This window comes from Chryseobacterium sp. 22532 (genome assembly GCF_052044665.1).
Lineage (GTDB): Bacteria > Bacteroidota > Bacteroidia > Flavobacteriales > Weeksellaceae > Chryseobacterium > Chryseobacterium lathyri.
In genome coordinates this window covers 1-115,343 of record NZ_JBQENJ010000007.1, presented here as the reverse complement: position 1 = coordinate 115,343, position 115,343 = coordinate 1, and the positions used below count along the sequence as shown (strand labels likewise).

At 37.8% G+C, this 115,343-nt stretch carries 103 protein-coding genes and 2 riboswitches (1 of these 105 running past the window's edge); of the genes, 62 read left to right on the top strand and 41 right to left on the bottom strand.

Translation table 11 applies throughout. The features are described 5' to 3' along the window. Window positions 1-187 carry the 5' end (the start) of a heavy metal translocating P-type ATPase gene (locus ACTJIV_RS18535; RefSeq protein ID WP_440629097.1) on the bottom strand. The gene continues 2,189 nt to the left of window position 1, outside the view, so only the first 187 of its 2,376 coding nucleotides appear in the window; the start codon lies at window positions 185-187; its stop codon lies beyond the left edge, outside the window. Between the two features lie 89 nt (window positions 188-276). Here ACTJIV_RS18535 and ACTJIV_RS18530 point away from each other — a divergent pair, with 89 nt between their 5' ends. The 12 genes from ACTJIV_RS18530 (at window position 277) to ACTJIV_RS18475 (ending at window position 9,898) form a co-directional block, all read left to right on the top strand. Continuing rightward, window positions 277-990: a Crp/Fnr family transcriptional regulator gene (locus ACTJIV_RS18530; protein ID WP_062652074.1), complete on the top strand. Its 714-nt coding sequence runs from the start codon at window positions 277-279 to the stop codon at window positions 988-990. Window positions 991-1,053: 63 nt separating this feature from the next. Continuing rightward, a complete protein-coding gene (gene panB / locus ACTJIV_RS18525) occupies window positions 1,054-1,869 on the top strand; it encodes a 3-methyl-2-oxobutanoate hydroxymethyltransferase (RefSeq protein ID WP_111958535.1) in 816 nt (271 codons plus the stop codon). 3 nt (window positions 1,870-1,872) lie between these two features. Next, window positions 1,873-2,196 (top strand): hypothetical protein, encoded by a 324-nt coding sequence (locus ACTJIV_RS18520; RefSeq protein WP_111958537.1) that lies wholly within the window; start codon window positions 1,873-1,875, stop codon window positions 2,194-2,196. A gap of 3 nt (window positions 2,197-2,199) precedes the next feature. Next, the gene (locus tag ACTJIV_RS18515) at window positions 2,200-2,877 is read left to right on the top strand and encodes an RluA family pseudouridine synthase (RefSeq protein WP_440629096.1); all 678 of its coding nucleotides are present in this window, start codon (window positions 2,200-2,202) and stop codon (window positions 2,875-2,877) included. Window positions 2,878-3,018: 141 nt separating this feature from the next. Further along, window positions 3,019-3,116, top strand: a riboswitch (TPP riboswitch). 59 nt (window positions 3,117-3,175) lie between these two features. Beyond that, window positions 3,176-3,382 (top strand): sulfur carrier protein ThiS, encoded by a 207-nt coding sequence (thiS, locus tag ACTJIV_RS18510; RefSeq protein ID WP_223557727.1) that lies wholly within the window; start codon window positions 3,176-3,178, stop codon window positions 3,380-3,382. A gap of 25 nt (window positions 3,383-3,407) precedes the next feature. Beyond that, window positions 3,408-5,219 carry a phosphomethylpyrimidine synthase ThiC gene (gene thiC, locus ACTJIV_RS18505; protein ID WP_440629095.1) on the top strand — a complete coding sequence of 604 codons (1,812 nt, stop codon included), beginning with the start codon at window positions 3,408-3,410 and terminating at the stop codon, window positions 5,217-5,219. After that, on the top strand, window positions 5,216-5,803 hold the full coding sequence (locus ACTJIV_RS18500; protein WP_440629094.1) for a thiamine phosphate synthase: 588 nt from the start codon (window positions 5,216-5,218) through the stop codon (window positions 5,801-5,803). Before thiC ends, ACTJIV_RS18500 begins: the two co-directional genes overlap by 4 nt. Further along, a complete protein-coding gene (locus ACTJIV_RS18495) occupies window positions 5,779-6,528 on the top strand; it encodes a hydroxymethylpyrimidine/phosphomethylpyrimidine kinase (protein WP_440629093.1) in 750 nt (249 codons plus the stop codon). Before ACTJIV_RS18500 ends, ACTJIV_RS18495 begins: the two co-directional genes overlap by 25 nt. A gap of 2 nt (window positions 6,529-6,530) precedes the next feature. Continuing rightward, window positions 6,531-7,145, top strand: coding sequence for a thiamine phosphate synthase (locus tag ACTJIV_RS18490; protein WP_440629092.1), 615 nt, complete (start codon window positions 6,531-6,533; stop codon window positions 7,143-7,145). After that, window positions 7,142-7,918 carry a thiazole synthase gene (locus ACTJIV_RS18485; RefSeq protein ID WP_440629091.1) on the top strand — a complete coding sequence of 259 codons (777 nt, stop codon included), beginning with the start codon at window positions 7,142-7,144 and terminating at the stop codon, window positions 7,916-7,918. The genes ACTJIV_RS18490 and ACTJIV_RS18485 overlap by 4 nt, the downstream gene beginning before the upstream one ends. Window positions 7,919-7,932: 14 nt before the next feature. Continuing rightward, entirely contained in the window at window positions 7,933-9,051 is a 1,119-nt protein-coding gene (thiH, locus tag ACTJIV_RS18480) for a 2-iminoacetate synthase ThiH (protein WP_440629090.1), read from the top strand. A 115-nt stretch (window positions 9,052-9,166) separates the two neighbouring features. Beyond that, window positions 9,167-9,898, top strand: coding sequence for a HesA/MoeB/ThiF family protein (locus ACTJIV_RS18475; RefSeq protein ID WP_440629089.1), 732 nt, complete (start codon window positions 9,167-9,169; stop codon window positions 9,896-9,898). Between the two features lie 263 nt (window positions 9,899-10,161). On the opposite strand, the gene ACTJIV_RS18470 is transcribed toward ACTJIV_RS18475, so the two are convergent. After that, a complete protein-coding gene (locus tag ACTJIV_RS18470; protein WP_440629088.1) occupies window positions 10,162-12,378 on the bottom strand; it encodes an outer membrane beta-barrel protein in 2,217 nt (738 codons plus the stop codon). A 121-nt stretch (window positions 12,379-12,499) separates the two neighbouring features. After that, window positions 12,500-12,598: riboswitch (SAM-I-IV-variant riboswitch) on the top strand. A gap of 290 nt (window positions 12,599-12,888) precedes the next feature. Here ACTJIV_RS18470 and ACTJIV_RS18465 point away from each other — a divergent pair. Continuing rightward, window positions 12,889-15,633, top strand: a complete 2,745-nt coding sequence (locus tag ACTJIV_RS18465; RefSeq protein WP_440629087.1) for a TonB-dependent receptor plug domain-containing protein — start codon at window positions 12,889-12,891, stop codon at window positions 15,631-15,633. Between the two features lie 64 nt (window positions 15,634-15,697). Here ACTJIV_RS18465 and ACTJIV_RS18460 read toward each other — a convergent pair whose 3' ends face one another. Next, on the bottom strand, window positions 15,698-17,824 hold the full coding sequence (locus tag ACTJIV_RS18460; RefSeq protein ID WP_440629086.1) for a TonB-dependent receptor domain-containing protein: 2,127 nt from the start codon (window positions 17,822-17,824) through the stop codon (window positions 15,698-15,700). A 189-nt stretch (window positions 17,825-18,013) separates the two neighbouring features. Between ACTJIV_RS18460 and ACTJIV_RS18455 the strand changes: the two genes are divergently transcribed. Next, window positions 18,014-19,042 carry a sensor histidine kinase gene (locus ACTJIV_RS18455; protein WP_440629085.1) on the top strand — a complete coding sequence of 343 codons (1,029 nt, stop codon included), beginning with the start codon at window positions 18,014-18,016 and terminating at the stop codon, window positions 19,040-19,042. Continuing rightward, the gene (locus ACTJIV_RS18450; RefSeq protein WP_440629084.1) at window positions 19,029-19,706 is read left to right on the top strand and encodes a LytR/AlgR family response regulator transcription factor; all 678 of its coding nucleotides are present in this window, start codon (window positions 19,029-19,031) and stop codon (window positions 19,704-19,706) included. Before ACTJIV_RS18455 ends, ACTJIV_RS18450 begins: the two co-directional genes overlap by 14 nt. Window positions 19,707-19,754: 48 nt before the next feature. On the opposite strand, the gene ACTJIV_RS18445 is transcribed toward ACTJIV_RS18450, so the two are convergent. Further along, on the bottom strand, window positions 19,755-22,022 hold the full coding sequence (locus ACTJIV_RS18445; RefSeq protein ID WP_440629083.1) for an aconitate hydratase: 2,268 nt from the start codon (window positions 22,020-22,022) through the stop codon (window positions 19,755-19,757). Between the two features lie 314 nt (window positions 22,023-22,336). Then, complete coding sequence (locus ACTJIV_RS18440) at window positions 22,337-25,126, bottom strand: bifunctional aconitate hydratase 2/2-methylisocitrate dehydratase (RefSeq protein WP_440629082.1); 2,790 nt, start codon at window positions 25,124-25,126, stop codon at window positions 22,337-22,339. Between the two features lie 411 nt (window positions 25,127-25,537). On the opposite strand from ACTJIV_RS18440, the gene ACTJIV_RS18435 reads away from it, so the two are divergent. From ACTJIV_RS18435 to ACTJIV_RS18390, 10 genes are all read left to right on the top strand, one after another. Next, window positions 25,538-26,308 (top strand): WG repeat-containing protein, encoded by a 771-nt coding sequence (locus ACTJIV_RS18435; protein ID WP_440629081.1) that lies wholly within the window; start codon window positions 25,538-25,540, stop codon window positions 26,306-26,308. Window positions 26,309-26,609: 301 nt separating this feature from the next. Further along, window positions 26,610-28,748: a TonB-dependent receptor gene (locus ACTJIV_RS18430; RefSeq protein ID WP_440629080.1), complete on the top strand. Its 2,139-nt coding sequence runs from the start codon at window positions 26,610-26,612 to the stop codon at window positions 28,746-28,748. Between the two features lie 138 nt (window positions 28,749-28,886). Beyond that, window positions 28,887-29,639 (top strand): hypothetical protein, encoded by a 753-nt coding sequence (locus ACTJIV_RS18425; RefSeq protein WP_440629079.1) that lies wholly within the window; start codon window positions 28,887-28,889, stop codon window positions 29,637-29,639. Then, entirely contained in the window at window positions 29,627-30,178 is a 552-nt protein-coding gene (locus ACTJIV_RS18420; protein WP_048500903.1) for an acyl-CoA thioesterase, read from the top strand. The genes ACTJIV_RS18425 and ACTJIV_RS18420 overlap by 13 nt, the downstream gene beginning before the upstream one ends. A gap of 84 nt (window positions 30,179-30,262) precedes the next feature. Then, a complete protein-coding gene (locus ACTJIV_RS18415) occupies window positions 30,263-30,481 on the top strand; it encodes a GxxExxY protein (protein ID WP_440629078.1) in 219 nt (72 codons plus the stop codon). Then, on the top strand, window positions 30,432-30,650 hold the full coding sequence (locus ACTJIV_RS18410) for a GxxExxY protein (protein WP_440629077.1): 219 nt from the start codon (window positions 30,432-30,434) through the stop codon (window positions 30,648-30,650). The genes ACTJIV_RS18415 and ACTJIV_RS18410 overlap by 50 nt, the downstream gene beginning before the upstream one ends. A gap of 44 nt (window positions 30,651-30,694) precedes the next feature. After that, the gene (locus tag ACTJIV_RS18405) at window positions 30,695-31,624 is read left to right on the top strand and encodes a 2-hydroxyacid dehydrogenase (RefSeq protein ID WP_440629076.1); all 930 of its coding nucleotides are present in this window, start codon (window positions 30,695-30,697) and stop codon (window positions 31,622-31,624) included. 153 nt (window positions 31,625-31,777) lie between these two features. After that, entirely contained in the window at window positions 31,778-33,040 is a 1,263-nt protein-coding gene (locus ACTJIV_RS18400; RefSeq protein ID WP_223557708.1) for a serine hydrolase domain-containing protein, read from the top strand. Between the two features lie 23 nt (window positions 33,041-33,063). After that, window positions 33,064-34,818: an Ig-like domain-containing protein gene (locus ACTJIV_RS18395; protein WP_111958582.1), complete on the top strand. Its 1,755-nt coding sequence runs from the start codon at window positions 33,064-33,066 to the stop codon at window positions 34,816-34,818. A 4-nt stretch (window positions 34,819-34,822) separates the two neighbouring features. Beyond that, window positions 34,823-35,281: a heme-binding domain-containing protein gene (locus tag ACTJIV_RS18390; protein ID WP_111958584.1), complete on the top strand. Its 459-nt coding sequence runs from the start codon at window positions 34,823-34,825 to the stop codon at window positions 35,279-35,281. A 60-nt stretch (window positions 35,282-35,341) separates the two neighbouring features. Here ACTJIV_RS18390 and ACTJIV_RS18385 read toward each other — a convergent pair whose 3' ends face one another. The 5 genes from ACTJIV_RS18385 to ACTJIV_RS18365 all read right to left on the bottom strand — a co-directional run bounded on the left by ACTJIV_RS18385 (window position 35,342) and on the right by ACTJIV_RS18365 (window position 39,648). Beyond that, a complete protein-coding gene (locus ACTJIV_RS18385; protein ID WP_111958586.1) occupies window positions 35,342-35,860 on the bottom strand; it encodes an NUDIX hydrolase in 519 nt (172 codons plus the stop codon). A gap of 41 nt (window positions 35,861-35,901) precedes the next feature. Next, window positions 35,902-36,816, bottom strand: coding sequence for a site-specific tyrosine recombinase XerD (gene xerD, locus ACTJIV_RS18380; RefSeq protein WP_111958588.1), 915 nt, complete (start codon window positions 36,814-36,816; stop codon window positions 35,902-35,904). A gap of 6 nt (window positions 36,817-36,822) precedes the next feature. Next, complete coding sequence (locus tag ACTJIV_RS18375; RefSeq protein ID WP_111958590.1) at window positions 36,823-37,245, bottom strand: deoxycytidylate deaminase; 423 nt, start codon at window positions 37,243-37,245, stop codon at window positions 36,823-36,825. Between the two features lie 43 nt (window positions 37,246-37,288). After that, window positions 37,289-38,056, bottom strand: coding sequence for an enoyl-CoA hydratase/isomerase family protein (locus ACTJIV_RS18370; RefSeq protein ID WP_336378147.1), 768 nt, complete (start codon window positions 38,054-38,056; stop codon window positions 37,289-37,291). Between the two features lie 104 nt (window positions 38,057-38,160). Continuing rightward, the gene (locus tag ACTJIV_RS18365; RefSeq protein WP_223557703.1) at window positions 38,161-39,648 is read right to left on the bottom strand and encodes a catalase; all 1,488 of its coding nucleotides are present in this window, start codon (window positions 39,646-39,648) and stop codon (window positions 38,161-38,163) included. A gap of 132 nt (window positions 39,649-39,780) precedes the next feature. Here ACTJIV_RS18365 and ACTJIV_RS18360 point away from each other — a divergent pair, with 132 nt between their 5' ends. The 8 genes from ACTJIV_RS18360 (at window position 39,781) to ACTJIV_RS18325 (ending at window position 47,344) form a co-directional block, all read left to right on the top strand. Next, the gene (locus ACTJIV_RS18360; protein WP_111958596.1) at window positions 39,781-40,731 is read left to right on the top strand and encodes a LysR substrate-binding domain-containing protein; all 951 of its coding nucleotides are present in this window, start codon (window positions 39,781-39,783) and stop codon (window positions 40,729-40,731) included. A gap of 229 nt (window positions 40,732-40,960) precedes the next feature. Further along, complete coding sequence (gene metK / locus ACTJIV_RS18355) at window positions 40,961-42,241, top strand: methionine adenosyltransferase (RefSeq protein ID WP_111958598.1); 1,281 nt, start codon at window positions 40,961-40,963, stop codon at window positions 42,239-42,241. Window positions 42,242-42,324: 83 nt separating this feature from the next. Beyond that, window positions 42,325-42,816 (top strand): hypothetical protein, encoded by a 492-nt coding sequence (locus ACTJIV_RS18350; protein ID WP_440629075.1) that lies wholly within the window; start codon window positions 42,325-42,327, stop codon window positions 42,814-42,816. Window positions 42,817-43,013: 197 nt separating this feature from the next. Continuing rightward, window positions 43,014-43,604, top strand: a complete 591-nt coding sequence (locus ACTJIV_RS18345; RefSeq protein ID WP_111958602.1) for an RNA polymerase sigma factor — start codon at window positions 43,014-43,016, stop codon at window positions 43,602-43,604. Window positions 43,605-43,808: 204 nt separating this feature from the next. Beyond that, window positions 43,809-44,504, top strand: coding sequence for a YjjG family noncanonical pyrimidine nucleotidase (locus ACTJIV_RS18340; protein ID WP_440629074.1), 696 nt, complete (start codon window positions 43,809-43,811; stop codon window positions 44,502-44,504). A gap of 251 nt (window positions 44,505-44,755) precedes the next feature. Beyond that, complete coding sequence (locus ACTJIV_RS18335) at window positions 44,756-45,205, top strand: PepSY-like domain-containing protein (protein ID WP_223557701.1); 450 nt, start codon at window positions 44,756-44,758, stop codon at window positions 45,203-45,205. 174 nt (window positions 45,206-45,379) lie between these two features. Continuing rightward, window positions 45,380-46,051 carry a response regulator transcription factor gene (locus ACTJIV_RS18330; protein ID WP_336378150.1) on the top strand — a complete coding sequence of 224 codons (672 nt, stop codon included), beginning with the start codon at window positions 45,380-45,382 and terminating at the stop codon, window positions 46,049-46,051. Then, a complete protein-coding gene (locus ACTJIV_RS18325) occupies window positions 46,052-47,344 on the top strand; it encodes a sensor histidine kinase (protein WP_440629073.1) in 1,293 nt (430 codons plus the stop codon). Between the two features lie 3 nt (window positions 47,345-47,347). Here the strand turns inward: ACTJIV_RS18325 and trpS are convergent, their stop codons facing one another. The 7 genes from trpS to ileS all read right to left on the bottom strand — a co-directional run bounded on the left by trpS (window position 47,348) and on the right by ileS (window position 54,127). After that, a complete protein-coding gene (trpS, locus tag ACTJIV_RS18320) occupies window positions 47,348-48,316 on the bottom strand; it encodes a tryptophan--tRNA ligase (RefSeq protein WP_111958612.1) in 969 nt (322 codons plus the stop codon). 150 nt (window positions 48,317-48,466) lie between these two features. Beyond that, window positions 48,467-49,111, bottom strand: coding sequence for a SanA/YdcF family protein (locus ACTJIV_RS18315; protein WP_440629072.1), 645 nt, complete (start codon window positions 49,109-49,111; stop codon window positions 48,467-48,469). Window positions 49,112-49,126: 15 nt separating this feature from the next. After that, window positions 49,127-49,765 (bottom strand): lipoprotein signal peptidase, encoded by a 639-nt coding sequence (locus ACTJIV_RS18310; protein WP_111958616.1) that lies wholly within the window; start codon window positions 49,763-49,765, stop codon window positions 49,127-49,129. After that, a complete protein-coding gene (locus tag ACTJIV_RS18305) occupies window positions 49,765-49,950 on the bottom strand; it encodes a DUF2683 family protein (protein ID WP_111958618.1) in 186 nt (61 codons plus the stop codon). The genes ACTJIV_RS18310 and ACTJIV_RS18305 overlap by 1 nt, the downstream gene beginning before the upstream one ends. A 20-nt stretch (window positions 49,951-49,970) precedes the next feature. Further along, window positions 49,971-50,216, bottom strand: a complete 246-nt coding sequence (locus ACTJIV_RS18300) for a DUF6576 domain-containing protein (protein WP_223557696.1) — start codon at window positions 50,214-50,216, stop codon at window positions 49,971-49,973. An 81-nt stretch (window positions 50,217-50,297) separates the two neighbouring features. Then, entirely contained in the window at window positions 50,298-50,678 is a 381-nt protein-coding gene (locus ACTJIV_RS18295) for a TraR/DksA family transcriptional regulator (protein ID WP_048505480.1), read from the bottom strand. Window positions 50,679-50,737: 59 nt separating this feature from the next. Beyond that, window positions 50,738-54,127, bottom strand: coding sequence for an isoleucine--tRNA ligase (gene ileS, locus ACTJIV_RS18290; protein ID WP_440629071.1), 3,390 nt, complete (start codon window positions 54,125-54,127; stop codon window positions 50,738-50,740). Between the two features lie 336 nt (window positions 54,128-54,463). On the opposite strand from ileS, the gene ACTJIV_RS18285 reads away from it, so the two are divergent. The 3 genes from ACTJIV_RS18285 to ACTJIV_RS18275 all read left to right on the top strand — a co-directional run bounded on the left by ACTJIV_RS18285 (window position 54,464) and on the right by ACTJIV_RS18275 (window position 58,148). Continuing rightward, a complete protein-coding gene (locus ACTJIV_RS18285) occupies window positions 54,464-56,152 on the top strand; it encodes a M23 family metallopeptidase (RefSeq protein WP_440629070.1) in 1,689 nt (562 codons plus the stop codon). 85 nt (window positions 56,153-56,237) lie between these two features. Next, the gene (locus ACTJIV_RS18280; protein WP_440629069.1) at window positions 56,238-57,530 is read left to right on the top strand and encodes a phenylacetate--CoA ligase family protein; all 1,293 of its coding nucleotides are present in this window, start codon (window positions 56,238-56,240) and stop codon (window positions 57,528-57,530) included. Window positions 57,531-57,542: 12 nt separating this feature from the next. Further along, a complete protein-coding gene (locus tag ACTJIV_RS18275) occupies window positions 57,543-58,148 on the top strand; it encodes a hypothetical protein (RefSeq protein ID WP_440629068.1) in 606 nt (201 codons plus the stop codon). Between the two features lie 78 nt (window positions 58,149-58,226). Here ACTJIV_RS18275 and ACTJIV_RS18270 read toward each other — a convergent pair whose 3' ends face one another. Next, window positions 58,227-59,477 (bottom strand): NAD(P)/FAD-dependent oxidoreductase, encoded by a 1,251-nt coding sequence (locus ACTJIV_RS18270; RefSeq protein ID WP_440629067.1) that lies wholly within the window; start codon window positions 59,475-59,477, stop codon window positions 58,227-58,229. A gap of 97 nt (window positions 59,478-59,574) precedes the next feature. On the opposite strand from ACTJIV_RS18270, the gene ACTJIV_RS18265 reads away from it, so the two are divergent. From ACTJIV_RS18265 to ACTJIV_RS18230, 8 genes are all read left to right on the top strand, one after another. Further along, a complete protein-coding gene (locus ACTJIV_RS18265; protein ID WP_174772323.1) occupies window positions 59,575-61,095 on the top strand; it encodes an HAL/PAL/TAL family ammonia-lyase in 1,521 nt (506 codons plus the stop codon). Between the two features lie 77 nt (window positions 61,096-61,172). After that, window positions 61,173-61,904: a 3-oxoacyl-ACP reductase FabG gene (gene fabG, locus ACTJIV_RS18260; RefSeq protein WP_111958631.1), complete on the top strand. Its 732-nt coding sequence runs from the start codon at window positions 61,173-61,175 to the stop codon at window positions 61,902-61,904. Between the two features lie 102 nt (window positions 61,905-62,006). After that, complete coding sequence (locus ACTJIV_RS18255; RefSeq protein WP_440629066.1) at window positions 62,007-63,227, top strand: beta-ketoacyl-[acyl-carrier-protein] synthase family protein; 1,221 nt, start codon at window positions 62,007-62,009, stop codon at window positions 63,225-63,227. Between the two features lie 4 nt (window positions 63,228-63,231). Next, complete coding sequence (locus tag ACTJIV_RS18250) at window positions 63,232-63,486, top strand: acyl carrier protein (protein ID WP_034727052.1); 255 nt, start codon at window positions 63,232-63,234, stop codon at window positions 63,484-63,486. A gap of 125 nt (window positions 63,487-63,611) precedes the next feature. Further along, window positions 63,612-64,496, top strand: a complete 885-nt coding sequence (locus tag ACTJIV_RS18245; protein ID WP_111958635.1) for an LpxL/LpxP family acyltransferase — start codon at window positions 63,612-63,614, stop codon at window positions 64,494-64,496. A gap of 154 nt (window positions 64,497-64,650) precedes the next feature. Next, complete coding sequence (locus tag ACTJIV_RS18240) at window positions 64,651-66,186, top strand: phytoene desaturase family protein (protein WP_440629065.1); 1,536 nt, start codon at window positions 64,651-64,653, stop codon at window positions 66,184-66,186. Then, window positions 66,173-67,855 (top strand): C45 family autoproteolytic acyltransferase/hydolase, encoded by a 1,683-nt coding sequence (locus ACTJIV_RS18235; RefSeq protein ID WP_440629064.1) that lies wholly within the window; start codon window positions 66,173-66,175, stop codon window positions 67,853-67,855. The genes ACTJIV_RS18240 and ACTJIV_RS18235 overlap by 14 nt, the downstream gene beginning before the upstream one ends. Then, window positions 67,852-68,217 carry a DUF1648 domain-containing protein gene (locus ACTJIV_RS18230; RefSeq protein WP_336378159.1) on the top strand — a complete coding sequence of 122 codons (366 nt, stop codon included), beginning with the start codon at window positions 67,852-67,854 and terminating at the stop codon, window positions 68,215-68,217. The genes ACTJIV_RS18235 and ACTJIV_RS18230 overlap by 4 nt, the downstream gene beginning before the upstream one ends. Before the next feature lie 26 nt (window positions 68,218-68,243). Here ACTJIV_RS18230 and ACTJIV_RS18225 read toward each other — a convergent pair whose 3' ends face one another. The 17 genes from ACTJIV_RS18225 to ACTJIV_RS18145 all read right to left on the bottom strand — a co-directional run bounded on the left by ACTJIV_RS18225 (window position 68,244) and on the right by ACTJIV_RS18145 (window position 81,221). Beyond that, window positions 68,244-69,416, bottom strand: coding sequence for a DUF2062 domain-containing protein (locus ACTJIV_RS18225; RefSeq protein ID WP_440629063.1), 1,173 nt, complete (start codon window positions 69,414-69,416; stop codon window positions 68,244-68,246). A gap of 4 nt (window positions 69,417-69,420) precedes the next feature. After that, entirely contained in the window at window positions 69,421-69,897 is a 477-nt protein-coding gene (locus tag ACTJIV_RS18220; RefSeq protein ID WP_223557680.1) for a hypothetical protein, read from the bottom strand. Continuing rightward, complete coding sequence (locus tag ACTJIV_RS18215) at window positions 69,894-70,274, bottom strand: 3-hydroxyacyl-ACP dehydratase (RefSeq protein WP_440629062.1); 381 nt, start codon at window positions 70,272-70,274, stop codon at window positions 69,894-69,896. The genes ACTJIV_RS18220 and ACTJIV_RS18215 overlap by 4 nt, the downstream gene beginning before the upstream one ends. Window positions 70,275-70,278: 4 nt before the next feature. Then, a complete protein-coding gene (locus ACTJIV_RS18210) occupies window positions 70,279-70,881 on the bottom strand; it encodes a porin family protein (protein WP_440629061.1) in 603 nt (200 codons plus the stop codon). Between the two features lies 1 nt (window position 70,882). Next, window positions 70,883-71,524, bottom strand: coding sequence for a hypothetical protein (locus tag ACTJIV_RS18205; RefSeq protein WP_440629060.1), 642 nt, complete (start codon window positions 71,522-71,524; stop codon window positions 70,883-70,885). Beyond that, the gene (locus tag ACTJIV_RS18200) at window positions 71,490-72,116 is read right to left on the bottom strand and encodes a LolA family protein (protein ID WP_440629059.1); all 627 of its coding nucleotides are present in this window, start codon (window positions 72,114-72,116) and stop codon (window positions 71,490-71,492) included. Before ACTJIV_RS18200 ends, ACTJIV_RS18205 begins: the two co-directional genes overlap by 35 nt. Continuing rightward, window positions 72,109-72,864: a polysaccharide deacetylase family protein gene (locus tag ACTJIV_RS18195; protein WP_336378162.1), complete on the bottom strand. Its 756-nt coding sequence runs from the start codon at window positions 72,862-72,864 to the stop codon at window positions 72,109-72,111. Before ACTJIV_RS18195 ends, ACTJIV_RS18200 begins: the two co-directional genes overlap by 8 nt. Before the next feature lie 61 nt (window positions 72,865-72,925). Beyond that, entirely contained in the window at window positions 72,926-73,987 is a 1,062-nt protein-coding gene (locus ACTJIV_RS18190) for a beta-ketoacyl synthase N-terminal-like domain-containing protein (RefSeq protein WP_223557674.1), read from the bottom strand. Then, window positions 73,984-75,183, bottom strand: coding sequence for a beta-ketoacyl-[acyl-carrier-protein] synthase family protein (locus ACTJIV_RS18185; RefSeq protein ID WP_440629058.1), 1,200 nt, complete (start codon window positions 75,181-75,183; stop codon window positions 73,984-73,986). The genes ACTJIV_RS18190 and ACTJIV_RS18185 overlap by 4 nt, the downstream gene beginning before the upstream one ends. A gap of 87 nt (window positions 75,184-75,270) precedes the next feature. After that, window positions 75,271-75,528: a phosphopantetheine-binding protein gene (locus ACTJIV_RS18180; protein WP_111958661.1), complete on the bottom strand. Its 258-nt coding sequence runs from the start codon at window positions 75,526-75,528 to the stop codon at window positions 75,271-75,273. A 114-nt stretch (window positions 75,529-75,642) separates the two neighbouring features. After that, window positions 75,643-76,182, bottom strand: a complete 540-nt coding sequence (locus ACTJIV_RS18175; RefSeq protein WP_440629057.1) for a 3-oxoacyl-ACP synthase — start codon at window positions 76,180-76,182, stop codon at window positions 75,643-75,645. A gap of 10 nt (window positions 76,183-76,192) precedes the next feature. Beyond that, window positions 76,193-77,326 (bottom strand): beta-ketoacyl synthase N-terminal-like domain-containing protein, encoded by a 1,134-nt coding sequence (locus tag ACTJIV_RS18170; RefSeq protein ID WP_440629056.1) that lies wholly within the window; start codon window positions 77,324-77,326, stop codon window positions 76,193-76,195. Continuing rightward, window positions 77,326-77,751 (bottom strand): acyl-CoA thioesterase, encoded by a 426-nt coding sequence (locus ACTJIV_RS18165; RefSeq protein ID WP_111958665.1) that lies wholly within the window; start codon window positions 77,749-77,751, stop codon window positions 77,326-77,328. The genes ACTJIV_RS18170 and ACTJIV_RS18165 overlap by 1 nt, the downstream gene beginning before the upstream one ends. Continuing rightward, window positions 77,741-79,009: an ABC transporter permease gene (locus tag ACTJIV_RS18160; RefSeq protein WP_111958667.1), complete on the bottom strand. Its 1,269-nt coding sequence runs from the start codon at window positions 79,007-79,009 to the stop codon at window positions 77,741-77,743. Before ACTJIV_RS18160 ends, ACTJIV_RS18165 begins: the two co-directional genes overlap by 11 nt. After that, entirely contained in the window at window positions 78,996-79,754 is a 759-nt protein-coding gene (locus ACTJIV_RS18155; protein WP_440629055.1) for an ABC transporter ATP-binding protein, read from the bottom strand. Before ACTJIV_RS18155 ends, ACTJIV_RS18160 begins: the two co-directional genes overlap by 14 nt. A gap of 1 nt (window position 79,755) precedes the next feature. Further along, complete coding sequence (locus ACTJIV_RS18150) at window positions 79,756-80,751, bottom strand: BtrH N-terminal domain-containing protein (RefSeq protein WP_223557670.1); 996 nt, start codon at window positions 80,749-80,751, stop codon at window positions 79,756-79,758. 65 nt (window positions 80,752-80,816) lie between these two features. Continuing rightward, on the bottom strand, window positions 80,817-81,221 hold the full coding sequence (locus ACTJIV_RS18145) for a hypothetical protein (protein ID WP_111958727.1): 405 nt from the start codon (window positions 81,219-81,221) through the stop codon (window positions 80,817-80,819). Between the two features lie 213 nt (window positions 81,222-81,434). On the opposite strand from ACTJIV_RS18145, the gene ACTJIV_RS18140 reads away from it, so the two are divergent. Then, a complete protein-coding gene (locus ACTJIV_RS18140) occupies window positions 81,435-84,347 on the top strand; it encodes a M16 family metallopeptidase (protein ID WP_440629054.1) in 2,913 nt (970 codons plus the stop codon). 74 nt (window positions 84,348-84,421) lie between these two features. On the opposite strand, the gene ACTJIV_RS18135 is transcribed toward ACTJIV_RS18140, so the two are convergent. From ACTJIV_RS18135 to ACTJIV_RS18110, 6 genes are all read right to left on the bottom strand, one after another. Continuing rightward, window positions 84,422-84,691 carry a hypothetical protein gene (locus ACTJIV_RS18135; RefSeq protein WP_223557668.1) on the bottom strand — a complete coding sequence of 90 codons (270 nt, stop codon included), beginning with the start codon at window positions 84,689-84,691 and terminating at the stop codon, window positions 84,422-84,424. A 336-nt stretch (window positions 84,692-85,027) separates the two neighbouring features. Beyond that, window positions 85,028-85,471 carry an ABC transporter permease gene (locus ACTJIV_RS18130; RefSeq protein ID WP_336378169.1) on the bottom strand — a complete coding sequence of 148 codons (444 nt, stop codon included), beginning with the start codon at window positions 85,469-85,471 and terminating at the stop codon, window positions 85,028-85,030. 5 nt (window positions 85,472-85,476) lie between these two features. Beyond that, on the bottom strand, window positions 85,477-85,908 hold the full coding sequence (locus ACTJIV_RS18125; RefSeq protein WP_440629053.1) for a hypothetical protein: 432 nt from the start codon (window positions 85,906-85,908) through the stop codon (window positions 85,477-85,479). Beyond that, the gene (locus ACTJIV_RS18120; RefSeq protein WP_111958681.1) at window positions 85,908-87,047 is read right to left on the bottom strand and encodes a beta-ketoacyl-ACP synthase III; all 1,140 of its coding nucleotides are present in this window, start codon (window positions 87,045-87,047) and stop codon (window positions 85,908-85,910) included. The genes ACTJIV_RS18125 and ACTJIV_RS18120 overlap by 1 nt, the downstream gene beginning before the upstream one ends. Before the next feature lies 1 nt (window position 87,048). Beyond that, window positions 87,049-87,963: a dialkylrecorsinol condensing enzyme DarA gene (locus tag ACTJIV_RS18115; protein ID WP_336378170.1), complete on the bottom strand. Its 915-nt coding sequence runs from the start codon at window positions 87,961-87,963 to the stop codon at window positions 87,049-87,051. A gap of 43 nt (window positions 87,964-88,006) precedes the next feature. Beyond that, on the bottom strand, window positions 88,007-91,660 hold the full coding sequence (locus tag ACTJIV_RS18110) for an MMPL family transporter (RefSeq protein WP_440629052.1): 3,654 nt from the start codon (window positions 91,658-91,660) through the stop codon (window positions 88,007-88,009). Between the two features lie 327 nt (window positions 91,661-91,987). On the opposite strand from ACTJIV_RS18110, the gene ACTJIV_RS18105 reads away from it, so the two are divergent. The 17 genes from ACTJIV_RS18105 to ACTJIV_RS18025 all read left to right on the top strand — a co-directional run bounded on the left by ACTJIV_RS18105 (window position 91,988) and on the right by ACTJIV_RS18025 (window position 115,030). After that, window positions 91,988-93,127: an EpsG family protein gene (locus ACTJIV_RS18105; RefSeq protein WP_223557662.1), complete on the top strand. Its 1,140-nt coding sequence runs from the start codon at window positions 91,988-91,990 to the stop codon at window positions 93,125-93,127. A gap of 360 nt (window positions 93,128-93,487) precedes the next feature. Further along, window positions 93,488-96,838, top strand: coding sequence for a T9SS type A sorting domain-containing protein (locus ACTJIV_RS18100; RefSeq protein WP_440629051.1), 3,351 nt, complete (start codon window positions 93,488-93,490; stop codon window positions 96,836-96,838). A 271-nt stretch (window positions 96,839-97,109) separates the two neighbouring features. After that, on the top strand, window positions 97,110-99,668 hold the full coding sequence (topA, locus tag ACTJIV_RS18095; RefSeq protein ID WP_440629050.1) for a type I DNA topoisomerase: 2,559 nt from the start codon (window positions 97,110-97,112) through the stop codon (window positions 99,666-99,668). A gap of 161 nt (window positions 99,669-99,829) precedes the next feature. Further along, entirely contained in the window at window positions 99,830-100,897 is a 1,068-nt protein-coding gene (locus tag ACTJIV_RS18090; protein WP_223557659.1) for a formimidoylglutamase, read from the top strand. 11 nt (window positions 100,898-100,908) lie between these two features. Beyond that, entirely contained in the window at window positions 100,909-101,685 is a 777-nt protein-coding gene (locus tag ACTJIV_RS18085) for an SGNH/GDSL hydrolase family protein (protein ID WP_223557658.1), read from the top strand. Beyond that, window positions 101,682-102,668 carry a glycosyltransferase family 2 protein gene (locus tag ACTJIV_RS18080; protein WP_440629049.1) on the top strand — a complete coding sequence of 329 codons (987 nt, stop codon included), beginning with the start codon at window positions 101,682-101,684 and terminating at the stop codon, window positions 102,666-102,668. Before ACTJIV_RS18085 ends, ACTJIV_RS18080 begins: the two co-directional genes overlap by 4 nt. Before the next feature lie 115 nt (window positions 102,669-102,783). After that, the gene (locus ACTJIV_RS18075; protein ID WP_111958699.1) at window positions 102,784-103,911 is read left to right on the top strand and encodes a glycosyltransferase family 4 protein; all 1,128 of its coding nucleotides are present in this window, start codon (window positions 102,784-102,786) and stop codon (window positions 103,909-103,911) included. Between the two features lie 28 nt (window positions 103,912-103,939). After that, on the top strand, window positions 103,940-104,797 hold the full coding sequence (locus ACTJIV_RS18070) for a polysaccharide biosynthesis/export family protein (protein ID WP_111958701.1): 858 nt from the start codon (window positions 103,940-103,942) through the stop codon (window positions 104,795-104,797). A gap of 2 nt (window positions 104,798-104,799) precedes the next feature. Further along, the gene (locus ACTJIV_RS18065) at window positions 104,800-107,298 is read left to right on the top strand and encodes an exopolysaccharide transport family protein (protein WP_336378176.1); all 2,499 of its coding nucleotides are present in this window, start codon (window positions 104,800-104,802) and stop codon (window positions 107,296-107,298) included. Between the two features lie 213 nt (window positions 107,299-107,511). Further along, a complete protein-coding gene (locus ACTJIV_RS18060) occupies window positions 107,512-108,402 on the top strand; it encodes a DUF6089 family protein (RefSeq protein ID WP_111958705.1) in 891 nt (296 codons plus the stop codon). Between the two features lie 5 nt (window positions 108,403-108,407). Continuing rightward, complete coding sequence (locus ACTJIV_RS18055; protein WP_111958707.1) at window positions 108,408-109,157, top strand: isoprenyl transferase; 750 nt, start codon at window positions 108,408-108,410, stop codon at window positions 109,155-109,157. A gap of 26 nt (window positions 109,158-109,183) precedes the next feature. Then, entirely contained in the window at window positions 109,184-111,721 is a 2,538-nt protein-coding gene (gene bamA / locus ACTJIV_RS18050; RefSeq protein WP_223557654.1) for an outer membrane protein assembly factor BamA, read from the top strand. 8 nt (window positions 111,722-111,729) lie between these two features. Next, window positions 111,730-112,290, top strand: coding sequence for an OmpH family outer membrane protein (locus ACTJIV_RS18045; RefSeq protein WP_111958729.1), 561 nt, complete (start codon window positions 111,730-111,732; stop codon window positions 112,288-112,290). Window positions 112,291-112,357: 67 nt separating this feature from the next. Further along, window positions 112,358-112,861, top strand: coding sequence for an OmpH family outer membrane protein (locus tag ACTJIV_RS18040; RefSeq protein WP_111958711.1), 504 nt, complete (start codon window positions 112,358-112,360; stop codon window positions 112,859-112,861). Window positions 112,862-112,924: 63 nt separating this feature from the next. Next, window positions 112,925-113,410, top strand: coding sequence for an acyl-CoA thioesterase (locus ACTJIV_RS18035; protein WP_336378178.1), 486 nt, complete (start codon window positions 112,925-112,927; stop codon window positions 113,408-113,410). A 71-nt stretch (window positions 113,411-113,481) separates the two neighbouring features. Next, complete coding sequence (rfbD, locus tag ACTJIV_RS18030; RefSeq protein WP_223557653.1) at window positions 113,482-114,345, top strand: dTDP-4-dehydrorhamnose reductase; 864 nt, start codon at window positions 113,482-113,484, stop codon at window positions 114,343-114,345. A gap of 1 nt (window position 114,346) precedes the next feature. Next, window positions 114,347-115,030, top strand: a complete 684-nt coding sequence (locus ACTJIV_RS18025; RefSeq protein WP_440629048.1) for a hypothetical protein — start codon at window positions 114,347-114,349, stop codon at window positions 115,028-115,030. Window positions 115,031-115,343 lie beyond the last annotated feature (313 nt).

Genomic DNA, 115,343 nt, shown 5'->3' with positions numbered 1-115,343 from the left:
CAAATTGAGAAGAGCTCTCATCAGGGCGGATTCCGGCCCTTTTATTAAGTTCGTAGAAATTGGTTAAATCATTGAGATTCAGAATTTCGTAAACAGACTTACAGCCATTGCAGCAGAAAGTCTTTTCATCAAATAAAATTCGCTCCTTTTCTATACCTTGACCACAATGAAAACAGTTCTCGCTCACCACCATAATATATTGAACTACAAAATTATAACAATTTTTTTTGTTTATCGCGTTAAAAAGTTCTATTTTTGTGATAAATGTCATATAAAATGTCGCAGGAACAACAGATTGCAATTGAAGAGAGGTTCGCCAGAGTTTTTAATGATAAATCATTTAAAGAAAGACTTTCTAGCACTGATTTTGAAAAATATATTAACAGCAAGAAAAAATTAAGTTTTCAGAAGCACGACACCATTTTCGAGGACGGAGAAACGCCAAAAGGAGTATACGTTTTAGAAAAAGGAGCAGCTAAGCTTTCCAAGTCCGGAGCTTTTGGAAAAGACCAGATCTTAAGATTTATCAAAGAGGGGGATATTATCGGCTATCGTTCATTACTTTGCGGGGAAAACTTCCAGGCAAAGGCTGAGGCTATGACAGACATTGAATGCATTTTCCTTCCGGCAGATGTTTTCATGTATCTTTTAGAGGTAGATCCGCAGCTTTCCTTTGCAATGCTTCAGAAAATCTCCTACGAACTGGGAGAATCATCTAATACCATTACCTTCCTTGCACAGAAAACGGTAAGAGAAAGACTGGCTGAAATCCTGATACTTCTGGAACAGAAACTGGGCGTAGATCCTGAAGGGTTTATTAAAATTTCGCTCACCAGAGAAGAAATTGCCAACATCATCGGTACTGCTACAGAAAGTGCCATCCGTTTGATCTCTGAATTCAAACAGGACAGTCTCATAGAAGTAGACGGAAGAAACATCAAAATTTTGAACCACGACAAACTGATGAAACTAGGTCACGTAGTTTTATAACAATCATACAAAAACTTAAGTCGGCGAAAGCCGACTTTTTAACTTTTAAAAAATAGATACATTATGTCTGTTCACTCTGAAATTAAAAAAGTTACGACTGAAACCTTGCGGAAAATGAAATTCGACAAGGAAAAAATAACAATGCTTACTGCCTACGACTTTACTACTGCAAAAATGGTAGATGCCGGAGGGGTAGATGCTATCTTGATAGGGGACTCTGCTGCTAATGTGATGGCTGGTTTTGAAACGACTTTACCCATCACGCTGGATCAGATGATTTATCATGCTCAAAGTGTTGTTCGTGGAGTTGACAGAGCTCTTGTGGTAGCGGATCTTCCATTCGGAACCTACCAGAGTAATCCTGAGAAAGCGCTGGAGTCTGCAGTTAGAATGATGAAAGAAGGTGGTGCTCATGCTGTAAAAATTGAAGGAGGAAAAGAAATTTCAAAATCTATCAAAAAAATTATCAATGCAGGAATTCCTGTTATGGGACATTTGGGATTGACACCGCAGTCTATCTATAAGTTCGGAACCTATAAAGTAAGAGCTAAAGAAGAAGCAGAAGCTGAAAAACTGATCAGTGACGCACAGCTTTTGGAAGAATTAGGATGTTTTTCAATTGTTTTAGAAAAAATTCCTGCTGATTTAGCGAAAAAAGTATCAGAAAGTATTTCTATTCCGACTATTGGAATTGGAGCAGGAGCTGATTGTGACGGACAGGTTCTTGTATACCACGATATGGTTGGGATGAACAAAGGCTTCAGTCCGAAGTTCTTAAGAAGATACCTTGATCTGTACACAGAAATAACAGGTGCGGTTGCCCAGTACGTGAAAGATGTGAAAAGTGTTGAGTTCCCTAATGAAAACGAAAGCTACTAATTGATGATGAATCAACAACAATCACTTCAGGGAATCTTATCCATCGCAGCAATCATATGTATGGCGGTAGGCTGGTTCAATTTATTTTCTCCGGAAATTAACGAGCTTCTCTCCAGAAAAGTCTTTTATGTATTGATAGGAGCAAGTTTCTTCGTTCAGGCACCTACGCTTCCTAATAAAAACTTTATGTATGGTATGTATGCAGCGGCAGCACTTTGTGTCATCGGGGCATTTTTACCGGCAGATTCTAAACTTTCAATGCTTAAAACAATCGGTCTTCTTGGAGGAATTGTTATTTCTTTGACTAACAGACCGAGGCGTTCGTAATGTATGGAAGAGCAGATTGTATATGAAGATAACCATCTTCTGGTGGTTAACAAAAAAGTAGGACAGCTTGTTCAGGGCGATAAAACCGGCGATGAATCTTTGCTGGAGTCCATTAAGAATTTTATCAAAAAAAGAGATGCTAAGCCGGGAAATGTTTTTCTCGGTTTGGTTCACCGTATAGACCGTCCAACCTCGGGTCTGGTTATCTATGCTAAAACTTCCAAAGCACTTTCCCGCCTTACCCAGATGGTGAAAAACAGGGAAGTAAAAAAAACATATTGGGCTGTTGTGGGTAAAGAAATGATCCCTCAGAGCCAAAGACTTGTTCATTACTTAAAGAAGAATGAAAAAAATAATAAGGCCATTGTTTTTCCAAAGGTAACAGAAGGAGCAAAAGAAGCGATTTTGACCTATCATGTGATCAAAACCTTAGATAATTATATGCTCCTTGAAATTGATCTGGAAACCGGAAGGCATCATCAAATTCGTGCCCAGCTGTCGAAAACCGGAATTCCTATAAAAGGCGACTTGAAATACGGAGCGCCTCGCTCCAATCCGGATGGCGGGATTAATCTTCATGCACGGAAACTGGAATTTATTCATCCGGTAACAAAAGAAAAAATAGAAATTATAGCACCTGTTCCGCAGAATGATGCAGTATGGAGAGCTTGTGAAGAGTAAAATTACTTCATTCAATCTTTTAGGTAAAATTTTGAGTATAGAATCTTTTAAAAATAAAATAAGGCCATTCAATATTGAGATGGCCATTTTATTTTTAAAACAAATTCAATTTTGCCTATTCTGAAAAAATAACTAACTTCGTCACAACTTTAGGGGTGTCTGTAGATATACAGACTGAGACTTTACCCTTTGAACCTGATCTGGATTATACCAGCGTAGGGAAAAGTAAATGACTTTTGCTGTACATTCTATTGTGCAATAATGGCCATTCCTAAAGTATATTTTAAAATAATTAGGAATGGAACTTACAATCAACCACACAACGAAAACATTTGAAGTACTTCCCGATAATCTGGAAGCACTCATGGCTATGGAAATACCCGGAAAGAAAAAAGGGATAGCCGTGGCTCTCAACAACCGTATTATTCCATTGTCCGACTGGGCAGAAACAATCCTTAAAGATAAAGATTCAGTTTTAATCATTACTGCCACTCAGGGCGGATAATTTTCATTTAATAATACAAAAACTTATGGCTCATTCAATCACTTGTTCGCCATTTCCGAACGCCAAGAAAATTTATGTTGAAGGAAAAATACATCCTATCAGCGTAGCAATGCGTGAAATTCACCTCAGTCCCACAAAGCTTACCAACGGGACGTTGGAAGATAATGCACCTGTAACCATTTATGATACCTCAGGTCCCTATACGGATGAAAATGCATCCATTGATATCATGAAAGGACTTCCAAGAATCAGGGAGCAATGGATACTGGACAGAAAAGATGTGGATATCCTGAGCGGAATCACCTCAGAATACGGAAAAGCCCGCCTTGCAGATTCACGTCTTGATGACCTGCGTTTTGCCTACGATCACAAACCGAAAGTAGCAAAAGAAAGCTTTGAACTTACACAGCTCTATTATGCAAAACAAGGAATCGTTACCGCTGAAATGGAATATGTAGCCATCAGGGAAAATCAGAGGATCGAGCAGATGGATACGGTTTCCCAGGATATGGCATTTCAACATCCCGGGAACAGTTTCGGTGCCAATACTCCGAAAGGTAAGATCACCCCGGAGTTTGTAAGAGATGAAATTGCGGCAGGAAGAGCAATCATCCCGAACAATATCAATCACCCGGAGAGTGAGCCAATGATTATCGGACGTAATTTTTTGGTTAAAATTAATGCTAACATCGGAAACAGTGCTGTTTCATCCAGCATTGAAGAAGAAGTAGAGAAAGCAGTCTGGGCCTGCCGCTGGGGAGCTGATACCATTATGGATCTTTCTACGGGAAAAAACATTCACGAAACAAGGGAATGGATCATCAGAAACAGCCCGGTTCCTATTGGTACTGTTCCCATTTACCAGGCTCTTGAAAAGGTAAAAGGTGTTCCGGAAGATCTAACATGGGAAGTTTTTAAAGATACCTTAATTGAACAGGCAGAACAGGGAGTTTCATACTTTACTATTCATGCCGGAGTTTTATTAAGATATATCCATCTTACAGCAAAAAGAGTAACAGGAATTGTTTCACGAGGGGGATCTATTATGGCAAAATGGTGTCTTTACCATCATAAAGAAAACTTTCTGTACACCCATTTCGAAGAAATCTGTGAGATCATGAAGAAATATGATGTGGCTTTTTCCTTGGGAGATGGTCTTCGTCCTGGATCTATTGCGGATGCCAATGATGCCGCTCAGTTTGCTGAACTGGAAACTTTGGGTGAACTGACTAAAATTGCCTGGAAGCACAACGTGCAGGTGATGATAGAAGGGCCGGGCCATGTACCGATGCATATGATCAAAGAAAATATGGATAAGCAACTGGAAGTATGCCAGGAGGCACCATTTTATACTTTAGGTCCTTTGACGACAGATATCGCGCCGGGGTATGATCATATTACTTCCGGAATAGGAGCGGCAATGATCGGCTGGTTCGGATGCGCAATGCTTTGCTATGTAACTCCGAAAGAACATTTGGGTCTTCCCAACAAAGAAGATGTAAAAGTTGGAGTTATTACTTACAAATTAGCTGCACATGCTGCAGATCTGGCGAAAGGTCATCCCGGAGCGCAATACAGAGATAATGCTTTGAGTAAAGCCAGATTTGAATTCAGATGGGAAGACCAGTTCAATCTTTCATTGGATCCTGATACAGCAAGAACTTATCACGATGAAACGCTGCCGGCGGAAGGTGCTAAAATTGCCCATTTCTGTTCCATGTGCGGTCCAAAATTCTGTTCTATGAAAATTACCCAGGAAATCCGCGATTCTGCAGAAAAAGGCATGTTGGATAAATCCCAGGAATTTATTGAAAAAGGAAAAGAAATTTATATATGATCCTGGTTATCACTCCCGAAACAATAGTTCAAAACGAAACAGAGATCATCAATCAGTTGTTTCAGGAAGGATTGGACCTGCTTCATATAAGAAAACCAATGATAAGCCGGGAAGAAATGAAAAATTTCCTGTATGGTATCGATGAGAAGTTTTATCCTCAGTTGGTATTGCACGGATATGGTGATTTGGGGAAGGATTATCATATTTCCCGGCTTCATTTCAGGGAAGCAGACCGGAATGCAGGGATTTATAAATCCCATATCGGAAAAAACATTCTTTCCACTTCGGTTCATGATATGGAAACGTATAATGCACTAGGAAAAGAATGGGAATATTCATTTTTCAGTCCCGTTTTTCCAAGTATCTCTAAAAAGGGGTATGGGGAAGATTCATCATTAATAGAAGAAATGAAATATAGAACTAACCAGGAAATAAAATTAATTGCATTGGGAGGAATCAACGAAAACAACATCTATACAGTATTTGAAAACGGAGCAGACGGAGCGGCACTATTAGGTGCGGTTTGGGAAAGTGATCAGCCATTAAATACATTCAAAAAATGCAGACAGAACGCCCTTTCGTGATGAGTATTGCAGGATTTGATCCATCAGGTGGAGCAGGCCTTTTAGCGGATATAAAAACATTTGAACAGCTTGGCGTAATGGGGCTGGGTGTTTGCACAGCCATGACTGTTCAGATAGAATCCAAGTGTTTAAGCATAGAGTGGCGGCCTTTAGACGAGATCATAACATCCATAAGTGTCTTGATGAAAGAATACCCTGTTGAAGCTATAAAAATCGGAGTAGTAAAAGATTCGGTATTTCTGGAAAAGATCATAGAAACAATACGGTTCTATAATGCCGGAACAAAGATCATCTGGGATCCGGTATTAAAAAGTACTTCAGAATTTTCTTTTTTTGATCTGGAAACCTTACCTCTTTTGAAAGATGTTTTAAAAAAAATTGATCTTATTACACCCAACTATAATGAATACAGGGTTTTGCAAGAATACAATCTTTTAAATCAAGACCAGAACCCATGTGCTGTATTGGTCAAAGGCGGCCACAGAAATGATAGAATAGGAACAGATATTCTGATCCGGAACGGAGAAGAGATTTCATTGGAACCAAACCTTGATGAGTCTTCCGGCTACTATCCGAAACATGGTTCAGGATGCGTGCTGTCTTCAGCAATTGCAGGTTGGCTGGCGAAAGGGGGAAGTCTGGAAGATGTCTGTAGGAAAGGAAAGTTATATACCGAAAAATTTTTAAAAAGTAACCCCTCTTTATTGGGTTTTCATTCAGTTTAATCATGGAAAAATTACAATACATATCTCAGGGACAGACCAAAGAAGAACAGGAGTTTAATATCCGGAAAGCTTTAGATAATGGTATAAAATGGCTGCAGGTTCGCTGGAAAAATGCTTATGAAAACGAATTTTTTCAGCTTTGTGAAATTTCAAAAAAACTTTGTTCAGAATATCAGACGGTCTGTATCATTAATGACCATGTTCAAATGGCAAAAGAAATTGATGCAGACGGTGTCCATTTGGGCCTGAAAGATGTGTCCATTGAAATGGCGAGACACATTTTAGGTAAAAATAAAATGATCGGAGGAACAGCCAATACCCTTTCAGATGTCCTTCAGAGAATCAGTGAACCATGCGATTATATCGGTTTAGGACCTCTGAGATTTACCGCTACAAAAGAAAAGCTAAGCCCGATCCTCGGATTTGAAGGCTATCAGGATATTATTAAAAATTTAAAAGACAAATCGATAGTCATTCCGAAAATTTATGCCATCGGAGGAGTTGTCCTTCAGGATATTGAACCTCTTCAGCAGATCGGAATATATGGTGCTGCAGTCTCGGGAGAAATCACCAACCGTCCGGCTGCTATCAGTGAATTTAAAAAAGCAATGATATGAATAATCAGAAATTAATAATAGCAGAGAGAATATTTGATTCAAGACTGTTCCTGGGAACCGGAAAATTCGGAAACCTAAACGAAATGGCGACCTCTGTGATCGCTTCGGGAACAGATATGGTCACCATGGCACTGAAGAGAATAGATTCCGGTGCAGCAGAAGACGGACTGTTGGATTCATTAAAAGAAACCCATGTTCACCTCCTTCCCAATACCTCGGGGGCCAGAACCGCGAAAGAAGCAGTACTGGCAGCACAGCTTGCAAGAGAAGCCCTGGAAACAAACTGGGTGAAACTGGAAATCCATCCCGACCCGAAATATCTTCTTCCTGATCCTATTGAAACCCTGTATGCAACAGAAGAACTGGCCAAACTGGGATTTATCGTAATGCCATACATCCATGCCGATCCTGTACTTTGCAAGCGTCTTGAAGATGCAGGAACCGCGGTGGTAATGCCTTTAGGAGCACCGATTGGCACCAATAAAGGATTAAGAACACTGGATTTTCTGGAGATCATTATCAGCCAGAGTAAAGTTCCTGTAGTGGTAGATGCGGGAATCGGGGCACCTTCTGATGCAGCAAAAGCAATGGAAATGGGAGCTGATGCGGTTCTTGTCAATACCGCAATTGCTGTGGCAAGAAACCCTGTCAATATGGCTTTGGCGTTTAAAGAAGGGGTTATTGCCGGAAGAAGAGCCTTTGAATCGGGATTAGGGGCAATAGCAGATCACGCCGAAGCATCAAGTCCTTTGACCTCTTTTTTATTTGAATAAAATAGCAGAAAACAATGAACAGCTTTAAAGATGTTTTTGAACGTTATCATTGGGATGAGGTAAAAATCAGACTCGGAAAAGTAACCCATTCAGATGTTCTGAACAGCCTTCGGAAGAAAAACAGAACCTTAGATGATTTTCTAAATCTGCTTTCTCCCGCCGCCGCACAGGAACTGGAACTGATGGCAAAAATGACCCGCCAGCTGACCCAGAAACGCTTTGGGAAAACCATTCAGCTTTATGCACCAATGTATGTCAGCAACGAATGTCAGAATATATGTACGTATTGTGGTTTCAGTCTGGATAATGATGTAAGGAGGAAAACCCTTTCTGATACTGAGTTGATGATAGAAGCTTCTGTTCTGAAATCTATGGGTGTTAATCACGTTCTATTGGTAAGTGGAGAAGCCAGTAAAACAGTGGGAATTTCTTACTTTTTAAACGCTGTCCGCCTGTTGAAACCTCATTTTGCCAATATCTCGATTGAAGTACAGCCCTTATCAGAACAGGAATATTTCCAGCTTCATCAGGAAGGTGTTTATTCGGTGTTGGTGTATCAGGAAACGTATCATCAGGAGGTTTATAAAGAATACCATCCTAAAGGGAAAAAATCAAACTTCCATTTCCGCTTAGACACTCCGGACAGGATTGGAAGAGCCGGAATTCATAAGATCGGACTTGGTGTGCTGCTTGGGCTTGAAGACTGGCGTGTAGACAGTTTTTTCAATGCTCTTCACATTGATTATCTCCAGAAGCAATACTGGAAAAGCCGTTTTTCAGTTTCATTTCCAAGGTTGAGGCCTGCAGAAGGAATCATTGAACCCAATTTTATCATGGAAGATAAGGACCTGCTACAGCTGATCTGTGCCTACAGAATATGGAATGAAGACCTGGAAATCTCCATATCTACCAGAGAAAATGAAAAATTCAGGGACAATATCATCTCACTCGGGGCAACAGCCATGAGTGCGGCTTCTAAAACAAATCCGGGAGGTTATGCCGTAGATGTAGAATCTTTGGAACAATTTGAAACCAGCGACGAACGAAGTATGGAAGAAGTAAAAGTCAGCATCAGAAAAGCCGGTTACGATCCAGTGATGAAAGATTGGGATCCTGCATATAGCGGAATTTAAAAATTAAGCCATTAAGAACATTGAAGTCATTAAGTCTAATTAGGAAAAATCAATAGATTTTTTTAATCTTAAAACGGAGCTTATCTTAATATTTCTTGACAGCTTAAAAATCTTAATGATTCAAAACAATTTTGGAATGAAAGGCGAAGATATTTTTGCAAGATACAGCCGGCAGATATTTATCGAAGAAGTTGATCTGGATGGGCAACGAAGAATAATGGCTTCCAAAGTCCTTGTCATTGGGGCAGGAGGTTTAGGAAGTCCGGTCATTCAGTACCTTGCCGCTGCCGGAGTCGGAACTTTAGGTGTGGCAGATTTTGATGAGGTGGAACTTCACAACCTGAACCGCCAGGTCATTCACACTGAAAATACAGTTGGAATTTCTAAAATTAAAAGTGCAGAAACCTTTGTCAATACCCTTAATCATCAGGTGAAATTTGAAGGATTTAGTACGAAAATCAACAGTTCAAACGCAGAAGAAATCCTTTCACAGTACGATATTATAGTAGATGGATCCGATAATTTTACCACCAGATATCTGATCAATGATACCTGCGTTAAGCTTGGAAAACCGTTGGTGTATGGAAGTATCCTGGGATTTTCGGGACAAACCGCCGTATTCAATTATAAAGGAAGTAAAAACCTTAGAGACCTCTTTCCGGAACCACCTTTTGACGAAAATTTGCCTGACTGCGACAGTCTCGGAGTTTTGGGAGCATTGCCAGGCATTGTAGGGAGTATGATGGCTATGCAGGTTTTAAAGATCATCACAGAACTTCCTGTGCAAGCAAATCAGCTTACCCTTATTGATACTCTGAACTGGAGATTCCAGACCATAGATTTTTAAATTAACCTGGGTCGGGGTTAAGGGGCAGGAAGCTGGAAGTTAATATTGACACTTATTAAAAATTTGATGAAGGCATAAAGATTAATAAAGCTTACTGTAGTTCTGTTTTAGGGACAATGTCTTCCCTCTTCTGGCTTCAAACTTCATGACATTCTTAAAAAAGGAATATCCTACCCGGACTCAGGTTAAATTATATTGTTTTAAATAAATGAGGCAGTAAAATTTCTTTACTGCCTCATTTTATGATTTTTAATTCTAAAAAATTACTGTGCCTGCTGCATAACGCCTGTGTCTTCTTTTTTAGTCTGGTTCAGAATATTTGGATCTTCCTTAGCCAGTTTATTCTTGGTAGGAATTTTATAATTGATAGAAATTCCAAAGTTTCTCGTATCATACTTACTTCTGATCATTACAGGCTGGCCTTCAGGCGGATTGGAATATACCTGCATCACCTGCCCGTTGAAAATATCATTCGCAAACACGGAAACAGTAAGACGGTTGTTCATAAATTTCTTCGTCAACGTGATATCCAGGTTATTGTTGAATGGTTTATCAGCCGTAAAGTAGAAATATCCGGCTTTTGGAGTAAGATAACTATAGTTGGCGGTCAGTTTTATGTCTTTCGGTAAAAGCAGCTGGGTCATGATATTAAAGATCCAGAAGCCTTTATTATTTAAATTATCAATATCGTGTTTCTGGTAACCTGCATACAGATACATAAAGTTAATTTTGTCAGGGTTAAAATTAAACTTCATGATCTCGCTCATCGGCTTGCTGAAAATCATAAACGGTATAGGAAGACCTACATTAAAGTTATGAATTTTCATATTCGAAATATTCACCTGCTTATTGTAAAGGTTCTTCCCGTTTTTCATGATAATCTGTGCTACCTGATCTTTTGCAGAACTTACACTGTACCCAATGAAGGCATAATCAAACGCCGAAACTTTCAATTCATAATTATCAAAAATTGTAGGCTGAAGATCCGGGTTACCGGTAACTTCCGTATTCGGGCTGGCAAAGATGACGTTGTTCGGGTTCAGGGCAGAAATACTTGGCAGAGTAATCTTTTTGTTGTAGTTCGCTGCAATATAGACCTGATTCATCAGGCTATACTGTACGCTTGCATTCGGGAAAAGCTTGAATTTATTGAAAGGTGTTAAATCTCTTTCCAGAACAGCATTATCCTTTATGGTTCTTGTAATCCCGGAAATATCATAATTTTCTGCTCTTGCTCCTAAAGTAAAGTCAAACTTTTTCAGTTTTGCCTGAAATTCAAGGTAGGTAGAAGCCGTCTGTCTTTGGTATTCCAGGTTGGTCAGGCCTTTACTTTCCGTATCATAATCCTGTCTCTCATATAAACCTCCCAAACTTACTTTTCCACCGTCCAGAAGCTTGATCGGCTGTGAATAATCTACCTTGAAGTTAGCAACCCTCATATCCGATTTATTATCAAGTACATTTTCGCCGCCTACATTCAGGAAAGGCTGCCAGATATCCGTATAAAAGCCTCTCTGGAAGAAATTGTCCTGGGAGAATTTAGATGTAGCCTTAGTATATCCAAACTGGAAGTCCAGCTTTTGAGACTTTTCGCTGAAACGCTTCTGATACGTTACAACAGCTTCCTGCCTCAGGTTGTTGGTATGGGCAACATCGGATGCTTCATAATCAGCTTCCCGGTACGTGACAGGATTAAGGCTTACAGGGATGTCGGCAAGTCCTGTACTGGCTGTATAATTGTCATTATTGTTGTGATAAATATCGTAGTTCAGCAATAATCTGTCCTGTCCAAGATCAAAAGTCAATCCTGATTTTGCAAAATATCCGCGTCCTATTCTGTCCGTATTGTTATGCAGAAGCACATCCTGATCACCATTCAGCATACTCTCACGGTAATTCTGGCCTACATTCAGCTGCCATCCGAAAAGTTTATTTCTGGCATTCAGATTTAGAGAATTGGTGGTTCTGCTTCTGAATTTATCGTAATTGGTAAACGAATAATTTCCTGAATATGTTGCTGTTAAATACTTATTGGCATTCTTATTCGTAATGATATTCATGATGGCACCTCCTGAGGTAGCCGGATATTCTGCTCCCGGCTGGGTGATCACTTCTATTCTGTCTACCGAGTTGGCAGGCATCCCTTCAAGAAAAGAATTCAGTTCGTTTGAAGTAATATTTAAAGGTCTTCCGTTCAGGTAAACATCCAGGATTTTTCCCTGGTACATCATTCCGGCAATATCGGTAGAAACCAGGCCGGGAAGCTTCTTTATACCTTCCAGAACATTCCCGTTATTAAGCTGTGGCTGTTCAGAAAAGTCAAAAATAGTACGGTCTGCTTTTTGTTCAACGGCTTTTTTAGTTTTGGTAATAACTACGCCTTCGATCTGCTTTTCCTTCTCTGCATTACTGCTGTTTTTTTCCTGCGAATAGGCAAAAAAAGACGCCAGCAAAGACAGCGTGAATATAGTTTTTCTCATAATGTTTTTTACTACTGTTCAGTTAGACGTAAAAAAAGGCGATTTGTTACGATGAAATTTGCGAAAAGTTAAATTTTTGGGCAATTATTTTTTTTATTCCGAAATAATTATATCTTTGCCAGGTAATTATCAAGAATCTCATAGATGGGATAGCAACCTGCAAAAACAAGCAAGGTGCTGAAATAGATAAGCCGGCATACCCGGAAAAAATGTTTATTCTCTATTTTCTTCCCATCTTGACATTTTTGTTTTAAAAATAAAATCAATGTTTAAAGACAAGGGAAACCACAAGACCAATTTAAATTTTCGTTTCTCAGATCATGAAGTATCACTTCGTTATTCTGACCTGCTTTCATGCCATACTCACATGTGTATGTGTTGTTGTTTCTAGACTTCTTTAAAAAATAATTCAATCATTCAGGCTTTTGACCGTAACCTTAAAATAAAGGTTGCAGGAAAACTATGGCCTGAAATCAAACAAACAATCAGTAATAAAAAATAGAAAAACACATGCATACTTTCAACAAAAAAACAATCATAGCTTCAGCAGCATTCATTTCAGCATTTTATTTTGGACAGTCGGATTCTGCATCATCCAAAAAGATCGATGATGTAGTGATCCTGGGATCGAGAGGGACCGGAAGATCTCTTACAGAAACTCCGGTTCCGGTAGATATTATCAATATCTCAAAGATCTTAAGACAAAGTCCTGTTAATAATATAAGTCAGGCCCTTAATTACGTGGTGCCCTCTTTCTCTTCTACTTCACATACGGTCAATGACGGAACCGATTTCGTGGATCCCGCTTTGCTAAGAGGACTTGGCCCGGATCAGGTGCTGGTATTGCTTAATGGAAAAAGAAGATACCAGTCTTCGTTGATTAATGTTACATTGACACCGGGAAGAGGCTCGGTGGGAACGGATCTTAATGCGATTCCTGCATTTGCCTTGGATAAAATAGAAGTACTGAGAGACGGTGCTTCTGCCCAATACGGTTCTGATGCCATTGCCGGAGTTGTGAATTTAGGACTTAAAAGAAGGTTAGGATTATCGGGACAGGTTTTTCTGGGAGGATATGCTTCACCAGTTGCCAATAATTTTTCCGGAGGAATAGATGGACAGACCATATCTGCAGACCTCAACTATGGAGTGAGAATAGGTGAAAAGGGATTCATTAATGTAACTGGATCCGTGCAATACCGTGATCCATATTCAAGAGCAGGAGAACGTCAGGGACCCATCTTTAATGCTTATAATGCCATTAATTACAGAGCATTGCAGAACGGAGTGAATATCGATGGATTATATAAAAACATTACCAATACTTCCAACACTCAGCAGATCATCAATACAGTCAAGCAATATGCATCACAGGTTGATTATTTTTCGCAGGATTTTAAAAACCAGATATCAGGAGCTAACAGCATTGCAGCATTGCAGGGTTTACTAGGGAGAGACTTTACAAATCAGGAGCTTGGCTACAGAGGATTGGAAAGAAAAGATTTCAGCCTTAGGGCAGGACAGTCCAAGCTGCAGTCTGCACAGCTTTTTTTCAACTCTGAAATTCAGGTTAATGAAGACTGGAAAGTGTATTCCTTTGGAGGATACAGCTACCGTTTGGGAAATGCAGGTGGATTTTACCGTCTTCCGAATACAGAAAGAAACATCAATGCTGTTACCCCGAATGGATACTTGCCGCAAATTGAAGCCAATGTGAATGATTATTCCCTGGCTGGAGGAATCAAAGGAAAATGGAACGGCTGGAATGTGGATCTGAGCAATACTTTTGGTAAAAATGCTTTTAATTTTGGAGTGGTGAACACGTTTAATGCTTCTTTAGGAGAAAATTCTCCAAGAACCTTTGAAGCAGGTGGCTCAGAATTCTTACAAAATACGCTGAATCTTGATTTCTCAAAAAAATATGATGTGCTTCATGGCCTGAATGTGGCTTTTGGAGGGGAATACCGTTATGAAAACTATAAAGTAAATGCGGGTAATGAAAACTCCTATGTTTCTTATGATATTTTTGGACGTGTAGTGACTGCTGCTACCCCTGACAATGAAAAAGTAACTGACTTTTTTGGAGCTACAAGACCAGCCGGGTCACAGGTTTTCCCCGGATTCAGCCCGGATAACGCCGTTTCCGGAAGCCGAAACAGTGTTGCCGCTTATGCTGATGTGGAAATTGAACCTACGGATTGGTGGCTGGTAGAAGGAGCTGTGCGATTTGAAAATTATTCTGACTTTGGTTCTACCTTTAATTATAAGCTGGCAACGAATGTAAGGCTGGCTAAAAACTTTAACTGGAGAGGTGCAGTTTCTACAGGTTTTAGAGCACCATCTCTGGCACAGATCTATTACAGTTCAACCTCTACATTGATCCAGAAAGGAGAAACTACCCAGGTAGGGACTTTTAGAAATAATTCCGAAGCAGCTCAGGCTTTGGGAATTCCAAAACTGAAACAGGAGACATCACAGTCGTACAGTACAGGAATTACATGGAAGATTCCGGCTTTAAGTCTGGTATTTACGGCAGACGCCTATCTTATAAAAATTAAAGATAGAGTAGTGCTTACCGATTTATTCTACCGTCCGGAAGGAAGTTTTGCGCCGGGTTCAGACCAAGCCGTGCTACAGGGAGCGTTCGATCTTGCAAGAGCCAGTGCTGCGAATTTCTTTGCTAATGCGGTAGATTCCCAGACAAAAGGACTGGATATTACAGTTTCTCAGAATACAAGAATTTCGGAAGGGATATCTCTGGAAAATAACCTGGGACTTAATTTTAATCAGACCAGAAGAGTTGGTGATATTCATGCTTCGCCTAAACTGGTAAGTCAGATCAATAATTATTTCTCTGAGCCGAACAGAGTGTATTTTGAAGAAGCTGTTCCACGTATAAAAGCTACACTTGCCAATACCCTGAAACTTTCAGCACTTACGGTTTCCCTCAGAAATTCCTATTTTGGAAAAGTGACAGATGCTGATGTGCTGGATGCCAACTTTGACGGAGTTACTGAAAGCAGAGAACACTTTGTTCTGAATGAACGTTTTGTGACCGATCTTTCCGTAGGCTATGACTTCAATAAAAACATTTCGGCAACAATAGGCAGCAATAATATATTTAACATCCTTCCTTCGAAAAGTCCTGATATAAGCTCATTAACAGCCGATAATCAGTTTGTGTATTCCAGGCAGGTTTCTCAGTATGGTATAGGAGGCCGTTTCCTGTTTGCCAGAGTAGAATTTAAATTTTAAAATGCATAAAAAGCAAAAAGCAGAGAAAGAATCTCTGTTTTTTGTTAAATGAGGGCAGAATTTATTATTCTGCTCTTTCTTTTTCTTTAAAATTGACCGTTCTGCTGTTAGATTTGACCTTTTGGTTCCCAAAATTATAAGTAATGCTTACGGTTAGCTTTCTTGCATCCCAGTAATTATCAAAAGATTGTGTATTGTTTGTAAAATAAACACTTCCTCTGTAGCCGCCCTGCCTGAAAATGTCATTCACAGAAAGATTCATCTGCAATGCTTTCTCCATAAGGCTGACTTTGATTCCTGCATTTAATCCGGCACTGCTTTTTGATGTTGAATTGCCACTTTTTGAAGGAAGGGATTGCCAGTAATTCAGGAAAAAGTAGAGGTTTTTTGTTTTATTTAATCTAAAGGTATTGTTTGCAGAATAATAAATTGACTGCCCATTTTTAGGACTTGCATTAAAGTTGGTAATTTGAGTTTCGCTATAGCTGAATGAGGTCGAAATATTGCTTTCCCAGATCTTGAAAAAAGTGTCTGTATAAGTAAGATTAAGCCCATAATTATCCTGATCATAATAGTTTTGGTAGGTGCTGTTCAGGTAAATTCCATCCAGGAAAGTAATCTGGTCAAAATTGTCTTTACTTCTCTGATAATAAAGGTTGGCAGAAAATTTATTTTTAAAAATATAATTAAATTCCAGATTATGATTAAATGAAGGTTGAAGGCTCGGATTTCCGGCATAATAACTAAGTGGATTAGAATACCATCTGAAAGGATCAAGAGCACGGAAATTTGGACGGTTAATTCTTCGGGAATAATTCATACTGAATTGGTTATTTTTATTGGCTTTATAGGAAATATAAGCTGTGGGAAAAAGTTTTCCGTAATTGTTTTCAGACTGAGATTGGGTGGTCGCAGAAAATCCCGTTGTCTGCGCATACTCGTAACGTAAACCGAATTTTGCAGACCACTTCTCTCCGAAATCTTTACTTGCACTGATATAGGCGGCATAATTTTTTTCATCATAATCAAAAAGATTACTCCTTTTCGGATCAATGATATAATCGCTGTTAACCAGATTAAAATACCCAATATCCGATCTATTGGAAAACTGACTGTATTTAATACCTGTTTCTAACTGTAAGCCTTTTAAATTTAATGTTAAATCTGCCTGCCCTGAATAAATTGTGTAATCTACCGATGAAAGATTTCTTACAATTTGAGTAGAATGATCAGCAAGATCTGTGGTTATAAAATTGACATTTGTATCGGGCGAGTTTTCATAATAATTAGCCCCCATGCTTAATTTGTGTTCACCAAACTTCTGATCAAAATAGAGATTGAGCATTTGCGAATCCGAGGTGGAACGGTGTTTGGATTCTGTGGCAGTTTTTAGTGTAGAAATATCATCAGTAAAGTAATTTTGAAAAGAATGGATATCCATATTAGAATGAGTTCTTGCCATATCATAGATCAGTCCGATAACAGACTTGTCGCTCAATGAATAGTCAAGACTTACATTGATACCTAACCCATCATTCATATCACGTCTTTGGTCTCTGCTTACAGAGGATTGATTGCTGATAACGGTATAATTCTCGATGGATTGTTTTTCTTCATCATATCCCCGGAACTTTAAAGAAGCTTTTACTTTTTCATTCTGATAATTCAGACCTGCAGTTCCGCCAAAGCCTGCAAAAGTTGCCTGTTTATAATAATTATTCAGATAACCACTCCATCCGGTATTCTGATTCTTTTTTAAAACAATATTAATGATTCCGCTGTTACCCTGTGCTTCATACTTGGCGGGAGGTGTTGTGATCACTTCAATTTTAGCAATATTTTCAGAACGTAAATTTTTCAGATAGTTCATCAGCTCCGATCCGGAAAGATTTAGCATACGGTCATTCACCATGACAGAAACCCCGCTTTTCCCTGCAATAGACAGAAGACCTTTATCTTCTTCTACTTTTAACATAGGTGTATTGCTTAAAATTTCTGTTCCTGAGCTTCCCTGGGAAACCATAGAATTTTGAACATTATAAACAAGACGGTCAACCTTGCGTTCTATAATTTTTTTATTGCCTTCCAATGATACGGCTTCAATTGTTTTTACTTTTGCTGTATCATTTACGGACTGTGCAGATAATAATGTACAGGATAAGGTGAAGATAAGTATAGGTATTCTTTTCATGTTTATTTTATAATAATTGCTAATAACTTTGTGTTACGTTATAGAGCAAAATTATAGGATAGAAGATCCTCTGGAAATAGAGACTAGATGAATGCTTCATTTTAACGGACCAAACCGGTTTCATCGGGAATTTTTGGTGTTTTGTCGAGAAAGTACCTTATAGTATCCAGTAGAGAATTATATTTGAAAATGAAAAAGCAACAAATTATCTGGCTTCAGGTCATCTACTGGGCTTTCAACTTTGTAGGCAATGTCATTATGCCGAATTTTTTTTTCCCAGAGCGCAGAGGCTTTGAGTGGAATGTCCTGAATATTACTTATTTTATTACAGAGATTTTAACCTTTTATATTTTATACCTCATCATCATTCCCAAAGTATTTAAGCTGGAGAAGCTTTATTCTGCAGTTTTTGTTTTTCTGCTGGCTATTTTATGTTTTGGATTTGTACGTTATGGGATCGAGGAAATTATTCTTCCACTTACTCTCGGGTTCCGGAATTATAATAAGGATGCGGAACTTTTATTTTATTTAGCAGATAATATATATAATGCCTCTCTAACAGTCTTTATTGGGGGAATCTTATGGATATTAGAAAAATATGGGGTAGCTGAAAATGACAAGAAACAATTAATGATTGAGAAGAAGCAGGCAGAGCTTCAGGCGCTGAAAACGCAGATCAATCCACATTTTATTTTTAATTCTTTGAATAATATCTATTCATTGGTCTATCAAAATTCTGAAAAGGCGTTGCCTGCCATTGAAGAATTAAGCCGATTGTTGAGGTATAGTACAAAAGATTTGGAAAAAGATGTGATCTCTTTGGATAAAGAGATGGGATATATTGATAGTTTAATTGCTTTGGAGAAGCTTAGAATCAAGGAACCTGAATTATTGGTTATGACAAAAGAGATTACTCATCCGGAGCTTAATATTTCACCAATGTTGTTGGTCCCATTTGTTGAGAATGCTTTTAAACATGGCGATTTTCGAGGGAAAGGTTTTGAAATAAAGGTTTCTGATAATGAACAGGTATTACATTTTTATCTTTTAAACTTTAAAAAACAAAAAATGACAGACTCCGGTTCAGGAATTGGCATTCAGAATGTGAAAAAAAGATTAGAGATTTTATATCCTCATAAACATCAACTCATCATCAATGATTCAGAAACAGAATTTGTTGTAGATTTAAAAATTGATTTACGGCATGAAAAAAATTAAATGTATTATTGTAGATGACGAACCGCTGGCCGTCTCTCTTTTGGAAAAGTATGTTGAAAAAATACCTTTCTTTGAACTTGTTTTTTCTACTGAAAATCCCATTTTAGCCCTGGAATATATACAGACCCATGATGCAGATCTGATCTTTCTGGACATTCAGATGCCTGAACTCACAGGAATCAACTTTATGAAGATTGTCGGAGAAAAGAAGAAATATATTCTGACGACAGCCTATTCCGAGTATGCTTTAGAAGGGTACGAACACAATATCATAGATTATCTTTTAAAGCCTGTTTCCTTTGAAAGATTTTATAAATGTGCATTGAAGGCCCAGGAACGCTTTTCTTTTCACGAAGAGATGGAATCTCATTTTTTTGTAAAATCATCAGGGCAGCAACACCGCATTAATTTCAATGATATCCACTATATTGAAAGCATTAAAGATTATGTGAATATTCGCACTGCAGATGAAGAGTATATCGTATTGGATACTCTTAAATCAATGGAAAACCAGCTTTCTGAAAAGTTTATCAGGATTCATAAATCTTTTATTATTAATGTGGACAAAATTAAAAGCATTGGTCCTAAAAAGGTAATACTGCCATTGCATGAAATTCCAATCGGAGAAAGCTACAGAATAAATCTTTTGAATACACAAAAATAAAAGCGGCTTCCTCGGAAGCCGCTTTTCTATGATTAATTAATCTAACAATTAATTTTCCTGTTTCTTAATCAGGTTAAGAGCAGAACCTGCCTTAAACCAGTCGATCTGCTGATCGTTGTACGTATGGTTAGCCATGATGATATCTTTGGTTCCGTCCGTATGAATGAATTCTAAAGTCAACTGCTTTCCTGGAGCGAATTGATCAAGATCTAAGAAATTAACCACATCGTCTTCCTGAATTTTGTCATAATCAGCTTCATTAGCGAAAGTGATTCCAAGCATTCCTTGCTTTTTAAGGTTTGTTTCATGGATTCTCGCAAATGATTTTACCAATACAGCTTTTACCCCAAGATGTCTAGGCTCCATTGCTGCATGCTCTCTTGAAGAACCTTCACCGTAGTTCTGGTCTCCAACAACGATGGTAGGAATTCCTGCAGCTTTATAAGCTCTTTGTACAGCCGGAACTTCACCATATTCACCAGTTAATTCATTTTTAACACGGTTGGTTTCCATGTTATAGGCATTTACAGCTCCAATCAGCATGTTGTTTGAAATATTGTCGAGGTGGCCTCTGTATTTCAACCATGGTCCAGCCATAGAAATATGGTCAGTAGTACATTTTCCGAAAGCTTTGATCAATACTCTGGCGGCTTCAATGTTTTTACCGTCCCAAGCCGGGAATTCTTCCAGTAACTGAAGTCTGTCCGAAGTAGGGCTTACCTTCACGATAACAGAAGAACCGTCTTCAGATGGTGCCTGGTATCCGTTATCATCAACAGCAAATCCTCTGGATGGTAATTCAGAACCCTTAGGCTCATCAAGTTTTACCTGCTCACCGTTTTCGGCAGTTAAAGTATCTGTAATTGGATTGAAATCTAATCTTCCTGAAATTGCTACTGCAGCTACCATTTCCGGAGACGCTACGAATGCATGCGTATTCGGGTTACCGTCAGCTCTTTTGGCAAAGTTTCTGTTGAACGAGTGAATAATAGAATTTTTCTCTCCTTTATCAGCTCCTTCTCTGTCCCATTGCCCGATACAAGGTCCACAGGCATTGGTGAAAATTCTTGCGTTTTCAAATTTTCTGAAAGAATCCAGGAAACCGTCTCTTTCTGCTGTGAATTTTACCTGCTCAGAACCAGGATTAATCCCCAGGATCGCTTTAGGTTTAACTCCTTTTGCTACAGCATCTTCTACAATGGAAGCTGCTCTCGAAAGATCTTCATAAGAAGAGTTGGTACAAGAGCCAATAAGAGCCCATTCCACTTCTATCGGCCATCCGTTAGCTTCAGCTTTAGCTCTGAATTCCGCTACAGGAGTCGCCAAATCCGGAGTGAAAGGTCCGTTTAAGTGTGGAGTAAGCTCAGAAAGGTTAATTTCGATTACCTGATCAAAATACTGCTCAGGGTTGGCGTATACTTCAGCATCACCGGTTAAGTGTTCCGCTATTTTATCAGCTGCATCTACCACATCCTGTCTTCCTGTTGCCGCAAGATATCTTCTCATAGAATCATCGTATCCAAAAGTAGAGGTTGTTGCTCCTACTTCAGCACCCATGTTACAGATCGTTCCTTTACCAGTTGCTGAAAGAGATTGTGCCCCTTCTCCGAAATATTCCACGATGCATCCTGTTCCACCTTTTACGGTAAGAATTCCTGCTACTTTCAGGATAACGTCTTTTGCAGAAGTCCATCCACTCATTTTACCGGTTAATTTTACCCCGATAAGTTTTGGCATTTTAAGCTCCCACGCCATTCCGGCCATTACGTCTACTGCATCAGCACCTCCAACACCGATAGCCACCATTCCTAAACCTCCTGCATTTACGGTGTGAGAATCTGTACCAATCATCATCCCTCCGGGGAATGCATAGTTCTCCAGTACAACCTGGTGAATAATACCGGCTCCCGGCTTCCAGAAACCAATTCCGTATTTGTCACATACAGAGCTCAGGAAGTTGAAAACTTCAGAGTTTTTGTTGATTCCTTCCTGTAAATCTGATTCAGCACCTACTCTTGCCTGGATCAAGTGATCGGCATGAGCCGTTGAAGGAACAGCTACTTTAGCTTTCCCTGCCTGCATAAACTGTAAAAGCGCCATCTGCGCAGTTGCATCCTGCATGGCCACTCTGTCCGGTGCAAAATCTACATAAGAGTTTCCTCTCTCATGTGCTGATGTAGCATTACCTTCCCAAAGATGGGTGTAAAGGATTTTTTCTGAAAGTGTAAGAGGTTTTCCCACGATTTGTCTTGCCGCAGCAATTCTCTCCGGGTAGCGTTCGTACACTTTTTTGATCATATCAATATCAAAAGTCATATCTTAATTTAATTTTTCTTCTTTAAATAAGCTTTTCCGTCAATAATTTTATTTTAAAACGGAAAAATATCATTGTTACTTAATTCATCAAATTCTGTTCCTTCAATTCATAAAAAGGATAATTATGATAAATAATCAGAATGTTATATTTCTATCAAGTTAAGAAAAAATTGGAATTTCTTTCTATATTTTTATTTTAAATAATTCTAAAGCAGTCTTAAATAGAAAGGTTCTAAACAAAAATTGAAAGATTTAAATCCTAAAGGACTAAATCTTTCAATTATATAATTTTAAAACAGTCCTACGACCTAACGTTAAGCTATACTATGACCAACCTGGACCAACTCTTTAATAGGTGGAGCAAATTTAGTCAGGTCAATACCTTCAACGGCAGCTTTATATTCATCAATATTAGGAATTCTTCCAATTATAGCAGAAAGAACAACCACCGGAGTTGAAGCCAATAAAGATTCTCCTTTTTTACGTTCTGAATCTTCAACTACTCTTCCCTGGAAAAGACGGGTAGAAGTTGCCAGTACCGTATCTCCTTTAGCCGCTTTTTCCTGGTTACCCATACAAAGGTTACAGCCTGGACGTTCAAGATACATCATGTTTTTGTATTCAACACGTGCTTCGCCTTTAGGAGCATTATCATCAAATTCAAACCCTGAATATTTTTCTAAAAATTCCCAGTCTCCTTCTGCTTTTAATTCATCAATAATGTTATACGTTGGAGCGGCTACAACAAGCGGAGCGTTAAATTCAACTTTACCTTGTTGTTTTTCAATATTTCTAAGCATTTGAGAAACAATTTTCAAATCGCCTTTGTGAACCATACAAGATCCAACAAATCCAAGATCCACTTTTTTCTCGCCTCCATAATAAGAAAGGTCTCTGATGGTATCATGAGTATATCTCTTAGAAACATCTTCGTTGTTTACATCCGGGTCAGCAATCATCGGTTCAACGATGGCATCAAGATCAACAACGACTTCAGCATAATATTTAGCATTCGCATCCGGTGTCAGAGCTGGTTTCTCACCAGATCTGATTTCAGCGATTCTCTTATCAGCCTTATTAATTAATCCCTGAAGGACATGGTTATGATTGTCCATACCCTTATCAATCATGATCTGGATTCTGCTTTTTGCAATTTCCAATGACTCGATCAGGGTTTCGTTCTCAGAAATATTGATGGAAGCTTTTGCCTTCATCTCTGCAGTCCAGTCTGTAAAGGTAAATGCCTGGTCAGCAGGAAGTGTTCCGATGTGAACCTCAATGATTCTACCCTGGAATACGTTTTCCCCACCAAACTGCTTAAGCATCTGAGCCTGAGTAGCATGAACAACATCACGGAAATCCATGTGCTCTTTCATGTTTCCTTTGAAAGTTACTTTTACGGATTCAGGGATTGGCATAGATGCTTCACCTGTAGCCAGTGCAAGGGCAACTGTTCCTGAGTCTGCTCCAAAAGCAACCCCTTTAGACATTCTTGTGTGGGAGTCACCACCAATGATGATCGCCCATTCATCTATCGTTATATCATTAAGAACCTTGTGAATAACATCTGTCATAGCGTGGTATTCACCTTTCGGGTCACGGGCTGTGATCAAACCGAATTCGTTCATGAATTTCATTAGTTTCGGAATGTTGGCCTGCGCTTTTTTATCCCAAACAGAAGCGGTGTGACATCCGGATTGATAAGCACCGTCAACAATTGGAGAAATCACGGTAGCTGCCATTGATTCAAGTTCCTGAGCGGTCATCAAACCTGTTGTGTCCTGAGAACCAACGATATTAACCTGTACACGAACGTCTGAACCGGCATGTAAAACTTTTCCCGGAGTTGTTCCGACTGCGTTTCTGTTGAAGATTTTTTCAACTGCAGTCAAGCCTTGTCCTTCGTGGGAAATTTCTTTTGACGGAGCAAAAACAAGAGGAGTTTCTATTCCTAAAAGTTTTGCAGCAAATGTCTGCAGCTTTTTACCGAATACAATTGCATATGATCCGCCAGCCTTGATGAATTCCATTTTTTGTGGAGTGAATGCCTTAGCAATATCAATCAGCTCCTGGTCACCGTTATAAAGTTTTTTTGTTTTTGTATTGATGGTAAGAACGGTTCCTGTAGCAACGGAGTACGCTTCTTCAAGAATCGGTTCCCCAGCTTCGTTACGGATTGGCTCTCCATTTTCGTCAAGTTTTTTAACCCAGTTTTTAAGGTCAAGGCCAATACCACCGGTAACGTCAACCGTAGTAAGGAAAATCGGAGAAATACCGTTTGTTCCTCCAACGATTGGAGCAATATTCACGAATGGGATGTACGGGCTTGCTTGCTTACCTGTCCATAAAGCTACGTTGTTCACTCCGGACATTCTGGATGAACCTACACCCATGGTTCCTTTTTCTGCGATAAGCATTACACTTTTATCAGGATGCTGTGCCTGCAAAGCTTTAATTTCTTCCTGCGCCTGAGGAGTGATCATACATTTACCATGAAGTTCACGGTCTGATCTTGAGTGCGCCTGATTCCCCGGAGAAAGTAAATCTGTCGAGATATCACCTTCACCAGCGATAAAAGTCACTACTTTTATTTCTTCAGCAACTTCCGGAAGTTTAGTGAAGAACTCTGCTTGTGCATAGCTTTCAATAATTTCTTTGGCGATTTCGTTACCGCTATTGAATGCTTCCTTCAGACGGTTGGTATCTGCCTCATAAAGGAAAACCTGTGTCTTAAGAACGTCTGCCGCTTCCTTGGCAATAGAGATATCATTACCCAAAGCCAGATCAAGCAGTACCTCAATAGAAGGTCCTCCCTTCATGTGAGATAATAATTCAAAAGCAAAGGCCGGAGATATTTCTTCTACTACGGATTCTCCCAGAATAATCTCTTTTAAAAACTTAGCTTTTACGCCTGCAGCACTTGTTGTTCCTGGTAAGGTGTTGTAAATGAAAAATTTAAGAGAATCTGATCGATATTCGTTACCCGGATCTTTAATTTGTGCAATGATTTCGCTTAGTAATCCGGCACCGTCAATTGGCTTTGGATTGAGTCCCTGGTTTTTTCTTTCTTCAATCTCTTGGATGTAATCCTGATACATATTCATAATAATAGAAGTCTTTTAAATTTTAAAAGTAGATGTAAGGCAGTTGTCAGTACTAAAGTTGCTGCAAAAAAACAAGTATAGTCATCAACAACATAATCTACCCCTTTAAAAATGTGAAATAATGTTCCGTTTCAAAGTGGGATATATTTGACCTTTAATAGAATGTAAGTAATTTACCTGCGATTTGTCTTGCTGAAAAACTCTCTTTGGGTAAGATTTATACACTTTTTTGACAGCATTCCTATCAAAATTATATCTCCAAAACGTTTTTAGATTATCAAACACTTAAAAAGTGCTTCCAAATTTACGAATTTTTTAGTATTTTATCAGAATGAAATTATTTAGATTCTTTATAAATATGAATTTGATAATTTCTATTTTTGGCCGTAATTTTGCAGGCAAATGATGAATATGAAAAATATCCTGAATTTTTGGTGTGTATTTATCTCGGTTTTCGTTTTTTCACAGACGAAATCCGTGAAGAAGCTACCGATTAAAAATGTAACTAAAACTGTAGTGAAAAAGGGATCTGCAGTGGCTAAGCCAAACCCGGATCTGGTGATCATCAATCCGGATCTTCCTGTTTTGATCCCTAAAAAAGAAGATGGAAAATTTGGTTATGTTAATCAGAACGGAAAATTTATTATCAAACCTGAATACCATATTGCCGTCTTTTTTTATGAAGATTGTAATCTTTTGAACTCTCCCAACGAAAAAATAAGAAAATTCGGAACTAAAGAATATGCTACCGTAGAAAAGGATATGATTTCTTACCGGGTGAATAAGGCGGGGAAAAGAGTCTATCAGTTCAAAGATTCGGATCTCGGAAAATGTAAGTTGGAGGATTATAAGCAGCAGCTGTATCAGGCATACGTTTTAAACGGATTTTACGGTATCATTGAAAAGTCCAGATTCGTGAACGCAGCAGATTACAGAGATTACCAGATCTATCCCCAGTATCAGTATTTATACATTCTGGAAGGTGATGATACCGCAGATCCAATGATTGTGGCTTCCCACAACGACAGGTTTGGAGTAATTGATGTTAATAATAAAGTGATTGTTCCTTTTGAATATTCCAATATAAAAAGGAATTTCAGCTGGAAAATGGGGAAAATGTTTGACGTGACGAAAGACGGAAAGAACTATTATTATATCGATGTCAGAAATAAGACTTATTAATCTTTATATAAGAATATCTCTTTCAGATTAAATTGAGGATGCAGATCTCATCATTCACAGAGTATCGGAAGATCCTATCTCACTTTTTTTTTGTAATTTCGCGGTTGAAATAAAGGGGTGCTTTAATAAGCTGAGATTATACCCAATGAACCTGGAACAGATAATGCTGTTTAGGGAATTTTGAAAATGTACCACTGGAACAGTATAACAATATATCAATCATTGCTAGACTGTTAAATTAGTAAATTGCTACATTATTTAATCCGCCCCTTTTATTCATTAAATTTTAAAAATTTATAGAATGAAAGGATTATTTTTTTTAGGGCTTACGGTAGGCTCTGCAGCCTTTATCCAGGCGCAAAATAAGGATTCACTGAAGGTCAGGGAAATTGAAGCTGTCAACTTTACCAAAAGACTGCCTGTTGCCAAAGAAATCATTAACGTACAGAAAGATGTAGACAGCAGGAATCTGGGTCAGGATCTTCCAATTCTTTTAAAAAATCAAACGTCTGTTATCTCAACCTCTGATGCCGGAAACGGGATTGGGTACACGGGATTCAGAATTCGTGGAGTAGAAGGAAAAGGTATTAATGTGATGATGAACGGCGTTCCCTATAACGATTCTGAAAGCCAGGGAACATTTTTCGTCAATGTTCCGGATCTTACCAGTTCTGCTTCCCAGATTGTGATTCAGAGAGGGGTGGGGACTTCCAATAATGGGGTTTCTGCGTTTGGTGCGAGTATCAATGTGATCTCCAAAGAACCGGATGAGAAGATGTATTTCAAAACTGATGACAGCTACGGCTCATTTAATACCTATAAATATTCAGCGGAAGCAGGTTCCGGGAAATTCTGGAACAACAGGCTTTCGGTGATGGGAAGGTATACGCGTATCCAATCTGACGGGTATATTGACAGAGCTTCTTCAAAACTGGATTCTTACAATTTCACTGCATTATTTGAAGAAGGGAAAACAAGGCTTCGTCTGATGGCTTTCGGAGGAAAAGAAAAAACTTATCAGGCATGGAACGGAATTGACCGGCCAACCTGGGAAACCAATCCTAAATTCAATTATTCAGGACAATACACAGATCTGTTGACCGGAGAAGAGAAATTCTATGATAACGAGACGGATAATTACAGACAGAATCATTTCCAACTTTTATGGGAGCAAAAATTCAATGATAACTGGAATTTGGAAACCACGCTTCATTATACGAAAGGAAAAGGCTACTATGAAAACTATAAAAGAGTTGATGAAACAGATGTAGAAGCTACACATTATTCCAATTATAATTTGCCGGTACCGGTTGTAAATGGCTCTCCGGTAGAAATAACCGATTTTATCAGAAAAAAATGGCTGGATAATGATTTTTACGGGGCTGTTTCTACGCTTTACGGAAAGCTGGATAATATAGATCTTAATTTCGGTGTGGTCGCGAACCAATACTATGGAAGACATTTTGGAAATGTTACCGGGGTTTATTTTCCACAGATCAATGAGTATGAATATTACAGAAACCGTTCGGTGAAAACTGAGCTGGCAGGGTTTGCAAAAGCTTTATGGAGAACCGGGGATCACTTTGAATTTTTCGGAGATCTTCAGATCAGAAATATTGATTATGATACCAAGATCCTGAATGCCGGAGATGGAGAAGGTGGAAATCTTGATAAGAATTGGCTTTTCTTTAATCCAAAAGCGGGAGTGAATTATAAAATCGGGAATGGGAAAGTTTTCCTTTCATACGCACATGCCCACCGCGAACCGAACAGGGATGACCTGATGAGTGATAATGAAGTAAAAGCCGAAAAACTCCATGATTTTGAAGCCGGTATTGAAAAACAGTTTGGAATTTTATCTGTTACGGCTAATTTATACTATATGTACTATGTTAATCAGTTAGTACTGAACGGGCAGTTAAATAATGTAGGAGCATTCATCAGAACAAACTCCGGAAAAAGCTACAGAAGAGGAATTGAAATCGGAGCGTTGGCTAAACTTTCCAAGCAATGGGAAGTGAATGGGAATATCAGTCTCAGCCAGAATAGAAACCTTGATTTTAAAATTAAAAATAATGGAGCACTTCAGAATCTGGGTGATACCAATATTTCATTTTCGCCTAATGTCATTGCCAATCTTGGCCTAAAGTTCAATCCTTCCAAGAGTTTTCTGTTTGCTTTAACGAATCAATATGTCGGAAAACAATATCTGGATAATACCGGGGATAAAAACCTCGAGCTGAAAGATTATTTCCTGACCGATTTCAATGCGCAGTACCAGTTTACCATAGCCCATAATGATATTGCTTTAAAATTACTGGTGAATAATCTCTTTAATAAAAAATATGTAAACAACGGAGCGGTTTATGGTGGAGATCCATACTATTTTTCACAGGCAGGAACTAATTTTATGTTCGGGATCAGCTGGAAAATTCAATAATACGGATGATAATTTGCCGAACAGGGTTTAATACATTCAATTTTATACCTATTTATCAAAAGACTGTTCAGGCAGTCTTTTTTTATATCCTACAAATCTCTTCAAAAAGTCACGAAAAAATTATAAATTTGCTGCCAAATGAATATTTCAGCTTACATTTTAGAATATCTGAAACAATTTGGAACTGTGACGGTTCCGGGATTCGGTGCGTTTTCGCTTAAAAACTCCAAGGCAATTATTAATTCTGAGAACGGAAGCATTCTTCCGCCTGCAAGCGAGATCGTTTTTGCAGTGGATTATGAAATACAGTCTGACGAGCTGGCTGCCTTTATAGCCGGAGAAAAGCAGATGTCTTTAGAGGCTTCCAGAAGTGACTTGAAAATCCAGACTGATTTTTGGAAGAAAAAACTTCAGGCAGATCAGTTTCTGGAAATTCAGAACCTCGGAGCTATCCATATTGAAGATGATAAGACGCATTTCAAGGGGAAAAGAATAGAAGCGGGGCATCCGGACTTTTATGGGCTTGAAGAGATCAGGCTCTCGGATATCAACAATGGTGAAAAAATAAGCACTAAAGAAAAGAGAGAGAAAGATTATACATTCAAAAAATCTATTCTTTGGATTTTTCTGCTTGTCATTCCTGTTTTAGGAATTCTGTATCTGGCATTTACCCAAAGAGAACTTCTTTTCGGAAAAAAATCTTTTGATAAAGTTTCTGTCCAGACTTCTACACACAGAATTGTAAAAGACACCGTAAAAGTAATGGTACAAAGTCCGGAAACGGCTGTTTCAGATTCCCTGAAAAAAGATTCATTAGCAAAACCAGCCGGAAAAGGCATAAAACCCGCTTCGGCAGCTCAAAACAACACTAAGACTCAATGGCAAAAGTAAAAAAAGCGTCAGAATCTCTGACGATCATGACCAATATTGTTCTTCCGAACGAAACCAACTCTTTAAGAAACCTTTTCGGAGGTGAACTTCTTGCAAAAATGGACCGTTGTGCTTCTATTTCTGCAGCCAGACACTGCGAGAGAAGAGTGGTAACAGCTTCTGTAAATCACGTTTCTTTCAATCATCCTATCCCTGAAGGTGGGGTAGTGGTTCTGGAATCTAAAGTTTCAAGAGCTTTCTCTACTTCAATGGAGGTGTATGTGGATGTTTGGTTGGATGATCCGATCAATCAGAAGAAAGTTCATACCAATGAAGGAATTTATACTTTCGTTGCAGTAGATGAATTCAACCGTCCTATTCCTATCCCGGACATGATTCCCGAAACGGAAGAAGAAAAACTGAGACATGCTGCTGCTTTCAGAAGAAAAGAACTGTCATTAATCCTTTCCGGAAGAATGAAGCCCCTGGAATCGGTGGAACTTAAAAAATTATTCCAGGAACCGGAAGAAACAAAAGAATCCAAGAAGGATAAAAAATAAAAAATTAAACACAAATAACACGAATGGATGGCACGAATTTTCACAAATGGTTTGTGCCTAATCAAATGAAAAAAAATAATAAAGATGGATATTTCAGAAAATGATATATCAAAAATTGTTTATGAAGCAGGGTATATAGTCCATAAGTCATTAGGACCAGGACTTTTGGAAAGTGCTTATGAAGAATGTTTGTTTTATGAATTAAATAAATTTGATATTCTTGTAGAGAGGCAAAAACCGATGCCATTAGTCTATGATGAGGTTAAAATGGATATTGGTTATAGGCTTGACTTTTTTAATTGAAAAAAAATTTATGCTGGAAATAAAATCCATAGAATCATTACAAGATATTTATTTAGCACAAATACTTACATACCTTCGCCTAAGTAATTGTAAACTTGGAATGTTAATTAACTTTAATACACTTCAGTTTAAAAATGGACTTAAAAGAGTGATTAACGGCACTTTATAATTGTGTTATTTGTGAAATAAATTAGTGCCATTTGTGTTTAAACTATGAAAATACTTCTTTTAGATAAAAACCATCCTCTCATCACAGAACAGCTTTTAGCTAAGAATTTTGTATTAGAAGAAGATTTCACATCTTCCTATGATGAGGTTTGTCATAAAATTGAAAACTATGACGGAATTATCATCAGAAGCAGAATTCCTCTGGATAAAAACTTTCTGGAAAAAGGGAAAAGCCTGAAGTTTATTGCCAGAGTAGGAGCGGGAATGGAAAATATTGATATTCCAGTTGCAGAAAAACTGGGAATTCAGTTGATCAATTCTCCGGAAGGGAACAGAGATTCGGTAGCAGAACATGTTGTAGGGATGTTGTTGATTTTAATGAACCGTCTTTTTATCGCTTCCCAGGAAGTGAAAAACGGAATCTGGCTTCGTGAAGAAAATAGGGGAGATGAGCTTCTCGGAAAAACGGTAGGGCTTATAGGATATGGAAACATGGGGAAAGCTACAGCAAAAAGATTCTCAGGATTTGGCTGTAAGGTTATTTTTCATGATATCCTTCCCGGGCTTTCTGATGAATATGCTACACAAGTCAGTTTAGAAGAATTAAAACAATCTGCAGATATTCTGAGCCTGCATATTCCGCTGACTTCTGAAACTCACTATCTTATTGATGAAAAGTTTATTTCAGAAATGAGAAAAGACTTTTATTTCATCAATACAGCCAGAGGAAAAAACGTAGAAACTAAATATTTAGTTGAGTTTTTAAAATCAGGGAAAGTAAAAGGTGCCTGTCTTGATGTCCTTGAATATGAAAAGGCATCTTTTGAAAATCTGGAAACAGAAAATGAAGATCTTAAATACCTTCTGGAATCTGAAAAAACAATCGTAACACCACACATCGCCGGATGGACTCACCAAAGCAAAGAAAAGCTGGCACAGGTGATCGTGGACAAGATAATTGCTTCCTACTGTTAGGAAAAATCTAAGGCAAAAGATAAAATTACTCATTGCCTGTGTCTTTATCCCTTTCGCGAGTTTCATCTTTTATGTTAAATAATTCATAATATACGCTTCGAACTGAAAATTTATTTTGAGTTTTATTAAATTGCTGCTCATTTTTTGATACTCATGACGAAGCGTAATTTTTTACTTATTGTAGCTGTTTTTTTATCCTTTATTTCCTGTAAAAAAAATTCTGAATCCAAGCAGACTTCAGCTGAAAACACGACTAATCTTCCAAACTACGGAAATGTAGATCTGGGCAATGTTTTTACCAAAGAAGACAATCAGCTTGGAGATAAAGGAATACTCACAGGGTACATCGACCAGTATTATAAAAAGATCTGGGAAGGTGGAGATCTGAGCGGTGGAATACTCGTCGCAAAAGGAGATGATATTCTATATGAAAACTACAGAGGTTTCGGCAGAGAAGGAAACCAGATGCCGATCGATAAAAATACACCACTGCATGTAGCTTCTGTCTCAAAGACGTTGACGGCTATGGCCATGCTGAAATTGGTGGAAGCTGGAAAAATAAAACTGACCGACCATCTTACCCAATATTTTCCGGGGTTTCCTTATCCGAATGTCACTGTACAGACATTGCTGGATCAGAGAAGCGGTCTTCCGAAATACGAATATTTTATTGCCAAAATACAGCCGGCTCCGGCAGAACTTTCAAAATCTTTTATTACTAACCAGGATGTTCTGAATATGATCATCAAATACAAACCGGATCTGGCAAGGGATACGGATACAGGTTTTATGTACTGCAACACCAACTTTGCGATGCTGGCTTTACTGATAGAGAAGATCACCAAAACTCCGTTTCCGCAGGCCATGAAAGAAATGGTATTTCAGCCTTTGAAAATGGAACATACTTATATTTTTCAGGAGAAAGATATTCCTACAGCCGCACAGTCTTTTTATTACGGCGGAAACAGACTGTATCCTTTAGACAGGCTTGACCTTATCTATGGTGATAAAAATGTGTATACAACGCCGAGGGACCTTTATAACTTCTCAAAAGCCATGTTTTCAAAAGACTTCTTAAAGCCTGATCTGATGCAGATGGTTTTCACTCCGTATAGCAACGAGAAAGCAGGAATGAATAATTACGGACTCGGTTTCAGGATGAAGATCTTTGACAATGGCGAGAAACTTACTTATCATAACGGATGGTGGCACGGAACCAATTCCGTATTTGCCCATCTGCTGAAGTCAAAAGTGACGATCGTAGCTATTGGGAACAAATATTCAGGGAAAGTATATACAGCATTGGCTTTATCAGGATTATTTGAGGATTTTCCGGCTCAGAAAGATAAGCTGCACAGTGTAATGAATGACAATAAAGACACTTTGAATGCCGGACATGAAGTTTTTGGAGAATAATGTTTAATTTTGCTTAAACATATATGAAAAGACTTCTTCTATTATTCGTTATCTGTTTTCTTGTACACTCATGTGCAAGAGTAGGATCTCCCGTGGGAGGACCGAAAGATACCCTGGCTCCAAAGTTTTTAAGCTCAAATATTGACACTACAAGAGTTAATGTAAAAAGAGACATCCATGAGCTCAGACTGGATTTCGACGAATATATTACCTTAAAGGATATCAATAAAAACCTGATCATTTCTCCGCCTATCAAAAATATAAAGCGGATTCTTCCTTCCAACATCGCCAATAAGTTTGTGATGATCCAGTGGGAAGATACTCTCCAGGCCAATACGACTTATAACTTCAACTTTGGAAACTCAATTGCTGATAATAATGAGTCTAATATTCTTAGGTATTTCAATTTTGCTTTTTCTACGGGAGATAAGCTGGATGATCTTTATATCAGCGGTGAAATTTCGGATGCAGTAGCGCTTAAAAAGAAAGAAGGAGAAAATAAGCTTGTTGTAGGGCTTTACCAGGTGAAAGATACGATGAATTACAGACAGAAACCCTATTACATTACCAAAGTGGATGAAGATGGGTATTATGAGCTTAACTATCTTACCCCGGGAAAATATAAGATTATAGCCTTTGAGGATGAGAATAGTAATTCTATTTATGATCCCGGAAAAGAAAAAATAGGATTTCAAAAAGAAGCTGTAGATGTTGAAAAGTCTGTTTCAGGATTAAATTTAAAAATATATCCTTCCAAAAAGCCTTTGAAATATCTTGAAATGAAAGAAAGTCCCGGAGGAGTTATCATGACATTTGAAGGAAACCCTGAGAATGTGAAAGTAGCCTCTGTAAACGAAAAGCTTCAGGACATTAAGGTGACCCACCGCCCGAAATCGGATACCGTAAAAATCTGGTTTGATGCTGTAAAAAGCGATGTGGGGCAAACGGTTACTGAAAATCTTAAATTCAGCTACGATATCGGGAGCAAGCAGGATACTGTTTCCGTATTCTATAAATACAACAAGAAAAATGCAATGGATCTTGAAAATGACAGCGGAGGCCCATTATTGGCTCCGAATTCTGACTTTAACATCAGATCCGGCTATATCATCGATAAGATAAGTCCTGAAAAATGGACTCTTAAAAGTGACAGTTTAACCACTCAGGAATTTACTGCTAAAATCTCTGAAACAGATCCTTACCAGATTCAGATTCATTCAGATTTTGTGAATGGCAAAAAATATCAGCTTACGATTCCAAAGGAGACGGTATCGTCCTATTACGCTAAAAATGTACAGTCAAAACGTTTTGATTTCGAAGTAGAAAAGGTAGATCAATTCGGAAGTCTTGCATTTAATATACAGAATGCACCGGAGGCCAGTTATTGGATCCAGCTCCTGGATGCTTCGGATAAAGTTATTTATTCAAGATATACTAAAGGAAACAGCGTGAAATTTGACATCCTGAAACCTAATGAATATATCGTAAGGATACTGGTGGATAACAATGGAAATAAATTCTGGGACGAAGCGGATTTTGAAAAAGAAACTTTTGCTGAAGATTCCTATGTCTTCTACAAAAAAGCTGTTGTGCGGCCGTTATGGGAAACCAAGGAAGACTGGGACCTGAAAGATACCAGAACGCTGGATAATCCTAAAGGAAATATTCCTAAGCCTGTAGATGTTCCTGCAGAAACACCAAAAGATACCATACAGAAGGAATTGAATAAAGAAGTGAAGTCAGAATCCGGAAATGCAGTCTTAACACCGGTAAAATAAAGCTATGAATACATTAAAGAAAGTGTTATTCTGGGCGCTGGTAGTTTTTGCACTGATGCAGTTTATTTCTATTGATAAAGTAAATAAGCCTGTCAATACAGCCGTTAACTTCGTCGATACAAAAAAGACTCCGGAAAAGATCAGGGGTTTGATAAAAGGAGCCTGTTACGATTGTCACTCCAATGAAACAGTATATCCCAAATATGCTTATGTTGCGCCTATTTCGTGGTCTGTAAAAAGCCATGTGAATGAAGGCCGGGAACATCTCAATTTTTCTGTTTGGGGTACATATAACAAGGAACTGAAGGAAAGCATGCTGAGCAAATCCATTCAGACAATCCAAAGCAAAGCGATGCCTATGCCGGGATATATCGTCTACCACAAAGAAGCTAATCTTACAGACGCTGAAAGAACATTACTAGTTCAGTATTTTGAAGATATGCTGAAATCAAAATCTTATTGATATCAAATAAAATAACTCCCACACATGGTAATCTGTGGGAGTAAATTTCTTTATAATAACTTACCGGTTATTCTTCAGATATTCTACAAAAAATCTCTGCTGAGATTCAAAAGCAATATCATCAAGGTCCAAAGCATTCAAAGGAATCCAGGTCGCTTCTGATATTTCAGAAAGCTCCAGGCTCACTTCAAACTTTTCCTGAACACGATACTCATAAAAAAGATCGATTGTATTGTAATCAATTTCTTTATACTGATAGATGTTCGGGAGGCTGGTAAGATACTTTAGTTTTGAAATATCCACATCAAGCTGAAGCTCTTCAAAAAGCTCTCTTTTGCACGTTTCCTCTGCGCTTTCCCTTGGATCTACAAAACCTCCGGCCAGATCAAGTTTTCCCTTTTTAGGTTCCCTGTTTCTTCTGGTAAGGTAGATTTTATCACCATATCGGATAACAACAGCTACCGCGCCGGCAACGTTATTGTAGAGGGTAAAACCGCATTCGGGACAGCTCCATTTCTTTTCGCCATCCCAATGCAGGGTTTCTTTGCCACAGCTCGGGCAGTATTTCAATAATTTCATCTGTTAACAATATTTTTTCAAAAGTCAGATGGAACTTCGTTTTATTGAGCAATATTAATATTTCTCGGGTGATAAGTTAAAATCACGTCCCGAAGTTCTTCTGTTTTCAGATGAGTATAGATCTCCGTAGTGGTAATACTGGAATGTCCCAGCATTTCCTGGATATAACGAAGGTCTGCCCCATTCTGTAAAAGGTGCGTTGCAAAAGAATGTCTGAAAGTGTGTGGAGATATTTTTTTGCTTACCCCAGCTTTGTCTGTAAGTTCTTTAATGATCAGAAATACGATTACTCTGGACATGGATGTTCCACGGCTGTTAAGAAACAGCGTATCCTCATATTTTTTATTGATCTTGCTTTTCGAACGTACTTCTTTAATGTAAGTTTCCAAAAGTTCAGCAGTATAATCGGCTAAAGGAACGAAACGTGTTTTGTTGCCTTTTCCGTTTACTTTAATGTACTGTTCTTTGAAATTGATGTTCGAAATCTTAAGGTCAATAAGTTCCGAGACACGTAATCCGCATCCGTAAAGAACTTCAATGATACAATGATTTCTCTTTCCGAGGTCAGAATGCGACTCAATGGCTGCAATAATCTTATTGATGTCAGGCAGGCTTAAGGTGTCAGGAAGATACAATCCCAGTTTTGGACCTTCAAGCAGTGAGGCAGGATTATCTTCTCTGAACTCGTCCTCAAGCAGAAACTTGAAGAAAGCTTTTATCGAAGAAATCCATCTTGCTTGTGATCTTTCGCTGAACTTCTGTTTGGAAAGATTGAAGATATATTCCTGTAAGTTTTCGTAACCGATAGAGTCTGGACCGACGTTTTCCAGATCCACTTCGGCATAATCTTTTAATTTTTTGATGTCTCGAATATAGGCATCGAGAGTGTTTTCTGAAAAATTTCGTTCGAAACGAAGAAATATTTCAAAATCTTTGATCTTTTCATCCCAGGTCATTTGTGCTTATTTTTTTAGTTCACAGTCCGATATTTGTTCTATTTCAATGTTATGGTTTCTCAAGAACGCTATCCCGTCGTCGTCTGAATACTCATTAATATACACAAGTCTTGTAATTCCAGCCTGCAGAATCAGCTTACTGCATTCTTTGCATGGCGACAGCGTTAAATATAACGTAGCACCTTTTGCAGACTGAGTGGAAGCGGCCAGCTTTAAGATAGCATTGGCTTCCGCATGAAGTACATACCAGTGTGTTTTCCCTTCTCCATCTTCACAGCAGTTTTCAAATCCCGAGGGAGTTCCATTGTAACCATCTGAAATAATCATCCTATCTTTTACGATAAGAGCTCCTACCTGTTTTCTCTTACAGTAGGATAATTTTGCCCACTCCTGGGCCATTTTTAGATAAGCTTTATCAAACTTATTCATACCGCAGCATTAGTTTTTTTCGAAATAATTTGGATTAAAAATCTTAGAAATTAGGCTTTCTTTTCTCTAAAAAAGCGTTAACTCCTTCTTTCTTGTCGTTCATTTCAAAAAGTTCTCCGAAATACTTGATTTCAGATTCAAAACCTTTATCCGTGTCAGACAAGTTTACGGCTTGGATGGCCTTTGATATAGCCATTGGTGAGTTATTGGCTATAATATTCGCTAATTCTTTTGTTTTGGTTAATAATTCTTCAATAGGGTATACTTCATTCACCAATCCGATTTCCTTTGCTTTTTGAGCAGGAATCATTTTGGCTGAGAAGATCATTTCGTTGGCAATACCTTTTCCTACCAATTTAGGAAGCCTTTGGGTCCCTCCATACCCCGGAATTAATCCCAGAGTAACTTCCGGAAGCCCCAGTCTTGCATTCTCTGATGCATATCTGATGTGGCAAGCCATAGCTAGCTCTAAACCTCCTCCCAATGCGAAACCGTTCACGGCTGCAATAACAGGCTTAGATGTATTTTCAATTTTGTTGAACAGGGTATTATGCCCGTTTCTGGCCAGTTCTTCGGCTTTTTCCTGTCCAAAATCACTGAATTCTTTTATATCGGCTCCCGCTACAAATGATTTTTCGCCGCTTCCTGTAATAATGATTACTCTACAGGACACATCAGCGTTAAGTTCATCCATGGCTGAGCTTATCTCTTGAATCGTTTTTGCATTTAAAGCATTTAAGCTTTGAGGTCTGTTTATGGTTACAACAGCTAATTTCCCTTCCTTTTCTAATAATATATTTTCGTAACTCATTTTTCCACTATAAAATATTATTTTTTGCAAATTATGAATTTTTTGCAAAAAAAAGGAAAAAATATTAGTTTTTTTTCCTTTTACTTAATGAATCCTTCAAAATCCTATTTCGAATGATTCATCATATTAGCATCAATATTGATATTTAGCTGAGATGCCACTTTCATGCCAAGTTCTATATTAGTCCTGAAAAAGTGACATAATTGACGGTTGATGATCTCATCTTTTTTCGGCCCGGAAATTCCTCTCATACTTCCTACGATGTTGCTGATTAGGTGCTCTCTATCTTCAGCGGTCATCGATTTTGTATACAGTAATCCGGGTTGGGTATAATGATCATCATCATTTTCATTTCTGTTATAGCTGGCAACATGGGCACTGTCCAGCTCATATTCATAATTCTTATAACCCGGATCCGGCTTAATGTCATCAAAGCTGTTCGGGAAATAATTCGGTTTATCCTGGTATTGACTGGAATCTGCCATAAAACCGTCTCTCTGGTAGTTGTTGACTGCAAAAGGACAACGATTTACTTCCAGCTGGTGAGCATTGACTCCCACTCTGTATCTGTGGGCATCGGGATAAGAGAATAACCTTCCCTGAAGCATTTTATCCGGAGAAAAACTGATTCCGTTAATAAGACTGCTTGGTGAAAATGCAGACTGTTCCACATGTGCAAAATAATTGACAGGAACTTCATTCAGTTCCATTTCACCTACTTCGATCATCGGGAAATCATCATGAAACCATACTTTCGTAATATCAAAAGGATTCCATCTGAAATCTTTTGCCTGCTCTTCCGTCATCACCTGGATATACATGGTCCACTTCGGAAAATCTCCATTTTCAATGGCGTTGCAAAGATCTTCCTGTGCAAAATCCGGGTTTTCTCCAGCCATCTTTACGGCCTCTGCATCAGTGAAGTTTTTGATTCCCTGTTTTGTTATAAAATGGAATTTTACCCAGACTCTTTCATTTTGAGCATTGATCATCGAAAAAGTATGTGATCCGAACCCGTGCATATGTCTGTAACCATAAGGTGTTCCTCTGTCAGACATTAAAATAAGGACCTGGTGAAGAGATTCCGGATTATGGCTCCAGAAATCCCACATCATCGTGGCACTCTTTAAATTGGTTTTCGGAACTCTTTTCTGGGTATGGATGAAGTCTGGAAATTTTTTGGCATCCTTAATAAAGAATACCGGCGTGTTATTTCCTACCAGATCCCAGTTCCCGTCTTCCGTATAAAATTTTAAAGCAAAACCTCTCGGGTCCCTTGCTGTATCTGCACTTCCTTTTTCACCCCCAACAGTAGAAAACCGGGCAAACATTCTGCATGAGTTTCCGATTTTTGAAAATAATTTGGCTTTTGTATACTGACTGATGTCGTGTGTTACGGTAAATGTTCCGTAGGCTCCGGTTCCTTTGGCATGCACAATTCTCTCGGGGATTCTTTCCCTTACAAAGTGCGCAAGGTTTTCCTGAAGAATGAAATCCTGCAGCAGGACAGGCCCTCTGGGACCTACTGTCTGTGAGTCCTGATGTTCAAAATAAGGTGCGCCATTGCTTAGCGTTAATTTTTTAGAATCCATATAGTTATGATTTGTATGGTTGATTTCCCTTGTAAACTGTCTTATGCAGACGTATTAAATATCAAATTTACTTGAATTTTTGATTACAAATAGCAAAAACATTTTATCTTTGTAATAGATAATATTAATCAGATGAACATTCAGCAACTGGAGTATCTTATCGCTGTAGATAAGTACAAACATTTTGGTAAAGCAGCTCAGGCATGCTTTATTACACAGCCTACATTAAGTGCGATGATACAAAAATTTGAGGATGAACTGGATGTGAAGGTGTTCGACAGAACAACACACCCAATCCGTACTACAGATGTTGGGCTCCAAATCATTGATCAGGCAAAGGTAATTATAGAATCTGTCAATGAGCTGAAAAATAAAGCCAACCTTTTGAATAATATTTTAGGAGGAACGATCAATTTAGGAATCATTCCTACCGTTTCTTCTTTCATTTTGCCGACAGAAATCTTTAAATTTTTGGAAGATAATCCGAAAATCCAGATGAATGTAAAAGAAATGACCACAGATAATATTGTCAAGGCTTTAAAAGCAGGTGAACTGGATGCCGGAATTATTTCTACCCCTTATGATTCTGCTGATGAATTTTATCAGGACTTTCTTTTCAATGAAGAATTGATGATCTACAGCTCCAATACGGAAGCGAATAAAAAGAATTCTTACATCATACCTGAAGAACTGAATGTGGAAAAAGTCTGGCTCCTGGAAGAAGGGAACTGCCTGAGAAACCAGTTTGAGAATATCTGTCATTTAAAAGAAAATACATTAAAGCCTAAGAATTTAGATTTCTTAGCATCCAATATTCAGACTTTGGTTCATATGGTGGATAAAGTGGGAGGGATCAGCATTCTGCCGGAATTAGCATTGAGCCAGCTTTCGGAAGAACAAAAAGAAAATGTTTTCAGGTTCAAAAAACCTTTTCCTTACAGAGAGATCAGCATTATTTACTATAAGCCGACTTTTAAGCAGAAAATTATTGATGAGCTGGCGCTGTCTATCAAAAAATCCCTTGAGCTTAAACTGAATTATCATGTAAATCCAAAGGAATTTGTGAGCATCAAACCGCAATGAACTAAGAAGACCGCAAAGTGATATAAATCATTAATCTTAAGAAAATTACAATTAATAAGCAAAAACCTTTAGTATTAAAAAAATAGTACTTAAATTTGCGAACGTTTATAAACGAGGAAAAATTTGACCTGATTGCAACCTCTCTAAAAATATGCTAAAACAGTATTCTTTCTAGGCAATTTATTCTTATTTTTCTTCATATATTTTAATCTAAAAAACAAAGAATAATATGTCTTATCTATTTACATCTGAATCAGTTTCAGAAGGACATCCGGATAAAATTGCCGATCAGATCTCCGATGCATTAATCGATCACTTTTTAGCATATGATAAAAGCTCTAAGGTAGCATGTGAAACCCTTGTAACAACAGGGCAGGTCGTGCTGGCCGGAGAAGTGAAGTCCGATGCATATCTTGATGTTCAAACTATTGCAAGAGATGTTATTAACGGAATTGGATACACTAAGGGAGAATATATGTTCAATGGAGATTCGTGTGGAGTAATTTCCGCGATTCACGAACAGTCTCCGGATATCAACCAGGGAGTGGATAGAGCAGTAAACGACGAATCTTTTGAAGCCAAAGCTAACGCACAGGGAGCTGGTGACCAGGGGATGATGTTCGGTTATGCAACCAACGAAACGGCTAATTATATGCCTCTTGCTTTAGACCTTGCCCACACGATCCTTAAAGAACTTTCTGTATTGAGAAGAGAAGGAAACGAAATCGCTTACCTTCGTCCGGATGCAAAAAGCCAGGTAACAATTGAATATTCTGACGATCACAAGCCGGTAAGAATTGATTCTATTGTGGTTTCTACACAGCATGATGACTTTGGAACTGAAGAAGAAATGCTGGATAAGATCCGTGAAGACATCAAAAAGATCCTGGTTCCAAGAGTGGTAGCTCAGCAGACTGAAGAGATCAAGGCATTGTTCAACGATCAGATCAAATATCACATCAACCCAACAGGGAAGTTTGTGATCGGAGGTCCTCACGGGGATACAGGTCTTACGGGAAGAAAAATTATCGTAGATACCTATGGAGGAAAAGGAGCTCACGGTGGTGGTGCTTTCTCTGGAAAAGATCCGTCGAAAGTAGACAGAAGTGCTGCTTACGCTACAAGGCACATCGCTAAAAACTTAGTGGCTGCAGGAGTAGCTGACGAAGTTCTGGTACAGGTTTCCTATGCAATTGGTGTTGCTGAACCTTGCGGTTTGTATATCAACACTTATGGAACTGCGAAAGTAGATCTTCATGATGGTGATATTGCTAAAAAAGTGACTTCAATCTTTGATTTAAGACCTTATGCCATTGAGCAGAACTTAAAATTAAGAAATCCTATCTACCAGGAAACGGCTTCTTACGGGCATATGGGGAAAGAGCATTATATAGCTGACAAAACATTCAATAAAGGTCAGAAAAATGAAATTACCCTTACAGGTCTTGAGTTCTTTACCTGGGAAAAACTTGACAAAGTAGACGAAATTAAAGCTGCTTTCGGCATTTAATTTGTCTTCAGAAATAATAAATAGGACTGCTTTATCTTTGGGTAAGGCAGTTTTTTTTAATTTTACACCTTAAATAATTAGAGATGATGAATTTTAGATCAGCAGTTACCGTACTTTTTATATTTTTCCTGAGCATAGTGGCAAGGGCACAGTATACCATGCATAAAATGGTCACCGCAGGATATACATACCAGAACCAAAGCTTTGGAGAATTGGGAGGGAAGCTGCTTTTTCTGAAGAATGATGATGTGATATACCGTTTGGGTGCATCTGCTTTAATGGGATCCGCCGGGTCTAAGTTTGCGATCATGCCGAAACTGCAGGCTGATGTTCTTCTTAATTTTGAAAAAAATGTAGATTTCTACCACTCATATTATCTTTTAATTGGGGCAGAAGGAACTAATAAATATATCGCACCAAAAATAGGAGTTACTCTTTTCGGCCTTTTGGATCTTACCGGAGGCTATGCTTTCCCAATCGGAGAGGCCCGTTTGAACGGAAAAGAGCTGAAAGGCTTAAATGTTAATTTAACATTAAATATTCCTACAGTCTTTATTCATGATATGTTTAAGTGATTTTTTTTAAATTTTCCCGTAAAAATTTAATAATAGGTTAACAGTTATTAAAAAATTATTATATTTACACCATATAATAATTGTACTGCCTATTGATTTTACTTTACTCTAAAAAACTGTTTTGTATTTACAGCTAGGGCCAGATAAAATATCTGGAGAATTGCTGGTCTGCAAATTTTTTATTATTGAGAAGAGTTATGAAATCAAAAACGGACAGCCTACTAATTTCCCTTTATCAGAAAGGAGATGAAGAAGCCCTATCAGCCCTTATTCATCGTCATCAGAGAGAACTGTTTACATTCATTTTTTACAAAATTAATGATGAAGACCTGGCCAATGATGTTTTTCAGGATACATTCATGAAAATCATCCTGATGTTGAAAGAAGGACGATATAACGAAGAAGGAAAATTTATTCTTTGGGCAAAAAGAATTGCACACAACCTTATTATTGATCATTTCAGACTGAAAGCGAAAAACGTTAAAGTTTCAGAAACTACTTTTGAAACAGATGAGTATTCTATTTTCGATCTGATCCGGGAGCCTTCAGAAAATATTGAAGAGCAGCTAGTAACGTTGCAGATCCAGGAAGATCTTTTGAGGATGCTTCAGTTCTTGCCACAAAATCAGCAGGAAGTTATTAAATTAAGATTTTTCGATGGCTTAAGTTTCAAAGAAATTGCAGATCATACCAATATGAGTATCAATACCACATTGGGAAGAGTACGCTATGCACTCATTAACCTGAGAAAAATCATGGACGAAAATAACATTGTATTGACACGTTAGAATAATATTTTCGAAAAATTCACGTTTAAAGGAAAACATACTTTCGCCTATGAAAAAAAATGATTCCTTAAAAGTGAAAACTTTGAAACCTAAGAAACAAACAATTGATTTTTTACTGAGTTACTCCAAAAGTCTTGAATTGGTACAAACCAAAAGCAAGAATTTCCCGATTTCCAAAAATTAAATTGAGTAATTTTGTGCTGTATGAAAATTCAGCACATTTTTTTTGACCTGGACAATACGCTCTGGGATCACCGTAAGAACGCTTACCTTACCATCAAAGACCTTTTTGAAAAACAGGAAATCACCTTACATTATAATATCGATTTTGAGGCCTTCCATTCTGTCTATCATGAAATTAATGAGAGCCTTTGGGAAAAGATCAGAGACGGTATTATCGGTAAAGAATACCTGAGAAAACACCGTTTCTATGATACTTTCAAACATTTCGGAGTGGATGATGAAGAGCTTTCGCAATATTTTGAAGAGCATTTCCTGGATAAGATCCTCAACCACAACGAGCTGGTAGAAGGTGCAGAGTACATTTTGGAATATCTGAAATCAAAAGATTATACGCTGCACGTTATTTCCAATGGCTTCCAGGAAGTAACAGAGAGGAAATGCATCCTTTCAGGAATTGATAAATATTTCAAAACCATTACCAGTGCTGATTCTGTAGGGGTGAGAAAACCCAATCCGAAGATCTTTGAATATTCGTTGAGGCTTGCAGAAGCCGGTAAAGAAGAAAGTATCCTGATTGGTGACGACTGGATCGCGGATGTTGTCGGGTCCCAGAATTATGGAATTGATGTAATCTTCTTCGATGTGTATAAAGAAAATAAGCAGGAAGAAGGTCTGAAAAGTATTACCCATCTTTTGCAGATTAAAGAATATTTATAAAATACACAGCTTTCAATAGCTGCAAAATTTATTTTTTTGAACCATTAAGATGATTGAAGGTCTTAAGTTTAATTAAGAAAAAATCAAATGATTTTATTAAGCAGCAGCTTTCTTAATTTTCTTAAACACTTATCTGATCTTAATGGTTCAATTTTTTTTCATTATTCATTCTCCACTTTTCATTTTTCCTAATTCTTTCCTAAATTGATTCTGAACTTTGCTCCATAATAAAACAGAAAAAATTTAAGATTATGAGAAATTTTAGGAAAATCACCGGGGCATTCGTTTTAATTTTCTTACTGGCAGGCGGTTTTATCTTTGCACAGGACAAAGCAATCAATGCCAATCAACTGCCTAAAACGGCTAAAAATTTCCTTGCCTCCCATTTTAAAGGTGTTGCTGTAGGATCGGCAATCGAAGACAGAGAAATCTATGGTGTTGATGAATATCAGGTATATCTGGCCAACGGGATGAAGGTAGAATTCGACAGTAGCGGAGACTGGAAAGAAGTGGACGGAAAACATCAGAAGCTGCCTTATGCATTTATTCCGGCATCGATCAGGAACTATGCTGCTAAGAACTTTCCAAATACCTATATCGTTAAGATAGAAAAAGAAAGGTGGTCTTATAAAGCAGAACTTTCTAACGGCCTGGATCTTGAATTTGACAGAAAAGGAAACTTCAAGAGAATTGATGATTAATTCAATTGAAAAAATATAGCTGAAGGAAGATGAAAGCTAGAAGATGGAAGTTTTTAAGTAACAGTATCGATTGAAGAATATTTAATTACTATTGTAAAAACAACAGTCCTTGAAAATAACCATGAGTTTTCATCTTTCTTCTATTTCATATATTTGATAGACCAATACTGCAGAATGAAGATATTAATCATAGAAGATGAACCGGAACTGAAAGATACTGTACAGACTTTTCTGGAAGCAGAGCGTTTTATTGTAGAATTTGCCCTTACGTACAATACAGGGCTGGAAAAGATCATTTCGTATGAATATGACTGTATTCTTCTGGATATTATGCTGCCGGATGGAAATGGAATTGACCTGCTGAGAGAAATCAGGAAGCTGCATAAGAAAGATCCTGTGATTATTCTATCGGCCAAAGATTCTGTTGATGATAAGGTGGCAGGACTGGAAATAGGGGCCGATGATTATCTGGCAAAACCTTTTCATCTTGCTGAGTTAATGGCGAGAATCAGGTCTGTAATCAGAAGAAAGAATCAGGATGGGGAAAATACAATTACCTATAAAAACATCAGTATTGATCCGGAAAACAGAACCGTTAAAGTCGGGAATGAAGATTTGATTCTTAACCGTAAGGAATATGACCTCCTGTACTATTTTGTGATTCACCCGGAAAAAACGCTGCAGAAAACGACTTTGGCTGAAGCCATCTGGGGAGATTATATTGACCAGGCAGACAGTCTGGACTTTATCTATTCACAAATTAAAAATCTCCGTAAAAAATTGAAAAGCCTCAATGCAGAAGCCGATTTCCAGGCCGTTTACGGAATTGGTTATAAATTTGTCTAAATGAAAGTTTCCTTAAAATATTACACTATCAAATATATGATCGGCATTCTGCTGTTGATCATTGCGGTCTGGGCGGCGCTATTTTATGCCTATATCCTGGACGAAGTTTATGATAATGTAGATGACGGACTGAAAGACAGAAAGATACAAATTATTAAAGCGGTATATCACGATCCTAAACTGCTGGACAGTAAAAATTTCGGATTTAACGAATTTAAGATCAAACCGATTTCAGAATCTGAATATAAAGATAAAAACAGGCTCTATAACAAGATGTTCTATATGGAATATGATGATAAGGACCAGCCTTATCGCGTACTTGAGACCGATTTTATAGATCAGTTCGGAAAACGCCAGAGACTTGAAATACGGACTTCTACTGTAGAGCAGGACGAGCTGGTGTATGACCTGACTACAGCTTTAATCGTGCTGTATATTTTACTTGTGATCAGTATTGTTGCTGTCAATGGGTATATGCTGAACAAAGCCATGCGTCCGTTCTATGCCATTTTAAATAGATTAAAGAAATACCAGTTCGGAGCTTCTTCCCCACAGGAACCTCAGAATTATTCTATCAAAGAATTTGAAGAGCTTAATGTGGAAATAGAGGAAATGATTAAACGGAACGAATTTGTTTTCCATCAGCAGAAGCAATTCATTGAAAATGCATCTCATGAACTTCAGACACCGCTGGCTATTGTGACTAATAAGATCGATCTGATGATCCAGAATGATGATCTTGACAAGAAGAATATGAATTTCCTTACTGAAGTGAAAGGAGACCTGAGAAGAATGGCAGGACTGAATAAATCCCTGCTGATGCTTTCCAAAATAGAGAATAGTCAGTTCAATAAAATGTCAAAAGTAAATTTCAATGAAATGATTGCGGAACTGGTTAAAAGCTACGAGGATTTTATCGAATTCAAAAAAATTGAAGTCAGCATTGTCGAAAAAGGATTCTTTGGGGCAGACTTTAATCCTGATCTGGCGGATATCCTGCTTTCCAATCTGCTTAAAAATGCAATTAAATATAATAATCAGGAGGGGATTGTCAATATCATTATAGAAGATAACAGGCTCGTCTTCCGGAATAGCAGTAATGGTGTTCCATTGGACAAAGTGCAGATCTTCAACCGCTTTTATAAGCAGGGCTCAGACCATAGTTCTACCGGTTTGGGACTCTCTATCATCAGGACTATAACAAAACAATATCCCGGATGGGATATTGTCTATGAGTTTGAAGATGGATTGCACTGCTTTATTCTTTCTAAAAACAATGCTTTGGTATCTTAATGTTTAAATTCCTAAGCTTGCTCTTACTTTTTTAATGGTTTCTGTTGCAACTACTCTTGTTTTTGCAGCACCTTCCTGAAGTTTTGCTTCCAGCTCATCCAGATTGTTCATATAATAAGTGAACATTTCTCTTTCTTTTGCAAAACGGGTTAAAATCAGATTTAAAAGCTCTAATTTGGCGTGTCCGTAACCGAAGTTTCCGGCTAAGTATTTAGCTCTTAATTCTTCCGTCTGCTCAGGAGTAGCAATTAATTCATAGATCGCAAAAACTTTATCTGTTTCAGGGTCTTTTGGTTCTTCCAGAGCTTTAGAATCGGTTTCTATACTCATTACCTGTTTTTTCAGCTCTTTTTCAGGTAAGAATATATTAATGATATTTCCCATGGATTTAGACATTTTACGGCCATCTGTTCCGGGAACATATTTCGTGTCTTCCTGAAGCTCAGATTGAGGAAGTACAAAAACTTCTCCCATTTGATTGTTGAACCTTGATGCTACATCACGGGCAATTTCAAGATGCTGAAGCTGATCTTTTCCTACAGGAACTATTTCTGCATCATACAGTAAAATATCCGCAGCCATCAGAATAGGGTAGGTGAACAGTCCGGCGTTAACGTCCTGAAGCCTGTCTGCTTTATCTTTAAATGAATGAGCAAGGGTTAATCTCTGGTAAGGGAAAAAACATGATAAATGCCAAGAAAGTTCACAGGTTTCAGGGATATCACTCTGTCTGTAAAAATATGTTTTTTCTGTATCCAGCCCACAAGCAAGCCAAGCCGCAGCGATCTCGTAGGTATTCTGTTTTAAAACCTTCGCATCTTTGATCTGGGTAAGAGAATGAAGATTCGCAATGAATAAAAATGATTCATTTCCTTCCTGCTTGGAAAGTTCAATAGCAGGAATAATCGCCCCAAGAAGATTTCCAAGATGGGGGGTTCCGGTGGCTTGAATGCCGGTAAGAATTCTTGACATTTGTTTAAATTATTTATAAAAATTAATGAATTGCAAATTTAATTAATTCTCCCGCAGATTACACAGATTTGCACAGATGTTTGTGTGAAATTAAAATCGCGGAGAATTTTTAAGCTAAAAAGCAACGTTATTTTCAGTAAAGATAGATAGTTAAGGAATAATAACCTTTTCTCCCCCGAATTTCGGCTGTACTCCGAAAAGCAAATCCCAGTAAACCTTTGCTTTGGCCAGATACTCTCTGAGGTTGGTCTTTAAGCCGGCGTATTTATTTACATCATTAGCATTATACCCGAAAGCTTCTATTCCGTTTTTTTTAGCCAGAAAAACAGCTCTTTCATTGTGGAATTTCTGTGAAATGATCACCAGCTTCTTCTGTCCAAAGATATCTTTTGCCCTTACCACGGAATCCAGAGTACGAAATCCGGCATGATCCATTATAATCCTGTCCTTTGGAATGCCGTATTTCATTAAAGTAAGCTGCATATCTTCCGGTTCATTATAATCTTTGGTGCTGTTGTCTCCGCTTACGATAATATATTTGATCTTTCCGCTTTTATACAGGTCTATAGCGGCCTGTATCCTGTTGTAGAAATAAGCATTCGGCATGCCGTTGTTCAGATTCTTTCCGGTTCCGAGCAGTAAAGCCACTTTGGTTTCAGGTACATCAGAGATATTGTAAGAAACAAAAGCGCTGCTTTCTTTTCTGATACTGTAGTTAGCCCAGGCTATAAAAATAATTCCCGCTACAACAAGCAGCAGGAAAATTTTAAAAATATTTTTGATTACTTTTTTCATCCGGAATCCTGTTTTTTAAAACTCAAGTCCGTTAGGAAAAGCTTTTTTTCTGAATATTAATAATAAAGCAGCTCCTACCGTAATGGCAGAATCAGCCACATTGAAAATATACTTGAAGAATTCAAGGTGTTTACCACCAATCAAAGGGATATTATCAGGAACATACCAGTCTACCAGAGGAAAGTGAAGCATATCTACTACACAGCCTTTCATAAAAGCAGAATAACCTTGTCCGAAAGGAACAAACTTCGAAACTCCTCCATATCCTATCCATCGGTCGATGCTTGGGTCGTAAACTGTTCCGCTGTCGAAGATAAGTCCATAAAACATTCCGTCAATGATATTTCCAATGGCACCGGCAAAAATAATAGCCATTGGGATCAAAAGATAGTTGGATGCTCCCTGCTGCAGCCATTTTTTGAACATATAAACCATTCCTCCAATTAAGAAAAGTCTAAGGATCACCAGGAAATATTTCCCGATAATACCTCCGAAATGAAGCCCGTAAGCCATTCCCGGATTCTCTACAAAAGTCAGTTTAAAGCCCGGAAGAACAGTAACACTGTCATCCAGATTGAAGTGGGTTTTGATGTAAATTTTTGAAGCCTGATCAATTAACAATACTAAAAATGTTATAGCTAAGATCTTTTTCATTACTGTCCTTTTGGTTTAGAAGGTTTCTCAGAATTTTTCTTGTCAAAGATTTTCTTGGCTACCTTTTCTGTATGGAACGTATTTTTGGTCTGAGCACGCTCGTATCTGATGTTCATATCTTTTAAAACACTTTTCAGTGCACTCAGTTCCATAGGATTTTTAGGATGTACTATGATAGATTCCATTTTCTTTTCTTTTTTAAATGTTACATTTTGGACAGCTCATCGAGTCTTTTCCGGTCTTTTGCAGACAGGTCACTAACCCCGTTTTTGCCCATCTTACTCAAAATTCTGTCAATTTCTTTTTCCCTTTCACGTTTATCAGAATTAAACTGATCATCAATGGTGTAGTTCTTCTGTCGGTCAGGAAAGAATCTGTTTTTGATCCATTCTCTATTGAAAAACAGTAAAACTGCAGCAACAATAATTGCTAAAATTAATACTTCGCTCATGGGTATACATTAAAAATTAGGTTTATAAAGTATCCGTGAATACGATATAAACCCAATAGTATTTTTACAAACCTTAACGGTTTATTTCTGCATATTTTTCGCTTCAATGCTCAGCGTAGCATGAGGAACGGCTAAAAGTCTTTCCTTAGGGATCAGCTTTCCTGTCACTCTGCATACACCATAGGTTTTATTTTCGATTCGGATCAAAGCATTCTTAAGATCACGCACAAATTTTTCCTGGCGCCCTGCTAGTATAGAGTTCTGCTCTTTGCTCAGCGTTTCTGCTCCTTCTTCAAAAGCTTTGAATGTGGGAGAAGTATCGTCTGTACCATTATTCTGGTCATTGATGAAACTTTCTCTGATCAGCTGAAGATCTCTTTCTGCTTTTTCTATTTTTTCTCTTATGATAGCTTTAAATTCCTGTAAATCAGCATCGCTGTATCTTACTCTTTCGTCTGACATATTCTTTTCTCTTTTTTAATAAAATTATGAAATGGAATTTGAAATACAATAACTATATGTTAATTTTTTTCGACATTTATCTTAAAATTAACCTCATCTATTTCGATTTCGTTAAAATTTGAAAGTGAAGATACAATTTCTATTTTATTTGACAAGACCTCAGATGAAATATATTCCTCATTTTTCTTAACATCTTCAATGAAAGGTGAGTTTTCTTCAATGGAGATTTTAATCCTGTCCGTCAGTTCAAAGTCCTTCTCTTTTCGCAGATTCTGAATTCTGTTGATGAACTCCCTTGCAATACCTTCAGATTTTAATTCTTCTGTTAACGTCAAATCTAATGCCACAGTTGTTTTCCCGTCGGAAGTTACCGTCCATCCCGGGATATCTTTTGTAGAGATTTCTACATCATCAAGAGTGATCTCATACCCTTGAATATCTATTTTTCCTTCTTTTTCAAGGCTGGCAATCTGCTCTGTGCTGAAATTCGCAATTTCTCCGCCTACCGTTTTCATGTCTTTCCCTAATTTAGGACCTAAAGCTTTGAAATTCGGCTTGATTTGTTTTACAATTAAATGAGATGCTTCCTCAGCATTAATCAGCTGTAATTCTTTCACGTTCACTTCCTGCTTGATCAGGTCTGCAACGGCTAAAATCTGCTCCTCAGTTTTCGCATCCAGAACCGGAACCAATACTTTCTGTAAGGGCTGGCGAACTTTAATGTTCTCTTTCTTTCTCAGGGAGAAAACCATGCTCGTGATGTTCTGAGCCAAATGTGTTTTTTCCACCAGATCCTGATCTATCAGACTTTCATTAGCTACAGGGAAGTCTGTTAAATGCACAGATTCGCAGTTTTCTTTTCCTGTTACTTTATTTAAATCCTGATACAATTGATCCATAAAGAACGGGGCAATAGGGGCTGATAATTTCGCCACAGTCTCAAGACACGTATATAAAGTCTGGTAAGCTGAGATTTTATCATCAGAATAATCTCCTTTCCAGAAACGTCTTCTGCACAGTCTTACGTACCAGTTGCTCAGGTTATCATTCACAAATGTGCTGATTGCTCTTGCTACTCTTGTCGGTTCATAATCTTCGTAGAATGCTTTTACTTCTTTGATTAAAAGATTAAGCTCAGAAAGGATCCATCTATCGATTTCCGGACGGTTTTCCACTTCTTTTTCCGTATAATTGAAGCCATCCACATTGGCATACAATGCAAAGAACGAGTACGTATTATAAAGTGTTCCGAAGAACTTTCTTCTCACTTCGTCAATTCCTTCGATGTCGAATTTCAGGTTTTCCCAAGGATTCGCATTCGAGATCATATACCATCTGGTAGCATCCGGACCGTATACAGAAAGGGTTTCGAACGGATCTACTGCGTTTCCTTTGGATTTTGACATTTTCAGTCCGTTTTTATCCAAAACAAGACCGTTGCTCATTACATTTTTATAAGCAACTGAATCAAAAACCGCTGTTCCGATTGCGTGAAGAGTATAGAACCAACCACGCGTCTGGTCAACACCTTCCGCAATAAAATCTGCCGGGAACGCTTTATTGTTGTCAATTAATTCTTTATTCTCAAAAGGATAATGCAACTGAGCGTAAGGCATCGAACCTGAATCGAACCAAACGTCGATTAAGTCGCTTTCACGCTTCATGGCTTTTCCTGAATCTGAAACTAAAATGATTTTGTCTACTACATTCTTGTGAAGATCCACCAGTTCATAGTTCTGCTCAGACATATTTCCTATGATAAAGCCCTGGAACGGATTTTCTTTCATCAATCCTGCAGCAACAGACTTTTCAATCTCATTATATAACTCCTCTACAGATCCGATGATCTTTTCTTCTTTAAGATCTTCAGTTCTCCAGATCGGTAACGGAACTCCCCAATATCTTGAACGGGATAAATTCCAGTCGTTTACGTTTTCAATCCAGTTCGCAAAACGTCCTTCTCCCGTTGATTTAGGTTTCCAGTTAATTTCTTTGTTTAAATCTACCAATCTGTCTTTCACAGCGGTCATTTTCACAAACCACGAATCCAGCGGATAGTATAAGACCGGCTTGTCAGTTCTCCAGCAGTGTGGGTAACTGTGAACGTATTTCTCTACTTTGAAGGCTTTATTTTCAGTCTTCAGAACGATGGCAAGTTCCACATCCCATGATTTCTCAGGCGCAGTTCCGTCATCATAATATTCGTTCTTGATATATTTTCCTGAGAATAATTCAGGAACATTTTCTCCTTTGATAAATCTTCCCTGTAAATCTACCAGCGGAACGAGATTGTCATTTTCGTCTTTGATCAACATGGGTGGAATTCCGGCTTCTTTGGCCACTCTCGCATCATCCGCACCAAAAGTAGGCGCGATGTGAACGATACCGGTACCGTCCTCAGTCGTTACAAAATCTCCCAAAATCACTCTGAAAGCTTTTTCAGGGGAGTCATTAGGTGTAAACCAAGGGATTAACTGCTCATAATGAGTTCCGGCAAGCTTTTCTCCTGTAAATTCTTTTACGATTTTGAAAGGAATCACTTTGCTTTCCGCAGTATAACCAGCGAAATCTTCATCGGTTCCTTCTGCATATTTCTTACCGAATACTTTAGGTAAAAGAACTCTGGATAAAACAATAGCTATCGGCTCAAATGTATATTGGTTGAACGTTTTAACTACAACATATTCAATATCTCTTCCTACAGCCAATGCTGTGTTGGATGGCAAGGTCCATGGAGTTGTCGTCCATGCAAGAATGCTTACGTCTCCTTCCACATCACTAAATAATTCAGAAGATTCTTTTTTTACTTTGAACTGAGCTACAACGGTAGTATCAGAAACATCGTGATAAGTTCCCGGCATATTTAATTCCGCAGAAGATAGTCCTGTTCCTGCTTTCGGAGAGTAAGGCTGGATCGTGTAGCCTTTGTACAATAATTCTTTATCATACAATTGCTTCAGCAACCACCAAACCGTCTCCATATATTTTGACTTATACGTGATAAACGGATCCTCAAGGTCTACCCAGTATCCTATTTTTTCCGTAAGGTCATTCCATACGTCTGTATATCGCATTACCGCTTCACGGCAGGCTTTGTTGTAATCTTCAATAGAGATTTTTTTGCCAATATCCTCTTTCGTAATTCCTAATTCTTTCTCTACGCCCAGTTCCACAGGAAGTCCGTGTGTATCCCAGCCCGCTTTACGGAAAACCTGCTTCCCGTTCTGAGTCTGGAAACGACAGAAAATATCCTTTAATGCTCTGGCCATAACGTGGTGAATTCCGGGCATACCGTTTGCTGAAGGCGGACCTTCATAAAAAACAAACTCGGCATTACCCTCGCGAATCTCAACACTTTTACTGAACGTTTTATTCTGTTTCCAAAATTCCGCTACATTCTCGGCTACGTCAATAAGGTTGAGGTTTTTGTATTCTTTAAATTGGCTCATTGTAAATATCTCAATATCGTTGATTAATTAAGTCTGCAAATTTAGTGATTTTTGTCGGTTTATATGATATGTTTTATTTAGCTTATATCTATTAAAAAGTTCAATTTCAGAAATATAAATGAAGGAAGTGGTAAAAAGTGAATGGTGATTGGTGAATAGGCCAACTTTTACTGTTGTTTTTATTATAATTTACATCAATTTTTATCAATAGAAGCGGGCTTTAGCCCGCTTAAAAAGTATAGCCCATCTTTTGGCTTTAGCCAAAACTAATTAAAAATCTTACTCATCATTATGTAAAATTTCTTAATTTTAAATAACCTCAAACCCTAATGCTGTATGAAAAACTTATGTAAAATTCTATTCGTCATCTGTTTCATCAATATAATAACAATAGGTGCTCAGACTAATTATCCACAAAATTATTTTAGGAACCCTCTGAATATTCCCATGCAGTTGGCTGCCAACTTTGGAGCGGTGCGCTCCAATCATTTTCACATGGGTTTGGATTTGCGAACCAATAGCCAGGAAAACCTATCCGTTGTTGCCGCTGCAGACGGTTATGTAAGCAGGATAAAAGTGGAACGATACGGCTTCGGAAATGCTGTTTATATTACCCATCCGAATGGTTATACCACAGTATATGCACATTTAAATAAATACTTCGATAAATTGGACGAATATGTAAAAGAAAGACAATATAAAGACGAAAAATGGGAACAGGATATCACTTTTTCTCCCGGACAGTTTCCCGTCTCTAAAGGTCAGCTCATTGCTTTGAGTGGAAATACCGGAGGTTCGGCAGGACCGCATTTACATTTTGAGATAAGAGATACAAAAACGGAAGAATGTATTAATCCTTTGCTTTTTGGCTTTAATATTCCGGACCGTGTTGTTCCTTCGATCAGCGGGCTATATTGGTATGACCGTCGTTTCAGTACCTATGAGCCTGGTGCAAATGGAATTTCAGTTAAAAAAGCCGGAAATGGATATACAACAGATGTTATTCAGGTTACTTCACCGGAAATAAGCTTTGCGGTTAAAGCTGTGGATAAAGCCAATCAGGGGTTTAATCTTGGAATTTATCAGGCAGAGCTGTTGATGGATGGTCAGCTGATCTATAGCTTTTCCATTGATAAAGTGAGCTATGACGATACCCGATATATTAATGGCTGTATAGATTACACAAAGTTTTCAAGAGATAAAATGGGCATCCAGCATTTATCTGAATTACCGGGAATGAAACTGAAAAATTACAATTTATCCGGTAAAACAGGAATTATTCACCTCGAGGATGACAGTGTTCACAATATTGAGATTGTTTTAAAGGACGTCAATGGAAATACAAGTAAGCTGATTACAAAAGTCCGTTATGCGAGAAATTCGCAGCAGGTTACTTCTTCGGATCAATTGGTGAAACCGGATGAAGCAAAAACAATAAGTACGGGAAATGCCGAAATCAGTCTCAGCAAAAATGCATTGTATGATGCTGTGAATTTTAAGATGGATGAAAAGCTAAGCTCCAATGCAGATGCTGTTTCCAACACTGTTATTCTACATACTCCATATATTCCGGTTCATGATGGTTATACTTTGAAAATAAAGCCCAACAGAAAATTATCGGATAAAGAAAAAGAAAGAACAGTTGTTTTGTTTGATTATGGAAGTGATACGGATGTTGTCAAAGGAAAATGGAGCGGTGATAAAGTAGAAGCAGAGTTTAACAGGTTGGGAACAGCAACTCTCTTGTTAGATCAAAGTTTACCATCTGTCTCTGCAGGTTGGAAGGACGAAGCACTTATGAAAAACAACACTTTACGACTGAATGGGAGAACTAAAATTGGTGACATCATATCATTTCGTGCGGAACTGGACGGGAAATGGCTTCGCTTTGCCCGGGTAAAAGATGACTTTATCTATGTTTTTGATGAAAAATGTCCCAAAGGCTCAGGTTCACACACTTTAAAAGTAACAATAACCAATACGGCCGGAAATACCAATATACAGACTTTTACTTTTCAGAGGTAGAATATTGCGGGTTCCTGTTTTTAATTTTTTATTCATTCAAACGTTTAATTTTAATTAAATAAATTTGTTCCTTAAAATTAAATCATTGGAATTCTATCCGGACATCGAAAGATCAGACCTTAAGGACATTAAAAAGTTTCAAGAGCATAAGCTCCAGGAACTGTTAACGTATCTTCAAACCCATTCGCCTTTTTATCAGAGACTGTTTAAAGAGACCAGTATCAATATCTCGGATATTCAGACATTAGAAGATCTGCAAAAAATTCCTACCACCACAAAAAATGACCTGCAGGAACATAATCATGATTTTTTCTGTATTTCACCGGATAAAATTGTAGACTACAGCACCACTTCAGGAACTTTGGGTGATCCGGTAACTTTCGGATTATCAGACAGTGATCTTGAAAGACTGGCCTATAATGAAGCCATTTCATTTGCCTGCGCCGGAATTCAGAAAGGAGACGTAGTGCAGATGATTACCACAATCGATAAAAGATTTATGGCAGGTCTTGCCTATTTTCTGGGACTAAGAAAAATGGGTGCCAGCGTGGTAAGAATGGGTCCCGGTATTCCGGAGCTGCAGTGGGATTCTATTCTAAGGTACAAACCTAAATACCTCATCACAGTTCCGTCTTTTCTTTTGAAGATGATTGATTATGCCGAAAAACATGGATTGGACTATAAAAATTCCAGTGTCTACGGAGCAGTTTGTATTGGTGAAAGCATCAAAAATCAGGATTTTACAGACAATATTCTTTCGCAGAAAATCAAAGAGAAATGGAATATTAAGTTATTCTCAACCTATGCTTCTACAGAAATGAGCACAGCCTTCACGGAATGCGAGTTCCAGATCGGAGGCCATCATCACCCGGAATTGATTATCACGGAAATTCTTGATGATAACGGAAATCCTGTGCAGAAAGGAGAGAACGGTGAACTGACGATCACCACTTTAGGTGTTGAGGCTGTTCCTTTGCTGCGTTTTAAAACAGGAGATATCGTAAAGGCGCATTACGAGCCCTGCAGCTGTGGAAGAAATACCATGAGGCTTGGTCCCGTTGTCGGAAGAAAACAGCAGATGATCAAGTACAAAGGGACAACATTGTATCCGCCTGCAATGAATGATATTTTAAATGATTTTAATACTATATTATGCTATCAGATTGTTATTCAGTCGAATGAAATCGGTTTGGATGAAATTATCATCAAACTAAGCACAGATCAGGACCATGAAACCTTCGTTAATGAAGTTCGGGATCATTTCAGGGCAAAACTGAGGGTAAGTCCTAAAATTGAAATCGTAGATTTTGATATTCTGTCTAAAACTGTTTTTAATCCGAACAGCAGAAAACCAATCACATTTATAGATTTAAGATAATAAGACCAGAGGATGAAAAAAATATTATTTCTTTTGTTAATTGCTCTTTCTGCCGGTGTTATGGCTCAAAGGGTAAGAGTTGTTTCCGGAGATTACAAGTTCCTGAAAGATCAGAAATTCATCAAAGTAATTTTCAAATTTGATGGCGTTACTTTTGCGAAAAAGAAGATCAGTGAGGATCAGTATATCAAAGATAGGATGGAGGATATTGAGCAGACCAGCGGTAAAGAAGAATCTGAAAAATGGAGAAAAGACTGGGAATATTCAAAAGAAAAAAGTTTTCCGGATAAATTTTTGGCTTCATGGAATAAAAATATCGATATAAAGGCTGCCACAAACATTGAGCAGACAAAATATACCCTTATTGTAGAGCCTACATGGATTTCCCAGGGATGGTTTGCCGGGGTTGTCAACGAGCCTGCAAAATTGGATTCCAGAATGACCTTTGTAGAAACAAATAATCCCGGTCATGTTTTACTGGTTGTTGAAGGAGTGGGAGCAACAGGTGATAATGTGATAGGAATTCCCAACCATAATGACCGGATCGCAGAATGCTATGCAAAAACTTCTAAAATGTTGGCTCTGAAAGCAAACCACTACAAAGAAAAAAAGCAATAATTGATTGCTTTTTTATAATATATTTGAAAAAGCAATTAAATAAAACAAAAAGCGGTCTGAAATTTTCAGACCGCTTTTTTATGGTTGTTCCTGCTGTCTCTCTGTTTTGATGAGGTTGGCAAGATTTTTAATAACCGTATCATGTTTTTTTACAAAAGGATTGTCTTTGTTCCAGACATAGCCTGCTAAGACCGCACATATTTTCTGCTTTACATCTTCATTTTCAGGCCTGTGGAAAAATAACTCCTGCAGATTTCCGGTATACCATTCCTTTACGTAAGTCGTGAAAACATCCACACCGTAAAGAATATAATCACTGTATTCTTTCTGCCAGTCGATTTTCTCACCATTAAGCTGTCTTAAAGCCAGTTTTGCAGCAAGCATACCCGATTCCGTAGCAAATGCCATTCCCGACGAGAATACAGGATCCAGAAACTCAGAAGCGTTTCCTGTCAGGGCGTATCCGTCACCAAACAGTTGCTTTACCGAGCACGAATAATCTTTCAGGTGTCTTGGCTCAAAAATAAAATCTACATGGCCAAAACGTTTTACATAATAATCAGAAAGGGAAATAGCTTTCCTTAATGCTTCCGTTACATCCCCATTTTCAGACAATCTTTCAATATATTCTGTAGGACCTACAATACCTACACTCGTGTTTCCGTTGGAAAAAGGAATTACCCAAAGCCAGACTTCGGTTTCAATGATGTCAAAAGAAATTAAAGTGCCTTCCTGACCTTCTTCTCTGTTAATATCTTCTACATGAGAGAAAATAGCAGAATGCGGAGAAAGTTTTGAAGGTTTTTCAAGATCAAGAAGTCTTGGCAGTACTCTTCCATAGCCACTAGAATCGATTACGAACTTAGAGTGGATCTCTTTCGTTTCACCGTTTTTATTTCTTACGGTGGTTATAGAATCTGTGCCGTTGAACTGAATATCAATAACTTCTGTTTCAAATTCCAGATCAATGCCTTTATTGATAATTTCCTGAGCCAGAGTATTATCAAAATCAGCTCTCGGAACCTGCCAGGTCCAGTCCCAGCCTTCCCCGAACTTGTCACTAAAATCAAAAATGCATACTTCATCGCCTCGTAAAAAACGTGCTCCCAGCTTTTTTTCAAAGCCCATTTTATCCAAAGCCGGAAAAAGTTCGGCTTCATCAAAATGATCCATTACCCTGGGAATTAAGCTTTCACCAACGACCAGTCTGGGGAATTTTGTCTTCTCAACAACTTTCACGTTGACATTGTTCTTCTTTAAGTATGAAGAAGATACGCATCCGGAAGGCCCAGCACCGATTACGAGAACATCAACAAATTCTTTACTCATCTTGATTTTTTATTTTAATAATAACTTCTATCTTTGCCGCAAAATTAGTGACAATTAATTAATATTTTACAAAATTAGCAACTATTACTTTTAATTGATGAAAATAAATAACTTTTTAGAACTGAGGGATTTTCAAAAAATTATCATTGAAAACGAAAAAATCGAGCTGAATGAATCACTTTTGGACAGAGTGGAAGAAAGTTTTCAGTTTTTAAAGGAATTTTCGAAAAATAAAGTAATATATGGTGTCAATACCGGTTTCGGGCCGATGGCTCAGTTCAAAATCAGTGATGAAGATACGCATCAGCTTCAGTATAACCTGATCCGAAGCCACTCTTCAGGAATCGGAAATCCGCTGCCCGCCCAGGAAGTAAAAGCCTGTATGCTGGCGAGACTTAATACACTTTCTCTTGGAAATTCAGGGGTACACCAGTCTGTTATTCATTTGCTTAAAGAGTTGATCAACAGAGATATTACACCGCTGATTTTTGAACACGGAGGAGTAGGTGCTAGTGGTGATTTAGTCCAGCTTGCCCACCTTGCTTTGGTCCTGATCGGGGAAGGTGAAGTTTTTTACAAAGGAGAAAGAAAAGCAACAAAAGAAGTTTTTGAAACAGAAGGATTAGAACCGATCACAGTGGAAATCCGTGAAGGACTTGCCCTGATGAACGGAACTTCTGTAATGTCCGGAATAGGAATTGTTAATGCATATAAAGCCAATCAGTTAACGGATATTTCAATCAGGCTTTCCTGTGCGATCAACGAGATTGTTCAGGCTTATGATGATCATTTATCAGAAGCTTTGAACGGCACAAAAAAACATTACGGTCAGCAGAAAGTAGCCGAAAGAATGCGTGCTCATTTGGCAGACAGCAAACTGATCAGAAAAAGAGAGGACCATCTTTATACCCACTTTGAAGAGCAGGAAAAAGTATTTAAGGAAAAAGTCCAGGAATATTATTCTTTAAGATGTGTTCCCCAGATCTTAGGTCCGGTTTTGGATACCTTGGAATATACTGAGAACGTTCTTGAAAATGAAATCAATTCAGCGAATGACAACCCGATCATCAATGTAAAAGACAAGCATGTATACCACGGCGGAAATTTCCACGGAGATTATATTTCATTGGAAATGGATAAGCTGAAAATTGTTGTTACCAAACTTACGATGCTTGCAGAAAGGCAGTTGAACTACCTTTTAAATGCAAAGATCAACGAAATATTGCCTCCTTTTGTAAATTTAGGTAAATTAGGCTTCAATTTCGGGATGCAGGGTGTTCAGTTTACAGCAACATCTACAACGGCGGAAAGTCAGATGCTTTCAAATTCCATGTATGTACACAGTATACCTAATAATAATGATAATCAGGATATTGTAAGCATGGGGACCAATGCAGCAGTGATCTGCAGAAAAGTAATCGAGAATGCATTTGAAGTGCTGGCTATTGAAGCAATTACAATCATCCAGGCTGTTGAATATCTTGGATTTCAGGATAAAGTTTCGTCTTCTACCAAAGAGCTGTATGACGAGATAAGAAAGATTATTCCTGCATTCTCTGATGATATGGTGATGTATCCTTACCTGGAGGAAGTGAAAAAGTATTTAAAGGCAATGTAATTATCAGTGATAATGAATTGTTATACACTTGAGGATTAAATTAGCGGAAAAAACTAAAACTAAATAAACACTAACACATGAAATGTGCAATTGTCACAGGCGGCTCCAGGGGAATTGGAAGAGCGGTCTGTATAAAACTGGCGGAAGAAAAAAACTATCATATACTCATCAACTACGCTTCAAACGAGGCAGCGGCTAAAGAAACTTTGGCTAAAGTACAGGAATTGGGAGCTACAGGAGAGATCCTTAAATTTGATGTAGCCAATGCTGAAGAAAGCTTAAATGTTTTGACACAATGGCAGGATAATAATCCTGATGCCATTGTTGAGGTGATCGTAAACAACGCCGGAATTACAAGAGACGGATTATTCATGTGGATGCAGAGTGAAGACTGGAACAGTGTGATCAATACAAGTCTGAATGGTTTTTTCAACGTAACTAATTTCTTTATCCAGAAACTGCTTCGTAATAAATACGGAAGAATCATCAATATGGTTTCCGTTTCCGGAGTAAAAGGAACAGCGGGACAAACCAATTATTCTGCAGCAAAAGGAGCCTTAGTTGGTGCTACAAAAGCTTTAGCTCAGGAAGTTGCGAAAAGAAATATTACGGTAAATGCAGTAGCTCCCGGATTCATCAGAACAGATATGACCCAGGATTTTAATGAAGACGAGCTTAAAGCGATGATCCCGGCCAACAGATTTGGAGAAGCAGAAGAAGTGGCAGACTTAGTAGCATTTTTAGCTTCAAGAAAAGCTTCATACATTACCGGGGAAATAGTAAATATAAACGGAGGAATTTACTCTTAAATAATGTAACAATATAACAATGTACCGGTGTAACAATAGTGCTGTGACCTCAATTAGATTGTTACCTTGTTAAACTGATACATTGTTAAATTAATAGAACTCATGGAAAATAGGGTTGTAATTACCGGAATGGGAATTTATTCTTGCATCGGGACCTCTTTGGAAGAAGTCAGAGAATCCCTATATCAAGGAAAATCCGGTATTGCTTTAGTACAGGAAAGAAAAGAATTCGGGTTTAGGTCAGGCCTTACAGGTGTAGTACCAAAGCCCGATCTTAAAAATCTACTCAACAGACGCCAGCGTGTAAGCATGGGTGAGGAAAGCGAATATGCTTACCTTGCGACCAGTGATGCGCTTCAACAGGCAGGTATAGACCAGGATTTCCTGGACAGCCATGAAGTAGGTATTTTATACGGAAACGACAGCGTTTCTCAGGCAGTAGTAGAATCTATCGACATTGCCAGAGAAAAGAAAGATACCACATTGATGGGATCGGGAGCGATCTTCAAATCAATGAACTCTACCGTAACGATGAACCTTTCAACCATCTTTAAGCTGAAAGGAATTAATCTTACCATCAGTGCAGCGTGTGCCAGCGGTTCACATTCATTAGGACTTGCTTATATGATGATCAGGAACGGTTTTCAGCATATGATCATCTGTGGAGGAGCCCAGGAAACCAACAAATATTCAATGGCGAGCTTTGATGGTCTCGGTGTTTTTTCTGTAAGGGAAGATGAGCCTACAAAAGCATCAAGACCTTTTGATACCGGAAGAGACGGGCTTATTCCAAGCGGGGGAGCAGCCAGCCTTATTGTAGAAAGCTTAGAATCTGCCCAGAAAAGGGGAGCAACTATCCTTGCAGAGATAGTGGGTTATGGTTTCTCTTCCAATGGAGGACATATCTCAACCCCTAATGTAGACGGTCCGGCTTTAGCGATGGATAGGGCTTTAAAACAATCAGGATTAAAAGCAGAGGATATCGATTATATCAATGCTCATGCGACTTCCACACCCATTGGTGATGCCAATGAAGCCAAAGCGATATACGAGATCTTCGGAAGCGATGTTCCTGTAAGTTCTACCAAGTCCATGACTGGTCATGAATGCTGGATGGCAGGCGCAAGTGAAGTCGTTTACTCAATTCTGATGATGCAGAACGATTTCGTTGCACCCAACATTAACCTGGAAAACCCTGACGATGAGGCGAAGAAGATAAATTTGGTCTCAAAAACGAAAAATCAAAAAATTGACGTATTTTTGTCAAATTCTTTCGGATTTGGGGGAACCAACTCCGCATTAATAGTTAAAAAATTTGATTAAAAACATGGAAAGGGAAAAAATTGTTGACATCGTTAATGATTTCTTAGTAAACGAATTCGAAGTGGATGGTGATGAGATCAGCAATGATGCCAATCTGAAAAAGACGCTTGGACTTGACAGTCTGGACTATATTGATATGGTTGTGGTTATCGAATCTAATTTTGGAGTAAAATTAGGAGAGGCAGATTTCAAAAAAATGGTCACATTTGATGACTTCTATACTACTATTGAACAAAAAATCGCTGAAAAAAACGCATAGCTATCGATTGAACTTTATTCTTTAATAATATACCAATGTAATAATGTAACAGTGTACCAATGGTGAATAAATGCAGTAATAGTATTGTTTACATTGGTACACTGTTACATTGATAAATTAGACTTATGAACAAGTGGAAAGGTAAATCTAAAGGAACCATATTAGGATATAAAATATTCGTGTGGTGTATTAGAAATATCGGGATCCGGAGTTCATATGTTGTGCTCTATTTCGTAGCTTCCTATTATTTTTTATTCCTGAAAAAGAGCAACAGTTACATCTTTTACTATTTTCAGAAAAGACTGGATTACGGATATTGGAAATCAAAAGCTTCCGTATTTAAAAGCTATTTTACCTTCGGAAAAGTACTGATTGATAAAACGGCAATTTCTGCCGGTTTAAGAGAGAAATATACCTACGAATTTGACGGCGTTGAAAATCTCACCAATCTTCTGGCTGAAAAGAAAGGAGGTGTCCTTATCAGTGCCCATATCGGGAATTTTGAAATAGCAGAACATTTCTTTGCTGACATTGATTTCGATTGCCAGATCAATCTTGTCACTACAGACCAGGAAGTGACGGTCATTAAAGAATACCTGGAAAGCGTTGCTGTAAAACAGAGTAATATTAAGTTTATCTATGTCAAAGACGATATGTCGCATATCTTTGAGATCAATCAGGCTTTGTCAAATAATGAGCTGATCTGTTTTACAGGAGACCGTTATTTCGAAGGTTCGAAATACCTCGAAGCCGATCTGCTGGGGAAAAGTGCAAAATTTCCGGCCGGTCCGTTCCTTATTGCTTCACGTTTAGGTGTTCCTGTGGTTTATGTGTATGTGATGAAAGAAAAAAAACTTCATTACCACTTATACGCAAGGGTTGCGAAAAATATTAAAAACCGTGATTCTCAGGGACTTCTCAATTCTTATGTTCAGAATCTTGAAACCATGATCAGAAAATATCCCCTTCAATGGTTCAATTATTTCGATTTTTGGGATGATATTGATTAATTTTTCTAATTTTATCCCTGAAAACTAATTAATAAACTCAAATTGTTAAATAAATTCAGGAATTAGATAGATGAACCTTTCATTCAGGTTCAGGTATTGCTTTGTAATCTCTGGATTTCTTAATTTTTGAAATAAAAACACAGCTTTTCTCCTTTTGAATAAAAAATACGACATACTTGTGATCGGCAGCGGATTGGGAGGTCTTGTTTCGGCTCTAATTTTGGCGAAAGAAGGTCTGAAGGTCTGTGTCCTGGAAAAAAATAACCAGTATGGAGGAAATCTGCAGACTTTTTCAAGGGAAAAGCTCATCTTCGATACTGGAGTTCATTATCTGGGCGGCCTTTCAAAAGGACAGAATCTCCATCATTTCTTTTCCTATCTTGAGATTATGGATGATCTGGAACTTCATCAAATGAATGAAGACGGCTACGATAAGATCTCTTTTGGTGAAGAAAATGTCGAATATCCTCATGCACAGGGTTATGAAAATTTTATTGAACAGCTCGCAGCCTATTTTCCCAACGAAAAACAGAATTTAGAAAGTTATTGCGAAGAGATCCAATATGTCTGTGCACAGTTTCCGAGATATCAGGTGATCGGAAAAGACAGCTATAATGAAGAGATCCTCCATCTTAATACCAAAAGATTCATAGAGTCTGTGACCCAGGATAAAAAACTGCAGGCTGTATTGCTGGGTTCCAATTTTTTATATGGCGGAGACTCGGAAAATATACCATTCTATGTTCATGCACTGACTGTAAACTCCTATATTCAGAGTGCCTACAAATGTGTTAAAGGAGGAAGCCAGATCACCAAACTCCTGATCAAAAAACTTCGCCAATACGGTGCAGAAGTGCATAAACATTCCGAGGTTTCCGGATTTATTTTCGATGAAGCCGGAGTGCTGTCTTCCGTTACAACAAAATCTGGAAAAGAATATGCAGCGAAAAAATTTATTTCAAACATAGAAATCCGTTCCTTCATCAAGCTGATTGGAGAAGAAAAACTGAGGAAATCTTTCCTGAACCGGGTAATGAGCTGGGAACCTGTTTCATCATGTTTCAGTGTTTATCTGGTTTTAAAACCACAGTCACTGCCAAATTTTAATTATAACATATACCATTATTCATCCGAAGAAATGGTCTGGAATGCATTCCGTTACAGCAAAGACAGCTGGCCGGAAACCTATATGCTTTCCTCCACGCCCTCAAAACATTATCCCGATTATGCGGAAAGCCTTACTGCGATCTCCTATATGGATTTTGATGAGATTAAAGATTGGGAAAAAACAGTAAATACAGTTGCCGAAAAACACGATAGAGGATTAAAGTACAAACATTTCAAGCTGGAAAAAGCAGAAAAAATGATTTCTGCATTAGAAAAGAAAATTCCGAACCTGAGACACTCCATCAAAAGCATCTATACTTCATCGCCACTCTCTTACAGGGACTATATTGGCAGCTTTGAAGGAAATATGTACGGATACATGAAAAGTTCGGATAATCCGCTTAAAACAATGGTCTCACCCCGTACCAAGACCGATAATCTGTTCCTGACAGGACAGTCTGTCAACATGCATGGAATTCTGGGGGTAACGATCGGGGCATTTAATACCTGTGCAGAAATTCTCGGAAAAGAAATTGTAGATGAACGCCTGAAACAAATGATGAATACCCATGAAAAAAAATAACAGATTCACTATGGCATTCCGGGGAATTCAATTGATCCTTATCCTTTCCCTTATTTCCTGTGGAATCTCAAAATCGGTTCATCATATTCCGGAGGTAAGCAGCTATACGCTGGAGATACCAAAGATCAATAAGATCAATGATTCTACGTTCAGCTTCAACCGGAATTATTTAACCAAAAATAAACAGCAGCTTTGGGAACTTTATATTAAAGGAAATCCATTGCAGCTCGGATATAATAACGGAGCTTTAACCCAAAGCCTGATGCAGCAACAGGAAGAAATTTTCTTCTCTAAAGTGGAAGGTTTTGTTCCATCAAAATTTAAACAAAAACTCCTTAGGGGATTTCTAAAATGGTATAACAGGAAAATGTACCTGAATGTAAGGGAAGACTATCAGGCAGAATTGTACGGTTTGTCACAGTATTCTTCGGATAAATACAATTTTATTGCCCCAAAATATCTTCGGAACCTCTATCTTCACGGCGCTCACGATATCGGACATGCCATGCAGGATCTTGCTATGGTAGGCTGTACTTCCCTGGCCGTCTGGAATGAAAATACAGAAGATGGGCAGCTGCTCATCGGAAGAAACTTCGATTTTTATGTAGGAGATGAGTTTGCTAAAAATAAGCTAATCGAATTTGTAGAACCGGAAGCCGGAATTCCATATATGTCCGTAAGTTGGCCGGGAATGATAGGTGTAGTTTCCGGGATGAATAAAGAAGGGATAACAGTGACAATTAACGCAGGAAAATCTAGAATCCCACTCACTGCTAAGACCCCAATTTCTCTTGTGACACGGGAAATTCTGCAGTATGCGAAAAATATTGAGGAGGCCATTGCTATTGCCAGAAAAAGAAAAGTTTTTGTTTCCGAATCCATTCTGGTTGGAAGTGCTCATGATAAAAATGCTGTGATCATTGAGGTCTCTCCTGATAATTTTGGGGTTTACAAGGTGGAAAATATAAGCAGAGTGCTTTGTACCAACCACTTCCAGTCCGAAGCTTATAAAGATGACAAAAGAAATCAGAAGCATATTATAGAAAGCCACTCCGAGTACCGGTATGAAAAGCTTCAGGAGCTTCTTCAGGAAAAGAAAAAGCTCAACCCTGAAAAAATGGCGGCCATTTTAAGGGATAAATCTGGTTTAAAGGACCAAAAGATCGGCTACGGGAATGAAAAAGCGATCAATCAGCTTCTGGCTCACCATGCGGTCATTTTTTCACCTGAAAAAAGACTGGTGTGGGTTTCTTCAAACCCTTATCAGCTGGGAGAATTTGTTTGTTATGATCTGAATGAGATCTTTTCCGGAAAAAATTTGGAAGAAAGTTTAAAGGCAAAAACAGCACTGAATATCGCCAGAGATCTTTTTGCAGATTCGGAAGAATTCAACAATTATGAAATATCTAAGATGTTAGGGTCAGAAGTGAGCAATGCTATAGACAACAAAAAGATGGCATTAAGTGATGATTTTATTCCTTATTTCCAATCTATGAACCCGGATTATTGGCTGGTCTATTATCAGGCTGGAAGATATTATTTGGGTATTAACGAATTTTCAAAAGCGAAAACTGAATTTGAAAAAGCCCTGACTAAAGAAATTACCACAGTTCCGGACAGACAAAATGTAGAAAAGTACCTGAAGAAAACTCTAAAGAAGCTAAAATGATTCCCAAACATATAAAACTGCTGTTCTGCATTCCCTTTATCATAATTATTGTTTACACAATCTACCTGCTTACAAAGTACAGCTCTATTCCTGATGTTATCCCTATTCATGGATATGGAGGCAAGAATGACGGGTTCGGAAGCAAACTGTTTCTTTTTGCACCTATTGTATTGAACCTCGTTATTTTGATCTTTATCTGGATGACTATCAGAAAACCGGACAAGATCAGATTTACTTTTGAAGTGAAAGAAGAAGATAAAGAGAAGACTTATTATCAGTACCAGCTGGTTTTGATCATACTGGCTATATTTGTCACCTTGATTATGTGTCCGTTATCATTTTCGGATGTTGTCTTTAAATAATTACACACGAAAAGACTAACGGCTGATTAATTATTTTCCGGATTCAGTTTATTCAGGAAAATAAACGTTAGAACCCCGCAAAGAGCAGACATAGAAGTAGCCAGGATAGCACTTCCGATCACATATTGTAAAAGATTATTTTTGATCAGCTCAAAATTGAGTTCACTGCTCAAAATATTACTGTCCCCATGCACAAAAGGGGATCCTAAAAATAGAGAAGCGGCAATCACAAAAGGAATAAATGGCGGAAGGCTGACATTGGAGGCTATAAAAGCCAGGACCTTATTTAGCTTAAAGAGAACAGACAGTGAGATGACAAGCAGGGTGTGAAATCCCCAAAAAGGAGAAAGACCTATAAAAACACCGAGAGCAATGGAAAATGCTTTTGTGCGGTTGCTGCCGTCACTTTCCAAAACATCCTCTTTTAAGAATCTTTTAAAGCTTTTTTTTTTGAAATTATTCACGAAATTTCTCGGAATAATGTAAAGCAGTGTTATGGTTACCAAAATAGTATTCAGGATACTGATCCGTGTAAAATCTTTGAATGGTCTGAAATGAGAAACCCGTTCTGCCGGGTCATACAAAACTTTTATCGGGACATTTTTTACAGGAACATGCCTCCAGGCTGTCCTTACAATGATCTCAATCTCAAATTCAAATTTTGGGGTGAAATATTTCTTTGGAATTTTCAGCAACGGATATAATCTATAGCCGGATTGGGTATCCTCAAGTTTTATTCCGGTCTCAAACCAGAACCAGAAATTAGAAAACCTGTTTCCGAAACTGCTTTTTTTGGGAATTCCATCCTGTTCCATATTCCGGTTACCAATCAGAAGTACATCCTTATCTTCTTTAAGCAGCGCTTCTACAAATACAGGAATATCATCGGGATAATGCTGCCCGTCAGAATCAATGGTAACCGCATAATGATAGCCCAGCTCTTTTGCTTTTCTGAAGCCTGTTTTAAGACCGTTTCCCTTTCCTTTGTTTTCAGGCAGGGAGATAACCGTTATCTGGGAATATTGGGCTAATATTTGTGGAGTAGTATCTGTAGCCCCGTCATTAACTGCAATAATGCTATCGGTGTAGTCCAGAACACCGTCTATCACTCTTTTCAGAGTTTTTTCATTGTTGTAAGTAGGTATTAAAATACAGATCTTCTTTTCAGAAATTGCATTTTGTACTTCAGGAAGGGTCATTGTTTTATTTTATAGTAGCTCTTTCAGTATCTGTAAAGGACTTGGACTGCATCGCAAACTTTTTTACATAACTTTTCAGGGTTGCGTTCTGCTTACTGTAGTTATTGATAAGGAATGCTTTATCATCTTTCATGCTGCCTCTGTACCCCACTATTTTCGGGATATTTTCCTGAACGCTCAGCCTGATTACTCGAAGTTCTATATTATTCGGATTATTTTTGATAATGCTTTCAAGGCTGGTAGCACCATTTTTTACAAGAGCTTTTCTGTTGTTTTTGGTAATCTTTGCTTCCATGATCTTTGCAGCAGCTTTATAGGCGCTGGTTACGGCATCCGAACCGGATTGTTTTTCTGCAAGATTGATGAATGCTTCTGTATTGGCATTAGACTGGTTAGCTTTTGCGTAGCTGCTTCTTAGGGCTTCCAAATCACTTTGAAAGAAAAAAATAAAAGCGGTTATGAGGGATAAGAAAAGTTTCATGAAAGTATTTTTTTATAGCTTACAGACATTTTTAATGCAATAGTCTCGCCAAAAGAGGTTGCATTTTTTACTTTAACATCCTCTTCATTTTCAGTAATATCCATCTGAAGCTTCAGATCCGGTGTTTCAAAAGGATTGATAATAGCCATGAACTTTACATTCGAGGCTGTTTTTAAGAATAGCTTAGAGCCGGTGAATTCTTCTGTCAGCTCTTTTACGATCTGCATCATACAAACCCCTGGTGTTACCGGATTACCCGGAAAATGCCCTTTAAAAATATCATGATCTTTATTCAGATGAATATAAGCGGTAAAACTGCCGTTTTCTGCCTTTTCATAAGATTCCAAAGTATAAAAGTCTGTAAGAATGGTCTGCATGATCTTATTTTTTCAGATTAAATGTATAATAAAGTCCTGTCTGGAAAACAACATTAGAATGATTTCTATTATAGCTGTCCACAGGGATAAAACCTTTTTTTACCCTGGCTTCGATACCAAAGTTTTTAGTAATGTCATAGCCTAAACCTGCTGTAATTCCCAGGTCAATCTCATTTTCAGGGTCAAAATTCTTTTTATCTACCACAAATTCCAAAGTAGGCCCAACATGTATATTGAACTGGTTGAAATAGAATTTATTGATAAGCTGCAATCCCAGATAAGATACGGAAAGCGTTTTCCCGTCCCAGTTGTTTACATTCGTGCTTATTTTAGCTCCCTGCCTGGAATAATTGATCTCCGGCTGCAAAGCATAAAATTTGGCGAGACGGATATTTCCTATAAAGCCGATATAAAAATCTGTTTTCGTTTTGTAGTCCAGGTAAGGTTCAGCAGCGTTAGGAAATTCTTCCATATAATAATAGTTAAACTCTTCACTGTTCGAGAAATGAGAAAAATTGGCTCCTGCTCTGATCCCCGGAGTAAAAGTGACCTGCGCGAAAGACAGGCCTGAAATAAAGGCTGTGACTAAAAATAGAAATTTTTTCATGTTAATTCTGTTCGGTTTCGGTTATTTGAAATAGTTTTATATTGATCTTAAAATCCTTATGTTGAAGGTTTAAGCTATCCGCGAAGATATGTTTTTTTGCCTCAAAAGTAAAATCGATTTTTTCCTTATTGTTTTTTGTGTACACAATTTCTTTTAACAGTCCGTTTTCTTTATTGAAGAACAGATAATAGGCTTTATGATCAGTCTTTGACAGGTAAATTTTAGAATTGTCATTTTCAAAAGATTCATTCACCGGGTATTTTCTTTTCAGTAACTCCCGGAAGTCGTTTCTTAAAAAGCTGATAACCATCTTTTTGTTCAGATCCGGAAGAACGTAATTCAGTTTAAAATCATTCTCAGAGATCTCAAAATCAATTAATTTATTTCCAAAATCTGAGGTCATGGCGACCCGATGAGTTGTTTCATTAAGCTTTTTAATAATCAGAATTCCGCTTACGTGGTTTTTATAAATATCCATCTGGCATTTATATACATAGTCTTCACCGGAAGAAAAATATAAATTTTCAACGGTTTTTTCAGAACTCTGAACCGGTTTTGCCTCTGCAAGTTGATAGCTTTTGCAGGAAACAAATAGCAAAACAATCAGACTATAAACTAAACTCTGAAGCTGCAATCGCTGCATTGATCTTGGTGTTTTTGAAAACAATATTGGTGGTGTCTCCCGAAGCTTCTGTCATATTAACCTGCGAAACCGTAGACTGATTTTTAGGAAAATGCAGTTCAATCTGTTTAATGTATTTTAACAGGTGAGCCGATTTCGGGGTAAATTTTGCTACATTGGAGTTCCCGCTTTTGTAATAGGAAACAGAAAACTCAGGATCGCTGAACATTTTCCCGTTCGAGCTTCCTACAATCAGCTTATTGATCTTTTCAAATGTTTTGCTTTTCGCATCAACAGATGATTTCTTGCCCTGATCGTTGATGAAAATTTTATTGTCTTTAAAAATAATGCTGTACTGATAAGGTTTTGTGTATTTCCAGCTCAGCATATTCGGAGTTTTCAACGACATTTTGCCATAGGTAACAATATTTTTATCCAGAAAGTCCATTTTTTTGGTCTGGGTAAAATCGCTTTGAAGGGTTTTGATCTCCTGGGTCTCAGAAGAAACTTTGGCGACAAATGCTTTTGCTTCTGCTCCTGACATTGCTGTCATCTGTGCGGAAATGAAGCCGGAAACTAATAAAAATGCTCCAAAAGCAATATTTTTAATCATTTTTCTTTGATTTTGTAATTGAATCGACCGTAAACGTCGAATATTTTTTATCTTTCAAAAATAACAATAAATCGGCCAACACACGATAAGTCTTTTCGGAAGTGTCATGAAGCAGAATGATACTTCCTTTCTTCAGGCCTTTGGTTATTCTTTTATAAATTTTCTTTTCATCGTCTATAATGGTATCCAGCGAACGAACATTCCAGCCGATGCTTTTTTTACGGGTTCTTTTAATGGCTTTGGCAATGCTCGGATTGGTAACGCCGAAAGGAGGCCGGTATAAATCAGTTTTTATAGTGCTGGTTTTTGCCATTATCTCATCACATTTCTCAATCTCCTCAATCATTTTTGAAACAGATAAGAATCCTGTATTGTTGGAATGGGAAAAGGTATGATTTCCGATGGTATGACCTTCAGCAATAATTCTTTGAAAGGTCTCAGGATATTTTTCAATCTGTTTTCCAATGCAGAAAAAAGTAGCTTTTACCTGATGTTCTTTAAGCAAATCCAAAAATTTCGGGGTGAATTCGGTTGGCCCGTCGTCAAAAGTCAGGGCAATTTCATTGGTTTTTGTTCTTTTATGAGTAATGCTGTTGACAAAATATCCGAGCTCTATATCAAAAGATCCCCAGACTACAACTGCAGAAAACGCCAGAAAACAAGCTATATAAACCCAAAAGCTTCCATGAAACGCATAAATAAATGCATTGCAGAAAAGGTAAAATAGAATGAATGGATAATGCTTCATCTTCTGTTATTTTGAATTTTGGCAATAACAAATTTACAAATTCATTCTTACCCTTTCATCTTTAGGCTCTTTCCAACAGCATAAGACTGTGATCGCTTCCTGCGAGATGATTATAGAGAAGAATATTCTTAACTTCTGTTTTCTTTTCCAAATTGATCATCATGACTTCCGGAATCTGTTGCTCCTTGAGGATATGACACGCCATAAATGTTGAAAAGCCGCTTGCTGTATTGAATTCTCCGCTCAAATGTTTGTAATACAGCAAAGCTGAATTTTGAAATGTGTCCATTGCTTTTGTATAGTAAACATCAGATGTTGCATCTCCACTGAAACCTAAGATCACAGCATCGATATCTTCATGTTTCAAATCATTTTTGGATAAAAAATCTGTTATAAAAGACGGTGCTTCTTCCAGATCCAATCTGTTGCTGATCTGAATATCTCTAAGCCTGGCGTAAGAGTTTTCAGCCTTATTCTTTCCCAAGACAAAAAAAGCAGCACCTTCACCCCAGATCACTCCATCCGTTTCAGAATGCAAATAATCAGCAGGAAGATCCTCTTTCTTTTTAATGGTATTGTTCAGACAGTAAAGCTCCATCGTTCTGTTAGTCTGCTCATCTGCAGCTCCTACAAGAATATTTTCAGCTTCTCCGTCATTGATCTGAAGCTTGGCATCCAGGAATGAAAATTCCAAAGATGAAGAGGTGTTGACGTAGGTAAAATTGTACGCATGGCATTGAAGCCCCAGAGCAATCTGCCCTGCAACGGTATTGTGCGTTGACTGTATAAAAAATGTCGGAGTTAAAAACTCTTCATTGTTATCAATCACATTTTTCAGAAACTTTTCAGAATCCTGCGAACAACCCATCCCCGTTCCTACAATAATGGCATCCGGTTGTTCAATTCCAGCTTCCTGTAAAGCGTAATGTGAAGCTACAGAGCTCATTTTTACAGTTTTAGACATTCTCCTGATCATCGCAGGCGGAATGAATTCTTTATAGTTAGGATCTATAGCTTTTAAGATCTGAACAGATTGGTCAGCATTAAGATCTTGAAAGAAATTTTCTTTTAGAGTGTCCTGAACGGAGATGCAGGATGCACTGTTGATGTATACGGCACTCATGATTTTGAGAAAATTAAAGTAGAACAGTTACCTCCGAATCCAAATGAATTGGAAAGAACATGGTTGATGCTTTTCTCCTTCAATTCTGTAACTGGAGTTAAATCAAATTCTGCCATTTTCGTTTTGAAATTCAAGTTGGGGAAAATAAGTCCGTGCTGCATGGCCAGAATGGAAAATACAGCTTCAATTCCTGCCGCTGCTGCCAAAGTATGTCCTGTAAAAGTTTTGGTAGAACTAAATTCAGGAACCTGATTTTCACCAAAGATTCTGATCATGGCAATTCCTTCTGAAAGATCATTATTAGGAGTAGCTGTACCGTGAACATTGATATAATCGATGTCTCCTTTTGCCAGTCCGGATACTTTAAATGCCAGTTCCATGGCCAGAAAAGCGCCTTGCCCGTTTTCTGACGACGCAGTCTGATGATGGGCATCATTGGCATTACCATAACCGGAAAGATAGGCGAGGACTTTTTTATTTTCTTTTTTTACAACCTCATCAGACTCAAGGATGATAAAAGCAGCGGCTTCACCAAGGTTCAATCCTTTTCTGTCATTATCAAATGGTGTATTGTAAGAATCCGTGAGAATCATCAGGGTATTGAATCCGTTCAAAGTAAATTTCGAAAGGGAATCTGTTCCACCTACGATCACGCGGTCTAAAACTCCGTTTTTAATCAGTTTGGCTCCCATCATAATAGCATTGGCAGCCGAAGAGCATGCCGTACTGATCGTAGAAACCATGCCTTTTAAGCCCAGATAATCAGCAATTGCCAATGAGGAATTACCTGCATCATGAGCATCGATGTATTTTTGCTTTTCAGGAAAGTCTTCGTAAGAGTAGAAATACCTTTCAGTGATATCCATTCCGGCTACACTGGTGGAAGAGATGAGTCCGGTTCTGTATTCATTAATGTCTGAAATTCCGGCAGATTCTACAGCTTCTCTTGCGGCAATCATGCCCAATAAAGACGTTCTCGTTACATTATTATCTTCAGGCAGCTGAAGCTGTTGTACAAGCTCTTCATTAGACCATTTTATTTCACCTGTTTTTATAGATCCGGCGTGACGGGTTTCAAACATCTCAATATCTGAAATTCCGTGTTTTCCGGATTTCAACGAAATAAAATTTTCCTCCACATTGTTTCCGATGGAGGAAATGATGCCCATTCCTGTTATGGCAATTTTTCGACTCATTTTATTTTATAATATAACAATGTATCAATTTACCAGTTTACCAATATTGTTATACTGGTAAATTGATACATTGCTAGATTAAATATATTATTTTGTTCTGTTCTCTTCAATGAATGCAGCCATTGTATCGATAGACTGGAAGATTTCCTTTCCTTTTTTAGGATCAGCTAATTTTATCCCGTAATCTTTATCAAGCAGAACAATAAGTTCCAGAGCATCAATAGAATCAAGGCCCAAACCACCACCGAATAGGGGATCTGTATCTTTGATTTCTTCTACAGAAACATCTTCAAGGTTAAGGACTTCAATAATTTTGTGCTTCAATTCTGTTTTTAAGTTTTCCATAATTATTTTAATTAATGTAGCAATTTATCAATTTACCAGTGTAACAATGATCAGATTGTAAGGATTGTTGCATTGCTAGACTGTTATATTGTTACATTTATGTTATTACATTTTTTATAAGGTTAGCAAATATACAAAAGCTTTATAATTATCCTGATAAAGTTCTGTCCAGCCACAGAGAACTTTTTCCGCTTTTCCGGACAGCAGGATCTGTTCTGCATAATCATTTAAAAATGTCTCATCAAATTCATCCAAAATGAAAAAGGCATTCTCTGTCTGCATTTTATGTTTAATGCTGATCTCGCCTACGCAGATGTTAGGTAAGGTGTAGACAAATACGGCAGGACTCGGGAAATAATTTTCCTGTGAGTTGATGCTTTCCTGGTATTTAAAATCCGTATCCAGACTGGATGACCGGTTGGCAAGAACTACCGCTGTTGTGCTATGGTCTTCATTTTTTAAAACCATTTCTGCAGCAAGAAAAGCAAGCTTACTCAGATTATCCATCTTGTGGAACTTAGGATAATTGAGCTCTAAACTTTTATAGGCATCTTTGGCAAAGTCATGAAATGTTTCGCTCCGGCTTTCAAAAACAGGATTCCCGTTGACGGTTATTTTTGAATGTTCTATGATACAGCTTTCAGTTTTCTTCATCCCTTTCATTTTAACATTTTTCTAGAACTATTGCCGCATTACATCCTCCGAATCCTGAAGCTGTTTTTAAAATATACTGAATAGTTGCAGACTGGTTTTCTTTAATGATATTCAAAGGTTGGGAAACTCCCATTTCTTTAAAGTTTTTAGAAGAAATCAGCAGTCCATGCCGGGCATTTTCCATGGAAATAATGCTTTCCAAAAGTCCCGATGCGCCAAGACAGTGTCCGTAATAACCTTTCATACTGTTTAACGGAACATGTTGAAGTTCCAATCTGTTAAAAGCAACGGCTTCCATTTCGTCATTATAAATGGTAGCGGTTCCGTGGGCAGAAATAAAATCAATCTGTTCCGGGGTAACATTGGCTTCTGTCATTGCATTCTTGATGCTTGCATACAGCCCGTCTCCTGTTCTGGAAGGTCCGGAAATATGGTTGGCATCATTTACTGCGGAATCTCCTGAGATTTTAAACCTAAACTTTTCGTTTTCGTTCAAGATAGAAGTAATATAAACCGCTGCTGTGGCTTCTCCAATATTAATTCCGTTTCTGTTTTTATCGTAAGGTTTACAAGGTTCTGTTCCGATAGCCTGGAAGGAATTGAATCCCGAGATTACAAACTCCGAAACTTCATCGCCGGCAATCACAAAAGCATTTTTATATTTCCCTGCCTGGATCATATTTTTGGCAACGGCAATAGCCATTACTCCTGAAACGCAGGCATTGGAAACGACGATAGGTTTTGTCTTAAATCCGAAATAATCAGCAATTTTTTGTGCTAATTTTGAAAGATAAGCGCCTTCCGGTACTTCCGATTGGTTTTTTAATAAACTGATATTTCCTTTGGTTGTTGATAAAATAAAAGCGGTTTCTTCTGTAATTTCATGTTTTTCAACCAGAGGTTTTAAGCTTAGAAGAAACATTTTTTCCAGCCTTGTAAAATCCGGGCTGTCGAAATTGCTTTTAAATTCTTCCTCCAGCTTTTCAGTATTTATAATTGAGGCGTAAAAAGCCTCCTGGTTTTCTATGACTTTATGTAATGCTACGCCTGATTTTCCTTCCACAAGATGGTTCCAGTTGGAAGAAATATCAAAGCCTATAGGAGTGATACAGTTGTAGTCTGTAATATAAATTTCTTTCTTCATTATAATCCCATTTTATCTTTCCATGCCTGAAAAAACTCAGGATTATACAAACATAAACTTCCGTTGCTGTCTAAGAATACTTGGATGGTTTCTCCACTGCACACCAATTGATCATTCTGGTTGAAAATTTCGTAGGTATAGATCAGTTTTGCAGATACTGAATTGACAAAAGTGGTCACGATCCTGAATGTTTCCCCATATTTTAGAGGAAGAAAGTGCTCACATGTACTTTTTACGATAGGTGTTACATAGCCTTCTCTCTGAATATCAAGATAGGTCAGGCCATGTTCTCTTCCGAAAGCTTCTCTTCCGTCTTCAAAATATACGATGTAATGCCCATGCCAGACAATGCCCAGCGGATCTGTCTCATTGAATCTTACCCTTACTTCTTCCGTACAGGTTAATATGTTTTCTTTAGACTGCATTTTGTTTTCTTTCGTAAAAAATAGAAATAGCTACCATGGCAATGTAGAAGGCAAACAGTAATGCGAGTTCTTTGGCAATTCCTGCGATACCGCTGTTTCTTAAAATAATATCGTAGTAGGCGTTCAATCCCCAGTTCATCGGGGAAAATTTCGCCACGGTCTGCATAAATTCAGGCATTAAAAATACGGGAACCCATATTCCTCCGATCGCGGCCAGAACCACCACTGATGTTGCTCCAAAAGGGGCAGACTGTTCCTGGGTATCTGCAATGGTTCCCAATAAAACACCAAAACCGATCGCTGCCAGCCCTGAAAATAAAGTTACCACAATAAGCTGGAACATTTTTCCTGAGACATCAAATGCAGGCAGATCCATGTATGGGAAAAGATAAATTCCTACGGCTACCATCAGTAAAAACTGGATGATACAGATGATAAGGTAAGTGAATGTTTTTCCTAAAATATGAACAAAATAAGGGGTCGGGCTGATCCTCGCTCTTACGCTTGTACCCTGGCTTTTTTCTTTAACTAAATTGATAGAAAGTGGTACTACAATAAAAAAGATGGCAAAAAGAGTCCATGCCGGAACATTGTGCTGAACAGAATTCGGCATTATGTCCATGGCTCCTTTTTTCGGGGTGATCTCTTTGAAGCTGATGAGGTTTTTGTTTTCTTCAAGGTTCTCTTCAGTTCCCAGCTGATCCTGAAATGCTTTATAGATCTTTTTGTTTTCGATCTCAAAGACCATTTTATTCACAGAATTCATGACTGAATTTTTGAATCCGGCGTTGGTGGCCGGGTCAAAGTACAGATGAATTTCTTTTGCTTTCACAGCTGTTTTTTTAACGGCTGCAGAATCTCCTTCCAGGCCAAAAGAGCTTACGATCGTCTGCACCTTGGAATCTATGTTTGAATTTAAATCTTTCGTTAAATTTTCAGGAATGACGATAGCCATCTGGTAATCTCCGGAAAAGACGGCGTCCTGTGCTGATTTTTCGGTGTAATTTGTCAGCAGCTGGAATGTTTTACTGGTTTCCAGTTCCTGTTTTATACTTTTTGAGACTTCAGATTTGTCATTGTCAATGAAAATAATCGGGATTTTTGAACCCTCAAGATTTTTGAAAGTAGAATCCTGAATTAAAGTAATCGTTACAATTAACAGCAACGGCATGACGAAAATAATGACAATTCCACCGATATCTCTCTTCAGAAGAAGGATTTCCTTCACGAAGCTTCTCCAAAGTTTATACAACAACATCTCTTAGTTCTTTTCCTGTTAATGATATGAAAACGTCTTCCAGGTTTTCAGCGTTTGCGATTTGTGACACCAGTTCTTCCGGTGTTCCTATGGCATGGATTCTTCCTCTGTCGATAATAGCGATCTTGGTACAGAATTCTTCCGCTTCGGAAAGATGGTGGGAGGTGTATATAATGCACGTTCCATTTTTATTCAGCTCCTGCAGGAAATCAATGATCACCTTTTTCGACTGAACATCAACACCTACAGTCGGCTCATCCAGAAACAAAACTTTTGGATTGTGAAGTGTTCCCGCGATAAGGTTGCAGCGGCGTTTCATTCCTCCGGAAAACTGTTCTACCTGTTTATCTGCGAATTTTGAAAGTCCCATAATCTCTAGGGATTCATCGATCACTTTCTTAAGCTCTTTGTGCTTTAAGTCATACAGGCTTCCATAAAACATTAAGTTTTCTTTAGCAGTAAGAGTCGGATAGAGGGCATATTCCTGAGGCACAATACCAATGATCTGTTTGATCTTAAAGCTGTCCTTCTGAGGAGATAATCCATTGATCGTAAATTGTCCTGAAGTAGGTTTGATCAATCCGGAAAGCATAGAGATCAAGGTGGTTTTTCCTGCTCCATTTGGCCCAAGAATTCCATAGATCTCGTTTTTTTCTATATTCAGCGAGATGTCGTTGACAGAAAACTCTTCGGCGTTTTTATATTTTTTATAGAGATTTTTAATCTCAATCATATTCTCTGCCATATCAGATCGCTTTTCTCAGTTTTTTATAAAAAGCCTCTTCCAGATCAGCAATATGAAGCATGGATTTTGAAAGGTTGTTGTAAATATCGCTTTTCGAGTTCCTGTTTTTATAAACACGGGCAATATCCACGGCAAAATCTCTCCATAAGTCTCCGATGGCGGTAATTTCTTTTGAAAGTTCTTTTAATTCATCATTTTTAAGAATTACTGATGCTTCCTGAAGAAATGCACCATAAATAAACCGGAATCCGCCTCCGCCGGTGCCAATCTCTTCCTGCATTCTGATCAGCTGGCCCAGATAGTGGTTGGTGACCTTAGTTCCTTTCTTTTCAGCCCATTTCGGGATGCTTCTGGCTACCCATCTCATGGCTTTTACGCCAATAAGAGGAACCGGAGCCAGCATATTTTTGCAGGTATCTTTTATTCCTTTTTTTATAGCTTCTTCAATATTCACATTTTCTGGAATGTAGGTCGGGTAGTACATATGTCCTTTTGGGGGCAGTGCACCTTTGGCATATCTTACCTTTTCCAGCTCAGCTTCTGATAGGGTAGTGGTATAATCCATTACCGGATCGCTGATCAGGAATTTTCCGTCCTCTTTTCCATATACCACAAGATTGTGGGCATTGAAGTGGAATTTATATTCTTCAGGGAAATAGGTAAGGTTAAAGACACCTACCTGAAGTCCTGTAGGGATATTCTGATTTAAGTTTCTTTCTAAAGCGGACTGTGCTTCTTTAGGATTGGAAAATTTTTCTCTTTTGATTTTAATGCCCAATCTTTTTGCTGCTTTGCTGAAAATAGCACCCGGCATCGGTCTGTAGCTGAAGCCCGGAGCGAAATTCACTTTCAGAAACGGCAGATAGACAAAAAACAGTCCGGAACCAATCCCAAAGATCATAGGTTCGCTGAGTTTTAAGCCTTTATTAAGTAACAGATTGGAGGCGACACCGTTTTCGCAATGCGCGGTCTGATGGTGTTCGAAGTTAAGTTTCATTTGCTGCTTTTCTCTTTTTCATTGGCGAAATGAAATTCTGCATATATTTATGCTTCATTTCTTTATTATTTTCCGTCAAAGTTTTTTAATTCATCCACTGAAATTCCAAATGCATCTGCATATTTTTTCAGTACGGATTGGTTTAGTGTTTTAAATACTTTTGGTTTTGCATGTCTTTTCACTCTCCACTGCCACATTCCGACATAGGAAGCGAGAACACCCAGATCCATCTTATTCAGTTCCATGAAATAAATAATAGGACTTACTAAATTATTGGCCACATTGTGTCTGGCCTCTTCAATTCTTTCATGAATGAGCTCCATGGATTCTTCGAGGGCTGCTTTTTTAGCTTCCCATCCAATGCTGTTGGCCGTTGTATAATTATCATTTTCGTCCGTCACATACAAGACTTCGGTCATGTTTGCTGACTTCAGATTGCTTTCATCCTGAGGCAGGTCTTGTTTTTTCATGTAAACCGTATTATTCTTTTTAATCAGTTGGCTAAAATAGTGAAAATACATTATATGTAAATCATATTAAATTATAATGCCGAAACGGGCTTTATTTAAAGATAAATTCAAATTTTAACATAAAAAGTCATAATCTGACGTTTGCTGTAACAAGTGCATGATGAAAGTAGACTTATAGGATTCTATGAAATTTGATTTAAATAAATAAGACTTATGAAGAAATTTTTTATTTCTGTTTCTCTTTTCTGCATGCTGCATGCAATGGCGCAGAAATTTGATACTCAAAAGGTGACGGACAGCCAGGGATACACTTACGAAACCGTTAAGAATGACCAGTCCGGTGTGAGAGTGTATACTTTGAAAAACGGACTGAAGGTTTATCTGGCAAAGAATGATGATGCCCCGAGAATTCAGACTTATATTCCGGTAAGAACGGGATCTAATAACGACCCTAGCGACAATACAGGTCTGGCGCATTACCTTGAGCATATGGTTTTTAAAGGAACTTCTCACCTGGGAACTCAGGACTGGGCAAAGGAGAAAGTATTGCTTCAACAGATCTCTGACCTTTACGAGCAGCATAAAGCTGAAAAGGATCCTGAAAAGAAAAAACTGCTCTACAAGAAAATAGATGAGGTTTCTCAGGAAGCTTCCAAGTATGCAATTGCCAATGAATATGACAAAGCGATTTCTTCATTAGGAGCAACAGGAACGAATGCCCATACATGGTTAGATGAAACGGTTTATAAAAATAATATTCCATCCAACGAGCTTGAAAAATGGCTGAAAGTGGAAAAAGAACGTTTCTCAGAACTGGTATTGCGCCTTTTCCATACCGAACTGGAAGCTGTGTATGAAGAATATAACAGAGCCCAGGATAACGACGGCCGTCTTGTGAACTATGCCATGATGGAGGCTCTTTTTCCAAAGCATCCGAACGGACAACAGACTACGATTGGTACTTCAGAACACCTGAAAAGCCCGTCAATGGTTGCTATTCATAAGTATTTTGATACATATTACGTGCCTAATAATATGGCTGTTGTTTTGGTAGGAGATCTGGATTTTGATAAAACCATTAAACTGGTAGATCAGTATTTTGGAGCTTTCAAGTACAAAGAGCTACCGATGAAAAAAATGGTGTCTGAACAGCCGATGGAAAGCATTGTGGCGAGAACGGTAAAAAGCCCGAGTACACCGAGAATGACGCTGGCATGGAGATCAGATTCCCATGGAACTCAGAATGCAAGATTAGCAGATGTGGTTGCAGAAATTTTAAGTAACAGAGGTGATGCCGGTCTTATCGACCTTAATATGAACCAAACGCAAAAGGTATTAGGTGCGGGAGCTTACGAATCGGCCTTTAAAACGTATGGTGCTTTTACGATGTCGGTAACTCCGAAAGACGGACAGAGCTTTGATGATGCTAAAAAACTATTGTTAGAACAGTTGGATTTAGTGAAAAAAGGGCAGTTTCCGGATTGGATGCTGAAAGCAATCGTCAATGACAAGAAAGTACAGCGTATGAAGTCGTGGGAAACGGCTGACGGACTGGCAACGACCCTATATGGTACTTATATCAATGAGAAGACATGGCAGGAGGAATTAGACGATATTAACCAGTATGAAAAAATCTCAAAGGCAGATGTTGTCAAGTTTGCAAACGAGTTTTTCAAAGATAACTATGTAGTTGTTTACAAAGAAAAAGGAGTGAATGATAAGCTGGTTCGCGTACAGAATCCGGGTATTACCCCGATCAAGCTGAACAGAGAAGCGCAGTCACCTTTCCTTAAAGAGATCTTAAGCAGTAAAGTATCTGAGATCAAGCCGGAATTTATCGATTATAAAGCAGCGATCCAGACTTCTCAGATTAAAGATAAGAAGGTAAGCTTTGTAAAGAATAAGTATAATGACGTAGCACAGATCAGCTATATATTCCCTTTCGGAACGGATAATGATAAGGAACTTCCAATCGCGGTAACTCTTTTCGAATATCTTGGAACGGATAAATATACTCCTGAGCAGCTGAAAGGTGAATTCTACAAACTGGGAATCTCTTACAGCTTCAGAACGTCCAACGATCAGGTGATTATTACACTGAGTGGTCTTGAGGCCAATATGAAGAAAGGTACTGAACTGATGAACCACTGGCTTACGAATGTAAAAGCAGACAAAGAGACCTACGCAAAGACCGTAAAAACCATATTGGAGGCAAGAGAAGCCGGTAAAAAGGATAAGACAAGAATCATGGCTGCTCTTACGAACTATGCTAAATACGGTAAGAATTCCAGAATGACGGATATTGTTTCCAAAGAACGTCTTGAGAGCATTGATGCAACGGAACTGACTAAGAAAATTAAAGTCCTGAACCAGTCTCCATATGAGATATTCCTTTACGGACAGGATCAGTCAGGTTTAGAAAAGGCGGTTAAACCATATATCGCAGAAACCACTGTTCAGCCGGCAAAAGCTAAGGAATATCCAGAGCCTGCTGCAGAAGGAAAAGTATATTTTACAAACTATGACATGGTTCAGATGGAAATGTCTAAAGTAGCCAAAGGAGGGAATGTGAACTTGAGTAATTTCGGAAAAGCGAATGTTTTCAACGAATATTTCGGAAGAGGACTGTCTTCTATCGTCTTCCAGGAAATCAGAGAAAGTAAGTCACTGGCTTATTCTGCGTATGTTTCTTATGCGAACGCAACAGAGAAAGGGCATGCGAACTATATCACGAATTATATCGGAACTCAGGCGAATAAGCTTCCTCTGGCTGTAAATGCAATGAATGATCTTATGGCATCCCTGCCACAGATTCCCGCACAGTTTGAGAATTCAAAAGGTTCTGCATTGAAGCAGATTGCATCCAACAGAATCAATAGAACGAATATATTCTTTAATCAGATGGCACTGAAAAAGCTTGGTGTTGATTATGATATCAGAAAAGATATTTATTCTGAAATTCAGGGGCTGACGCTGCCACAGCTTACAAGCTTCTACGATGCTGATATCAAGCCTGTAAAATACAATACAGCGATCATAGGCAAGAAAGAAAACCTGAATATGGAATCCATCAATAAAATGGGAACATTCCAGGAGGTATCTCTTGAAGAGATCTTCGGGTACTAACCATTTTTGATACTAATTTTAAAGCAGGGCAGTGATGCTCTGCTTTTTTGTTTAAACTAATCTGAAAGGCAGCTTTATTTCCTCTTGGTGTAATTCAGCTTCACCAGTAAATATATTTCTGTTTTCTCAAGATCATTACACCATGTGCGTTCTGAAACGACAGCATTTTCGTAGAGATAAAGATCTTCCATATTATTAACATATTCCAGTCTTTCGGAAGTCCGGTATTTAAAAAATGAAATAAGATTCACTTCATCACCAACCTGTGGAGCAACCGGAAATTCAACGGAATTTTCAAAATCGAATTCAATGTCATACGAATAGAACCTTACTTTTACACTCATAATATTATTTTTATCAAATATATCGAAAATAAAGGGTTATTAAATATTTGGGAGGGAAGAGGGAAGATGGGGGCTGGAAGTTACTGGCAGGATTTCAATGTCTGATAGTTTATTATACAAATTGATAGATAGGTTAAAAGAACAATAAAACAGGCTTAGAGTTATTCTGCGACTTCAATAACTTCTCTCTCCCAGCCTCCAGCTTCCCTCCTTCATAATCATCTGTGCAATCCGTGGCTAAAAAACACAACAAGACAGCTTTTTCACGAGTCAGAGCTAAAAAAGAAAAACCGCACGATAATCGTACGGTTATATATTTTCACTGAAAATGTATTCTTAAGATTTCACTTCCTGAATAAACAGATTGATCTCCGCCCTGATCAATAATTCATCATTATTAAAAGTCTCACAGAAGATATTACAAATATTTTCATACTGGGAGATCAGTGAAGCTTTGGAAATAATCTTGTCTCCTGTTTTTGGAAGAGCAAATACTTCAATTTTTTTGATGTTGGTGATAAAGCCTATCACTTTCGTATCTGCCTCGGGGTTTTCAAAGAAACTTTGTCCGAGAATGGATGAGCAGGTCTGGGCAAGGTTTTCAATCAGGCCGGCTTCTGCCAACTCGTTGTTGTGGACAAAGATATTATCTTCTTTTATTTCAAAGGAAGTCACAACCTTTTCTTTGGTCAATTCCAGGATATAATCTGCCATCAGCATCGGTTCCCGGTGCGGCAGAAAGTTATGTATATTGATAAGGTGCTCTTCCTTGATTTCCATTACATTTATTTTACAGCAGTTTTCATTTGGGATTTTGCAATGATCGAGCCATTCAGTTTCGTGACAATATCCACCAGTGTTACCCCCATCACCTCATTAAGGATCGATACTTCCGAGATCAGCCGATCACCTGTTTTTGGCAGGGTTTCAGCTTCAAAAGATTTAATAGCTCCGATATATCCGGTAGGGGCGTCTTTTCCTAACAGGTAATATTTATAACCTGTGTGTAAAGCAACACTCTGTGCCTGATGCTCGATAAGACCGGAAGCCTGGAATGTCCCGTCTTGGATAAAAATATTATCTTCTTTTATTTCAAAACCTGAAACAAGATGATCATCAGAGTATTCCGTAAGGTCATGAACCATGACAAACGGAAAACGCTGTGGGATAAGGCTTCCCACAAAATCCTGATCAGATATCGGCAGTTGGTGTTTCATTAGCAAACCGTTAATAGGGCACAAGAGTAGGCAAATCTTCCACTTTCAGGAACACATAACAATACTTTTTCTCCTTTTTTCAACGTTCCGGAATTCATTAGTTCTTCCAGTGCGATGAAAATAGAACCGGCACCGATGTTTCCTACTTCAGAAAGGTTATAGAACCATTTCTCTGTAGGGAAGTCCATGCCTTTTTTAGCGAATTCGTCTTTTAAGCCATCTTTAAAATAGCCTGAAGAAATATGTGCCAGAACATGGTCTATTTTTTCAGGATCCAGATTATGCTTATCAAAAGAAGATCTTAAGCTTTCTGCTCCTTTTACAAGAATATATTTGTCCAGGATTTTGGTGTCCTGCTTAATAGCAAAGATTGATTCTTTCAGCCATTCATCAGAAGGGTAATCTGCCCATGATTTAAGGCTTCCGTCTTCCTGCTTATCGCATCCGGCATACATACAGGCTTCAATTTCATGAGCGTAAGAATAAAAATCAATGAATTCTATTTTTAAATTAATTCCGTTTTCTCGGGGCTTATTTTCGAGAAGGAATGCACCGGCGCCGTCAGAAAGCATCCATCTCAGGAATTCTCTTTTGAAGGCAACAATTGGTCTTTCTTCCAGTAATTTTAAGTTTTCTGCTTCATGATTGAATTTATCTGCAGTCATCCATGCAGACATTCTTTCTGAGCCTGCACAAATAGCATTATCCTGTACACCAGCCTTTACGGAAAGGAATCCGTAGTTCAGAGCGTTCATTCCTGAGTTGCAGAGACCTGTAGCGGTATTAATTTCAATAGATTTTCCAATATTCAGCTCACCATGAACCATAGAAGCATGTGAAGGCTGCATCTGATCCGGAGAAGTGGTTCCAACGGACAATAGCTTCATATCTTCTTTTTTGAAGTTTTCATCGAACAATCCTTCAACAGCTTTGGCTGTGATCTGTGCATTGGTATGGGTAGGATTTCCTTCTTTATCCAAAGCATAGTATCTTGTTGTGATCTTGTTATTTCTTAAAATCAATGATTTTGCTTTAGAGGGAGCGCCATTTATCAGACCAAGATAAGTCTCCATTTCATCATTTGATACCGGGTTATTAGGTAAGTATGTTGATGCTTTTGTTATAAATACGTCGTACATTCTATTTTAAATTAATTCCTTGTAAATATGTTTTTTGTTTTTGTCTTTTAGACCAAAATATAGGGGTTGTCAGTAAGTGTAAAACTAAGACGACAGGTGAAATAATCCATATCGCAGCCATCAAATATACCTTAAAGAATTTTATCAGCAATGGACGTTTCTCTTTTTTCTTAATAATGAGATTAGACCATACGGTGAAGATCTTGTTGCCTACTTTTTCTACTCTTACTAAAAAAGGACGGATCTCTACAGCGCCATTCTTTACCAGATCAGGCTGAAGGCCGGATAAGTTTCCGCTGCTGAAATGCTTTTCTATAATGTTTCCGTACTTTACAGAGCCCGAAATTTCTTCATCCGAAATCCCGGCGGCAGGAAGCATTCCTGATTTTTCTTTCTGCCCTGTAGTCAGCCAGCGTAAGATCGTCAGTACACTTGTGTAATTGTCATGCCTATCCACTAAAGCAATATTTCCTACCAGTTTTGCGCCAAGATTTTTTAAATATACCTTAAGCTTTTCCTGAGAAAGCATCCACATATTTCTGGTTCCTGAAATTGTAACCACATCTGTATCTTTCAGGATCTTTTCTGCAAAACCACTCTTTAGGAATGAAATGATGGGAATAGATGGCGTAAGATACCAAACCTGATAGCCGAATAAAATAAGGTCGTACTTTTTATTCAAGACCTCATCAGAAGGCGGGAAGATCTCTTTCGGAATCTGAAGGTAAGATTCAGGAAATGTATTGAAAAAAACGTCGCCCGGCCAAGGAAAAGGAAAGTCTTCCTTCAGCTGTATATTATAATAGGTAACGTCATATTCCTCCTTTTTAGCTTCAAAAGGTTGGGCCATGTTCTTCACAATATCCTCCAGCTGGCCGGTTTGCGAATAATAAATGATGAGTATGTTTTTTTTCATTAATATTCTTTAGCGGTTACAAAAATATGCTTTTCATATTTATTTACTGTTTTTTGAATATTTTTATTGTCTGTGAATTAAACTCCTGTGAATAATCTGGATTGTTTAGCTCTTTGGATGCCGTGTTCAGGAATATAATTCTCTCAGGAAGTTCATTCAGTGTACTGATATCAAAATTATGATCTGAAACCAGCAGTACATCAATATTTTTATTGATTTCCGAAAGATTATTAATATAATTCAGCTTTCTTCTTTTAACCAAATAAGTCTGTCTTGCCGTTTGTCTTCTTTCATCATTTTCAATGAAAGAGAAAATTCTTCTTTCTGCCTGATAAAGGGTAAGTAGAATATCCTTCTGTCCGAAATCATCTGCGATATGCAGGATGGATGCATCCTTCGGAATATGTTTGTTCAATTCAAAATAAACTGATTTATGGGCATTAAAATCATCTTTTACTTCTTTTACCACTTCACTGTCTTTATAGAGGTAGCTTAAGAATAATTTTTTCCTGAAATAATTTTCGTCTTCTAGCTCGTGTCGCAGTTTTGCAAATTCCTGTCTGAAGTACGCATTGATTTTTTTTGTTCTTTCAGAATAGTTTTTTCCGAAACTCAGATCATCTTTGCTGATTCTTTCCCCTACTTTTACGGTAATGCTTCCGTCATAGATAATGAAGTCTCCTTTTGGCAGCACTTCGGAGTTTCCGTGAATGTACAGAGGGAGAATATCAAGTCCGAACTGTTCTGCAAGATAAAATGCTCCTTTGTGGAACCTTTTCACATCGTTCGTATAAGATCGTTCTGCTTCGGGGAAAACAACGAGGGAATAGCCCTGTTCAATTTTTTCTTTCAGTTTTTCCATCCCGTTCTCTATTCCCTTAGAAACCGGATAAAAGCCAAGTGCTCTTACCAATCTTCCAAAAACAGGAGAGTCATATACCCAGTCATTGACCAGATAGATGATTTTATGAGTCGCCATTGCAATAGCAAGTGTATCCAGGAAAGAAGTGTGATTGGCTATAATCACTGCCGGTCTGCTGAAATCTTCCGCAGGGTTTCCAATAACTCTTTTCTTTACAAAGGGAGTAATATACAATACAGATGTTAAAAATTTAGCTAAAATTAATTTAATAATATCTAAAGTTTTTCCTTTTGATCTTTTGATAAATACACTTCCGATCAGTGAAAAAACGAATCCTCCCAAACCGTAATAAAAGAATGATATGATGCATCGTAAGAACAGCCTGAAAGTAATAGGAGAAAGTCCTTTTTTTGCTCTGTTTGTGATTAATAATCTGAACCAGAACGGATACAGCGTGGAGGTAATGATAATCACAGAGAACATCCCGATAAGGGCAACCAATGCCAGTGAATGTAATGCCGGATGTTTTGCAAAGATCAAAGAACCTATTGATAGAATGGTCGTGAAAACGGCAAGAATAATAGACGTTCTGTAAGTTGGAAGCTCATTTTTACCGGTTGTATGCTCCTTTTGCATGGCCTGGGTCAGGAAAATGCTGAAATCATCCCCAACTCCAAAAACCAGTGTACAGACTACCGTACTGAAAATATTTAGTTCTAATCCTAAGAAATAAAGAATCCCCGCCGTTACGATTCCTGTTAATACAATAGGGAACATGGTGAGAACAGTAAGCTCAAAATTTCTGAAGAAAACAATAATGGTCAGGATAATGGCCAGAAGAGAATAGTTGATCAGCGTACTGAAATCTCTTTTCAACAGACCCAAAAAGTTCTCATTCATTTGCTGGCGGTCAATGGCGAGAGCATCGTGGTTCTTCTCAACGTCTTTTATGAAGGTGTCTCTTTTCTTCTCATCTACTTTTACAACATTGGAGACCGTATAAAATCCGTTTTCATTGCTCAGGAATTCCGAGATCTGTAATGCTTTTACCTTCTCGTAATCTTTGAGGCTTAAGGTTGTATAGCTCTTATTTAAAATTTCATTGAAATTGTCAAAAGCATTGCTGTTGAATCCAAATTGATTTCCGCTGTTTACCAGTTCAGAAACAGTACGCTCCTTTTTATTTCCATCCCAGAATTTATTCCATATTTCGATCCTTTGTTTCTGATCTTTTTCAGAAAGGACAATATTTCCCAGTGAATTATAGCTCAGGATTTTTCCTTGCTGTTTTTCCTTCTCAAGAAAGTTGCTCAGCCGCGAATTTCTTGCCAGTGCCTCTTCCTCCGAGTCCCCATAAGAAATAGTGTAAATGGATTTTGAAGTGATATCAGAAAGTTTCTGAAGTTTGGCCTCGCTTATTTTTAAGTCTTTCGGAATATAATTGAGGTCACCAATATCCTCATTGAAGCCTACATGCCGGAAACCGAACAGACAGGCAATAATAATGATAGAGCAGCCTATGATCAGAGGTTTGTTCTTTTCATATGGATAAGAACCTATCCTGTCGATAAAATTAATGCTGTGCTTACCCTTTTCCTGCTTGGGCTTATAAAGCTGAGGTACAATGATCAGTGCAGTAACGGAAGAGAAAATAACTGTAATCGCGGCAAAGAGACCGAGATCTTTCAGAGCTTCAGAACGTACAAATACCAGACATAAAAAAGAGACAGCAGTTGTGGCACTGCTCAGTATAATCGGTTGTGTGATCTCTTTGTACAGCTCTTCTATATTATTGTTGTGCTTGTAATGGGTAAGAATATGGAGTGCATAATCTATGGTGATTCCGATAAGGATGGCACCTACACTCAAGGAAATAGCTGAAATTCTGTCTTTTATAAAATAAAGGATTAGCAGGGCCAGCAATACCGAAAATACAGTTGGGAGAAATACGATAATCGGAGTAAAGAAATTCCTGAAATAATAAATGAGGAGGATCAGAAGTACCGCCATGGAGATCATGACCGTATTTTGAATATCTTTTTTTATCTGCTGGGCATTGGCCACGGCAATTACCGGAGAGCCGAAATAACTAAGCTCTGTTTTTCCTTTAAACTGTTTATTGATGCTGTCTTTTATCTGGTTGAGCTGATTGATGAAAGCTTCGTTGCTTTTGGTGTTATTGCTTTCATTTTTAGGGTCTATGAAAAGCAAAAGGTTTTTCCCGTCTTTTGTGACTATATAATTGTCTTCAAGCTTGAAATCTTTGCTGATGTTTAAAGCATTCAGTTTTTTGATTCCTAAGTAAGTAATTCCCAAAGGATCTTTTTTGATGAATTCCTTTGTTACAAGACTTGTCGGTGAGACCAGAGAAACATAATTATTCTCTACCTGCTTGGATATACTGTCTTTTTGAAGTTTCCTTTCAATTTCCCTGTAATCATTTTCATCAAGGAAAAGAGGCAGATTTTGGTTGACAAAATCAAATGTTTCCGAGATTTCACTGTCGTTCACCTTTCCCTGAACAGAACCTATATATTTTTTCAGAGGTTCCATCTTTTGCAGAAAATTATCAGCCGTTTCAGAAAGCTGAAAGCTGTCTTCATTGGATTTGTTCTCTATAATCACAATGATCTTATCTGAAAAATTGAGCTGTTTAAGGACTTTTGCGGTAAGATCGGACTTCTCATTTTTAGGAATTATCTGGTTGATATCCTCTTCAAAGTTAATTTTTGAAGCAAAAACACCACATATTACAGCTATTCCTAAAGCAAGAATTGCTGAAAGAAGCTTGTTTTTAGAAATCAGATAATATAAAAATATAAAGAAACGATGCATTACATTATGAAATCAAGTCTGCAAATTTAATTTTTTCAGTATTAGTTCAAAACATTTAAGCTATAAGTTTATCTGAAAATCAATAAAATATTCTAGGCAGAATAAAAAAATATTCTACTTTTGCAAAAGTTCCCTCTTAAAATATATTTTAAACCAATATTATTACTAAATAAGAATCTGTTTTAGATATGTTGAAAAAAAATGATGAAAAAATTAACGGATTTCTAATGGCAGGAGCATTCTCTTTTCTGCTGCCTGCATTCTCTTATTACAGATTTGCATCTTCCTTGTGCGTACTGCACCGGTTACAAAAAACACTAAATTAGCATGAGTTTATTACATCCATATTTCATCGTTGCGATCGTATACATGCTTTTCTTTAGTGTACAGGAAGTTTTTGGTAAAAGAGTAGAAAAAAAGTGGTTGTGGTTCCTGGGGATCTATCTTATTTTACTGGCTGGCTTCAGGGATAATGTAGGCCCGGATTATGGAAGTTATAAGGCAATTTACATTTATTCTGATACAAAGAGCTATTACAGTATTTTTATGAAGATGCTCCACATGGAGGGTCCGGATCATCTGGAAGTGGAATGGCTGTATACACTCATTAATAAGATATTGCTGAATGTCTTTAATGCACCCTTTTATGTGCTTACCCTGGTTATTGCTATCTGTGCGGTTTTTTTCAAGATAGAATATACAGAGGATAATACTTTTTACCCCTTTACATTTACCCTGTTCATGTTTATTCCTTACTTTTTTGTGGGGGAAAGCGGGCAGATCAGGCAAAATCTGGGGACATTTATTGTTTATTTTGCCGTACGCTACATTAAAGAACGGAAATTATGGCATTATCTCTTTTTTATATTCCTGGGATCGGGTATACATACCGTTTGCTACCTGTTTCTCCCAATGTACTGGCTGGCCCGTATTCCACTGAGTAAAACCGTCATGCTGGTCCTGATCATCATCTCCATATTTCTTTCGCCATTCGAGATATACCGGGCTTTCGGAAGCTTTTTAGACAGTATGGCCTCAGATAATATTTTGGTGAATGGATTAAATGGATATATGGATGAATATTCAGAAAGACTGAACGGAGGTTTTGGAATTCCCGAAGCCATGATGATGATTTTGACGTTCTTTCTTTTTGCATTTGATACCAAGATGAAAGAACTGTATCCCTATTATGAATACCATAGAAGCTATGCCGTTGTGGGAATATGCTTTTATTTTATTTTCAGGAACAATCCGGTATTCTCATCCAGACTTGTAGGTGCATTTATCGGGTTTTCTTACGTGCTGATCCCCAATACAATGTATGTAGTATCGAGTGGCATGAAAAAAATGATTTACGCTTTTATCATTGCACTTGTTATTTTTAACTTTGTTGTTTTCTCCTCCTTCTTAAATATTAAAGTAGGTAGATTTACCATTGAGCTTTATAAAAATCACATTCTCCCTTAGAATTATTTTATTGACTATATTTTATAAAGACAGCTCCAATGCTGTCTTTTTTTATTCCTTATTCCTCTTTTTTTAAACGGTGATTATCCTCATAAAAATTTATCAATTGAAAACTCTACTTTTGTGTTTTACAAAGTGACGTTTTCGTATTTATAATCTTTTAATGATGATTTATTATTAATACAATTAACATATTGTTTTTCTATTCATATTTTTAATTGTTTATTGTTGATAAAGGCTTAAAAGTTGTATTTCATGTAAATGACACACAAGTCTAAGGATATGAAAAATTTAGTTAAAAGTTTTGCGGCAATTTTTTGCTTAGTGTCGATTTGTACCTATTCTAGGAATAGTAGAGGATTGAAAGAAAATCTTCCGTATGGATATACAGAAAAATCAGTATCTGCAAAAGATACTTTAACAAAGCCTGCTGACAGAAGGGCAGTCGTTTCGGACTGGACAAAAGCTCCCAACAGTTATATTTTTGATCCCAGCCAAAACAGCGAAGGTTTGCTGATTCCGGTAAGAAAAGCTTATGCTATGTGGCAGGGGGACGGATACATTAAAGGGGACGGAATCCCTTCCGGCAACCAGACAGCTGAGGTATTGTGGGAAGATTCTCATGGTCTGATAAAATCAGGGGAGAGATACTCGTTGGAAATTTTAGGGTCCGATGAAAATGCCAAAATAAAAGTTCCCATCAACAAAGCAAAAAAAGGAAATGCTGTGGTTGCCTTAAGAGTAAACAGTGAAATCTATTGGAGCTGGCATATTTGGGTGACCGATGATCCTACTAACGGATCCACTTACAAAAGTTTTGATAGTATCACAAGAGTTAGGGGAGATGGAACGGTTGAGCGGATTCCTGATTCAGATTGGGGATGGATGGACCGTAATCTCGGAGCTTTAAGCAGCTCCATTACTTCTTCGGACTGGAGCAAAAGTATGGGATTGCTCTACCAATGGGGAAGAAAAGATCCGATTCCGCCTTTGGTAACAAGGGGAAACGACTTCTACGAAGTGTCAGGATCTATAGGGAGGATCAGGCATAGGGGCGCGAAAAACTTTACCGGTGCTTTAAATATTGATAACCTCACAAAATATGTTCCGCTTGCAAATGCAGAGATAACCAATAATATCAGGCTTTCTGTGAAAAATCCATTAAGTCTGATCTATGTGAACAAAGACGATAACAGCGGCCAGGCTTATTACAATAACAACCCCAATCTTCCGGTTAACTGGTTTGGAAATGCTGCCGGAATTCCGGATAGCAGGCTCTCAGAACTTAACCTTTGGTCTGATAATTCCCGGGGACTCATCAGTACGGGATATAACAATAATGCAAGTGCAAAACCTTACTGGGATAAATCTCCCTATGATCCATGTCCCAACGGATGGAGAATACCGTCAATGCTGGTAGCGAATTTAGCCTCACAGTCTTATATAGATGATATCAGACTGGATTTTTCCCCTTTCGGAGTCAGAAGCAATATGACTAAAAATGTTTTCGAAGCAAATAAGTATCATATTATTAAACCTACAGATACAGGAGTACCATCATTCATGACAGGATTTAAGGTCTACCCTAATTTTGGTTTTGATCTTTCCAATGCCGGTGGGAATAATATGGGAGTTTTTCCAGGAACAGGACAGTTGATTAGGAATGCCCACCAGGGGCAGTATACCGACCAGCATCACGTTGCCTTATGGACGGCAACAATGGCCAGGCATTTTGATACTTCCCCGGCGGTTATCACCAGAGGGCTTTTTATGATCCCTGATAAAGGACAGTCCGATATTCCGGATCCTAATTATCCCAATATTAAAGGAAGATATTTTTATGTGCCTATGTCAGGAATGTATACTTCCGATGCCAATGGATGTCGATGCATCAAAGACCCTCTTTATATCGTAAATGATTATAATTTTCCTTCCGAATATCTTGCTCCGAAAACAGAATACAGAGAAGGAATCAATAATCCTAATACCTATCAGGCTGTTAAAAATTCAACGCCCTTTATTGTGGAAATCCCGGTAAGCAAAGCCTTTTCAGTGCAAAGTCAGCTTTTGAATAATCAGGAAATATTAGATGCCCCCAACTTCAATAATCTAAAAGTAAATGTGCTTTGGACGACTAATACAGCCCTGATTAATAAAGTATTGGTCGTTAATCCTTCCCCGGCCTCACTTGAGAGTCTCAGCAGCTCAAAAATTTCGGTGGAGATTAATCCGAACCAGAGTGGGAATGCTGTAGTGACACTTCATAACGGAAGCATTTCTTCACCGGTGTATTGGAGCTGGCATATCTGGATAACCGATTCCTCTTTAGGGTCTTATAACTACAGGACAGAACTTCCGATGGCTGAAGCGGTCAACTATGTGAATTACGTAAATAAAGCGGATGCTGTGTTTCAGACAGAATTTATGGACAGGAACCTGGGAGCGATAGATGCATTTCCGATAGTTGCCAATGCGATGACACCAACAGCTGCAGAACTTGCAAAAATAAGAGCTTCTACAGGACTACATTATCAATGGGGAAGAAAAGACCCGATTCCTACCTTTCAGTATGCAGACAACAGAGCATCATTTAATGTGTTTTTAGGAACAGCATCGAGTAACGGAACTATAGCTTATACTACACTAACTCCTGCTGCATATAATAATATGTCAGGAAACTATATTGTTCCTTATAATACTTATGCAGCTCCAATTGTGCAGAGTGCCGATAAACCAGCGGATAAAATTGCAAAAGTACTGTCTTACTCTGTGAAGAATCCTTTGGTATATATGATCCCAAGTGTTTTTGCTCCTTATAACGGTGCAATGCCTAATTATACCAATGGGACGGACTGGCTGGCCAATGAACCCAATCTTGCTGCTGACCGATGGGGCAGAGGAGGAAAAAAATCACCTTTTGATCCTTGTCCGGAGGGTTGGAGGATCCCGGATGTCACCAATGTGGCATTAATTTCTAATCAGGATTTCGGACAATCGCCCTGGTATAAAAAAGATAAAAATATAGCGACCTTTTATAGTGTCAGTACAGATTACGCAGGATATAGAGTCAGAAATCCTTCCACAACCTCTACTATAGGGTATATGTTTATAGGTCCATCTTATATACTTGGTAATTTCCCGGATTCGGGTTCGCGCGGATTCAGAAATGTTATAGCTAATCAGTCTCCACAGGGAACATTCAATACAGTCAACTTTCAGTATCCTGGTGTCTGGACAGCAGCTTTGGCTGCAAACTATCTGGGGCGATCTGTTAATGTCTTGTTTGATGCAGCTTCTACGGCCAACCGGTTTATTGCATTTAATGATAATAATGATCCCTATTTAGGAATAAGCTGCCGATGTGTGAGAGTGAAGTACGACGCTCAGGGAAATGAAGCTGGTCCCATTCCGAGATTACAGGTTACAGCTATGGCTGCAGGAAAAGAAGCGGCTGTCTTGAGCACGACTGAGATGAAGGAAAAGATAAATGAGAAAAAAATATCATTATTTCCAAATCCAGTAAAGGATATACTGTATATTAATGCTTCGGATAAAACAGGCTATTATTATCAGATTTATAATGTTGCCGGACAGTTTGTTAAATCCGGAAAGTTTGAAAACGGAAGAACAGACTTGTCAGCTCTAAGTTCAGGAGTATATTTAGTAAGAATTAACAATTCTGAAGAAATTGTGAAAATTATTAAACAGTAGAAACTTTAAAAAGCCATAAAAAGCAGAACAGAATTTCCTGTTCTGCTTTTTTATAACGGCATATGCTTGCATCTATCACTGTTGATGAAAAATTCTATATCATCTATTTTATTAAAGTTAAATTTCGAGCTAAACCCTACGCCCTAAAGGACTTGATATCTTTAAAAATGCCCTCAGGAACGCATGTTAAACACATCTAAATATTAAATTAAACCGTTTAACAAAATGTATATAATAAAAAAGCTTTACTTTTGCAAAAAATTTTTTTAGAATGTCGAAAAATTTAGTAATCGTAGAGTCCCCGGCAAAAGCAAAAACTATTCAGAAATATTTAGGGAAGGATTTCGAAGTGAAATCGAGTTTCGGACACATCCGTGACCTTCCGAAAAAAGGTATGGGAATAGATCTTGCCACCTTCAGTCCTGATTACGAAGTTTCGGCTGACAAAAAGAAACTGGTAACAGAATTAAAGGCTGCCGTAAAGAAAGCCGAAATGGTATGGCTGGCTTCCGATGAAGACCGCGAGGGAGAAGCTATTGCATGGCACCTGGCGGACGAATTGAAACTGAAACCCGAAAACAGAAAAAGAATTGTTTTCCACGAGATTACTAAAAATGCCATTCTAAAAGCCATTGAAAATCCCAGAGATATTGATCAGAATCTTGTGAATGCCCAGCAGGCAAGAAGAGTTTTGGACAGGATCGTAGGTTTTGAAATGTCTCCGGTTCTCTGGAAAAAAGTAAAACCAGGCCTTTCTGCAGGAAGAGTACAGTCTGTGGCTGTAAGATTAATTGTAGAAAGAGAAAAAGAGATCCGTGAGTTTGTTCCGAAAGCAAGCTTCAAGCTGGATGCAATTTTCTTAAATAAAGCTGAGCAGGAAATTGCTGCAAAGCTTAAAAAAGACTTCGAAAAAGAAGAAGACGCAGAAAGATTCCTTGAAAAAGCAAAAACTACAGAATTTAAAGTCCTGAATGTTGAAACAAAACCGGGAACACGTTCTGCATCTGCACCATTTACCACTTCTACCCTGCAGCAGGAAGCCTCTTCAAGATTAGGATATAACGTAACCAATACCATGCGCCTTGCACAAAGGCTATATGAAGAAGGGTACATTACCTATATGAGAACCGACTCCGTGAACCTTTCCCAGGAAGCGATCGAAGGCGCAAAAAAGCAGATCACTTCAGAATATGGAGCTGAATATTCTTCACCAAGAAACTATACTACAAAATCAGCCTCTGCACAGGAAGCTCACGAAGCGATCCGTCCGACTGACTTTGCGGTGAAAAGTATCGGTGATGCCCAATTGAACAGATTATACCAATTAATATACAGAAGAACACTGGCTTCCCAAATGGCAAACGCTAAAATTGAGAAGACGGTGATTGAAATAGGAAACGCATCGCTGCCCCAGCATTTTGAAGCACAGGGGGAGGTGATTATTTTTGACGGTTTCCTGAAAGCTTACGGAATTGTAAAGACAGAAGACGATGATGAGGAAAACAATGAAAAACTGCTTCCTAAAGTAAATGTAGGGGAAGTTTTAAGTTATAAAAAAATAACCGCTTCAGAAAAATTCACAAGACCAAGTGCAAGATATACGGAAGCCGGATTGGTGAAAAAGCTGGAAGAATTAGGAATTGGGCGTCCGTCTACTTATGCGCCGACGATCCAGACCATTCAGAACAGAGAATATGTAGACAAAAGAGAGATAGATCCTCAAACCCGTGAAGTGGTTAAGATGTCTCTTACAAAAGATAAGATCAAAAAAGAAGTTCTTGAAGAAAAATTCGGGGGCGACAAAAATAAATTTGTACCTACAGATATTGGTGAGGTTGTTAATGATTTCCTGACAGATAATTTCAAAGAAATCCTGGACTATGGCTTCACAGCAAGAGTAGAAGAAAGCTTTGACGAAATTGCCAACGGAGATCAGAAGTGGAAAGAAATGATGACCAATTTCTATTCAAAATTCCACCCGAGAATTGAAGATGTAGAAGAAAATGCAGACAGAGCGAATGGCGACAGACTTCTCGGAGTAGATCCTAAGACCGGTAAAAATGTTCATGCAAGAATCGGAAGATTCGGAGCGATGATTCAGATCGGTGAAACGGAAGATGAAGAAAAGCCAATCTTCGCTTCACTAATGACGGGACAGAATATTGCAACCATCTCTTTAGCTGAGGCACTGGAGCTTTTCAAACTGCCATTCGAACTTAATGAATTTGAGGGTCAGGCAGTTTCTGTAGGAGTAGGAAGGTTCGGACCTTATGTGAAGTGGGGCGAGACATTTATCAGCATTCCGAAAGGTGAAGATCCTCTTTCTGTAAGCCAGGCGCGTGCAGAAGAGATCATCAACGAAAAGAAAAAAGCTGATGCGCCAATTGCTACTTATAAAGGAGATCCGGTAACCAAAGGAACAGGAAGATTCGGACCGTTCATCAAATACAAAGATATTTTTGTGAATGTTCCTAAGAAGTATAACTTCGATAATCTTTCACAGAGTGACATCAATGAGTTAATTGATGCCAAGCTGGAAAAAGAAGCCAACCGATACATCCAGCAATGGGAAAAAGAAAAAATTTCTATTGAAAATGGAAGATGGGGGCCATTCGTTAAATTCGGGAAAGCCATGTTCAAGATTCCTAAGAAAAAAGATGACACAAAATATGAGGCTGAAGAGCTGAAGGATGTATCTCTGGATGAGGTGAAAAAATGGATCACAGACCAGGATAAAAATGCCTTTGCAGAGAAAAAGAAGCCGGCAGCTAAGAAACCTGCAGCAAAGAAAACAACTGCAGTAAAAAAGACAGCAGCTAAGAAGAAGTAATATTAAAATAAGTAATACAAAGCCGTTAACAATATGTGTTGACGGCTTTTTTTTATTAACAAAAGTTGCCACAGCATATGAACTTGCTCTGGTTTTTTTGTATGTTTGTTCAGGAAAGCAATTAGTCAATTAACCCATTCCCAAGTTTTCAGATTAAAAATATGGATTTTGAAGATTTTATCATTTCACCAAGAAATTTCAAAACAGAAAGCTGGCAGATCGGCAGCAGAATTACAAAAGATATAAAAGAAGACAGCATTGTTCTTCTCTTTGTTTCAGATTACAGAGGAGCGGGCGGTGATGCAGAGGTACAGGACTTTACAGCGGTAAGAAAAGAGTTTTATAAACTTTCGCAGCTGGATTTTGAGGTTCCTGTCGTGGATCTTGGAGATCTGGTTTCCGGAAAAACGGTTCAGGATTCCCATTATATTCTGCAGGAGGTTTTATCGGCATGTCATTACAAAAGAGCCCTTCCGGTGATTATCGGCGGATCCAATGATTTTGCTTTCTCACTCTTTTCGACATTGAATTTTCACAAGAAAAACATAAACTACACCCAAATCAGCAATATTATTTCTCTACAACAAGGGGAAACAATTAATGAGCATACTTTTTTAGGAAAAATTTTAGGTTCCAAGAATTTCTCCATCAAAAACTATCATCATCTGGGTTATCAGAAGCATCTGAACGAAGCAGATTCAGTAAGACTGATCAAAGACGTTGAGTTTGATATCATCCGCCTTGCTGAAATGATGAATTCCACCGAAAAAACTGAGCCTTTCTTCAGGAAAACCGATTTGGTAACCTTAAACTGCGATGCTGTTGAAAGCTTCAGCGAACCGTTTTCCATGAACCCTCAGGTAAACGGGTTGAACCGAAGAGAGATCTGTGCCTACATGAAAGAAATAGGTTTGAGTGAGAATTTAAAATCTGTAGGAATTTTTAATTATAATATTTATTCTGAAAGTCAGCTGAATCACCAGCTCCTGGCACAGATGATCTGGTACCTGATCGAGGGAATCAATATTCAGAGGTCCCATCCCAAAGAAAGGCATTATGAACTGTTCTATGTTTTGATTGACGATAACCAATATGCTTTCAAACGTGATACTTTCAGCAATCTATGGTATTTCGGAGAAGATGAAAATATTGAAAACTGTATTCCATGTTCCAAAAAAGATTTTGAAGAAGCAAAAAGAGGAACGCTTAATCCCAGGCTGACTTTTTAAGTACACACAAGATGAAAAAAAAATTAGTAGCAAGCATTGTTCTGTTAACCGGACTCGTCAGTTTCATTTATTTTTGGAATAAATATGCTTATGCGGGTGAAGAAAACTATTTTTCTTCCAATACAAAACCGGAAAACGGACTTCAGATCGGCATTATTGGAGATAGCTGGGTGGTAAGGCAAAACCTGGATTCACTTTTACAGAAAAAGCTTTTGGATCAAGGAATCCATTCAGAAATTTATTCATCGGGAAATCCGGGTGCCAAAACCAAACGAATCTATGAGAACCTTTTTAAAGAAGAGAGTGAAGAGTTTTCTTCTAAAAAAGTGATTGAGAAAAAACCTGATTACTGTATCATAATTGCCGGAGTTAATGATGCAGCAACATATGTAGGGCCGGATTTTTATACCCATCACATGTTGATGATCATTACAACACTCCTGCATTATAATATCAAGCCGGTTGTTGTTTCCCTTCCGGAATTTGGAGCCGAAGAAAATTTTAAAAATAAAAATATACTAAGCAGCCTCAGTAACAGAAGTGCTGAATTGGTTTTAAATGGGGGCGATCAATTTAAAATCCCGGATTACAGGAATGCTTTGCTGACAGAATTAAAGCATGACGGGCTGGATAAAAAAGTGGCCATTTTGAATTTTGATGAAGTAAGCTCTGATTATGATAAGGACAGAAGTCTGTATGCAGATCCGCTCCATTTAAACAAGCAGGGTTACCAAAAATTCAGTGAATTTTTAGCAAAAGGAATTATTAATTTAGAAAACATAAAATGAAGGTTTCAATTATAGTTCCCGTATATAATGTAGAGAATTATCTGGCAAAATGCCTGGATTCCCTCGTTAGTCAGACTCTGCAGGATATTGAGATTCTGGTCATTAATGATGGCAGCAAAGACCACTCAGGACTTGTCATTGATGAATACGCACGAAAATTCCCGGATAAAATAAAAGCTTTCGCCAAAGAGAACGGAGGCCTGAGTGATGCCAGAAACTTTGGTATTGAAAGGGCTTCGGGAGAATATATAGGTTTTGTAGACAGTGACGATTATGTCATGGAAACGATGTTTGAAGAAATGCTGCAGCTGGCAGAAAAACATCAGGCTAAAATGGTCATCTGCAATATCCAGAAAGTAGATCAGGACGGAAAAGTAACTCAGAAACTCACTCAGATTCCTAATATGTCTGAAAAAATAGAGCTTGAAGATCATTTTTCTGTTTTTTCAGACCTCAGTTATTTTGCCTGTAACAAGCTGTTTAAAAAAGAGCTGTTTGATCATACAAGATTTAAAAAAGGAATCCATTTTGAAGATATCCAGCTGATACCGCAGCTGCTTCTGGAGTGCAAAACTTTGGCGCAGACACAGAATTTTCATTATCAGTATCTGGAGCGGACAGATTCTATTACAAAAACCCACACAGAAAAAGGGCTTGATATCCTGAAAGCCGTAAGAGAGGTGGAACAGGTATTTGAAGGATCCGGATATTCCCACAAAAGAAAAGAGCTTAAAAACTTCCAGATTTTTGAAGGGGTATATTCTTTTTTAGCTTATCTCGCTTTTGTAAAAGACAACGAAACATTTTATAAAATGGATGCTGAACTGGCGATTTTTATGAATGAAAGGAAAATAAAAATTCGAGATATATTAAACTATAATCGTTTTGGTAAGAATTATCTTTTATCTTTGCCGTTGAAAAAAAAGATATTTTATCTGTTGTTTTTTGCAGGACAAAAGAAGCTGATAAGAAAATTGTTATAACACAAATGATAAGTACAATTATTTTGGTCATTATATAAAACATTGAAAGGTAGCTCTTTATGGGTTTTTTTAGTAAGTTTTATTAAGATATTGATGATGTGCTTGATAAAAAAAAATGAAGAATTTTGAATTGTTCTTAAGCGAATCAGGAATTTCTATTTTTTACGTGAAAATAGGGTTAGGTTTTCTATTCTCTTTTTTAATTACCTTTTTCTCTATTCCCACCATCATTAAGATTTCCAGAAGAAAGAATCTTATGGATGAGCCAGGGATAAGAAGTTCCCATCTCAGAAAAATTCCCAATCTTGGCGGGATAGCTATTTTTTATTCAATAGGGATCTGCGCATCCATCTTTGCGTATGAGCTTTTTGATCTGTACAAATTTTTGTTTGCCTCATTAATTATCCTTCTGTACATAGGAGTAATGGATGATATTGTTGTAATGAGAGCCTATAAGAAGCTTGTTGCCCAGATTATGGTGTCTGCATTAGCTGTAATAGGATCCGATATCAGAATCAGAAGCCTGTTCGGAATATTTGGAATCTATGAATTGAGCTATTTCATAAGTGTATTGTTCAGTATTGTTACTTTTATTATTCTCATCAATGCTTTCAATCTTATTGACGGAATAGACGGGCTTGCCGGAGGATATTCTGTGATCTGCAGTGCTCTTTTCGGAATAAGCTACTACAGGTTAGGAGAATATAATTTTCCTTTGGTGGTTTTATCAGTTATAATTATAGGTACCGTACTGGCATTTTTATATTATAATTTATCTAATTACAGGACCAATAAAATATTTATGGGAGATACGGGATCCATGCTTCTGGGTTTCCTTCTGGCATTTACTTCGATCTGTTTTATTGATATTTTCATAGACAGAGAACTTCCCAATGTGCCAAGATATCATCTGCAGTCTGCACCGGCAGTGGCAGTTGCTATTCTTATTCTGCCGATTGTGGATACCCTAAATGTAATTATTGTAAGACTCTGCAATAAAAAATCTCCTTTCGATGCAGATAAAAACCACATTCATCACAAACTGCTTAAATTAGACCTTACCCATAGACGTTCCACATTTTATATTATTGTTTACTATTTGATGATTGTAGCTGTAGCTTATTACTTAAGACACATCAATATAAATTTCCTTTTACTTATCATTATTTTATTAGGCTTTTTTGGAGCTTATCTTCCAGATCTTATCTATCATTTACGAAATAATAAGAAAATAAGAATTTAATTTTTACTTTTGCAAATAACATCCCAATATGATGAAGAACTTGAAATATTTATTTTTATTATTACCCTTTTTGATTACATCCTGCATCACCAAAAAAGATGTAAGGTATATGCAGCCCAGCGAGAGTCTTGTAATCAATGAGGAAGGACTTATTCCCTACAATATTCCTACTTACAGAATTACAAAGAATGACATTCTTAATCTCAATATTGTAACTACTCCCAAGGGAGATGCTGCACAATTTTATTCATCCCTGAATTCTTCCGGAGGAGCAGGAGGCATCAATAATTCTGCATTAGTAGGTGTTGGAGGCGTTGGGGGCTCTGGTGTTGGCGGAAATGTGAACTTTTACTTTAACGGTCTGAAAGTGGATTCTAAAGGAGATATCAATGTTTTCGGAATAGGATATGTGAAAGCAGAAGGAAGAACATTGGAAGATATTACCCAGGAGCTTCAGGAAAAAGTAAATGAAAACTTTCAGGAAGGAAAATCTGAAGTAAGACTGAACACAAACGGAATCACGTATTATATTTTGGGAGACGTAGAAACGACAGGTCTTTCCGGAGAAAAAGTAGCACACAAAAATACGCTGACTATTACAGAAGCTTTAGCTATTAATGGAGGCTTGAACAGAACGATTGACCGTACAAATATTGTTATTCACAGAAAATTGCCTGAAGGAATAAAAGTGGCAAAAATAGACCTTACCCGTGAAGATATTATGAATTCCCCGTACTATTATGTACAGAACGGTGATGAGATCTATCTGAATACAAGAGGAAAAAGCTTGAACGGATTTGGTAAAGATCCTGTACAGACTTTAACAACTGGGGTATCGGTGATTACTACAGCATTATCAATTTATCTGCTTCTTAAAAACCTTTAACCATGATTCCAGACAAAGACACCAAAATAGGGAAGAACGAACCCCAGAAGGAAAAGTACGGATCGTTTGCGTTATTTGATATCGAGCACTTTCTGAGAAGAATAGTGAAAAACTGGTACTGGTTTGTATTTATGCTGTTTATCGGCTACTTAATCTCATGGGTATACAGTAAATATTATGCACAGAACATTTATGCATCAGACCTCTCTCTGAGCATATCCAATAATACCTCCAGTTACTTTACCCCAAGCCAGTCCATCAACTTTATCTGGGGACAGAGCGGGAATCAGGACGGAGTTTATCTGAAAAAAATGTTGTTATCCAGATCTCATAATGAGTTTCTGGTAAAGGAATTAGATCTTTTTGTGAATTATTCAACCAAAGGATTGATCAAATCAACCTACATTGACAAAACAGACTCTCCGGTGTTTCTGCAGATCGACAAAAAGCATCTTCAGCAGATTGATTATCCTATTACGCTTATTCCAAAAGGTGGAGATTCTTATGAAGTGGTTCTTCCGGAAGAGGGACAGTCTACCAATTTATATAATTACGAATTAGAAGGGTTTCAATCCGTAAATGGATATAGCAGACCTGCCAACAAGATTGTAAAAATCAACGAATGGTACAACTCCCCGAATCTAAGATTCAGGCTGCTTAAGAATACAGAGACTCCTAAAATAAAAGTTGAAAACATTATCATAAAGCTTAGTTCTGTCAATCAGAGTGTTAATGGTATTGTGTCTACAATAGGAGTGGAATTTGACAAAGAAATCGGAACCATTATGATTATCACCAAAAAAGGGTTTAATCTTAACAGTACTGTAAATTTCTTAAACAAATCTGTAGCCGAACTTCAGAAGAAAAGACTGGCAGACAAAAATATCGTCAATAAGAATACAGACGTTTATCTTCAGAATAATATAGATGATATCCGCAAAAAACTGGATTCAAGTGCAGCAGTGCTGAATTATCTGAAGACTTCTGAAAAGCTTTATAATATCAAAGACAGAGACGAAAAATCCTTAGAGGAAATAAAAAATCTTGAAGCCAAGAAAGCAGATATTGTAAGTAAAATCAGCTCACTGAATAATATTAAAAATACATTGCAGGCCCGTGATTTTGATAAAATGATCAGCACCAATGCTGCAGGTTTTGAAGATGGCTTCTTTTCGGCGTCTGTAACAGAACTCAAGGCTTTATATATGAAGAAAAGAGAAATGGCGACCATCTATAAGCCAAACTCTGAGCCTATGAAAGAAATAGACAGGCTGATTAATGAAGCAAGAATGGGTTCATCTGGTTCTTTACGAAATTATTACACGAAATATTATGATGAAATCAATAAGATAGACCGTCAGGTAGCAGAAGCCAATTCAGATCTCACTTCATATCCTGAAAAAGAAAGAAAATATCTGGATGCGGAAAGAGGATACAATATGATCGAAGCTACCTATAACAGTCTTTTGAACAGACAGAACGAGGCGCAGATGAAAGTGGCTACCAACCAGTCTGATATTACAGTAATAGACCCTGCGAAAAACTTAGGACAGGCTCCAATTGGCCCCAATGTAAAAGCAATAAAATCAGCAATTATATTTGGTTTATTGCTGATTCCATTACTGCTCATTCTAATCGGTGCGGTGCTGGACAACAAGATCCGAAACATCAAAGAACTGTTAAGTGCAACAAAGATTCCGCTTCTTGGCGTTATCGGCAACAACAGCAACGAAAATATGCTTACCGTTTTGGAGCAGCCTAAATCATCAGTATCAGAGGCGTTCAGAGGAATCAGGGCAAGCATGAGATTCCTAATGGAAAACAATAAAGAAGATGGTAAAGGAAAAATTATTTTAATTACTTCTTCCATTGGTGGGGAAGGAAAAACATATATTTCCATCAATCTGGCTTCAGTAGTAGGGCTAAGTGATAAAAAAACAATCCTGCTTGGGATGGACCTTAGAAAACCTAAGATATTTGGAGATTTTAAAATTGATAATAAATATGGAATCTCAAATTACCTAACAGGAGAAGTAGAAATGGAGCAGGTCATCAATAAAACTAAGATTCCGAACCTGGATGTAGTAACTTCCGGACCAATTCCTCCAAATCCTTCAGAGCTTTTAATGAGCAGCAGAAATATCAAATTCCTAGAACAGCTGAAGGAGAAATATGATTTCATTATCATCGATTCTCCACCGGTAGGTTTAGTAGCTGACTCTTATGAGCTGATGAAATATTCCGATGCTAACATTTATATAGTTCGTCACGAATACACCGAGAAATATATGCTGAAGATGATCACTGAAAAGTACCATAACGGAGAAATTAGTCATTTAGGACTTATATATAATGATTACAATAAGAAACAAGGTTACGGATATGGTTATGGATATGGTTACGGATATGGCTACGGCTATTTTGATGAAGATAAAAATTATAAGGAACCGTTATTAATAAAAATCCGAAATAAGGTCCAAACAATATTTAATAAAAAATAGCGTTTTAAACCCTCAGCAAATGGGGGTTTTTTTATACGTTCAGTATTGGTAATCTAAGGAAAAAAGAATATTTTTGGCACTTTGCCGTTTACTTTATAACAAATTATGTTTTTTTGTTTATTTTTAACTATACATTAAGAATATCATTAATATAAAAATGTTTTATATTTGCAAAAATTAAATTTTAAAATAACCATAAATCCATATTCTTTTATGAATAAAAAATTATTGTTTAGCTTTCTTGCCTTCCTTGGAGTGGTAAGTGTTAAAGCACAAAGAAACGAATTGGGAGTTCGTCTGGGTATGAGTAACCTAGTTGGGGACATAGGAAGGACCAATTATATTTTACAAAAGCCGTTGGATTTAGACAGAATGTCAGATTGGGGTTTCCCTTTCTATGGTGGTTTATTATATAGATTTAATTTTAACCCGCACCAGACCGTTAGATTGGATTTAGGATACAACCAGATCCAGTTTAGTGATAAAGCTGCGAAAGAAGAATATAGAGTGAATAGAAATTCATACGGAAAAAATAACGTATACGAAGCAAGCTTAATGTTCGAATACAACCTTTTCCCTGTCAATAATGAACAGGTAAGTATGGTGAGCCCTTATATCTTTGGAGGTATTGGTGCTTTGATGTTTGATGCTCCTAAAGCCAATCTTGTAAACGATTTTAGAAGAGATGCAGATGGAGTAGCACAGGCTCCTCTTAATGAACAGGATTTTAAAAGTACTCCGGAATATACATTAGGAAAAAAAGTAACAATGCATATCCCTTTCGGGGTAGGTTTAAAATATAAGTTTAACCATAATTGGGCTATATTTGCAGAAGCCACATTTAGATATACACTGACGGATCAGCTTGATCATAGCCGTTTGCTTTCAAAAGATCTAACGTCCAGCTTTAATGCAGATATTTTAGATCCTGCTACCGGCGGTTCGCTGCTACAGTCAGGAAACTATTATGCGGTCTCTAAAGAAAGAGAACAAGAACTTCTTAATAAAAGAAATATAGGGGATGAAAGGTCTAAGGACTGGATGAATACTTTTAGTTTAGGACTTACCTATTCATTCGGAAGACCTCCATGCTATTGTGATTAATTAATATGTCGTTGATTAAAGATAAAATAAATTCTCAGAATTTACCGAAACACGTCGCCATCATAATGGATGGCAATGGAAGATGGGCAAAAACGCGTGGCGAAGAAAGAACTTTCGGCCACAAGAATGCCATTAATGCAGTAAGGAATGCCATTAATGCCTGTAATGAGATTGATATACCTTATTTAACACTGTATACATTTTCTTCTGAAAACTGGAGCCGTCCTGCAGATGAAGTAAGTACACTGATGAATCTGCTGGTAGAAACCTTATTGCTGGAGGCCGAAGAGATCTTTAGTAAAGGACTCAGAATGCATGTTATAGGAAACCTGCAAAAGCTTCCTTCTCTCGTGAGAGAACAGCTTGAACGTGTGGTAGAACTCACAAAAGAAAACACAAAAGGCAATTTAGTACTGGCAATAAGCTACGGCTCACAGAACGAAATATTAGATGCCGTAAAAAACATCAGTTCCGATGTGAAAGAAGGAAAAGTTGATATTGAGAATATTGATGAAAAACTATTCGAAAATTACCTTTATACAAAAGACTTTCCTCCTGTAGACCTGCTGATCAGAACCAGCGGAGAAATAAGAATAAGCAACTTCCTTCTTTGGCAGATCGCTTATGCGGAACTACAGTTTTTAGATGTTCTATGGCCGGATTTTACAAAAGATATCTTCTTCCAGTGTATTGTTGATTACCAGAATAAAGAAAGAAGATACGGCTTAACCGGCGATCAGATAAATGCCCAATAAATTAAAGAAAAGAAAGACTCGATAAAATGAAGTTTAGACTATTACCCATCATAATGTTTGCTGCTTCGGCGCATTTTTATGGACAAGTAACTCCTCAGGACAGCACTAAAGTTAATAATGCTGTACACGCAGAAAATGAAGCAGGAACTTACACTCTTAAAGACATTGTTGTAGATGGGGTAAAAAAATATACGCCGGCACAAATCTTAAGATTTACTGGCTTAACTAAAGGAGAAGCTGTAGATATTCCGGGACAAAAAATCAGCAACGCTGTTAAAAAACTTTGGGATACCCAGTCTTTTTCAGAAGTTGAAGTTTATGTTCAGAGTATTGAAGGGCAGACCGTAATTTTGAGATTCTACCTTGAAGATCTTAAAGAACTTGGAGAAGTAAAATTCACAGGTAAAGGGATAGGTAAATCTAAAAACGAAAAACTAATAAAGGACAATAATCTAAAGCCCGGAACAAAAATCACACAAAACCTGATTTCCAGTCTTAAGACTAAGGTTCCTAAGGATTACGTGAAAAAAGGCTTTGCTGATGCTAAAATTACCATCCAGGATAAAGTGAATGCAAACGATCCGTCTATGGTAGACTGGACCATCAATGTAGAGAAGGGCAAAAGAATAAAAATTGACCATATCGAATTTGAAGGCAACCCAAGCGTTACAGATGCAAAACTTAGAAAAAAGGCATTCAAAGAAACTAAACAGAGAAGATTTGGTATCGGAGGAATCCTGAAATCTTCAAAATTTATTGAAGAAAAATATCAGGAAGATAAACAAAGCCTTATCAGCTATTATAACTCTTTAGGATATAGAGATGCTAAGATTGTTTCAGATTCCGTATGGAGAAACAAGAGAAATAATTACGAAATCAATGTAAAGCTTAACGAAGGTAAAAAGTATTATATCGGGGATGTTACATTCACCGGAAATACCGTTTACTCTACAGAATATTTACAGAGATTATTAGGATACAAAAAAGGAGATATCTACGATGCCGTAGGTTTCAATAAAAAAGTAGGAGAAGACGGAGGTAAAGAGGACGACTCGGATATCAAATCTGTGTACATGAATAACGGTTACCTTTTCTCTAGCGTAACACCGGTAGAAAAATCCGTATCAGGAGACACTGTAAACCTGGAGATCAGAATTAATGAAGGAGAACAGGCTACATGGAATAAAGTAACATGGCAGGGGAATACAACTACCCATGACCATGTTGTGCTTAGAGCTCTAAGAACAAAACCGGGGGAGCTTTTCAAAAAGACAGAGATTAAAAGAACCTACTTCGATTTAGCCGGGATGTCCTTCTTCGATCCACAGCAGGTGGGGCAGGATATTCAGCCAAATCAGCAGGATAATACTGTAGATATCAACTGGAAACTGGTAGAGAAGGGTTCTTCTCAGGTACAGTTACAGGCAGGATATGGAGGTAACAGCTTTATCGGGACATTAGGACTTACGTTCAATAATTTCTCTTTAAAGAATTTCCTTAAATTCAAAGATTTTAAACCGGTACCTCAGGGAGACGGACAGACTTTGTCTATTCAGGCTCAGGCAGGACAGTATTTCCAAAACTATGGTATTTCATTTACAGAGCCATGGTTATTCGGAACAAGACCAACTGCCCTTTCAGTAAGTTTGAACACTTCCAGAGTAAAATATAATGACAGTAATGGGCTTGATCAAAAGCTTAATATCTTCTCCGCTTCAGTAGGTCTGAACAGATTGCTGAACTGGCCGGATGACTATTTCTCGTTATATACTGGGCTTCAGTTCCAAAAATATACCTTCAATAACTATCCTTTCCAGTTCGGAGATGCTACAGAATACTACGGGGATGCCAATAACTTAAGCCTTAACTTAGGTTTAAGCAGAAACTCTGCGGGTATTGATCCTATTTTCCCGACAATGGGTTCAAATATTGAAGTTTCCGCGAAACTGACTGCACCTTACTCATTGTTCAGCAATAAAGATTACTCTACCATGTCACCGGTTGACAAATACAAGTGGATGGAATTCTACAAGATTAAGTTCAAGGCTGATGTATATAATGAGGTTGCAGGTAAACTTGTATTGAGATCTTCCGCTGAAATGGGATTCATGGATGGTTATAATAAAAAACTTGGTGCTCCGCCATTTGAAAGATTCTATGTAGGAGGTACAGGTTTATTTGGAGGTAGATATGACGGACGTGAATTGATTCCATTGAGAGGTTATGAAAATGCTTCAACATACGGAGGAGAAGTAGATGATATTACCCAAAGAGGGGGAGGTACAATCTATAATAGATTTACATTAGAATTAAGATACCCGATCTCAATGAACCAGACGGCCAAAATCTATGCACTTACCTTTGCAGAAGGGGGTAACGTATGGAACTCCTGGAGTACATACAACCCATTCCAGCTGAAAAGATCTGTGGGAGTTGGTGTAAGAGTTTATATGGGAGCTTTTGGTTTGATCGGATTTGACTTTGCTTACGGATTTGATAAAACGGTTTCCGGAACAGAGCCATCTGGATGGAAAACACACTTCCTGATGAACCAATCATTATAATCACACATATGAAAAACTTTAAAATCATTTTCACATCTGTATTGTTCCTGCTTTTCGGACTTTCAAACGCCCAGAAAGTTGGAATTGTAGATACAGGCTATATTTTAGATAAACTACCTCAATACAAAGAAGCAGAAGCAAGATTGAATTCACAGATCGATACATGGCAGTCTGAACTTCAAAATCTGCAGTCGGAGTACGAAAGAAAAAAATCAGCATTTGAAAGTGAAAAAGTATTGTTGATAGGGGATCAGCTGAAGCTTAGAGAAAAAGAAGTAATGGATCTCGAGAAAAATATCAAAACAACTACCAGCTTACGTTTTGGAGCCAATGGTGAAATTACAAAGCTGAGAACAAACCTGGTAGTACCGTTTCAGGATCAGATCTGGACAGCTGTCAAAACAATGGCTGAGAAAAATGGATTGGGCACGGTTCTTGATAAATCGGATAACAATGTCCTTTTTCTTCTGCCAAGATATGATTACACAGAAAAAGTATTAAACATCTTATTAAAAGGATCCGCTGCATCTGATAAGAAAGAAAAAACAAGCAGCAAAAGTAAAAAGTAAATTTTTAAATTAACTTTTACTTAAATTTAAAATCTAAAAACAAATTAAATTATTTATTTTACCAATTATGAAAAAATTAAGTGTATTATTTGCCGCGGTAATAATGGTTGTATCGGTAAGTATGGCAAAAGCTCAGAAATTAGCTACTGTAGATTTAATGGGAGTTCTTAATGCAATGCCTGAAAAGAAAAAAGCAGATACTGACATAAAAGCTTTCTTAGATGCAAAACAAGCTGAAATCAAGAAAAAAGCAGATGCTGGACAGGCTAAATTAAAGCAGTACAGTGAAGAAGCTCCTAAGAAAACTGCTGAAGAAAACAAAGCTAGAGAAACAGAATTACAAAAGATTCAGGAAGAAATTGCTCAAATGCAAGAGAAGGCTCAAAAAGATCTTCAGGCTAAACAGGATGTTGCTTTCGGACCAATCGAGAAAAAACTGAATGATGCAATCGAGAAAGTGGCTAAGGCTGGTGGATATGAATTTATCATGGATGCAAACTCTTCAGCATTAGTATACAAATCTGGTGCAGATGCTACAGCTGCTGTTAAGAAAGAATTAGGAATCAACTAATAAATTAACAAAGTTTTATAAATTAACCGCCTCTTTTAAAGGCGGTTTTTTTATTTTTGCGCTATGGAAAAAGAAGTATCAACGACCGTAAAAGTAAGGTTCAGCGATTGTGATCCGATAGGACATTTGAATAATGTAAAATATTTAGACTATATGTTCAATGCCAGAGAAGATCATGTAGAAACATTTTATGGATTCACATACGAAGAATATACCAAAAAGACCGGCTGTACATGGATTGCTATTCAAAATGAGATCGCTTATTTAAAAGAAGTGAGATATAATACCCAGGTTGTGATCAGCAGCAAAACCATAGAAGTGCAGGACAGAACGGCTAAAGTGGAAATACTCATGAAAAGCCTGGATGAAAAAATAGTTCATGCTGTACTATGGGTTACGGTGATCTATTTCAATCTTAAAACAAGAAGATCAGAAATTCATCCCCAGGACATAAGAGAAACCTTTGGAAAGTTCTTTGTAGATCTTGAACAGAAAGATTTCCAGCCTAGAGTAAAATTCTTAAGATCCCAGAACGCAAAAAATTCGTAATCAGTTGGTGCTGGATAATATCCTGTTTTGTAAGCCAGATATTACAGTACACCTTAAATAATAAATTACAGATGAAAAAAATAGCAGTAATAGGAAGCAATGGGCAGTTGGGGAACTGTATCAGAAAAATTGCCCCTGATTTTGAAAATACCTACGAGTTCCTATTTACAGATTCCCAGACTCTGAATATCACGAACGAAGATCAGGTTAATGATTTCTTCTACGATAATAAACCAGACTATTGTATTAACGCTTCGGCATATACTGCAGTGGATTTAGCCGAAAAGGAAAAAGATAAAGCATTTGCTGTAAATGCTGATGGAGTAGCCTATCTTGCTCAGGCCTGTGCAGATTATAAATGTATCCTGATCCATGTTTCTACAGATTATGTGTTTGACGGAGATACAAACCTTTCCTACTCAGAAGATGATTTTACCAATCCAACCGGAATATATGGTGAGTCAAAAAGAAAGGGTGAAGAGTTAGCTCTCGAAATCAATCCAAAAACTATTATTCTGAGAACCTCTTGGCTGTATTCGGAGTTCAATAAGAATTTCGTTAAAACAATGCTGAATCTCTTTTCTCAGAAAGAAGAACTTGGGATTGTAGCGGATCAGTTTGGGCAGCCTACCAATGCAAATGATCTCGCAGAAGCAATCATGAGGATTATAGAAACTCCAAACAAAACCTTTGGTATTTTTCATTTTTCAAACTATCCTGAAACCACTTGGTTTGATTTCGCTAAAAAAATTGCTGAATTTTCAAACTCTTCAGTAAAACTGAATCCTCTTACAACAGAACAGTATCCTACTCCTGCCAAAAGACCGGCCAGAAGTACAATGTCATTAGATAAGATAGAAGAAATATATAAAATAGAACTCAAGCATTGGGAAAACAGCCTCGAAGAATCTGTCAAAATATTAACACAACAATAGTATGATCAAAAACCTGGCAGTTGCCATTTCCATATTCTGTGTTCACCTTTGTTATGCTCAGAATGTATACCTTTCAAAAGTTGAGAAAACCAACGACAATACAGATAAATTCCTGTATAAAAAAGCGGAAACTACAGTTGACGCCGAATATTTGGGAGAAATTGAAGTCCAGGGATTCTCAAGAGATGATGCAGCTGTTTTTTCCTTAATATATAAAAAAGCAAAAGAAATAGGTGCCAATACCTTTTCGTTGAAACCATTTGAAAATATAGATGGCACTCCTCAGCCCCTCAACCCAGCTAACTATAGGATGGCTCTATATTATACTCCCAAAGAAAAATTGAGAGATCAGAATGGAAAGCTTTATGTCTTTGCTTCCTCAGATAAAGATCAGAAGATTAATATCAATAAGAAAGATTACCTGCTTACCCCCAGATCTTATATTACTCTGGATATCATACCAGGAGAAGTGTATACCATATCAACAAAGAAGCTTTTAGGCTCTACTATTAAAGTTCAGCCCAAAGCAAGTGATGAAAATCTATACTTTCAGGCTTCCTCGTTAAAAGTAAAATCAGATACTTCCGGAACAGGTGGTTTAAATTTGAAGTCCGGCGATATTATAGGTTTAGAAAAATCCTATGCAGAATTTTTAAGCGTTATATACGTTCAAAATAAGCAATAAGATAATATTGATAATCAAAGTAAGTGAAAATTAAACATAAGTTTAAAATTTTTCTGCCTGCTTACCAGTAGCTTATGAATTCATATTATATAATTATGAATTTTATGTTAAATAAGTTTGTTTTGCGTGATATTAAGTTGTTATCTTTGCCGCACTGAAAAACGAGAGTGTTCAGTAGCGCAGAAGAGCTTTTAGATAAGCGATAGGTATTTAAAAAAGCTTACAGGAATCAAGAGAAAAGCTTAGCAATATTTTAATAAATAAAAGTTGTGGGTTTTAATTTTTTTTGTATCTTTGCAGTCCGGTTAAACGG

Coding starts and splice junctions, on each gene's coding strand:
- ACTJIV_RS18530 (WP_062652074.1), top strand. CDS start 277: ATGTCGCAGGAACAACAGATTGCAATTGAAGAGAGGTTCGCCAGAGTT.
- panB (WP_111958535.1), top strand. CDS start 1,054: ATGTCTGTTCACTCTGAAATTAAAAAAGTTACGACTGAAACCTTGCGG.
- ACTJIV_RS18520 (WP_111958537.1), top strand. CDS start 1,873: ATGATGAATCAACAACAATCACTTCAGGGAATCTTATCCATCGCAGCA.
- ACTJIV_RS18515 (WP_440629096.1), top strand. CDS start 2,200: ATGGAAGAGCAGATTGTATATGAAGATAACCATCTTCTGGTGGTTAAC.
- thiS (WP_223557727.1), top strand. CDS start 3,176: ATGGAACTTACAATCAACCACACAACGAAAACATTTGAAGTACTTCCC.
- thiC (WP_440629095.1), top strand. CDS start 3,408: ATGGCTCATTCAATCACTTGTTCGCCATTTCCGAACGCCAAGAAAATT.
- ACTJIV_RS18500 (WP_440629094.1), top strand. CDS start 5,216: ATGATCCTGGTTATCACTCCCGAAACAATAGTTCAAAACGAAACAGAG.
- ACTJIV_RS18495 (WP_440629093.1), top strand. CDS start 5,779: ATGCAGACAGAACGCCCTTTCGTGATGAGTATTGCAGGATTTGATCCA.
- ACTJIV_RS18490 (WP_440629092.1), top strand. CDS start 6,531: ATGGAAAAATTACAATACATATCTCAGGGACAGACCAAAGAAGAACAG.
- ACTJIV_RS18485 (WP_440629091.1), top strand. CDS start 7,142: ATGAATAATCAGAAATTAATAATAGCAGAGAGAATATTTGATTCAAGA.
- thiH (WP_440629090.1), top strand. CDS start 7,933: ATGAACAGCTTTAAAGATGTTTTTGAACGTTATCATTGGGATGAGGTA.
- ACTJIV_RS18475 (WP_440629089.1), top strand. CDS start 9,167: ATGATTCAAAACAATTTTGGAATGAAAGGCGAAGATATTTTTGCAAGA.
- ACTJIV_RS18470 (WP_440629088.1), bottom strand. CDS start 12,378: ATGAGAAAAACTATATTCACGCTGTCTTTGCTGGCGTCTTTTTTTGCC.
- ACTJIV_RS18465 (WP_440629087.1), top strand. CDS start 12,889: ATGCATACTTTCAACAAAAAAACAATCATAGCTTCAGCAGCATTCATT.
- ACTJIV_RS18460 (WP_440629086.1), bottom strand. CDS start 17,824: ATGAAAAGAATACCTATACTTATCTTCACCTTATCCTGTACATTATTA.
- ACTJIV_RS18455 (WP_440629085.1), top strand. CDS start 18,014: ATGAAAAAGCAACAAATTATCTGGCTTCAGGTCATCTACTGGGCTTTC.
- ACTJIV_RS18450 (WP_440629084.1), top strand. CDS start 19,029: ATGAAAAAAATTAAATGTATTATTGTAGATGACGAACCGCTGGCCGTC.
- ACTJIV_RS18445 (WP_440629083.1), bottom strand. CDS start 22,022: ATGACTTTTGATATTGATATGATCAAAAAAGTGTACGAACGCTACCCG.
- ACTJIV_RS18440 (WP_440629082.1), bottom strand. CDS start 25,126: ATGAATATGTATCAGGATTACATCCAAGAGATTGAAGAAAGAAAAAAC.
- ACTJIV_RS18435 (WP_440629081.1), top strand. CDS start 25,538: ATGAAAAATATCCTGAATTTTTGGTGTGTATTTATCTCGGTTTTCGTT.
- ACTJIV_RS18430 (WP_440629080.1), top strand. CDS start 26,610: ATGAAAGGATTATTTTTTTTAGGGCTTACGGTAGGCTCTGCAGCCTTT.
- ACTJIV_RS18425 (WP_440629079.1), top strand. CDS start 28,887: ATGAATATTTCAGCTTACATTTTAGAATATCTGAAACAATTTGGAACT.
- ACTJIV_RS18420 (WP_048500903.1), top strand. CDS start 29,627: ATGGCAAAAGTAAAAAAAGCGTCAGAATCTCTGACGATCATGACCAAT.
- ACTJIV_RS18415 (WP_440629078.1), top strand. CDS start 30,263: ATGGATATTTCAGAAAATGATATATCAAAAATTGTTTATGAAGCAGGG.
- ACTJIV_RS18410 (WP_440629077.1), top strand. CDS start 30,432: ATGATGAGGTTAAAATGGATATTGGTTATAGGCTTGACTTTTTTAATT.
- ACTJIV_RS18405 (WP_440629076.1), top strand. CDS start 30,695: ATGAAAATACTTCTTTTAGATAAAAACCATCCTCTCATCACAGAACAG.
- ACTJIV_RS18400 (WP_223557708.1), top strand. CDS start 31,778: ATGACGAAGCGTAATTTTTTACTTATTGTAGCTGTTTTTTTATCCTTT.
- ACTJIV_RS18395 (WP_111958582.1), top strand. CDS start 33,064: ATGAAAAGACTTCTTCTATTATTCGTTATCTGTTTTCTTGTACACTCA.
- ACTJIV_RS18390 (WP_111958584.1), top strand. CDS start 34,823: ATGAATACATTAAAGAAAGTGTTATTCTGGGCGCTGGTAGTTTTTGCA.
- ACTJIV_RS18385 (WP_111958586.1), bottom strand. CDS start 35,860: ATGAAATTATTGAAATACTGCCCGAGCTGTGGCAAAGAAACCCTGCAT.
- xerD (WP_111958588.1), bottom strand. CDS start 36,816: ATGACCTGGGATGAAAAGATCAAAGATTTTGAAATATTTCTTCGTTTC.
- ACTJIV_RS18375 (WP_111958590.1), bottom strand. CDS start 37,245: ATGAATAAGTTTGATAAAGCTTATCTAAAAATGGCCCAGGAGTGGGCA.
- ACTJIV_RS18370 (WP_336378147.1), bottom strand. CDS start 38,056: ATGAGTTACGAAAATATATTATTAGAAAAGGAAGGGAAATTAGCTGTT.
- ACTJIV_RS18365 (WP_223557703.1), bottom strand. CDS start 39,648: ATGGATTCTAAAAAATTAACGCTAAGCAATGGCGCACCTTATTTTGAA.
- ACTJIV_RS18360 (WP_111958596.1), top strand. CDS start 39,781: ATGAACATTCAGCAACTGGAGTATCTTATCGCTGTAGATAAGTACAAA.
- metK (WP_111958598.1), top strand. CDS start 40,961: ATGTCTTATCTATTTACATCTGAATCAGTTTCAGAAGGACATCCGGAT.
- ACTJIV_RS18350 (WP_440629075.1), top strand. CDS start 42,325: ATGATGAATTTTAGATCAGCAGTTACCGTACTTTTTATATTTTTCCTG.
- ACTJIV_RS18345 (WP_111958602.1), top strand. CDS start 43,014: ATGAAATCAAAAACGGACAGCCTACTAATTTCCCTTTATCAGAAAGGA.
- ACTJIV_RS18340 (WP_440629074.1), top strand. CDS start 43,809: ATGAAAATTCAGCACATTTTTTTTGACCTGGACAATACGCTCTGGGAT.
- ACTJIV_RS18335 (WP_223557701.1), top strand. CDS start 44,756: ATGAGAAATTTTAGGAAAATCACCGGGGCATTCGTTTTAATTTTCTTA.
- ACTJIV_RS18330 (WP_336378150.1), top strand. CDS start 45,380: ATGAAGATATTAATCATAGAAGATGAACCGGAACTGAAAGATACTGTA.
- ACTJIV_RS18325 (WP_440629073.1), top strand. CDS start 46,052: ATGAAAGTTTCCTTAAAATATTACACTATCAAATATATGATCGGCATT.
- trpS (WP_111958612.1), bottom strand. CDS start 48,316: ATGTCAAGAATTCTTACCGGCATTCAAGCCACCGGAACCCCCCATCTT.
- ACTJIV_RS18315 (WP_440629072.1), bottom strand. CDS start 49,111: ATGAAAAAAGTAATCAAAAATATTTTTAAAATTTTCCTGCTGCTTGTT.
- ACTJIV_RS18310 (WP_111958616.1), bottom strand. CDS start 49,765: ATGAAAAAGATCTTAGCTATAACATTTTTAGTATTGTTAATTGATCAG.
- ACTJIV_RS18305 (WP_111958618.1), bottom strand. CDS start 49,950: ATGGAATCTATCATAGTACATCCTAAAAATCCTATGGAACTGAGTGCA.
- ACTJIV_RS18300 (WP_223557696.1), bottom strand. CDS start 50,216: ATGAGCGAAGTATTAATTTTAGCAATTATTGTTGCTGCAGTTTTACTG.
- ACTJIV_RS18295 (WP_048505480.1), bottom strand. CDS start 50,678: ATGTCAGACGAAAGAGTAAGATACAGCGATGCTGATTTACAGGAATTT.
- ileS (WP_440629071.1), bottom strand. CDS start 54,127: ATGAGCCAATTTAAAGAATACAAAAACCTCAACCTTATTGACGTAGCC.
- ACTJIV_RS18285 (WP_440629070.1), top strand. CDS start 54,464: ATGAAAAACTTATGTAAAATTCTATTCGTCATCTGTTTCATCAATATA.
- ACTJIV_RS18275 (WP_440629068.1), top strand. CDS start 57,543: ATGAAAAAAATATTATTTCTTTTGTTAATTGCTCTTTCTGCCGGTGTT.
- ACTJIV_RS18270 (WP_440629067.1), bottom strand. CDS start 59,477: ATGAGTAAAGAATTTGTTGATGTTCTCGTAATCGGTGCTGGGCCTTCC.
- ACTJIV_RS18265 (WP_174772323.1), top strand. CDS start 59,575: ATGAAAATAAATAACTTTTTAGAACTGAGGGATTTTCAAAAAATTATC.
- fabG (WP_111958631.1), top strand. CDS start 61,173: ATGAAATGTGCAATTGTCACAGGCGGCTCCAGGGGAATTGGAAGAGCG.
- ACTJIV_RS18255 (WP_440629066.1), top strand. CDS start 62,007: ATGGAAAATAGGGTTGTAATTACCGGAATGGGAATTTATTCTTGCATC.
- ACTJIV_RS18250 (WP_034727052.1), top strand. CDS start 63,232: ATGGAAAGGGAAAAAATTGTTGACATCGTTAATGATTTCTTAGTAAAC.
- ACTJIV_RS18245 (WP_111958635.1), top strand. CDS start 63,612: ATGAACAAGTGGAAAGGTAAATCTAAAGGAACCATATTAGGATATAAA.
- ACTJIV_RS18235 (WP_440629064.1), top strand. CDS start 66,173: ATGAAAAAAAATAACAGATTCACTATGGCATTCCGGGGAATTCAATTG.
- ACTJIV_RS18230 (WP_336378159.1), top strand. CDS start 67,852: ATGATTCCCAAACATATAAAACTGCTGTTCTGCATTCCCTTTATCATA.
- ACTJIV_RS18225 (WP_440629063.1), bottom strand. CDS start 69,416: ATGACCCTTCCTGAAGTACAAAATGCAATTTCTGAAAAGAAGATCTGT.
- ACTJIV_RS18220 (WP_223557680.1), bottom strand. CDS start 69,897: ATGAAACTTTTCTTATCCCTCATAACCGCTTTTATTTTTTTCTTTCAA.
- ACTJIV_RS18215 (WP_440629062.1), bottom strand. CDS start 70,274: ATGCAGACCATTCTTACAGACTTTTATACTTTGGAATCTTATGAAAAG.
- ACTJIV_RS18210 (WP_440629061.1), bottom strand. CDS start 70,881: ATGAAAAAATTTCTATTTTTAGTCACAGCCTTTATTTCAGGCCTGTCT.
- ACTJIV_RS18205 (WP_440629060.1), bottom strand. CDS start 71,524: ATGCAGCGATTGCAGCTTCAGAGTTTAGTTTATAGTCTGATTGTTTTG.
- ACTJIV_RS18200 (WP_440629059.1), bottom strand. CDS start 72,116: ATGATTAAAAATATTGCTTTTGGAGCATTTTTATTAGTTTCCGGCTTC.
- ACTJIV_RS18195 (WP_336378162.1), bottom strand. CDS start 72,864: ATGAAGCATTATCCATTCATTCTATTTTACCTTTTCTGCAATGCATTT.
- ACTJIV_RS18190 (WP_223557674.1), bottom strand. CDS start 73,987: ATGAGTGCCGTATACATCAACAGTGCATCCTGCATCTCCGTTCAGGAC.
- ACTJIV_RS18185 (WP_440629058.1), bottom strand. CDS start 75,183: ATGAGTCGAAAAATTGCCATAACAGGAATGGGCATCATTTCCTCCATC.
- ACTJIV_RS18180 (WP_111958661.1), bottom strand. CDS start 75,528: ATGGAAAACTTAAAAACAGAATTGAAGCACAAAATTATTGAAGTCCTT.
- ACTJIV_RS18175 (WP_440629057.1), bottom strand. CDS start 76,182: ATGAAGAAAACTGAAAGCTGTATCATAGAACATTCAAAAATAACCGTC.
- ACTJIV_RS18170 (WP_440629056.1), bottom strand. CDS start 77,326: ATGAAGAAAGAAATTTATATTACAGACTACAACTGTATCACTCCTATA.
- ACTJIV_RS18165 (WP_111958665.1), bottom strand. CDS start 77,751: ATGCAGTCTAAAGAAAACATATTAACCTGTACGGAAGAAGTAAGGGTA.
- ACTJIV_RS18160 (WP_111958667.1), bottom strand. CDS start 79,009: ATGTTGTTGTATAAACTTTGGAGAAGCTTCGTGAAGGAAATCCTTCTT.
- ACTJIV_RS18155 (WP_440629055.1), bottom strand. CDS start 79,754: ATGGCAGAGAATATGATTGAGATTAAAAATCTCTATAAAAAATATAAA.
- ACTJIV_RS18150 (WP_223557670.1), bottom strand. CDS start 80,751: ATGAAACTTAACTTCGAACACCATCAGACCGCGCATTGCGAAAACGGT.
- ACTJIV_RS18145 (WP_111958727.1), bottom strand. CDS start 81,221: ATGAAAAAACAAGACCTGCCTCAGGATGAAAGCAATCTGAAGTCAGCA.
- ACTJIV_RS18140 (WP_440629054.1), top strand. CDS start 81,435: ATGAAGAAATTTTTTATTTCTGTTTCTCTTTTCTGCATGCTGCATGCA.
- ACTJIV_RS18135 (WP_223557668.1), bottom strand. CDS start 84,691: ATGAGTGTAAAAGTAAGGTTCTATTCGTATGACATTGAATTCGATTTT.
- ACTJIV_RS18130 (WP_336378169.1), bottom strand. CDS start 85,471: ATGGAAATCAAGGAAGAGCACCTTATCAATATACATAACTTTCTGCCG.
- ACTJIV_RS18125 (WP_440629053.1), bottom strand. CDS start 85,908: ATGAAACACCAACTGCCGATATCTGATCAGGATTTTGTGGGAAGCCTT.
- ACTJIV_RS18120 (WP_111958681.1), bottom strand. CDS start 87,047: ATGTACGACGTATTTATAACAAAAGCATCAACATACTTACCTAATAAC.
- ACTJIV_RS18115 (WP_336378170.1), bottom strand. CDS start 87,963: ATGAAAAAAAACATACTCATCATTTATTATTCGCAAACCGGCCAGCTG.
- ACTJIV_RS18110 (WP_440629052.1), bottom strand. CDS start 91,660: ATGCATCGTTTCTTTATATTTTTATATTATCTGATTTCTAAAAACAAG.
- ACTJIV_RS18105 (WP_223557662.1), top strand. CDS start 91,988: ATGAGTTTATTACATCCATATTTCATCGTTGCGATCGTATACATGCTT.
- topA (WP_440629050.1), top strand. CDS start 97,110: ATGTCGAAAAATTTAGTAATCGTAGAGTCCCCGGCAAAAGCAAAAACT.
- ACTJIV_RS18090 (WP_223557659.1), top strand. CDS start 99,830: ATGGATTTTGAAGATTTTATCATTTCACCAAGAAATTTCAAAACAGAA.
- ACTJIV_RS18085 (WP_223557658.1), top strand. CDS start 100,909: ATGAAAAAAAAATTAGTAGCAAGCATTGTTCTGTTAACCGGACTCGTC.
- ACTJIV_RS18080 (WP_440629049.1), top strand. CDS start 101,682: ATGAAGGTTTCAATTATAGTTCCCGTATATAATGTAGAGAATTATCTG.
- ACTJIV_RS18075 (WP_111958699.1), top strand. CDS start 102,784: ATGAAGAATTTTGAATTGTTCTTAAGCGAATCAGGAATTTCTATTTTT.
- ACTJIV_RS18070 (WP_111958701.1), top strand. CDS start 103,940: ATGATGAAGAACTTGAAATATTTATTTTTATTATTACCCTTTTTGATT.
- ACTJIV_RS18065 (WP_336378176.1), top strand. CDS start 104,800: ATGATTCCAGACAAAGACACCAAAATAGGGAAGAACGAACCCCAGAAG.
- ACTJIV_RS18060 (WP_111958705.1), top strand. CDS start 107,512: ATGAATAAAAAATTATTGTTTAGCTTTCTTGCCTTCCTTGGAGTGGTA.
- ACTJIV_RS18055 (WP_111958707.1), top strand. CDS start 108,408: ATGTCGTTGATTAAAGATAAAATAAATTCTCAGAATTTACCGAAACAC.
- bamA (WP_223557654.1), top strand. CDS start 109,184: ATGAAGTTTAGACTATTACCCATCATAATGTTTGCTGCTTCGGCGCAT.
- ACTJIV_RS18045 (WP_111958729.1), top strand. CDS start 111,730: ATGAAAAACTTTAAAATCATTTTCACATCTGTATTGTTCCTGCTTTTC.
- ACTJIV_RS18040 (WP_111958711.1), top strand. CDS start 112,358: ATGAAAAAATTAAGTGTATTATTTGCCGCGGTAATAATGGTTGTATCG.
- ACTJIV_RS18035 (WP_336378178.1), top strand. CDS start 112,925: ATGGAAAAAGAAGTATCAACGACCGTAAAAGTAAGGTTCAGCGATTGT.
- rfbD (WP_223557653.1), top strand. CDS start 113,482: ATGAAAAAAATAGCAGTAATAGGAAGCAATGGGCAGTTGGGGAACTGT.
- ACTJIV_RS18025 (WP_440629048.1), top strand. CDS start 114,347: ATGATCAAAAACCTGGCAGTTGCCATTTCCATATTCTGTGTTCACCTT.